Source organism: Pseudomonas sp. LLC-1, from assembly GCF_002992185.1.
In the GTDB taxonomy this organism is placed as follows: Bacteria; Pseudomonadota; Gammaproteobacteria; order Pseudomonadales; family Pseudomonadaceae; genus Aquipseudomonas; species Aquipseudomonas monteilii.
In genome coordinates this window covers 1-115,343 of the sequence record NZ_LUVY01000011.1, presented here as the reverse complement: position 1 = coordinate 115,343, position 115,343 = coordinate 1, and the positions used below count along the sequence as shown (strand labels likewise).

Here is a 115,343-nt window from a genome sequence, read left to right as displayed (position 1 = left end):
CGGTCGGCTTCGTCGAGCACCAGGATTTCCACGTGGGCCAGGTCGACCTTGCCTTGTCCGGCCAGGTCGAGCAGGCGGCCCGGGCAGGCAACCAGCACGTCAACGCCTTTGGCGATGGCCTGGATCTGCGGGTTCATGCCAACGCCGCCGAAGATGCAGGCGCTGACCAGTGGCAGGTCGCGGGCATACACCTTGAAGCTGTCGTGCACCTGGGCTGCCAGTTCGCGGGTCGGGGTCAGGACCAGCACGCGCGGCTGGCGCGGGCCATGACGTTGCGACTTGTCGGGGTGGCCGGTCGGGAACAGGCGCTCGAGAATCGGCAGGGCGAAACCGCCGGTTTTACCAGTACCTGTCTGTGCGGCAACCATCAGGTCACGGCCTTGCAACACGGCGGGAATGGCCCGCTGTTGCACGGGGGTCGGCTGGGTATAGCCCGCAGCCTCGATAGCGCGGACAAGAGCCTCGGAGAGACCGAGGGAAGCAAAGGACATGGGCGATCCTGTTCTCGTGTGGGCTGGGCCCGTTGGGATGTTCTGCCTGGCGCGACGGGCATCGGTGGGATGCGATCGCGTCCGGTCCAGCTGGGCTTTCACTGCACATCCGGGAAACGGAGGGTGGACGCGAAGGGGCGTCGGTGCCGATCGGGATGCCTGTTGCGAGGCCGAGCGTCCGGGCGTGAGCCGGGCGGGAAGGCCCGAGTATAACAGAGCTAACGCGCTGTGCTGCTTTCCTGCTGCTCAACGGCGTTGAGAATGTTTCCGATGTCGCCTGTGTAGCGCTGGCTGATGGCGGCAAAGGCCGGTTCCTGTTTGAAACGCTGCAGTTCTTCGGCAAAGGCCTGGGCCAATGCCTCACGCCCGGGTTTGCGTACCAGCCCCAGGTACTGGGCCTGGCGGTTGATCACCAACGGCAGCGCCTCGACTTGCTGTTCCAGGCCCAGTTGCCGGAGCAGGTAATGACCAACCTTGCGATCGGTGATTGCCAGGTCGATACGGCCCAGCAGCAGCTTGCCGAAGTTGGCTTCCTGGGTGGGTGCGGCTTCCCGACGGAAATGTGTGGCCTCGTTGAACGCGGCGCCGTAGGCATAGCCGGGCGAGGTGCCGATGGTGAGGCCTGCGAGGTCGTCTGGGCCGGTCACAGGGTGGCGGCGTGCGCGCGCCTGGAACAACACGAATTCGACTTGCGACAAGGGCTCGGGGGCATAGACCAGGTAGGGGCGTCGGGCTTCGGTCTGGAAGATGTCCAGAATCCCGTCGGCCAGGCCTTGCTCGATCATTGCCAGGCAGCGCTTCCATGGAAGGAACTGCCATTCCACCTGGACGCCGAGGCGTTTGAACACCTCGGTGGTGACTTCGTAGTCGATGCCGTGGGGTTGGCCATTCTGCTGGTAGATGTAGGGTGCCCAGTCATCGGACACCAGGCGCAGACGCTCGCCCAAAGCCGACGGGCTCAGGCAGGCGAGCAGCAGGGTGCAGAACAGGCGGGCGACGAGTGGCATGGCCGGAGATTACGCGCTCGGCCTGTTCTAGGCCAGAGGGGGTGGTGTTCTCCTGTGCCGGCCCACTCAAATGTGGGAGGACCTCAGCAAATGTGTCTCGATTTCCTTGCGCCGCTCACCCAGCGACAGCCGCAGCCCCGGGTGGCGCAAGCACTGGCGCAGTTGCTCGGGCTGCAGCTGGCCGCAGCGGGCGTTGAGGTTTTCCAGGGCCTTGTCCCACCAGGCCGGCGCGCAGGCGCGGTCGAACTCATTGGGGTAGGGGTAGCAGCCATAGAGCAGCTCGCGGGCGAACTGGCGCTCGTGCCTGGGCAGGGTCATGCTCAACGCCTTGTAGCCCAGGCGGTGCAGCGCGGGTGGCCGGGGTAGCTGGTCGTTGACCAGCTTGACGTCAGCCAGCGCCGCCTGGCCCAGCGGGTCGTGGCCGTGCTTGCGCAGCCAGGCCTGGATCTTGGCACGGAATTGCGCCTTGCGGCTCCAGTAGTGGTGGATGACATCGGTGCACTCGCCCACCTCCAGCCTACGGTATGCCGCCACCGCCAGGCAGAACTCTTCTAGCGTGTAGGCCTCGCGCGCCAGCGGGTAGAACTCGTCCATCATGGCGATGGAACTGTCCAGTGTGCTGGCGTCCTCGGCCGTGAGGCCGATCACGCCGGAGTTGATCAGTGGCATCTGGCAGTCGGCCAGGCCCCGGCCTTGCAAAATGGTCAGCAGGTTCTTGTACAGCAGGCACTTCTGGTTCGCGCCGTAGCGCGGGCCGATGGCATTGCACAGCAGCTTGCCCGGGGCTACGCGGGCGAACAGTTGCAGTGGCGACGTGCGGAAAAAGGTGTCGGTGTCGATCAGCACCGCCAGCGGGTGTTGCTGCAGCACCTGGCGCAACAGCACGTGCTTGCTGCGAAAGTGATAACCGTGGGGGGCGTTCCATGCCTGGCGCGTGGCTTCGTCCAGCGGGTGGATGCTGACAGGCAGTTTGGCATAGGGCTGCGGGTTGTCGGTGTACACCTGGATGTCCATGGCTTCACGTGCCGTACCCAGGTGGGCAAGGGCGCTGACGATGCTGAAGCAGGCTTCCTGGTGATAGGTTGCCGGGCCAAAAGCCAGGTAGACAAGCTGTGGACGCGGTGGCTGGGGATGCTGCATGGCAGGCAAGACCTGTGTAACCCGAAAATGAATAAGGCTTTAGTCTATGACCAAAGCCTTAATCATTTCTTAAGCAGACTTTGCCAAAAGATTTCAGCGCGGCAGCTTCAGGTTGTTCCAGATCGCCAGGCTCGGTTCGGCCTGGTTCAAGGTGTAGAAGTGCAGGCCCGGTGCTCCGCCTTGCAGCAGCTGTTCGCACATGCGGGTGATCACTTCTTCGCCGAAGGCCTGGATGCTGGCGGTGTCGTCGGCATAGGCTTCCAGCTGCTTGCGGATCCAGCGCGGGATCTCGGCGCCACAGGCGTCGGAGAAGCGGGCCAGCTTGCTGTAGTTGGTGATTGGCATGATGCCAGGCACCACCGGGATGTCCACGCCCAGCTTCTGTGCGCGCTCGACGAAGTAGAAGTAGCTGTCGGCGTTGAAGAAGTACTGGGTAATGGCGCTGTCGGCACCGGCCTTGACCTTGTGCACGAAGTTGGCCAGGTCGGCCTCGAAGTTGCGCGCCTGTGGGTGCATCTCAGGGTAGGCGGCCACTTCCAGGTGGAAGTGATCGGCGGTTTCCTGGCGGATGAACTCGACCAGGTCGCTGGCGTAGCGCAGTTCGCCACTGGCCATGCCCATGCCCGACGGCAGGTCGCCACGCAGGGCGACGATGCGCTTGATGCCGGCGGCCTTGTACTCGGCCAGCAGGGCGCGCAGGTCATCCTTGGAGTCGCCCACGCACGACAGGTGCGGCGCGGCAGGTACCTTCACTTCGTTTTCCAGCTGCAGCACGGTGTTCAGCGTGCGGTCGCGGGTGGAGCCGCCGGCGCCGTAGGTGCAGGAGAAGAAGTCCGGGTTGTAGGTGGCCAGCTGGCGGGCAACGCCCATCAGCTTTTCGTGACCGGCGTCGGTCTTGGTCGGGAAGAACTCGAAACTGTAGCGGCGTTCTTGTGACATCACTCGTTCCTCAAGCAGCCTGCTTCAAGCGGCAGGCTGCAAGTAAAAGCCAGGGCGGTGTGGGCCGGCCTGGCTTGGGCATCGTTGCGAAGCGTTGCCTACGAACGCTTAGTAGCGGTAGGCGTGCGGCTTGAACGGGCCTTCGACGGTCACACCGATGTAGTCGGCTTGTTGCTTGGTCAGCTGGGTAACCACGCCGCCGAAGCCGCGGACCATTTCCAGGGCCACTTCTTCGTCGAGTTTCTTCGGCAGCACTTCAACGGTCAGGCGCTCTGCCTTCTTCTCGGCCGACAGGTCGGCGAACTTCTGCTCGAACAGGAAGATCTGGGCCAGAACCTGGTTGGCGAACGAACCGTCCATGATGCGGCTTGGGTGGCCAGTGGCGTTACCCAGGTTGACCAGGCGGCCTTCGGCCAGCAGGATCAGGTAGTCGTCGTTCTGTGGGTCGAAGCTGCCAGCGCCGGTACGGTGGATCTTGTGCACCTGCGGCTTGACCTCTTCCCAGGCCCAGTTCTTGCGCATGAAGGCGGTGTCGATTTCGTTATCGAAGTGGCCGATGTTGCAGACCACGGCACGCTTCTTCAGGGCCTTGAGCATGTTGGCGTCGCAGACGTTGACGTTACCGGTGGTGGTCACGATCAGGTCGATCTTGCCCAGCAGGGCCTTGTCGATGCTGGCTTCGGTGCCATTGTTGATACCGTCGATGAACGGCGAGACCAGCTCGAAGCCGTCCATGCAGGCCTGCATGGCGCAGATCGGGTCAACTTCGGTGACCTTGACGATCATGCCTTCCTGACGCAGGGACTGGGCCGAGCCCTTGCCCACGTCACCGTAGCCGATCACCAGGGCTTGCTTGCCCGACAGCAGGTGGTCGGTGCCGCGCTTGATGGCGTCGTTCAGGCTGTGACGGCAGCCGTACTTGTTGTCGTTCTTGCTCTTGGTGACCGAGTCGTTGACGTTGATGGCCGGCACTTTCAGCTCGCCCTTGGCCAGCATGTCCAGCAGGCGGTGTACGCCGGTGGTGGTTTCTTCGGTCACACCGTGCACGCGGTCCAGTACCTGTGGGTACTTCTTGTGCAGCAGCTCGGTCAGGTCGCCGCCGTCGTCGAGGATCATGTTGGCGTCCCAAGGCTGGCCATCTTTCAGGATGGTCTGCTCCAGGCACCACTCGTACTCTTCTTCGGTTTCACCTTTCCAGGCGAATACCGGAATACCGGCGGCGGCGATGGATGCGGCGGCCTGGTCTTGAGTGGAGAAGATGTTGCAGGACGACCAGCGCACTTCGGCACCCAGGGCTACCAGGGTTTCGATCAGCACGGCGGTCTGGATGGTCATGTGGATGCAGCCCAGGATCTTCGCACCCTTGAGCGGCTGCTCGGCCAGGTACTTGCGACGCAGGCCCATCAGCGCAGGCATTTCCGATTCGGCAATGATGGTTTCGCGACGGCCCCAGGCGGCCAGGGAGATGTCGGCGACTTTGTAATCGGTAAAACCAGCAGGCATGTTTGCAGCGCTCATGAGAGCCTCCATTCGTAGTGTGCGAATGGGCGCCGTTGTGCGTTAAGCGCCCGCAAGAGCGAGCAACGCCCCATCCGAGCCTGACAGGCCTAGCCTGCTGCAGCGCCCCTCGGACAGGTGGCGGGCATGGCACCGCTGTGGGCAACCATGTGAAGCGGCGCAGATTATAGCCGCCCCCGCCCGCTTGCCCAAGGTTTTCTGTCGATTAATCGCGACGATAGTCGATGTTCAATGGAGCGATGGCGGCCGCTCTGCCATCATTGCTCTACGTTAGCCAAGCAGGTCAGGAGTACAGATGAACTTTCACACCCGCAAGTGGGTTAAACCCGAAGACCTCAACCCCAATGGCACCCTGTTCGGTGGCAGCCTGTTGCGCTGGATCGACGAAGAGGCGGCGATCTACGCCATCGTCCAGCTGGGCAACCAGCGCGTGGTGACCAAGTACATTTCGGAAATCAACTTCGTCAGCGCCTCGCGCCAGGGCGACATCATCGAGCTGGGCATCACCGCCACCGAGTTTGGTCGCACCTCGATCACCCTCAAGTGCGAAGTGCGCAACAAGATCAGCCGCAAGGCCATCCTCACGGTCGACAAGATGGTCTTCGTCAACCTGGGTGAAGACGGCCTGCCGGCGCCGCATGGGCGTACCGAGATCAAGTACATCCAGGACCAGTTCCCGGACAGTGCAGTAGAGTAGATCCAGGTTTTCAGTGCCGGCCTCTTCGCGGGTAAACCCGCTCCCACAGGATTTTCGCTACCTTCTAGGCAGTGAATAACCTGTGTGCGGGTTTACCCGCGAAGAGGCCGGCACATGTAATCAAGGTTGGGCGCTGACCTTGCGCACCACCCGACCGATGCTCAACCCCTGCACCAGAATCGACGACAGCACCACGATGTAGGTGATCGACAGCAGCAGGTCACGTTCCTCGCCCAGCGGCAACGACAGCGCCAGGGCCACCGACACCCCACCCCGCAAGCCACCCCAGGTCAGCACCCGCACCGTGCCTTTCGGCACCGGGCGCCAGCGCCGCAGCAGCACAATGGCCGGGGCCACGGTCAGCAACCGCGACAGCAGCACCGCCAGCGCCAGCACGCTGCCGGCCGCCAGGTGCATCCAGTTGAACGGCAGCAGCAACAACTCCAGGCCGATCAACGCGAACAACAAGGCGTTGAGCATGTCATCGATCAACTCCCAGAAACCGTCCATGTAGCGACGGGTCATGTCATTCATCGCCAGGTTGCGGCCCAGGTTACCGATGATCAGGCCGGCCACCACCATGGCGATCGGCGCCGAGACGTGAAGCTCGTAGCACATGGCCGAGCCACCGATGACCAGTGCCAGGGTCAGCATGACCTCGACCTGGTACTGCTCGACACTTTTGATCATGCGGTAGGTGGCGTAGCCGATCAGGCCGCCGAACACCACGCCACCGATGGCCTCCCGGGCGAACAGTATCGCCGTGTCGGTCATGCTCGGTGTTTCACCCAGCTGGATGATGCCCAGCAGCACGGTGAACACCACTACCGCCGTGCCATCGTTGAACAGCGACTCGCCAACGATAGTGGTTTTCAGCGGTTTGGAGGCGTTGGCGGTGCGCAGCGCGCCCAGCACGGCAATCGGGTCGGTGGGGGAAATCAGCGCACCGAACAGCAGGCAGTAAATCAACGGCACCTGCCAGCCGAACAGGGCGAATACCCAGTGCGACAAGTAGCCGATAACCACGGTGGCGATCAGCACGCCCAATGTCGCCAGCAGGCCAATGGGCCAACGGTAGCTGCGCAGGTCGCTGAGGTTGACGTGCAGTGCGCCGGCAAACAGCAGGAAGGCCAGCATCCAGTGCATCAGCAGGTCGTTGAAGTCGATCTGGTTCATCAAGCCTTCGACGCGTTCTTCCAGGCCAGGGAAGCCGATCAGGCTCAGGCCCTGCAGCATCAGGGAGAACAGCAATGCCGTGACCATCACGCCGATGGCGGGAGGCAGGCCGATGAAGCGGTAATTGACGTAGGTAAGAAGGGTGGTGAGGCAGATAAACGCGGCAACTAATTCAAGCATCCCGAATCCTGTAACAGTGGCTTCCAAGTCGTTACCCGAATGGCTCGGGCAGTTCTTTGATGACCTGGCGCGGGGTTCGGGACACAGGGTTTGACCGGATTCCCTGAAATCGTTCCCATGTCGGGGGCGCGGCGGCCCCCCGGAATGCCCTATATTCGACCCCTTACAACCCTGCAAGGATAAGAAGGCGTGTTGGCAACATCCCTGGTGCTGGTCGCCGCCCTGCTGCATGCGACCTGGAATACCCTGATCAAGTTCAGCGGCGAGCGCCTGCTGGTAATCGCCAGCATGGACACGGTTGCACTCGCTTTCGCGGTGCTGGCCGTGGCGTTCGTCGATGTGCCGCCTGCTGAAATCTGGCCTTGGTTGATCGCTTCGGCACTCGCCGAGCAGTTGTACCGCTACTTGCTGATCCAGGCCTATCGCGTGGGCGACCTAGGGCTGGTCTATCCTCTGATGCGCGGGTTGTCACCATTGGTGGTGCTGGGGCTGACCCTGGCCTTCGCCGGGGAATCGCTGAGCCAGCAGCAGATCATCGGCATCCTGTTGATCCCGTGTGGCATGGCCTGCCTGTTGTGGCAGGGCGGTGGTGGCGACCGGCTGCCTTGGTCGATGCTGCCGGTGGTTGCCCTGATTGGCCTGTGCATTGGCTGCTACACCTGGTTCGATGGCCAGGCCGTGCGCTTGTGGGGCAAGCCTTGGGACTACCTGGTGTGGTTGACCCTGCTCAGCGCCTGGCAATTTCCGCTGCTGGCCAGCGTGGCTCGGCGCGCACCGTTCATGCTGTTCTGGCGAACACAATGGCGCCTGGGGCTGGCGGTGGGCTTTTGTGTATTGTTCAGCTACGCCCTGGTGCTCTGGGCCATGCATCTGGGGTCGGTGGCCGAGGCAGCTGCGTTGCGGGAGTTGAGCGTGATCCTGGTGGTGCTGCTGGGCATGCGCTACCTGAAAGAACCTTTTGGCGGGCCAAGACTCCTAGCTTGCGGGCTGGTCCTGGCAGGCATGCTGGTGATGAAGCTCTAACCCATTTTCGAACAAGGAGTCCTGAGCATGACCGTTGCCCTGTGGTGCATTTTGATCGCGCTGCTGTTGAATCCGCTGTGTGCCTTGATCGCCAAGGTGAGCAGTGGCCGCTTTGGTCTCAAGGACAACCATGACCCGCGCGCCTTCCTCGATACCTTGTCGGGCTTGCCACGGCGTGCCCATGCTGCGCAGCAGAATGGCTACGAGGCGTTTCCGGCGTTTGCTGCAGCGGTGCTGGTGGCGGATATCGTCGGCAATGCCGAGCAGGTGACGCAGGATGTGCTGGGGGTGATGTATATCACCAGCCGGCTGCTTTACATCATCTGCTATCTGGCGGATTGGGCTGCCTTGAGGTCGCTGGTGTGGTTTGCCGGGTTGGCGCTGATTGTGGCGTTCTTTGTGGTTTCCATCTGAAACCGAGTGCGGTCCCTGTGGGAGCGGCTTTAGCCGCGAACACCGGCGAAGCCGGTGCCATGTACCGCGTTGGATTCTTCGCGGGTAAACCCGCTCCCACAGGGTTCGCGTCTCGTCAGGGAACCTTGGGCACCTCAGGCAGTGGTTGCCCCTTAGGCCACAGCATCCAGATCTGCCCTTGCTGCTTCATGTTCCCGGCCAGCTCACCGGCTTGCGGCCCGGTGCCCCAGAACAGGTCGGCACGCACTTCACCCGCAATCGCCCCGCCCGTGTCCTGTGCGCCCACCGGGCGCACCACTGGCGAGCCGTCCGGGCGCGTCGTCGACAGCCACAACAGGCTGCCCAGCGGTATCACCTTGCGGTCGATGGCCACGCTGTAGCCGGCAGTCAGTGGCACATTCAGCGACCCGCGCGGGCCTTCGTTGCTGTCCGGGCGGGTGCTGAAGAACACGTAGCTGGGGTTGCTGGCCAGCAGTTCCGGCACGCGCTGCGGGTTGGCCTGGGCCCACGCATGAATGGCGCCCATGCTCACCTCTTCTTTTTTCAGCTGGCCCTGTTCCACCAGCCAGCGCCCGATTGGCCGGTAAGGGTGGCCGTTCTGGTCGGCATAGCCCAGGCGTAGTTGCCGGCCGTCCTCCAGCTGGACGCGGCCAGAGCCCTGGATCTGCAGGAACTGCAGGTCCATCGGGTCGGTCAGCCAGGCCAGCACTGGCGCCTTGACGCCGTCACGGTTGATCACCTCGGCAGTGTCGTAAGGCTTGAGTACCCGGCCATCGAGGCGACCGCGCAGGCGTTTGCCCTTCAGCTCGGGGTACACGCTGGCCAGGTCGACCACGATCATGTCTTCAGGAATGCCATAAACCGCCACATGGTTGGTCGACGACTGCTTCAGGCTGCCGGGGTAGACCGGCTCGTAGTAGCCGGTGATCAGGCCGTTGGCGTTGTTCTCTGCAGAGCGCAGGCCGTACACCTCCAGGTTCTGCTCCAGAAAGGTGCGCACTTGCGCGGCGCTTGCCGTGGCGCTCCCGGCCGCTTCACAGGTGGCAGCCCACACGGGGTCGCGCTTGAGCTTCTCGCAGCCGCTGCGCCAGGCGTAGAAACCGGCCAACAGGTCTTCATCGCTGACCGCCGGCAGGTCTTTCCAGGTGGCCGGGGCATAGGTGGCGATGGCGTGTGGCTCGGGCTTGGCGTTCTCGCCGCCATTGCAGCCGGCCAGCAACGCCAGTACAGGGAGTGTCCAGGCCAGGTGGCGCAGGGCAGAGTTCATGAGTGCATTCCTGTCATGGGCGAACATGAATATTCGCCCCTGTATTTTATGTGGCTATTGGTCTTTGGCCTGTTGGCAGCGATACTGGCCGCCCATTTGCGTAGGCCGAAGTGACCGTGATGTTGAAGCGATTGACCGTTGTTCTGCTGGCAGCACTGGCCCTGGGGGGGTGTGACGGGGTTGACCCGAACTCGCCACTGGGCCAGCGCAAAGTGATTTTCAAGGACATGCTCAAGACCAGCGAAGACCTGGGTGGCATGCTGCGTGGCCGGTTGCCGTTCGACGGGATCAAGTTTGCCGACGGTGCGCTGAAGCTGGACAGCCTTGCACATCAGCCCTGGCAGCACTTTCCACAGGTGCGCGATGGCGGCGACAGCGCCGCCCGCGCCGAAGTATGGGAGCGCCAGGCGCGTTTTCATGACCTGGCCCGGCAGCTGGAGGGCGTTACCGGCGAACTGGTCGGCGTAACCCGCAGCCAACCGCTGGATGCCGCGCAGTTGAAGGCGCCGATGGACAAGGTCGAAGCGGCGTGCAAGGCCTGTCATACCGAATTCCGCAATCACTGAACACTGCATCGCTTTTACATACCAGCGCATAACTGTCTGATCTGGCAGGAACCCTGTGGGAGCGGGCTTGCCCGCGAACACCGGCGAAGCCGGTGCCATACACCGCGTCGCATTCTTCGCGGGCAAGCCCGCTCCCACAGGGTTAAGCGGTGCCTGATCAAGCTATGTTCGTCTTATCAGCGATCCAGGTCGTCCACGGCTTCCTGCAATTCTTTACGCGACTCGGCCAGCTTGTCTTTACGCTTGTTGATCTTCTCGGCGTCGCCTTTCTTCTCGGCCTTCTTCAAGTCTTTTTCCCGCTGCGCCACTTCATGGCGGGCGTCGAGCACCTTCTGCTCACGTTCCTTGCGCAGGCTGGCGTCGGTGCAGTTGTCCACTCCGCGCAGGGCTTCTTCCAATCCGGCAACCTGGTCGCTGTTGCCATGGTCACGGGCAATCTTCAGCTGGTTTTCGATGGCACTGCGCTTGGCGGCGCAGCCGGTCAGGCCGGCATCCGGCTGGGCAGCCTGTGCGGTGCCTGCGGCCAGGCCAAGTGTCGCAAGCAGCAAAAGGGTCGAAATACGTTTCATGAAAAGCCTCCTGGACGGGGCGGGGCAGCAAAAGTTGGTGGAAATCCTGCCTTGGTTTTGCCCATTTAGAAACCCTTGTCGGTCTTTTCTGGTGCGATCTCAGGGTTTCCCTACAAGTAAATTGGTAAAAAATCATTGCTCGATGGGTTCGCTGCCGTTCTGGAACCCGTTGATCCCTGCCAGGGCCAGCTCTGCGACAAGGGCTTTGACCTCATCGGCAGCAAAAAACGCCGCCAGTTGCTGCCCACGCTTTTCGCCAATCCCGGCCAAGGCTTGCCATTCACGGCTGCTGCGCTTTTCCAGCCCTGGCCAGTCGCCTGCCAGCTGCAGGCTCGACGGTAGGGGTGTGCCCAGCCCGCGCAGCCATTGGGCAAAAGGCCGTGAGCGGGCCGCATCGAAGCTGCTCGCCAACTGCGCAGATGTCGCATCACTGATGCCTGCCACCTGGCCCAGGCGCTCGGCATCCAGGTACAACCAGTCAGCCATCGATGTCACTAGCCCGGCGTCCACCAGCCGGCGCCAGGTGCCAGGCCCGGTGCGTGGCAAGGCCAGCCCGTGCTTGCCGCTGAGCCACGTCAGGCGGGCAATGAACTGCTCCTCGCAGCCCTCGCTGGCCTGCCAGCAACTGTGGGCGTGGTAACGGTCGGGCGCCGGCGCGCTGACCGCCTGGCGTTCGACTGCGCGATGCACCACCTGCTCCAGGCGCGGAATGGTCAACCCGGCCAGGCTGATGGCCACCTGGTCACCGGGGCGGATGTCGAGGCTGTGCCAGCGCGCCAGCGAGCCCAGGCTCACCTGGGTAATGCGTCGGTCGTCCAGGGTGACTGGCAGCAATTGCAAAACTGGCGTGACCTTGCCGGTGCGACCGACCCGGAAGCGTACGTCACGCACTTCGGCCAAGGCCTGCGCGTAGGGGTACTTCCAGGCCGCGATCCAGTAAGGCGCCTTGGCCTGCCAGCGCGCTGCGGGCGGCCGACCGCCCTGGCGCAGCACCACGCCATCGGTTGCGAAGGGCAGGGCAGAGCGGTACCAGTGGTCGCGCCAATGGGCTGCTTCGTCCGTAGTGCCGATGGCGATGCTGTAGCGCAGGCTTTCCGGAAAGCCCAGTTGCGCCAGTTGCTTGAGGCGCTCAGCCTGCTGGCTGGGGCCGTGCGGCCAGTCCCAGACGAACAGGCCGATGCCGGCGCCTTGTTCAGTTGTCAGCTGTTTGCGTGCGAGCAGCCCGGCCACGGTGCCGCGGGCGTTGGCGCTGCCTGCCCGGGCTTGCACATGCTGGTCCAGGCGCAGATACAGCTCACCCTGCAGTTGCAGGTCGATTGCCTGAGGCAACTGCCGGGTGAGGGTGCCCAGCTGGGGAATGTGCCGGCTCCAGTCGTGCCCCTGCACGCCGTCTCCGCGACTGACCAACTGCACCAGCTGGCCTTGCCGATAGGTGAGCGAGACGGCAACACCGTCGATCTTGGGCTGCACCCATACACCTGTTTTGCCGACCAGCCAACGTGCGACGGCCTGGCGGTCGGCCAGCTTGTCGATGCCGGTGTGCGGTACCGCGTGAGGGATTGGGCCTCGCGCGCTGGCCAGGGGGGATGAAGCGGTGGCCAGGCCAAAGCATTGCTGCAAATGCTCCAGGCGTTGGCGGCTCTGGTCGTAAAGCGCGTCGGCCACCAGCGCAACGCCTTGTCGGTGGTAGTGATCGTCCCAGCGGGCGAGTGTGGCCCGCAGTTGCGCTACTTCGGCGTCGACGTGTTGTGCAGACCAGTCGGGGCACTGCTCGGCCCGGGCCAGTGGGGCTTGCAGCAACAGCAGCAGGGTAAGCAACAGAGGGTAACGCATGGCCAGCATCCTTGCGTGGCGTGTAGGAGCCCCCAGCCTAGGCGGGTTCACTGGTGCTTGCCGCAGCGCGATTGTCAGCCGATATGTCACAAAAAAGCCCCTGCCGATCGCTCGGCAGGGGCTTTCGCCAGGCACTGTAGGAAACTTACAGGCCGGCAGCGTCACGCAGCGACTGGGCGCGGTCGGTGCGCTCCCAGGTGAAGGTGGTGAAGGTGTCGTCGCCGACAGTCTTCTGCTGCGGGGTGCGACCGAAGTGGCCGTAGGCAGCGGTTTCCTGGTACATCGGGTGCAGCAGGTCGAGCATGGTGGTGATGGCGTACGGACGCAGGTCGAAGCACTCGCGCACCAGCTGGATGATCTTGTCGTCGGAAACCTTGCCGGTGCCGAAGGTGTTGATCGAGATGGAGGTCGGCTGGGCCACGCCAATGGCGTACGACACCTGGATCTCGCAACGCTCGGCCAGGCCGGCGGCAACGATGTTCTTGGCAACGTAGCGGCCAGCGTAGGCAGCGGAACGGTCGACCTTGGACGGGTCCTTGCCGGAGAATGCGCCACCACCGTGGCGGGCCATGCCGCCGTAGGAGTCGACGATGATCTTGCGGCCGGTCAGGCCGCAGTCACCCACCGGGCCACCGATGATGAAGTTGCCGGTCGGGTTGATGTGGTACTGGGTGCCCTTGTGCAGCAGCTCGGCAGGCAGGGTGTGCTTGACGATCAGCTCCATCACGGCTTCTTGCAGGTCTTTCTGCGAAACCTCAGGGTTGTGCTGGGTCGACAGCACCACGGCGTCGATACCGACGACCTTGCCGTTTTCGTAGCGGCAGGTGACCTGCGACTTGGCGTCCGGGCGCAGCCATGGCAGCAGGCCGGATTTGCGTGCTTCGGCCTGGCGCTCGACCAGACGGTGCGAGAAGCAGATCGGTGCCGGCATCAGCACTTCGGTTTCATTGCTGGCGTAGCCGAACATCAGGCCTTGGTCACCGGCGCCCTGGTCTTCAGGCTTGGAGCGGTCCACGCCCTGGGCGATGTCCACCGACTGCTTGCCGATGATGTTCATCACGGCGCAGGTGGCGCCGTCGAAGCCGACGTCGGAGCTGTTGTAGCCGATGTCGATGATGACTTTACGCACCAGGTCTTCCAGGTCGACCCAGGCCGAAGTGGTGACTTCGCCGGCGATGATGGCAACACCGGTCTTGACAAGGGTTTCGCAGGCTACGCGGGCGTATTTGTCCTGGGCGATGATGGCATCGAGGACTGCGTCCGAAATCTGGTCGGCGATCTTGTCCGGATGCCCTTCGGACACGGACTCAGAGGTGAAAAGGGAGTATTCGCTCATCTCGAAGGTTCCTGAAATTTACCGATGGTGTATGTCGCCAGCCGTCCGCTGGAAATGGCGGACCTGGATCTGGAAACCGTTACGCAAGCCTACGTACAGGCTGTCCCCGTGGGCCAGCCCGGCAGCGTTGGCCCAGCGGGCCAGGTCGTCCTGTTCGAAGCCAAGCCACAGGTCGCCGCAGGCTTCGCGCGCCCACCCCTGGTCATGGCTGCACAGTTCGGTGACCAGCAGGCTGCCGCCTGCCTTTACCCGTTTGGCCAGCTGGCGCAAGGCCAGGGCCGGGTCGCTGAAATGGTGCAGCACCATGTTCAGCACAACGCAGTCGGCGGCCACATCCGTTGCACCCAGTGCATCGGCCAACTGCAGGTTGACGTTGTGAAGCCCTTCGCGCTGGCACACCTGGCGCGCCAGCTCCAGCATGGTCGGGCTGTTGTCCAGCGCGGAGACCTGGGCAAAGCGCCGGGCCAGGTCTGGCAGGAAGCCGCCGTCGCCGGGGCCAACCTCCAAGGCGCTGGCGGCCGGGTCGAAATTGAGCTTGTCGAGCAGTGTCAGCAGGCTTTCGCGGTATTGCGGCAGGCCGGCGATCAGGTCTTGCTGGGCGCGGAACTTCTCTTCCACACGCAGGAAGAAGTCCTGGCTGGTGGCCGCGCGGCGTTGTTGCACCTGGGCGATCCGCGCTTGCACGTCAGGCGGCAGGGCCATGTCATCCACTTCTTCAAGCAACGCCGCGTGCAGCCGGCCACCGAGGCGCAGGCCGTCGGGCAGGGCGCGGCGGTAGAAGATGGCGTTGCCTTCGCGACGGGTTGCCACCAGCTCGGCCTGGGCCAGCACCTTCAGGTGGTGGCTCATGCCCGACTGGCCGATGTCGAAGATCTGCGCCAGTTCCAGCACACCGAACGAGTCGTTGGCCAGGGCGCGCAATACGTTCAGGCGCAGCGCGTCGCCACTGGCCTTGCACAGGGCGGCCAATGCTTCGCGTTGCTCGGGGATCGATTGCGCACGGAGGTTCATGGGGCGGCAGTCTAGACAGGCATCAATGCCCTAGCAAGGCCAATATCAAAAAGTTTTGATATTGAGTGATGGGCGGGGCGGTTATCCCGGTTTTGCCCCGAATTGAAGGCCAATCACAGGAAAATCCCCCGACTGCGACCATACGTCATTGCCCCAAGCCCCCCCAGTGGGCGAAAATGGCCGCCTTTTTTCGTGACACCACCTATTCAAGCCCCCCAGGAGATCAGCGATGCCCAGCCGTCGTGAACGTGCCAACGCCATTCGTGCCCTCAGCATGGATGCCGTGCAAAAGGCCAACAGCGGCCACCCAGGTGCCCCTATGGGCATGGCGGATATCGCCGAAGTGCTTTGGCGCGACTATCTGAAGCACAACCCGAGCAACCCGAGCTTCGCCGACCGTGACCGCTTCGTGCTGTCCAACGGCCACGGCTCGATGCTGATCTACTCGCTGCTGCACCTGACCGGCTACGACGTCACCATCGATGACATCAAAGGCTTCCGCCAGCTGCACAGCCGCACCCCGGGCCACCCGGAATACGGCTACACCCCAGGCGTCGAGACCACCACCGGCCCACTGGGCCAGGGTATCGCCAACGCCGTGGGCTTCGCCCTGGCCGAAAAAGTACTGGCTGCCCAGTTCAACCGTGAAGGCCACACCATCGTCGACCACAACACCTACGTGTTCCTGGGCGATGGCTGCATGATGGAAGGTATTTCCCACGAAGTCGCCTCGCTGGCCGGCACCCTGGGCCTGAACAAGCTGATCGCCTTCTACGACGACAACGGCATCTCCATCGACGGTGAAGTGCACGGCTGGTTCACCGACAACACCCCGGCGCGCTTCGAAGCGTACAACTGGCAGGTGATTCGCAACGTCGACGGCCACGATGCCGAAGAAATCAAGATGGCCATCGAGACGGCGCGCAAGAGCGACCGCCCGACCCTGATCTGCTGCAAGACCATCATCGGTTTCGGTTCGCCGAACAAGCAGGGCAAGGAAGATTGCCACGGTGCTCCGCTGGGCAACGACGAAATCGCCCTGGCCCGCAAGGAACTGAACTGGAACCACGGCCCGTTCGAAATCCCGGCCGACATCTATGCCGAGTGGGATGCCAAGGCCGCCGGTGCCAAGGCCGAAGCCGACTGGAACCAGCGTTTCGACGCCTACGCCAAGGCCTTCCCGGAACTGGCTGCCGAATTCAAGCGCCGTGACAGCGGCGAGCTGCCGGCTGACTTCAGCGAGAAGGCCCAGGCCTACATCAACGAAGTGGCCGCCAAGGGCGAAACCATTGCCAGCCGCAAGGCCAGCCAGAACGCCCTGAACGCCTTTGGCCCACTGCTGCCCGAGTTCCTGGGTGGTTCGGCTGACCTGGCAGGCTCCAACCTGACCCTGTGGAAGGGCTGCAAAGGCGTCGAAGCCAATGACGCCAGCGGCAACTACGTGTTCTACGGCGTGCGCGAGTTCGGCATGACCGCCATCATGAACGGCGTTGCCCTGCACGGTGGCCTGGTGCCTTACGGCGCGACCTTCCTGATGTTCATGGAATACGCCCGCAACGCCGTGCGCATGTCGGCACTGATGAAGCAGCGTGTGATCCACGTCTACACCCACGACTCCATCGGCCTGGGTGAAGACGGCCCGACTCACCAGCCAATCGAGCAACTGACCAGCCTGCGCAGCACGCCGAACCTGGACACCTGGCGCCCGGCCGATGCGGTGGAATCCGCCGTGTCCTGGAAAAACGCCCTGGAGCGCAAGGACGGCCCTTCGGCGCTGATCTTCTCGCGCCAGAACCTGCAGCACCAGGCACGCGACGCCCAGCAGATCGCTGACATCAGCCGTGGTGGCTACGTGCTCAAGGACTGCGCTGGCGAGCCGGAGCTGATCCTGATCGCCACCGGTTCCGAAGTGGGCCTGGCCGTTCAGGCGTTCGACAAGCTGACCGAGCAAGGCCGCAAGGTGCGCGTGGTTTCCATGCCGTGCACCAGCGTGTTCGACGCCCAGGACGCTGCCTACAAGCAGTCGGTACTGCCGCTGGAAGTGGGGGCGCGTATCGCCATCGAAGCGGCCCACGCCGACTTCTGGTACAAGTACGTCGGCCTGGAAGGCCGTATCATCGGCATGACCACCTACGGTGAGTCGGCGCCGGCTTCGGCACTGTTCGAAGAATTCGGCTTCACCCTGGAAAACATCCTGGGTACTGCCGAAGAGCTGCTGGAAGACTGATACAAGGAAGGCGAGGGCCTTTGGCCCTCGTTCGCGGCACAAGGCCGCTCCCACAGGGTATTGCTCATGCAGTCCTCTGTGGGAGCGGCCTTGTGCCGCGAATGGGCCGCGTAGCGGCCCCGTTCAACTGCCGGAGTTCAAGAGCTACCTATGCCCCACCTGCGTCCCTACAAAGTTGCACTCAACGGTTATGGCCGTATCGGCCGCTGTGTCCTGCGCGCGTTGTTCGAGCGGGGGGCGAAGGCCGGTTTCGAGATCGTCGCGCTGAACGACCTGGCCGATCAGGCCAGCCTGGAATACCTGACTCGCTTCGACTCCACCCACGGGCGTTTCCCCGGTGAGGTGAAGGTCGATGGCGATTGTCTGCATATCAATGGCGACTGCGTGAAAGTCATGCGCAGTGCTACCCCTGAAGGCATCGACTGGGCAGCGCTCGGCATCGACCTGGTGCTGGAATGCTCCGGCGCCTACAACACCCGCGCCGATGGCCAGCGTTTCCTCGACGCCGGTGCGCCCCGGGTACTGTTCTCGCAGCCCATGGCCAGCGAAGCCGACGTTGACGCCACGGTGGTCTACGGCATCAACCAGGCCTGCCTGACCGGCAGCGAGCGCCTGGTGTCCAACGCCTCGTGTACCACCAACTGCGGTGTGCCGCTGTTGCGTGTGCTGGACCAGGCGTTTGGCATCGAATACGTGCAGATCACCACCATTCACTCGGCGATGAACGACCAGCCGGTGATCGACGCCTACCACCACGAAGACCTGCGCCGCACGCGTTCGGCCTTCCAGTCGGTGATCCCGGTGTCCACTGGTCTGGCGCGTGGCATCGAGCGCCTGCTGCCGGAACTTGCCGGGCGAATCCAGGCCAAAGCGGTACGCGTGCCCACCGTCAACGTCTCGTGCCTGGACATCACCCTGCAGACCGCCCGCGACACCAGCGCGGCCGAGGTCAACCGGGTATTGCGCGAGGCCGCACTGGAAGGCCCGCTCAAAGGCTTGCTGGCCTACACCGAGCTGCCGCACGCCAGCTGTGATTTCAACCATGACCCGCATTCGGCCATCGTCGATGCCAGCCAGACCCGTGTTTCCGGCCCCCGCCTGGTGAACCTGCTGGCCTGGTTCGACAACGAATGGGGTTTTGCCAACCGAATGCTCGACGTTGCCGAACACTTTCTGCACGTCGTTCACCCAACCCGCAACAAACAGCCCTGAAGGACTGCATTCATGACCGTGTTGAAGATGACCGACCTCGACCTGCAAGGTAAGCGCGTACTGATCCGCGAAGACCTCAACGTGCCTGTGAAGGACGGTGTGGTAGCCAGCGATGCGCGTATCCTGGCAGCGCTGCCGACCATCAAGCTGGCCCTGGAGAAAGGCGCAGCGGTAATGGTCTGCTCGCACCTGGGCCGCCCGACCGAAGGCGAATTCTCTGCCGAGAACAGCCTCAAGCCGGTTGCCGACTACCTGAGCAAGGCCCTGGGCCGCGACGTGCCGCTGGTTGCCGACTACCTGGACGGTGTCGAGGTCAAGGCCGGTGACCTGGTGCTGTTCGAGAACGTGCGCTTCAACAAGGGCGAGAAAAAGAACGCTGACGAACTGGCGCAGAAGTACGCTGCCCTGTGCGACGTGTTCGTTATGGACGCATTCGGCACTGCTCACCGTGCTGAAGGTTCGACCCATGGTGTTGCCAAGTTCGCCAAGGTCGCTGCTGCCGGCCCGCTGCTGGCTGCCGAGCTGGACGCTCTGGGCAAAGCCCTGAAGGCGCCTGCCAAGCCGATGGCGGCCATCGTTGCCGGTTCCAAGGTGTCCACCAAGCTGGACGTGCTGAACAGCCTGAGCGCCGTGTGCGACCAGCTGATCGTCGGCGGCGGCATCGCCAACACCTTCCTGGCCGCTGCTGGCCACCCGGTGGGCAAGTCGCTGTACGAGCCTGACCTGGTCGACACCGCCAAGGCCATCGCCGCCAAGGTCAGCGTGCCACTGCCAGTAGACGTGGTGGTTGCCAAGGAATTCGCCGAAACGGCCGAAGCTACCGTCAAGGCCATTGCCGACGTGGCAGCCGATGACATGATCCTGGACATCGGCCCGCAAACCGCGGCCAACTTCGCCGAGCTGCTGAAGTCGTCGAAGACCATCCTGTGGAACGGCCCGGTCGGCGTGTTCGAGTTCGACCAGTTCGGCAACGGCACCCAGGTACTGGCCAAGGCCATCGCCGACAGCGCTGCATTCTCCATCGCCGGTGGCGGTGACACCCTGGCAGCCATCGACAAATATGGCGTCAGCGAGCAAATCTCCTACATTTCTACCGGTGGTGGTGCCTTCCTCGAGTTCGTCGAGGGCAAGGTCCTGCCCGCCGTGGCAATCCTGGAAGAGCGGGCCAAGGCCTGATGACGTCGGCGCTTGGCAAAGGGAGTGGCCTGATGGTCAAGCAATTGCCTGTGATGATGCTGGCCGGCCTGCTGAGCGCCTGCTCTGGCAGCCCGGCTTCTGATGCCGATCCGGCGCATTCGCCCAAGGGCGGCTGCTATCAGTCCGAATGGCAGGCCGAAACCGTGCCGGTCATCAGCAAGCGCGTGGGCCCGGAAGGCCTGGAAAAGTACGACGAAGACCACCAGCGCAAGGCGCCGGGTTGCCCTTGACCCCGGCGTTTCGTCGGCTCAGGCAACCAAGCGACCGCTGTGTGGTCATCTAGAGGATATGTAATGAAAGCGCTTTTGGCCGTGACGGCCCTGGCGACACTGGCAGGATGCTCACTGCTGCAGCCGGCGCAACCCGCCCCGGCAGACAACTGGACCCGTTGGGTCTGCGACACCCAGGCCGAAGTGCTGTGGCGCTTCGCCGATGCACAACGCGACCAGGTCGACGTGCGCCTTGGTGGCGGCGACCAGGTCTACCGGCTCAAGTCCGAGCCGGGTGCCTCGGGTGCGCTGTACAGCGATGGCATGCTGGCCTTCCACACCAAGGGCGAAGAAGGCCTGGTGTACTGGGTGGCAACCAACGATCTGATTGGGCGGGGCTGCAAGGCACCGTGACTGGCCGGGCCGCGACGGTGGCCCACACTACTTGAACAGCAACCGCCCCTGCGGCAGGCTTGCACGAAACAAACGACGCTTGTCGGGAGAGAGATACACAATGGCACTCATTAGCATGCGCCAGATGCTGGACCACGCCGCCGAGTTCGGTTACGGCGTACCAGCTTTCAACGTCAACAACCTCGAGCAGATGCGCGCCATCATGGAAGCGGCCGACAAGACCGACTCCCCGGTGATCGTCCAGGCTTCGGCCGGTGCCCGCAAATACGCTGGCGCCCCGTTCCTGCGCCACCTGATTCTGGCGGCCATCGAAGAATTCCCGCACATCCCGGTGTGCATGCACCAGGACCACGGCACCAGCCCTGACGTCTGCCAGCGCTCGATCCAGCTGGGCTTCAGCTCGGTGATGATGGACGGCTCGCTGGGTGAAGACGGCAAGACCCCGACCGACTACGAGTACAACGTCCGCGTTACCCAGCAGACCGTTGCCATGGCACACGCCTGTGGCGTTTCGGTAGAAGGCGAGCTGGGCTGCCTGGGTTCCCTGGAAACCGGCATGGCCGGTGAAGAAGACGGCATCGGCGCCGAAGGCGTGCTGGACCACAGCCAGATGCTGACCGACCCGGAAGAGGCTGCCGACTTCGTCAAGAAGACCCAGGTCGACGCCCTGGCGATCGCCATCGGTACCAGCCACGGTGCCTACAAGTTCACCAAGCCACCTACCGGTGACGTGCTGGCCATCGACCGCATCAAGGAAATCCACAAGCGCATCCCCAACACCCACCTGGTGATGCACGGTTCTTCCTCGGTACCGCAAGAGTGGCTGGCGATCATCAACCAGTACGGCGGCGACATCAAGGAAACCTACGGTGTACCGGTTGAAGAGATTGTCGAAGGCATCAAGTACGGCGTACGTAAGGTCAACATCGACACCGACCTGCGTCTGGCCTCTACCGGTGCCATGCGCCGCCTGATGGCGACCAACCCGAGCGAGTTCGACCCACGCAAGTTCTTCGGTGAAACCGTCAAGGCCATGCGCGACGTGTGCATCGCCCGTTACGAAGCCTTCGGCACCGCCGGCAATGCCTCCAAGATCAAGCCGATCTCCCTGGAAGGCATGTACCAGCGCTACCTGAAAGGTGAGCTGGCCGCCAAGGTCAACTGATCGACCGGCAGCATGAAAAACCCGCAGCGATGCGGGTTTTTTTATGGGCGACAGAACCTGCACATAATCCCGGCAGACTGACCGTTAGTCGGCTACCGTACAGTTGAGCCACTGATAGCGTTCTGATTGCATTGCGCGTTACGGCCTCGGGTCTAGAGTATTAATGGATCCAACCGTATTTTGAAGTCGGTCACATAACAGAGAAGCAGCATGGATGGCGCTCAAGCTCAACCACAGCCACTGGATGGCAGCTCGGTTCTTCTGGTGGTAGACGACTACCCCGAGAACCTCATCAGCATGCGGGCCTTGCTGGCCCGGCAGGATTGGCAAGTGTTGACGGCAAGCTCAGGGATGGAAGCCTTGAGTGCGTTGCTCGAACACGATGTCGACTTGGTCCTGCTGGATGTGCAAATGCCGGAAATGGACGGTTTCGAAGTCGCCCGGCTAATGCGTGGCAGCCAACGCACCCGGCTGACCCCGATTATCTTCCTCACCGCCAACGAACAATCCGAAGCCGCCGTGCTCAAAGGCTACGCCAGCGGCGCCGTCGATTACATGTTCAAGCCGTTCGACCCGCAAATCCTCAAGCCCAAGGTTCAGGCCTTGCTCGAACAGCAGCGCAACCGGCGCATGCTGCAACGTCTGAGCCGAGAGCTGGAGGCCGCGCGGGCATTCAACGCATCGATCCTGGAGAATGCTGCCGAGGGCATCCTGGTGGTAGATGCCCAAGGTGTCATCAGTTTTGCCAACCCGGCCATTTCGCGCTTGCTGGCGGCACCGGTGCAGCAATTGCAGGGCGCTCACCTGCTTGACCTGGTGCAACTGGCCAATGCCAGCCTGTGGGGTGAGTCCGACTTCTACCAGGCCTACCTGGGGCGGCGCATTTTCCGCGTACACGATGCCCAGTTGCGCACTTTGGGGGGCGAGCTGGTGCCGGTGGCGCTGTCCTGTGCACCGCTGCCGGCCGATCAGCAGGCCATGGTGGTGACGGTGCTGGACATGTCGGTGGTGCGCAACCTGCACCAGCAGCTGGAGTACCAGGCTGTTACCGACCCGCTCACCGGGTTGCTCAACCGGCGGGGTTTCTACCAGGCCGCCGAAGGTGCGCTGCTGCGTAACGAGCGCTCGGACAAGGCGCAGGCGCTGATGTACATGGACCTGGATGGCTTCAAGCGCATCAACGACTCGCTGGGCCACGAAACCGGTGACCGCGTGCTGCGCTGGGTAGGCGAGCAACTCAAGGACTGCCTGGGTAGCGAGGCGTTGCTGGCGCGGATGGGCGGTGATGAATTTACCGCGCTGTTTGATAGCCTGCCTTACCCCGAGCAGGCAGGGCGATATGCCGAGAAATTGCTTGAGCGTATTTCGATCAGTCACCAGATCGAAGGGCTCGATGTGAGCCTTGGGGTCAGCATCGGCATCGCCACCTACCCGGACTGCGGCGCCAATGTGGAAGGCCTGTTGCGTGCAGCCGATGCGGCGATGTACGCCGCGAAGCAGGCCGGGCGCCAGCAGTACCGCTTCTATGACCAGGAACTCAACGGCCGGGCACGTTCGCGCCTGATGCTTGAAGACAGCGTGCGCACCGCCATCGAGCAGCAGGACTTCACCTTGGTCTATCAGCCGCAGGTGTCGTTCATCGATGGCCGTCTGCGTGGTTTCGAAGCATTGTTGCGCTGGCAGCACCCCAGCGTCGGCGACGTGCCGCCGGGGCTGTTCATTCCGTTGCTGGAGGAAGCGCGGCTGATCAACCGCCTGGCCAGCTGGATTTATCGGCAGGGGGCCGCTCAGCGCCAGGCCTGGTACGAACGCTTCCCCGCAGACCTGGTACTCGGCATCAGTTTGAGCCGTGCGCAGTTCGTCATGCCCGGCCTGGTTGAAGAGTTGCAGCGGGTCATCCAGCTTTACCAACTGGACCCGGCGCAGCTGGAGGTGGAAGTGGCGGAAACCTCGTTGATGTACAACATCGATGCGGCCGTGAAGCAGATACACCGCCTCCGCGAGTTGGGGGTGAGGGTGGCGCTGGATGACTTTGGTGCGGGTGACTGTTCATTGCGCATGCTGCGCGACCTGCCAATCGACACCCTCAAGCTTGACCGCCACCTGGTGGCACGCCTGCCCGACTCGGCGGTGGATGCGGCCTTGGTCCGCAGTGTGATTGGCCTGTGTGCCGACTACCGCATCACGGTGATTGCCGAAGGGGTGGAGACCCCGGCTCAGGCGGCCTGGCTCAAGGCCAATGGCTGTGAATATGTGCAGGGCTTCCTGGTGGCTTACCCAATGATCGCAGCGGACGCCAGCGGCTTTCCGGCAATTTTCTCGTGGCCAGGGCCATGATTGGCTAGAATCGGCATTCGTTACGCCGAATGCAGCGCCATGACCGTATTACGTTACTTGCAAGCCTACCCCCCGCACCTGCAAGCGCAGGTGCGGCAGATGATCGACAGCGGCCGCCTGGGCGAGTACCTGCAGCGACGCTACCCCGACCGCCATGACGTGCAAAGCGACAAGGCGCTGTACGGCTATGCCCAGGACCTGCGCCAGCAGTACCTGCGCACCGCGCCGGGCCTGGACAAGGTATTGTTCGACAACCGCCTCGACCTGACCCATCGGGCCTTGGGCCTGAATACGGCGGTGTCGCGGGTGCAGGGCGGCAAGCTCAAGGCGAAAAAGGAAATCCGCATTGCCTCGTTGTTCAAGGAGGCCGCGCCACAGTTCTTGCGCATGATCGTGGTGCACGAACTGGCGCACCTGCGCGAGCGCGATCACAACAAGGCGTTCTACCAGCTCTGCCAGCACATGGAGCCGGACTACCACCAACTGGAATTCGACCTGCGCGTCTACCTGACTTATCGGGAGCTGCCGGGCAACGTTTAAGGACCACGCAGCATGGAAGTGAGCAAGACCAAGAGCAGCTTCTACCGCCGTTTGTACGTGGCCTGGCTGATCGACAGCCAGACCGCGACCAGCGTACCCGCGTTGATGGAGGCCACCGGGATGCCACGGCGCACGGCCCAGGACACCATCGCCGCCCTGGCCGACCTGGACATCGTCTGCGAGTTCGAGCAGCAGGAAGGCGCACGCAACCATGCCGGGCATTACCGCATTCATGACTGGGGGGCGATCGACAAGCAGTGGATCATCCAGCACCTGCGGCAGATCCGCGAAGTCCTGGGCTACCCGTGAAGTTCCGGGGCCTCAGACTGGCCCCGGCAATCTCAACCTTTGCGCATCCCGATATGCGGAATATCGTCCTCAAGGTATTCCTCTCCCACCACCGCAAACCCGTGGCGGGCATAGAACCCTTGCAAATGCGCTTGCGCCGACAGGTAAACCGGTACGCCTGGCCAGCAATGCTCAGCCGCCTCCAGCCCCTTGAGCAGCAACGGATGCCCCAGCTTCAGCCCGCGCGCTGACGGCGAAGTCACCACTCGCCCGATCACCACATCCCCGCCCTGTGACTGCGGATCGAGCAGGCGCAGGTAGGCGACCAGCTTGTCATCCTGCCAGGCCATCAGGTGCAGGGTATCGCCCGTCAGGTCCTGGCCGTCCACTTCCTGGTAGGCGCAGCGCTGCTCTACCACGAATACTTCCGTGCGCAACTGCAGAATGGCGTAGAGCTGGTCCTTGCCGAGGTCGGTGTGGTGCTTGCAGAGCCAGTCGATGGACATAGGCGCGAACTCCTTGAGTGAGCCGTCGATCATCGCATGGGCTATGCCCTTCGGCCAAAATAGAGGCTAAATGACACTATTGGCCGCTGCCCTCGGCGACGGCTTTGTGTAATCTCATCGACAGTGTGTGCCCCCCATTGCGAAAGGACGTGAGCATGCGGCCACTGCTTTGTGTTCTGGGATTACTGGCAATGATGCTGGCAACACCCGTCGCGGCTCACGACAAGCTGCGCCTGGTGGCCGACAGCTGGCCGCCGTTCACTGATACCAGCATGCCGGGCGGGGGCTTGGCTACCAGCATTGTCACCACGGCGCTGGCCCGCGCGGGCTATGCCACTACGTTCGAAGAAGCGCCTTGGGCCCGGGCGTTGCTGGGGGTGAGTGAAGGGCGTTACGACGTGCTGATCAATGCCTGGCAGAACGACTCGCGTGCCCGTATCGGGCAGTTCTCCAGCGCTTACCTGACTAACCGTATTCGCCTGCTGCAACGCACGGGCGAGCCATTCCGCTATCAGCACCAGTCGGACTTGTACCCCTACAGTATTGCTGTGGTGCGTGATTACGCCTACTCACCTGAATTCGACGGCGATACCCGGTTGAACAAGGTGCCGGTGCGCAACTTTTCGTCGGCGGTGCGCATGCTGGCGGCCGGGCGGGTGAACCTGGCGGTGGAGGACGAGTATGTGGCGCGTTACAACTTGCAGCGTGAGCCGCAGGACGTGCGCGATGGGGTGATGCTGGTGGAGCCGCCGTTGGGGGAGAACACCCTGCATATTCTGGTTAGCCTGAAGCACCCGGGGCATGCGCGGATTGTCGAGGGGTTCGAGCAGGCGATTGCGGCGATGAAGGCGGATGGCAGTTACGCGCGGTTGCTGCGCCAGCATGGTTTCTGAAGGTTGCGCCTGCTCTCAGGCAGGCGCACCTTCCTTGATTAGATGCGCCGCCAAGGTCCGCAACGGCCCCAGCTGGCGGCAAATCAGCGCCAACTGCGTCTGCACCAGCCGCTGATGCTCATCCAGCTCTTCCGGCATCAGCTCCAGGGCATTGGCCAGCGCCTCTTCTTCATCACTGTGAATTGCCACCGGCAACCGCGCCGCCAGCCCATTGGCTATTTCGTCCAGGCTGCTGGCCAGGCTTTGCCCGGCGCCTTCGATCAGCTGCTCCTGGACCTCCGCCGGCAACGCCGTGTCGCGGTGTGCACCCAGCCCGGAGAGGTAGCTGAGCAGGGTGTGTGACAGTACCAGGAAACGGAAGCCCACATCCGCTTCCTTACGGAAATGCCCAGGCTCCATCAGCATGTTGGCCAAGGTGGTGGACAGCGCCGCGTCGGCGTTGTGGGCATTGCGCCGGGCCAGGCGGTAGGCCAGGTCGTCGCGCTTGCCGTGGGCATACTGCTGCATGATCTGGCGCAGGTATACGCTGGCGCACGCGAGGGTATTGGCCAGTGCCTTGTTCAGCCGCCGCCCTTGCCAGTCAGGCAGGAACAGGAACACCGCCAGGATGGCGATCAGGCTGCCCACCAGGGTATCGAACAGGCGCGGCAGGAACAGCCCATAGCCATCGCCGATCTGGTTGAAGCAGAACAGTACCATCAGGGTGATCGCCGCCGTGGCCAGGGTGTAGCGGGTGGTGCGGTTGACGAAGAACACCACCCCGGCGACCACGGCGAACAGCGACTGGATGACCGGGTTGGGGAACAGGTCGAACAACGCCCAGCCCACTGTCAGGCCGACGGCGGTGCCGAAGATGCGCTGTACCAGCTTGCGCCGGGTTGCGCCGTAGTTGGGCTGGCACACGAACAACGTGGTCAGGATGATCCAGTAGCCTTGGGTGGGGTGGATCAGGTGCACCATGCCGTAGCCGACCGACAGCGCCAGCGGCAGGCGCAGGGCATGACGGAACAACAGCGAGGTCGGCGTCAGCTGGGTGCGCAGGCGTGTCCACACGTCTTTAAGCGAGCGTGGGGAGCGGTCGAGCAGGCTGCTGTCGCTGGCGTCGGCCAGGCTGTCCGGGTTGCTGGCGGCGCTGAGCAGGCGGTCCAGTGTTGCCAGGTTGGCGGCCAGTGCCCGCAGCGAACGCAACAGGCCACGCCAGGCCGGGTTGCTCTGGATGCGCAGGTGTTCTAGCGAAGCGTTGAGGTCTTCGAGGGCTTCGGGATAACCGCTGGCCAGCACGAACGGCTGGCGCAGGCGAATCGAGCGCGCCAGTTCCTGGCAGGACGAACCCTGCTTGCGCAGCAGGCGCTGGCAGCGAAACATCACATCACTGTGGAAGAACGCGTCGGTCAGGGCGTTATAGGGGTAATGCGAGGCGCTGACCCGCTCGTGGATGTCCTGGGCCAGGAAATACAGCTTGAGATAGCGGCTGACCTTGGAGTTCGGCTGGCTGTTGCCGACCCGGTGCAGGATGATTTCCTTGGCTGCGTTGAGCGCCGCCACCACCTTGCCGTTTTGCTGCGCCAGCTCAAGGCGCCGGGCCTCGACGTCGAGGGTGCGTACCGGCTCGAACAGGCTGGCCTTGAGCTTGAGGTAGCTGCCCAGCTCGAAGAACAGCTTGGCCAGGCTTTGCTGCACCGGCTGGTTGGAGAACAGTGCCTGCCACAGCACCGACAGCAGCCCGTACCAGGCCGCCCCCGTCACCAGCAGCAAAGGCTCGTGCCAGAAGTCCGTCACCTGGCCACCGCGCTGGTCCACGCCGATCATGGTGTAAACCGCTGTGATCAAGGTCGCCGAAGCAATGGCACCGTAGCGTTCGCCCAAGGCACCGAGCATGGTCAGGCCGAATGCGGCCAAGGCCAAGGCAACAACGAAAACCCAGGGGTAGGGGAACAGTAGCTCCACCGCCAACGCGGCGATGGCAAAACACACGAGGGTAACGGCAAGGGCGCTGAGACGGCCCTGCCAGCTGTCGTCGGTTTCGGCCAGGGCACTGGCGATGATGCCGAGGAACAGGGGGATCAGCAGGGCCATCTCGTTCTGGTACCAGCACAGGGCCAGGCTGCCGGTGAGGGCGATGGTGACCCGGATGCTGTAGCTGAACTTGTCTTGGCCCCACAGGCGACGCAGTGACTGACGGAACGAGCTCGATGACATGATGGCCTGCTAGGCAGTAAGCGAAGAATGCATTGCAGCACGGGCCAGCAAGAAGCGTTCCGTGCTGCTGAATGGATTCTACTCTACACGAACTGCGCTGCGGCGTTGGCCGATGCCCAGGCCCACTGGAAGTTGAAGCCGCCCAGGTGACCCGTCACGTCGAGTACTTCGCCGATGAAGTACAGCCCCGGGCTTTTCAGCGACTCCATGGTCTTGGACGACACTTCGCGCGTATCCACGCCGCCCAGGGTGACTTCGGCGGTGCGGTAGCCTTCGGTGCCGGCCGGTACCACTTGCCAGTTCGCCAGCTTTTCGGCGATCTGTGTCAGCTCTGCCGGGGTGTACTGCTTCATCGGCCTGGACTCGAACCACTGCTCGGCCAGCAGGTTGGCCAGCTTGCGGGTGAACACCTCGCCCAGCACGGTCTTCAGTTCGGCGTTGGCGCGCTCGGTTTGCATCTGTTGCAGCCAGGTGAGCGCATCGCGGTCGGGCAGCAGGTTGATCTCCACCGTGTCACCAGCTTCCCAGAACGAAGAAATCTGCAAGATCGCCGGGCCGCTCAGGCCACGGTGGGTAAACAGCAGGTTCTCGCGGAAGCTGCTGCCATTGCAGCTGGCGGTGCAGTCCAGCGAGGTGCCGGACAACTCGGTGCACAGTGCCTTGAGTTGGGGCTCGGTGATGGTGAACGGCACCAGCCCGGCGCGGGTCGGCAACAGGGTGTGGCCAAACTGGCGCGCCACCTGGTAGCCGAAACCGGTGGCACCCAGGGTCGGGATCGACAGGCCGCCGGTGGCGATCACCAGCGACTGGCAGGCGAACTGGCCACCGCTGGTCTGCAGCAGGTAACCGGTTTCTGTCTTTTCGATCTGTTCGATGCTGGTGTGCATGCGGATTTCGGCGCCAGCCTCGTCGCACTCGGCCAGCAGCATGTCGAGGATGTCGCTGGCCTTGTTGTCGCAGAACAGCTGGCCGAGCTTCTTCTCGTGGTACGCCACGCCGTGCTTGCACACCAGTTCGATGAAGTCCCATTGGGTGTAGCGGGCCAGGGCCGATTTGCAGAAATGCGTGTTCTGCGACAGGAAGTTGGCCGGTTCGGTGTACATGTTGGTGAAGTTGCAGCGCCCGCCGCCGGACATGAGGATCTTCTTGCCGGGCTTGTTGGCGTGGTCGAGCAGCAGCACCCGGCGGCCACGACGGGCGCTGAGCTGGGCGCACATCAGGCCGGCGGCGCCGGCGCCGAGGATGATGACGTCGGTGGAATGCACGGTGTTACCTCATGGATAGCCGGGGCTGCTTTGCAGCCCTTTCGCGACACAAGGCCGCTCCCACAAGGGATTGCACAACATATGAAATTTGCGCAATACCCTGTGGGAGCGGCCTTGTGTCGCGAAAGGGCCGCCAAGCGGCCCCAAAATAGGTCAGACGATACGGACTTTCAGGGCGCGGCCCTTGATCTTGCCGCTGTTCAGCCGCTGCATGGCCTGCTTGGCCAGCGCCCGCTCCACGGCAACGAACGCCTGGAAGTCGAAGATGGCAATCTTGCCTACCTGTTTGCCCGGGATACCGGCATCACCGGTCAGCGCACCCAGAATATCGCCCGGGCGCAGCTTGTCCTTGCGCCCGGCTGCAATGCACAGGGTACTCATCACCGGCAGCAGCGGCTCGCCGCCTTTGTTCTTCAGGCTGTCCAGCTGGTCCCAGCGCAGTGGGCTCTTCTGCAGCTCCTCGATGGCCTGGGCACGATGGCCTTCGGCCGGTGCCACCAGGCTGACTGCAACACCTTTCTCACCCGCACGGCCAGTACGGCCCACACGGTGTACGTGGATTTCGGCATCACGCGCCAGCTCCACGTTGATGACCATGTCCAGGCCATCGATATCCAGGCCGCGCGCGGCCACGTCGGTAGCCACCAGCACCGAGCTGCTGCGGTTGGCGAACATGGTCAGCACCTGGTCGCGGTCGCGCTGCTCCAGGTCGCCGTGCAGCGCCTGGGCGACGATGCCCTTGGCGGTCAGGTGGGCAACCACGTCCTCGCACTGCTGCTTGGTGAAGCAGAACGCCACGCAGGACTGCGGGCGGTAGTGGCCGAGCACGCGGGTCACGGCCTCCAGGCGCTGCTGCGGGTCGATCTCGATGAAGCGCTGTTCGATCTGGTTGTCGGTGTGCAGGCTTTCGACTTTCACCTGCTGTGGGTTGCGCATGAAGTCGGCGGCCAGTTGCTTGATGCCGGCCGGGTAGGTGGCCGAGAACAGCAGGGTCTGGCGGCGCGACGGGGTCTTGCCGATGATGCTGGCGATGGCGTCGAAGAAGCCCATGTCGAGCATGCGGTCGGCTTCGTCCAGCACCAGCGTGTTCAGGCCATCGAGTACCAGGGTGCCCTTGTCCAGGTGTTGCTGGATACGCCCCGGGGTGCCGACGATGATGTGCGCACCGTGCTCCAGCGAGGCGATTTGCGGGCCCAGCGAAACGCCGCCGCACAGGGTGAGGATCTTGATGTTGTCCTCGGCGCGGGCCAGGCGGCGCAGCTCCTTGGCCACCTGGTCGGCAAGCTCGCGGGTAGGGCACAGCACCAGCGCCTGGCAGCCGAAGTAGCGCGGGTTGATCGGGTTCAGCAGGCCGATGCCGAAGGCGGCGGTCTTGCCGCTGCCGGTCTTGGCCTGGGCGATCAGGTCCTGGCCCTTGAGGATGACCGGCAGGCTCTGGGCCTGGATCGGCGTCATCGAGGCATAGCCGAGGGCGTCCAGATTCGCCAGCATGGCGGCGGACAACGGCAGAGTGGCAAAGGCGGTGGATTCGGTGGTCACGAGGCTGGCCTGCGGTGCGAAGCGAAAAATGCCGCACAGTCTACCAGCCTCATGGCCATTCGCCCTACGACTCCATGTGTTCTTCCGGACGACGGGCACGCCTTCCGTCCGTGGGCGCCAGTTGCAGGAAGATCGCTGCCGCCAGCATGGCCATCACGCCGATGGTGACAAACGTCAGCTGGAAGGCGCCCAAGGTGGACTCCACGCCTTCGGCGCTGCCCGCTGCGGTAAAGCCGCCCAGCAAGGCGCCGGCACAGGCCACGCCCAGGCTCAGGGCCAGTTGCGCGACCACCGACAGCAAGCTGTTGCCGCTGCTGGCGCTGGCGTCGTCCAGGTCGATCAGGGTCACGGTGTTCATCGCGGTGAACTGCATCGAGTTGACCGCCCCCAGCAAGCCCAACTGAATCAGCAGCACGGCGTAGGGCGTCTGCTCGTCGACCAGCCCCAGGCTGGCCAGCAGCAGGCCCAGCAGCAGGGTGTTGCCGGTGAGGATGATGCGGTAACCGAAGCGCTCGATCAGCGGGCGGGCAACGGACTTGGCCAGCATGGCCGCTGCCGCCAGCGGGATCATGCTCATGCCGGCCTGGGCCGGTGAGTAGCCCAGCGCGACCTGCAGCAGCAACGGCACCAGGAACGGCAGGGCACCGCTGCCCAGGCGTGCGAACAGGTTGCCGAGGATGCCGATGGCGAAGGTGCGCACGCGGAACAGGCTGGGCGAGAACAAAGGCTCCGGGTCGCGCCCGGCACGCAGCCAGTAGGCGGCCAGGCACGCCATGCCGGCGAACAGCAGCAACATCACCCGCAAGTGCGGCAGGTGCAGCTCGCCCAGGCCTTCCATGGCGATGGTGATCAGTACCATCGCGGCGCCAAACAGCAGGAAACCGGGGCCGTCGAACGTGGTGCGCTCGGCGCCGCGCAGGTCCGGGATGAACTTCCACACGGCAAAGCAGCCAAGCAGGCCGACGGGCAGATTGAGCAGGAAGATCCAGTGCCAGCTGAGGATTTCCACCAGCCAGCCACCCACCGTCGGGCCAAGCAACGGGCCGAGCAGGCCGGGGATGGTGATGAAACTCATGATCCGCACCAGTTCGCTGCGCGGGTAGGCGCGCAGCACCACCAGGCGCCCGACCGGCAGCATCAAGGCACCGCCCAGGCCCTGCACGACGCGGGCGAAGATCAAAAAGCCCAGGCTATTGGCTGCGGCGCACAGCAGCGAACCGAAGCTGAACAGCAGGATGGCGCTGAAGAAGATGCGCTTGGTGCCGAAACGGTCGGCGATCCAGCCCGAAGCAGGGATCAGCAGGGCCACGGTGAGCATGTAGGCGATGATCACGCCCTGCATGCGCAGCGGGTCTTCGGCCAGCGAGCGGGCCATGGCCGGCAGTGCGGTGTTGAGGATGGTGCCGTCCAGGGACTGCATGAAGAAGGCGATGGCCACCACCCAGGGGATCCAGCGGGCGGTGACGGGGTCTAGCGGTGGGCGTTCGGGCATGAGGAACCTCAATGTTCGGCATTGCCTGTACTGGCCTCATCGCCGGCAAGCCAGCTCCCACAGGATAACCACAGGCCTTGGGCTGGGTGCGGTCCCTGTGGGAGCTGGCTTGCCGGCGATGAGGCCGGAATGGCCTATCACAATGTCAGGGTCAGGCCTTTGACCAGCGCCCCCGGCAAATGACTCGACCCGGTACTGCGCTGTCCATAGGTGCTGGTCGACAGGATCATCTCGCGCTCGCAGGTCAGGTCCTCCAGCTGGCTGCCAAGCAAACTGTACAGGCTGTCATCGAAACGCATGGTGCTCACCGGCCCCTGAATCTGCCCGTTTTCCACCCAGAAGGTCGCGAACCGGGTCAGCCCCGTCATGCGCGCCGCCGGCAGATCAGAGTAGTTCAGGTACCACAGGTTACTGATGTACAGCCCGGTACCCAGCCGCTCAAGCACCTGCTCGCTGGCAAGGTTACCCGGCGCCAGGCTCAGCGCACACGGCGATTCGTAACTATCGGCACCATTGGGCAGCAACGCGAACTCGGCTGCACTGCGTGCACTGATCAACCTCTGCTGCGCCTCGCCTTGCTGAATCAACGGCACATCCAGGCGTGGAGCCCCCTCATCGGAAAACGCCGGGCTCAGCGAACCGCTGACCTGCTCGGTGAAACTCACCCGTGGGCTCAGCCGGGCATCGCCGTTGTACAAGCGCTGCAAGGCGCTGTTGCCAGTGGCCAAGGCCTGTGCGGAAAAACCGCCCCAGCACAGCATGCCGGCGATTTCGTCCATGGCTGCCGGGGCCAGGTAGGCACGGTAGCTGCCGGGTTTGAGGGTGATCGCCGGGCGACCGAGGAAGCCCAGCTGTTCCCGCGCCTGCCGCAAACGTGCCGTGAAACCGTCGATGTTCCACACTTGGCCGGCATAGTTGGCCTTTACCGCTTGGCCATTCTCGTGGAACAGGCTCCAGTCAAAGTTGAAGCTGTTGGCCTGGTGCCAGCCAAAGGCGCCGAACGAACTGGCAAAGCCCCGGCAGATCGGGCCGGCAGCGTAGATACCGACCAGGTCCAGCTCGCCTGCTTCGCGGTCGAGCAGGGCGAGCACGTCGCTCAGCTCGGGCAGGGGGTGTTCCTGCAAGCTGTGGCTCTGCCAGGCGGTCTCGTCCAGGCGCAGATAAGGGTCGACAGCCAAAAGCGGCAAGGTCTGGCGCAGTTGCGTCAGGGCATCGGCAAGGCGCTGGCGGTCCAGTTGCGCGTCGCCACTCAAGGTCACCTGCTGTTCCGCCTGGCGGCCATCACGGACCAACCGCAGTTGCGCGCTGGCCTGGCTTACAGTGCCGGCCTGGCGCACCTTGGCATGGTTGAAACGCACGAATTGCGACTGTTCGGCGCTGTAGCCGAGGGTGAACTGCTCGCCTGCTTGCAGGGCGGCGCGCACATCCCCGACCAGGGTTTCGAAAGCATGCTTCATCAGGCGTCTCCTCCGAATACGTCGATCTGGCGGAATACGCAGGCGGGCGATGCATGGCCGACCCGCACCACCTGGTTGGGCTCGCCCTTGCCGCAGTTGGGCGTGCCGAGTACTTGGAAGGTGCTGCGGTCACCAACCGCCGCCAGGTTGCGCCAGAACTGTGCGGAGATGCCGCGGTAGTTGGGGTTCTTGACGATGCCCTTGAGCTCGCCGTTTTCGATCAGCTGGCCCCATTCGCAGCCGAACTGGAACTTGTTGCGTGCATCGTCGATGGACCAGGAGCGGTTGGTGCGCATCAGGATGCCATGCTCGATGCCCTTCACCAGTTGCTCCAGGCTCTGGTCGCCCGGCTCGATGTTCAGGTTGGCCATGCGGTCGATCGGTGCGCGGTTCCAGCCACAGGCGCGGCTGTTGGCCACGCCGTCCAGGCCAGAGCGGAATTGCGACAATGCGCCGCCCAGCGGGCGCAACAGCAGGCCGTCGCGGATCAGGAACTGCTTGCTGGCCGGGGTGCCGTCGTCGTCAAAGCTGTAGCTGGCCAGCTCTTCGCCGATGGTCGGGTCGAACGTCACGTTCAGCAGGCTGGAGCCGTATTGCAGGTGGCCGAAGTCGCTGGCTTTGACGAAGCTGGTGCCAGCGTAATTACGCTCGTCACCGAGGATGCGGTCCATTTCCAGCGGGTGGCCGATGGACTCGTGGATCTGCAGCATCATCTGGTCCGGCATCAGCAGCAGGTCACGCGGGCCGCTTGGGGTGTTGGGGGCCAGCAGCAGTTGCAGCGCCTCGTCGGCGACCTGCCGGGCGGCGCCCACCAACCCGCAGCGCTCGATGATCTCGAAGCCACCCTGCTGGCCGAAGTTGTCGCGGCCCAGGCTGCGGCTCTGGCTGTCCTGCCCGTCGCTGGCGGTCACGCCCAGCCCCGGGAACAGGAAACGCTGGGCATGGCGCAGTTCGGCGCCGGCAGAGTTCAGGTAGGTTTGCTCGACCAGGGTCAGGCCCAGGCTGGCTTGCCAGTCCACCAGGCGGTCGTCCTTGGGGACGCTGGCCGACTCGGCGGCAAGCAAGCCAAGGCAGTCGGCGAGGGACGGCACGGGCTGGTCGAAGTTGGGTGAGATATGGTCGTGCCGCGCGCTGGTCACGGGTTGGTCGCGCAGGTCGAGCAAGCTGTGCCGGGCGATCTGCCGGGCCAGGGCCTCGGCCTGCTCCAACGCGTGTTGCAAGCCCGCCTGGGACAGGTCGGCGGTGGCCGCGTAAGCCTCCACGCCATTGACCCGCACGGTTAGCATGACGCCTTCGTCCTGGCTGAAGAAGGGTGGTTCGGCAACGTTGCGGCGAACCGACAGCGCCTGGTGCGACTGTTTCACATGGCGCAGGGAAAACAATTCGGCCGTGCTGCGCAGCGCGGCAAAGCGCTGGCGCAGCAGGGCGCTGGAATCAAACATGCACAAGCCTCCGTGTATACGGTGGCTCCCCCTTAGAACCACTCGTCCTGCATGGTGAGGCAAGTGTCGTCGTGCGCCTCTAGCAATGCCAGCTCATTATGGCAGCCCGGTACTTCCCAGGTCAGGAAATAACGCGCCGCTTGCAGCTTGCCGAGGTAGAAGTCGCGGTCGGCGGCGTTGCCCTTTAGTAGGCCAAGCTCGGCGTGAATGGCCTGTTCCAGCCAACGCCAGCCAATCACGCAGTGGCCGAACGCCTTGAGGTACAGGGCCGAGTTGGCCAAGGCACCAGCAACTTTGCCCTGAGCCAGGTCGCCGAGCAGGGCAAGGGTCACGCTTTGCAGCCGGTTGACCAATTGCTCCAGCGGCTGGCGCAGCGGGTCGAGGTTCGGGTGATGGCTGGCGCGTTCGCCTGTGCTGGCGATCAGGCGGATCAGTTGCTTGAGGCCGGCGCCATTGTTCTGCGCCAGCTTGCGGCCGAGCAGGTCGAGCGACTGGATGCCTTCGGTGCCTTCGTGAATCGGGTTCAGGCGGTTGTCGCGGTAGTACTGCTCCACCGGGTATTCGCGGGTGTAGCCGTGGCCGCCGAGAATCTGGATGGCCAGCTCGTTGGCCTTGAGGCAGAAGGCCGAGGGCCAGGATTTGACGATAGGGGTCAGCAGGTCGAGCAATTCCTGAGCCTGCTTGCGAGTGCTTTCTTCGCTGGCGGTCTGGGTGTCGTCGAACAGGCGAGCGGCGTACAGGCCCAGGTCGAAGGCGCCTTCGACGTAGGCCTTCTGTGCCAGCAGCATGCGCTTCACATCGCTGTGCTCGATGATCGGTACGGCCGGGCTGTGCGGGTCTTTGTTATCCGGCAGCCGGCCCTGCGGCCGCTGGCGGGCGTACTCCAGCGAGTACAGGTAACCGGCGTAACCGAGCATCACCGCGCCCATGCCGACGCCGATGCGTGCCTCGTTCATCATCTGGAACATGCAGGCCAGGCCTTGGTGCGGCTGGCCGACCAGGTAGCCGACGCACTCGCCGTTGTCACCGAAGTTCAGCGCGGTAGAGGTGGTACCGCGCCAGCCCATCTTGTGGAACAACCCGGCCAGCAGCACATCATTGCGTGGGCCACGGCTGCCGTCCTGGTTCACCAGGTATTTCGGCACGATGAACAGCGAGATGCCTTTCACCCCGGGCGGTGCGTCCGGCAGCTTGGCCAGCACCATGTGCACGATGTTGTCGGACAGTTCGTGATCGCCGCCGGAGATGAAAATCTTGTTGCCCTTGAGCCGGTAGCTGCCGTCGCCGGCAGGTTCTGCCCGGGTGCGGATGTCGGCCAGCGACGAGCCGGCGTGGGGTTCGGTCAGCGCCATGGTGCCGAAATAGCGGCCCTCGATCATCGGCTGCAGGAACAGGCGCTTTTGCTCGTCGGTGCCAAAACTCTCGATCAGGTTGGCCGCGCCCATGGTCAGGAACGGGTAGGCCGTGGTGCCGGCGTTGGCGGCCTGGAAGTGGGCGAAGCAGGCTTGTGAGACCAGGCTGGGCAGCTGCATGCCGCCGGCTTCGAAATCGCGGTTGGCGTTGAGGAAGCCGGCTTCGAGGAAGGCATCGACCGCGGGTTTCACCTCCGGGATCAGTTCGGCCCGGCCGTCCACATAGCGCGGCTCGTTTTCATCGGCCTTGCGGTTGTGCGGAGCGAAGAACTTTTCGGCGATCGTGCGGGCAGTGGTCAGCGCGGCGTCGAAGGTTTCGCGGCTGTGTTCGGCGAAACGCGGGCGCTGAGTGAGGGCTTCGGCGTCGAGGACTTCGTAGAGTTCGAAGGCGAGGTTGCGGGGGCTGAGCAGGGTCTCGGGCATGGTGGCAGTCCTGAGGCGGGATGCTGCGAGTGTAGGGGGGGTGGAGGGGCGGGGACAGGTTAATAGGTTTGGGTGATATGGGTTAAGAAAACTCAATGAGATCTAGCGGTCTGGCATCTGTTCAGATCTTATTTCCTACGCAGGCCAGAGAAATTTCCCACAATATTTTCGGACGTTGCCATGCGGCTTTCTTGAGTTAAACCATGTAAATGTCAGTCTTTGGAATTGAGGATTGGCAATGGAAAAGCTCGCTCGCTGGACAGCTGTCAAGAAAGAAGATCTGCGCAAAGTCGAAGATCCATTCTTTGCGGTCTCGATAATTAGAGATAATTTGATAAGTAGAGGCTATGTTCGAGAGATATATGGTGTAACTGAGCTCCTGAAGGAGTGTGGTCTGTATTATAGCTCGGTTAGCCTTGTGGGTGATCAAATTGATAGAGCACTCAGGCCGGTTGCGTCAGGCGAGTGGATGCTGATTAAAGATGAACCATTCAAGCCGATAAATATCGAAGAGAATTGGTATGCAAGAATTTGTAGTAGGCAAAATGACGGCGATCATTTGATTAGTACTGTCTCTGAGATGAGTGGTCCGGGAAAGTGGAAGATAACATCTATGCATGTTAATAAATTTGCTTCGAGTGCTGCCTTTGTTGCAAATTTCCTAGTGTCGAGGGGCGATGAAGGTCGAGTTTTCTTATCGTCAGGGAAAGATTTTGCCAATACGACGCGGACCGTAACACAGGAGTGGGTGCCGCTTAACGCTGAAGAACGCAACTTTGCATTGTCTTCAGTAATTCATAGATATGGTATGGAGCGGAAAATCACGCAAATTTATGTTGAGGCTGATGATGCATGGGATGTGTCGGGGTCATCATGGCATTGGCGGCCAGTAATCGCAAACGAAGAGTATGAGTTAAAACAAAAATGACCTGGAACATGGATTTGACAAAGCCAACGCGGTTGGTCGGTTTGCTTTGGGGTGGTATGGATGCTTTTTACGTTTCGTTCGTGGTATTCAGTAGCTTGAATAGAGGTGTGACACCCTTTGTGAGCGACCTCAATTCTGCCCTTGCAAACATGGAGCGTTGGGGGGGAGGGCTTGAATTTATGATTTGGATGGGGCTAGTCGTCCAGATATCCCTTATCGCCAGTAGTATATTGCTTTGCTTGGGAAGAGTCTCCGGGCTCTACTTGGCTGGTGTACAAATTCCTTTTCGCATTTTCTTTATAATTCCATCGTTTTCCTTGATTTTGCTATTGCCTGATACCAGTACGTGGATTTGGTTGACCCTTCTCGTTGCTTCTGAAGGAGCTAAAGCCTGGAGTCTTTGGTGGCTCTGGCGAAGGCGCACCTGAACATCTCAAACCATGCGCCCATAAAAAAGGAGAGCCGAAGCTCTCCTTTTTTCCAACAGCTATCAGCCAATGGTCATCAAGCTGGCATTACCGCCCGCAGCAGCAGTGTTCACACTCACCGCCCGCTCGATCACCAACCGCTCCAGCGCAATCTGGTGATCCCCGCTGGACAGCCCGTGCACACCCACGATCGCCCCGGCGCGCTTGGCCACCTGCTGGCAAACACCGCGCAGCTGGTCCGAGTCGCCATGGTGGATCACGGCGTCGAACGCCACTTCATCCTTGTTCCAGTCCGAAACCAGCTTCACCTTGGCCTGCAGCTCACGCGGCAGGCGCTGGCGCAGGGCTTTGCCAGGTTCGCCGTCAGCCCATACCGCCGAGCTGCCCACCGCCAGCACGGCAGCGAACTGGGCCTGCAGGTCGGCCTCGTTGTCGGCCAGGCACAGCACGTGCTCGCGCGGCAGAATGGTGTAGCTGTTGCGCTCGCCGGTCGGGCCTGGTAGCAGGCGGGCGATGCCGCTCTGCGACTGGCTGGCGAACTGGCTGCACAGCGCGGCCAGGTCGGCCAGCTGGTTGCTTTCTGCCCAGGCCTTCAGGCCGTGCAGCGGCTTGATCAGCTGATCGTGCAGGGTGCGGTCCGGCTTGCCTTCGCCATCCTGGTGCTGGAAGTGACGGCCAATCGCGTCGGCCGGGCGGGTCGACAGCAGGCGGTACAGGTACAGCGGGCCGCCGGCTTTCGGGCCGGTACCAGACAGGCCTTCACCACCGAACGGCTGCACACCCACCACCGCACCGACGATGTTGCGGTTGACGTACATGTTGCCGGCGTTGGCGGTTTCCACGACTTTGGCGATGGTCTCGTCGATGCGGGTGTGCACGCCGAGGGTCAGGCCGTAGCCGGAGTTGTTGATCTGCTCGATCAACTGGTCCAGGTTGCGACGGTTGTAGCGCACCACGTGCAGCACCGGGCCGAAGATTTCGCGCTTCAGCTCGTCGAAGCTTTCCAGTTCGATCAGGGTTGGCATCACGAAGGTGCCGCGCTTGATCTCGGCGGCATCGGCGATTGCCACTTGATAGACCGAGCGGCCTTTCTCGCGCATGCCCTGGATGTGCTTCTCGATGCCGGCCTTGGCTTCGGCGTCGATCACCGGGCCAATGTCCACGGCCAGGCGGTCCGGGCAGCCCAGGCGGCTTTCGGCCATGGCGCCCTTGAGCATTTCGATCACGCGGTCGGCGGAGTCTTCCTGCAGGCACAGCACGCGCAGGGCAGAGCAACGCTGGCCGGCGCTGTCGAAGGCCGAGGACACCACGTCGATCACCACCTGCTCGGTCAGTGCCGAGGAGTCGACGATCATGGCGTTCTGGCCACCGGTTTCGGCGATCAGCGGGATCGGGCGGCCCTGGTTGTCCAGACGGCCGGCGACGTTGCGCTGCAGCAGGCGGGCCACTTCGGTGGAACCGGTGAACATCACGCCCTTGACGCGCTCATCACCCACCAGGCCGGCACCGACGGTTTCACCGCGGCCTGGCAGCAGTTGCAGCACGCCTTCAGGGATGCCGGCTTCCAGCAGCAGGCGCACGGCCTGGGCGGCGATCAGCGGGGTTTGCTCGGCTGGCTTGGCCAGCACCGGGTTACCGGCGGCCAGGGCAGCGGCCACCTGGCCACTGAAGATCGCCAGCGGGAAGTTCCACGGGCTGATGCATACCACTGGGCCCAGAGGGCGGTGGGCGTCGTTGCTGAAGTCGTTGCGGGCTTGTACCGCGTAGTAACGCAGGAAGTCCACGGCTTCGCGCACTTCGGCAATGGCGTTGGCGAAGGTTTTGCCCGCTTCGCGGATGAGCAGGCCCATCAGCGGCTGGATTTCGGCTTCCATCAGGTCGGCGGTGCGCTCCAGAATGGCGGCGCGCTCGGCGGGCGGGGTGGCCTGCCAGATCGGTGCAGCATTCAGCGCGCACTGGATGGCGTTGTCGACATCGGCGACAGTAGCTTCCTGTACATGGCCCACCACGTCGCGGTGGTCTGCCGGGTTCAGTACCGGTGCGGCGGCACCTTGGCTGGCCGCGCAGGCCAGCAGCGGGGCGGCTTTCCAGTCGTTGTGAGCGGTGGCCAGCATGGCGCAGGACAGCGACGCCAGGCGGTGTTCGTTGGCCATGTCGATACCGGCCGAGTTCGCGCGCTCGCTGCCATACAGTTCACGCGGCAGCGGGATGCGCGGGTGCGGCAGGCCGATGCTGCCTTCCTGGGTGCCCATGCGCTCGATGCTGGCGACCGGGTCGGCAACCAGTTCCTGGATGGAAATCGAGTGGTCGGCGATGCGGTTGACGAACGAGGTGTTGGCGCCGTTTTCCAGCAGGCGGCGTACCAGGTAGGCCAGCAGTGTTTCGTGGGTGCCGACCGGTGCATACACGCGGCACGGGCGGTTCAGCTTGCCATCGGCAACCTTGCCGACCACTTGCTCGTACAGTGGCTCGCCCATGCCGTGCAGGCACTGGAACTCGTACTGGCCCGGGTAATAGTTCTGCCCGGCAATGTGGTAAATGGCCGACAGGGTGTGGGCGTTGTGGGTGGCAAACTGCGGGTAGATGGCTTCTGGCACGGCCAGCAGCTTGCGGGCGCAGGCCACGTAGGACACGTCGGTGTACACCTTGCGGGTGTAGACCGGGTAGCCTTCCAGGCCTTCGACCTGGGCGCGCTTGATCTCGCTGTCCCAGTAGGCGCCTTTTACCAGGCGGATCATCAGGCGGTGGCGGCTGCGCTTGGCCAGGTCGATGACGTAGTCGATCACGTACGGGCAGCGTTTCTGGTAGGCCTGGATAACAAAGCCAATACCGTTCCAGCCAGCCAGCGACGGTTCGAAGCACAGGCGCTCAAGCAGGTCGAGCGACAGCTCCAGGCGGTCGGCCTCTTCGGCGTCGATGTTCAGGCCGATGTCGTAGTGCTTGGCCAGCTGGGTCAGCGACAGCAGGCGCGGGTACAGCTCTTCCATCACGCGCTCGTACTGGGCGCGGCTGTAGCGCGGGTGCAGCGCCGACAGCTTGATGGAGATGCCTGGGCCTTCATAGATGCCGCGGCCATGGGAGGCTTTGCCGATCGAGTGGATGGCCTGCTCGTAGGACGCCAGGTACTTCTGTGCGTCGTGCTCGGTCAGTGCCGCTTCGCCGAGCATGTCGTAGGAATAGCGGAAACCTTTGGCCTCGAAGCGGCTGGCATTGGCGAGGGCTTCGGCAATGGTTTCACCCGTCACGAACTGCTCGCCCATCAGGCGCATGGCCATGTCGACACCCTTGCGGATCATCGGCTCGCCGCTCTTGCCGATGATGCGGGTGAGCGAGGAGGTAAGGCCGGATTCGTTGTGGGTGCTGACCAGCTTGCCGGTCAGCAGCAGGCCCCAGGTGGCGGCGTTGACGAACAGCGACGGGCTGTTGCCCAGGTGCGGCTGCCAGTTGCCGGTGCTGATCTTGTCGCGGATCAGCGCGTCGCGGGTGCCCTTGTCGGGGATGCGCAGCAAGGCTTCGGCCAGGCACATCAGCGCCACGCCTTCCTGGGACGACAGCGAGAATTCCTGCAGCAGGCCCTGAACGATACCGGCACGGCCGCCAGCGCTCTTCTGGTTGCGCAGCTTTTCGGCGATGCCGGCGGCCAGCTTGTTGGTGGCCTCTGCCAGCGGGGCGCTCAGGCGCGCCTGCTCCAGCAGCATTGGCACCACTTCCTGCTCGGGGCGGCGGTAGGCGGCAGTGATTGCCGAACGCAGTACCGACTGCGGCAGGATGCTTTCGGCGAATTCGAGGAAGCACTGGTGGCTGTGGTCTGCCTGGACTTCGCCGGCGTCGTCGGCCAGGTTGCTGACATGACCGTTGAGTTCGGTCAGGGTGGCACCACCCTCGAGCTTCTCCAGGTAGTTGAAGATCGCTTGCTTGATCAACCAGTGCGGCGTGCGGTCAATGGACTGCGCAGCTGCTTTGAGTCGCTCACGGGTCGGGTCGTCGAGTTTGACCCCAAGGGTGGTAGTCGCCATTTCTTATCCTCGTTATTGCCACGGTTGTGGCCTAAGCTGGCGTCAAGAGTATCTGTAGGACAATTCGGGTGCAACCAGGTGCAACCCGAATTTTTTGTGTAAAAGGTGCAACTCGTCTGACAGTCATTTCCACACGATGGAAAGGGACGTTTTCGGTGCTTTTTATTCTGAAAAAACGGCTTGATGCGCAAAAAAGGAGCAAAAAAGCAGCTTTATCGGAAAATGCACGGGCAGGTGCAACTTGCAAATGAAAAAGGGTTGCACCCGCTTTGCGTTGTTGCATAGCATTCGCCGCCTGGGTGCAACCGCCGTGGCTGCGGTTGCGCATGAGATAAAAACAAACGCCAGGGCACACGTATGGGCAACCCACTAACGATCACCTTCGTGATCTACATCGCGGCAATGGTGCTGATCGGCTTCGCCGCCTATCGCTCCACCAACAACCTTTCCGACTACATCCTCGGCGGTCGTAGCCTGGGCAGCGTGGTGACCGCGCTTTCCGCTGGCGCTTCCGACATGAGCGGCTGGCTGCTCATGGGCCTGCCGGGCGCCATCTACTTCTCTGGTCTTTCCGAAGCCTGGATCGCCATCGGCCTTACCGTCGGTGCCTACCTGAACTGGCTGTTCGTCGCCGGCCGCCTGCGCGTGCAGACCGAGCACAACGGTGATGCACTGACCCTGCCGGATTACTTCTCCAGCCGCTTCGAAGACACCAGCGGCCTGCTGCGGATCATCTCGGCCATCGTCATCCTGGTGTTCTTCACCATCTACTGCGCCTCTGGCATCGTTGCCGGTGCCCGCCTGTTCGAAAGCACCTTCGGCATGCCGTATGAAACTGCCCTGTGGGCGGGTGCTGCGGCCACGATTGCCTACACCTTCGTGGGTGGCTTCCTGGCAGTGAGCTGGACCGACACCGTGCAAGCGTCGCTGATGATCTTCGCGCTCATCCTCACCCCGGTGATCGTGCTGATCTCGACCGGTGGCTTCGACACCACCTTCGCCGCCATCGACGCGGTGAACCCGGCCAACTTCGACATGCTCAAGGGCGCGACCTTCGTCGGCATCATCTCGTTGATGGGCTGGGGCCTGGGCTACTTCGGCCAGCCGCACATCCTGGCGCGCTTCATGGCTGCCGACTCGGTGAAGTCGATTGCCAACGCTCGCCGTATCTCCATGACCTGGATGATCCTGTGCCTGGCCGGTACCTGTGCCGTGGGCTTCTTCGGTATCGCCTACTTCTCGGCGCACCCTGACCTGGCGGGTCCGGTAACTGAAAACCACGAGCGTGTGTTCATCGAGCTGGCCAAGATCCTGTTCAACCCATGGATCGCCGGTGTGCTGCTGTCGGCCATTCTGGCGGCAGTAATGAGCACCCTGAGCTGCCAGCTGCTGGTGTGCTCCAGTGCCCTGACCGAAGACTTCTACAAAGCCTTCCTGCGCAAGAACGCTTCGCAGGGTGAGCTGGTGTGGGTCGGCCGCCTGATGGTACTGGCCGTTGCGCTGATCGCCATCGCCATGGCCGCCAACCCGGAAAACCGCGTGTTGGGCCTGGTGGCTTACGCCTGGGCTGGCTTCGGTGCGGCCTTCGGCCCGGTAGTGCTGATTTCGGTGCTGTGGAAAGGCATGACCCGTAACGGCGCGCTGGCCGGTATCGTGGTGGGTGCGCTGACTGTGATCCTGTGGAAGAACTTCGACACCCTCGGGCTGTACGAAATCATCCCGGGCTTCCTGTTCGCCAGCATTGCCATTGTGCTGGTGAGCAAGCTGGGCAGCCCATCGCAGTCGATGGTCAAGCGTTTCGAAACCGCTGATGCGGCTTATCACGCTGACAAGTAATACCCGTTGAATCGGCGGCGCCTGCTTCGCGGGCGCCACCGATCAGCAGCAAGGCCTGACTCCGCCTGCAAGGCAAGGTAAACTTGCCACCCCCGCAGGAGTTGCCATGAACTATCGTCACGCCTTCCACGCCGGCAACCACGCCGACGTCCTCAAACACATCGTGCTGACCCGCCTCATTGCCCTGATGTCGCGTAAAGAGCAGCCGTTCGCCTACATCGATACCCACGCAGGGCTTGGTCTGTACGACCTGCAAGGCGACCAGGCAACCCGCACCGGCGAATACCTGGAAGGTGTCGCCCGCCTGTGGAATCGTGACGACCTGCCAGCCATGGCTGCCGATTACCTGCGTGTCATCAAGCGCCTGAACGCCGACGGCGAACTGCGCTACTACCCCGGCTCGCCCGAGCTGGCCCGCCGCCTGATGCGCCAGCAAGACCGTGCCCTGCTCAACGAGAAGCACCCCGAAGACGGGCCGCTGCTCAAAGAGAACATGAAAAAAGACCCGCGCGTGTTCGTGCACCTGGGCGAAGGCTGGCATGTGCCGCGTGCCTTGCTGCCCGTGCAGGAAAAGCGCGCGATCATGCTGATCGACCCGCCGTTCGAGCAGGCCGATGAGCTCAAGCGCTGCACCAATGCCATGAAAGAGGCGATTGGCCGCATGCGCCAGACTGTTGCGGCCATCTGGTACCCGATCAAGGACCAGCGCTCGCTGACTCGCTACTATCAGGACCTGACCAGCACCGGTGCGCCGAAACTGCTGCGGGTCGAGCTGTATGTGCATCACCAGGACAGCCCGCAGGGGCTCAATGGCTCTGGCCTCGCCATCGCCAACCCGCCGTGGGGGCTGGAAGAAGAGCTCAAGGAGCTGCTGCCGTGGCTGGCCAAGGAGTTGGCGCAGACCGACGGCAGCTACCGCATGGACTGGCTGATCGCTGAGTAACCAGGCACCACAACTCTCCTGTGGGAGCGGGCTCGCCCGCGAACACCGGCAAAGCCGGTGCCATGCACCGCGGTGCCTGCTTCGCGGGCAAGCCCGCTCTCACAGGTTAATGCAGTGCCTCTGCTGATGTTTGCGTTATAATCCCGCCCTTTAGCCGCCACCCGCCCAAGAGGCCGCTGGCGCATTTTTACCGAATGAAGAGGCTAATCCCTTGGCATTGACGATCCTTGGCCTGTCCGGCGCCCTTAGCCATGACCCTTCCGCGGCCCTGTACATTGACGGCAAGCTGATTGCCGCCGCCGAAGAAGAGCGCTTCGTGCGTGACAAGCATGCGAAGAACCGCATGCCCTACGAGTCGGCGAAGTTCTGCCTGGAACAGGCAGGCATCAAGCCGTCCGACGTCGACGTGGTAGCCATCCCGTTCGCCCCGATCAGCCTGTTCGGCAAGGCGCGCTGGCACTATGCCAAGCGCTACTGGTACGCCCCGGATCGTGCCCTCGACGCCATCCTGATGGGCAACCGTCGCTACAAGCGCTACCGCAAGAAGATCGTCTGGTGCCTGGAGCAGCTGGGCTTCGACCCGAAAAAGGTCAAGATCGAGCCGGTCGAGCACCACCTGGCCCATGCCTCCAGTGCCTACCACTGTTCCGGCTTCAAGGAAAAAACCGCAATCCTGGGCATCGACGGTAAAGGCGAATACGCCACCACCTTCTTTGGCTACGGCGAAAACGGCAAGATCCACAAGATCAAGGAGTTCTTCGACCCGGACTCCCTGGGTGGCCTGTACGGCGCGATTACCGAGTTCCTCGGTTTCGAGATGCTCGACGGCGAGTTCAAGGTCATGGGCATGGCGCCGTATGGCGACGCCAGCAAGTACGACTTCTCGCGCCTGGCCAGCTTCGAAAACGGCGAACTGGTGATCAACACCGAGTACGCCAACGTCATCGGCCTGCGCCGCTATAAAGAGAAGGGCAAGGGCTTCTACTTCTCGCCGAAGCTGATCGAATGGCTGGGCCCCAAGCGCGAAGGCGACATCGCCGACGAGCCGTACATCCATTACGCGGCCAGCATGCAGGCGCTGTTCGAGAAACTGGCGCTGCAGATGATCGACCATTACCTGGGCGACACCCTGCGTGAAACCGGCAAGCTGGCCTTCGCCGGCGGCTGTGCGCTGAACGTGAAACTGAACCAGAAGATCATCGCCCGTCCGGACGTGAAAGAGCTGTTCGTCCAGCCGGCCTCTGGCGACGCCGGTACTGCCGTTGGCGCCGCGGCCTATGTTTCCCACGCCCGTGGCGTACCGGTCGAGAAGATGGAACACGTCTACCTCGGCCCGTCGTACTCCAACGAAGACGTGATCGCGGCCTGCGCCCGTCACCCGAACCAGCCGAAGTGGCGCAAGCTGGAGAACATGCCTCAGCAGATCGCCCAGATCATGGTCGACGGCAACCCGGTGGCCTGGTTCCAGGGCCGCATGGAGTTTGGCCCGCGTGCCCTCGGTGGCCGTTCTATCATCGGCTGCCCGAGCGTTGAAGGCGTGGCTGACCGCATCAACCACCAGATCAAGTTCCGCGAACGCTGGAGACCTTTCTGCCCGTCGATGCTCGACACCGTCGCCCCGCAGATGATCAAGGTCGACCACCCGGCGCCGTTCATGACCTTCACCTTCGAAGTGGCTGAAGAATGGAAAACACGTGTGCCGGAAGTGGTCCACGAGGACGGTACCTCACGTGCCCAGGTGCTCAAGCGTGAGTACAACCCACGCTACTACGACATGATGAAGGCGCTGGAGGACCTGACCGGTAACGGCGTGTCGCTGAACACCTCGCTGAACCGCCGTGGCGAGCCGATGATCTGCTCGCCGACCGATGCCCTGAACATGTTCTTCGGCTCGGACCTGCAGTACCTGATCATGGAAGACATCCTGGTCGTGAAGGACGGCGCTGCCGCCTATGACCAGCCGCTCTGAACCGCGCATCCTGCAGTTCTGCCATGGCTATGACGGGCCTTTCCTGGATTGCGCCCGTCAGTACGCCAGCCTGTTCCAGGGGCGTGGCTACCAGGTCACCACGGTGTTCCTCACCGGCGCTGCCGACCCGCAGGTAGCAGCGGGCTGTGCGTCGGACGAGGTGCTGTTCCTAGAGTTCAGCTCCAAGGCCGTGCGTGGCCTGAAACTCGGCGCCATCCGTGCCTTGCGGCGGATCGCGGCCGAGCGCAATTTCGCGTTCTGCATTGCCCACCGCTTCAAGCCGATCTACGTGGCCCTGCTGGGCACCGGCCTGCCGGTGATTGGCGTGCACCATGCCTTTGGCGACTACGAGCGCAAAGGCCGCCGGCTGTTCGCCAACCTGTTCAGCAAGCGCCTGAGCCTGCTGGGCGTGTCGGACGCCGTGCGTGACGATATGCGCCGCTGCCTGCCGCAGTGGCCGGCCGAACGCATCCAGACCCTGTACAACCGCATCGATATCGACGCCCTGCAAGCGGCACTGGTGCCGCGCGCCGAAGCACGCCAGGCCCTGGGCCTGGATGCACAGGCATGGACCGTCGGCAATGTCGGGCGCCTGCACCCGGACAAGGACCAGGCGACCCTGTTGCGTGGTTTTGCTCAGGCGTTGCCAGGGCTGCCGGCGGGCGCCCGTCTGGCGATTCTCGGCAAGGGCCGGCTGGAGGCCAAGCTCAAGGCGCTGGCCGCCGAGCTGGGCATTGCCGGGCAGGTGGACTTCCTGGGCCAGATACCGGATGCACGGCGCTATTTCCAGGCGTTCGACGTGTTTGCCCTGAGCTCTGACCATGAGCCGTTCGGTATGGTCCTGCTCGAAGCCATGGTCGCCGGTGTGCCGGTGCTCGCCACGGCGTGCGGCGGGGCTCGCGAAGTGGTCGAGGGTGTGGGTGTGCTGTTCCCGCTGGGCGATGCTGCACAGTTGGCGCAGGGGCTGAAGCATCTGGCTGTGCTGGACGGCGAGCAGCGCCAGGCCTGTGCCGAGCACATGCTGCAGCGTCTGCGTGAACGCTTCTCTGACCACGCGGTGCGTGAGGCCTTCTGGCAACTGCCGCAAGTGCGTGCGCTGGTGGAGCAGGCCTGATGCTCAATCGAATCCAGGCCTTCCGCGAACGTGGTTGGCAAGTTATAGACGCCAAGGCCTATGCCGAGGCATGGGCGCGCTTTGGTGGCAGTGTTGCCACCCATCAGCTGGTGGTCGAACAGCTGGCAGACCTGGCACAGATCCCGGTGCGATACCTGGGCTGGCATCAGGCGGGTGAGCTGAAGGCCGCCATCCCGACCTGGGGGCGTCACCTGGCGCTGTCCAAGGATGTGCTCAAACGTGCCGGCAAGAAAGCCCTGTTCGATCTGGGCAATGCCGAAATCATCCTGCCGGCGGCAGCCGATGCCGCTGCACCGCTGCGCCATGCCGCGCGCTACCTGTCTGATCTGAACCAGGGCCGCTTCAGCGGCCTCAAGGCGCAGAAGGAACAGCTGGCCATGGCCCGCGCGCCTGAAGACCTGTCGAAAAAATTCCGCTACAACCAGCGCCGCGAACTGCGCCTGCTGGAAGAAGCAGGTGGCGTCGTGCGCCCGATCAGCGACTTCAGTGCTCAGGAAATCGCCAGCATGTACTGCGACCTGTTCCTGCGCCGCTGGGGCTTCCCGGCCACCGGTGCCGAGCACATGGCCCAGGTGCTGGAGCGCCTACAAGCGCTGCTGATCGGCTCGGTACTGCTGCTGGATGGCAAGCCGATTGCCATCCAGCTGGTTTACCGCGTCGAAGCGCCGGAATGGATCAGCGTCGAGTACATCAATGGCGGCGTAGACCCTGAAACCAAGGCTTTCAGCCCGGGCAGCGTGCTGAGCTTCCTCAATACCCAGGCCGCCTGGGAAGACGCCCGTGCGCGCAACAAGCCACTGCGGTTCTCGTTCGGCCGTGCCGACCGCGAGTACAAGGACCGCTGGTGCAACCCTGTGCCGGTGTACCAGGCGTGAGCCGCAAGCAGCAGTTGCTCAAGCGCCACCGGCGCAACAAGCGCCTGGGCTTGCTGGCGGGCCTGGTTGCGTTGGTCGCCTTGGGTGTTTTCAGCTGGTGGTGGCTGCCATTGCTGCTGTTGCCGCTGGTCTGGGCGGCTCACGAAGCCTGGTTTGCCGACCATCTGTTCTACGCCCCGGGCGAGGACTACGCCTACGACTTCGGTGAACAGGCGCGGGAAGTGCCTGCCAGCCTGCGCGATGGCCAGCTCCAGGCCGATTGCGTGCTGCAAGGTGACGAAACCCTCATGCTTGAGCTGCAGGTAAAAAGCACCTGGCTGGGGCGGTTTCTCGACCCTCGGGTAGAGCTGGGCGCTGCTGAGCAGGCTGACCGGCAAACGTTCGAGCGTGGTGTCGATGGCGTACGTTTTCTCAACCTGACCGGCCTGGCCGTGCCCTTGCAAGCGGGTACCTTGCGCCTGCGCGGTCGCCATTGCCGGCTGCAAGGCCAGCCGCGCCTGTGGATAACCCCCGCTGTCGAGTTGCAACGGCGCCGGGTGATGGTGATTGCGCCGCACGCCGATGACGCCGAGCTGGCTGCATATGGCCTCTACAGCCAGGCCGACGAAACCTGGGTGGTCACTCTGACAGCTGGCGAAATCGAAGCCGAACACTACCAGCAGATGGGCCTGGAAAAAGCCGAGGCCGCCCGCCTGAAGGGCCGCTTGCGTGCCTGGGACAGCATCGCCGTGCCGCGCTGGGCGGGTGTGCCGGAGTCACGTTGTGTGCAGCTGGGTTACTTCTGCCTGCAACTGCCTGCCATGCAGGCCGCGCCCGATCAGCCGGCTGCTTCCCGTGAAGCCGATCTGGCCGATATCCGTGTGTTCCGCCAGTTCAACCCGTTCCCGCTGCCGGCCGACCGCGATGGCGCACCAACCTGGCACAACCTGCTGGCCGACCTGCGGGCCTTGCTGGAAATGGCCAAGCCGGAAGTGTTGGTGATGCCGCACCCGCAACTCGACCCGCACCCCGACCACATCTGCGCGCAGGCGGCCGTGCTGGAGGCCCTGCAAGGCTTGGCCTGGCAGCCGCAAACCTTGTTGTGCTACGCCAATCACCTGCACGACAACGACCGTTGGCCGATGGGCGACAGTGGCGACGGCGTGGCCTTGCCGCCGCAGTTGAGCGCAGCCCAGGCTTGGGCACCCTGCAGCCTGGTGCTGGACCTGGCCACGCAGCGCGACAAGGCCATGGCCCTGGGCATGATGCACGACTTGCAGCCGCCGGCCCCCTTCAAGCGCCGCTTGCGCCGCCTGCTGCAACGCTGGCTGGCCGGGCGGCAGCCCTCGCCTTACGGGGAGAACGAGTTCTTCCGCAAGGCCGTGCGCAGGCACGAACTGTTCTGGCGGCGTGAACTGTAAGCACGCCCCATGGTTGACCGCGATGGCGCAGAGCGCCCAAGGAACGTTATGAAAGTCCTATTTCTGGTACAGAAGGAACAGCGGGCTATTCTCGACCGCCTGTACGACGGCGTCGCGGCCAACTGCGAGTGCGACCTGCGCTGGCTGACCAGCGATGACCAGCGCAACCTGCGCCGCTATTTCAAGCGTGAAGTGCAGGTCGAGCGCTATGACCGCATCGTGTTCTTCCTGCGCTTCAAGCAGGAGATTCGCCAGGTGGCCTTCATCCGCACCGTGCCGAACCTGGTCATCCTCGAGCACGACGCCTACCAGAACTACATCCCGTGCAAGTACACCGGCAAGTTCAGCGCCCATTACCGGCAGCTGCCATGGGCGCGGGTTATCAGCTCGGGTTACATGGTCAGCGAACGCCTGCGCCAGGAAGGCTTCGATGCGGTATTCGTGCCCAAGGGCTATGACGAGCAGTTGCTGGCCGATCAAGGGCGTGAGCGCGACATCGAACTGGCCTTTGTCGGCAGTGTCAACAGCGTGGCCTACAGCGGCCGCAAGGCGCTGCTGGACGAATTGGGGCAGGTCGAGAACTTGCTGGTAACCCGTACCAAATCGGGCGAAGACTACTGCAACACGCTCAACCGTATCCGTTTCTTCGTCAGTGCCGACGTCGGCATGGGCGAATACATGATCAAGAATTTCGAAGCCATGGCCTGTGGCTGTGTATTGCTGGCATACGACCAGGGCGAGGAAGAGAACCGCGCGCTGGGCCTGCAGGACATGCACAACGTGGTGTTCTATGACAACATCCCGACCCTTCAGGAAAAGCTCCGCCGTTTGCGGGCAGACCCTGAACTGGCCCGGCAGATTGCAGAAAATGGCCGCCATCTGGCGGTTTCCCGTTTCAGTTTCGCCGCAGTTGGACGTAGCATCGTCGACCACATGCGCCCGGCGCTCAGGCCCCACCCGCCATTGTCTGCATGGCAGCGGCTGCGCCTGAAGCTGGGCATCTAAATAAGAGCTTTCACGCCCAGGAGCGGGTTGTTGAAGGCCGTTTGTCGCAATGCGGAGGGAGTCCGGTGCGCTTTTCAAATGAGAGTGACGTCACGCTCGTCGTGACCAGTTGTGGGCGGTTCGATCTGCTCAAAGATACCCTTGAGAGTTTCGACCGCTACAACACCGCGCCCATTCGCGAGGTATTCATCACCGAAGATTCCGGTGACGATGCTGTGCATGCCGCTGTGCCAGAGCACTGGAAACCGCACTGCAAGGTGTTCGTCAACCGGCCCAAGCTTGGCCAGTTGCCGTCTATCGACCTGGCCTACAGCCACGTCAAGACGCCGTACATCTTCCACTGCGAGGACGACTGGCATTTCTATCGCCAAGGCTTTGTCGAAGACTCGCGGGCCATTCTGGATGTGAGCCCCAACCTGTTGCAGGTGTGGCTGCGCAGCCATGCTCACGACCTGGCCATCCACAGCCCTTACATCCACTTGGGCGATCGGCAGGTGATCGCGGGGGTGCCTTGCTACCCGCTGCTGTCCGACAAGGCTGAATGGCAGGCGTTTTCGCTCAACCCCGGTCTGCGGCGTTTGAGTGATTACCAGCGCTGTGCGCCATTTGCCGCCTATGCTGGAGAGAAGGCGCTTTCCCGGCGCTACGCTGAGTTAAATCTGACAGCGGTCACCTTGGAGGGTGATGCAGTATTGCACACTGGATTCGGTAATCACGTGACCTTGCCCATCGAAGTGGAGCGCAAGGCCAAACGCCGTCAACGTGATCGGATCAAACTGGCATTGACGCTGGTGACGGGTGCCTTGATCGGCATGGGTATCACCATTTTTGTTCAATGAAGTCGCTGTCCCACCTGACATGAGCGGGAGAGGGCCCATGAACATCGTCAATATGATGTGGGCGGGTGGAACGCCGTACATGTCCATCCACAAGGTGCATCGCCAAGTGCTGTCGCACGCAGGTACCGATGCCCGGATCAGTAACTGGTTGCTGCTGGGAAGCGGGTTGTGTTGCGGGCTTGGCTCGACCCGGGAGTGGCACATGCCACTGCGTGCGCTGAAAGGGCGGCACCTGTGGCGCCTGTTGCGGCCCTGGTTGCGCTTGCGTTTGCGCAAGGCGCTTGCCGAGGCCAAGGCCGAGGTCGTGCTGCTCGACGGTATTGGTGTCGCGCGGCTGGTGCTACCGCTGTTGCAGAACATTCCCCAGGTGCGGGCAAAGGTGCTGTTCCATGGCAAGACGCGCCTGAACAGTAGCGATGTACGCTTGTTGCACATGTTCCCTGCCGAGCGCCTGAGCATCGCAGCGGTGTCGCATACACTGGCCGAATCGCTGGAGCACGACTTGGGCAGGCCGGTGCAGACCCTGCGCATGGCGCTTGACCCGTTAGCGTTCGTCGAGCCGTTGTTGAGCCGTGACAGGGCCAGGCAGGCGCTGCAGTTGCCTGCTGCGACCGGGGTGATGCTGGGCGCGGTAGGGCGGTTGGTGGAAAGCAAAGGCTTCGAGATGCTGATCGAGGCGTTTGCCCGGGCCAGCACTCATCAGCCGGACCTGCAGCTGGCCATTATTGGCGAAGGCCCTCTGCACGCCGTGTTGCAAGAGCGTATCGATGTACTGGGCCTGGCCGCGCGCGTTCACCTGTGCGGTCACCGTGAAGACCTGCAGCAGTTGTATCGGGCGTTCGATTGGCTACTGGTGCCTTCTCGCTCAGAAGGCCTGGGGCTGGTGGTGCAGGAGGCGGTCATGGCCGACGTGCCGGTGGTGTGCAGCGACCTGCAAGTGTTTCGCGAACAATTGCAGGATACCGGCGGTTACCTGCCGGTAGCCGATGAGGGGGCATGGGCCGAGGCAATCGAACGATGCACGTCCCTCAGCGCCCGGACGGTAGCCGCCCGGCAGCGTCAGGCGCTGGCGCCGGAGCAAGCCTGGCAGGCCTTCTGCAATGGCTCGCAAAGCTTGCTGCGCAACTGACGTTCAGCGTGCCAGCAGGGCCGCCTCGAACGCAGCGAGGGGGAACCGGTCACCCAGGTTCTCCCGCTCGATATAGCGCACCATGTGCTGCACATTGCGACGAATCATGCGTGCCGACAACGGCGGGCGCAGGAAGCGCATGTCGGCCACGTCGATCAGGCCCAGGCGCTGGTCGGGGGTAACCACCACGTTGCCCAGGTGCAGCGAGCGGAAGTACACGCCGCTGTGGTGCAGCTGGCGAACCAGCTGAATCAGCTGCGGCAGGTAGGTATCCCAGCTGAAACCTTCATCGCGCGACATTTGCAGCAGGGTACGCCCGGGCAGCGGGCGATACAGCACGGCGGTACGGCCTGGCAGGTCGAGCTTGTGCTGGCTGATCACCTCAAGCGTGGGGATGCCCAGTTGTGCCAGGCGCGCAGCGTTATCGACGAAGCGCTGCGAGTAGGGGCGCAACAGTGCAGATGAAATCAGCCGCTTCCTACGAAAAACCTTGAGGAAATTTCCATCCTTGAGCAGGTAGACTTTGGCGCCATGGCTGTCTGCCTCAAGCACCTGTGCGCCTTGTGTCAGCTGATCGAAGTCGACCTGGGTGAGCCGGGAGCATTGCATGAATAGAGCCTTGTCGTCTGGCGAGCAAAATGACCGGCAATAATGCCGAAAATAATGCTGTTGCACCATGGATGGTGTCTTTGATTCATCGGGGGAAAGGATGTTGTATCAAAAAAACTGGGCACAGGCCTGGTTAGGTTTGGGTCTGGTCTGGTTCCTGGCAGCTATTGCCCTGGCACCGAGCAACAAGGTTTACCAGCAGGGGCTGGTGTTGTTTTTGTGGCTGCCAACGCTGGTACTGGCGTGGTCTGCCCGTGAAGTGCTGGTGCAAGCCTGGAGGCGCCAGCCAGCGCTGTGGGTGAGTGTGCTGCTGTTGTTGGCGTGGTGCGGGCTGAGCCTGGCCTGGTCGCCCGCAGAAGACCCTGGGCGCGAGATCAAGCGCCTTGTCTACATTCTGGTATTCCTGCTGGCATTCCCGCTGCTGGCACAGCAAGGCAGGGCCCGCATTCGTCAGCTGTTGCTGCTTGGCAGCGGCCTATTGGCACTCGCCGCGCTGGTCTCGATCATCAATTTCTACGGTTTGCAGGGCAAATCGTTGCTGGCCCGTCTGGCAGGCATTGGCGAGATCTCGCACCCGATTCTGGGGGCCTATGTCATCGGCTCGGCCGTGCTCTTCTTGCTGTACGAGCCGCCGCGCCAGCGTGGCATGCAGCTGTTATGGCTGGTGGCGCTGGTCTGTCTGGGCGCGTTTGCCATGCTCAGCCAGAGCCGCGGGGCGATTCTGGCCCTGGTGATCACCGTGGTGATCGCGCCGCTGTGGTTCCGCGATCGCCACAGCCAGGTGTTTTCCATCCTGGCGCTGGTTGCCACCGGCCTGGCGTTCTTCGTCGTATATGACCTGATCGCCAAGCGCGGCTCGTCCTATCGGCCGGAAATCTTCAATGCCGTCATCGATATGATTGCCGCACACCCCTGGACCGGCCTGGGGCTGGGGGCTGCCTACGACGTAAGTGCCGTGGGTAAACACTTTGACCACACCCACAACATGTTCACCCATGTTGCCGTGGAAATGGGGATCCCTGGCATGCTGCTCTGGGTCATCGTGTGGTTGTTCACCCTGGGCGAAATCGTCCGTGCGCGTGGCACGCTGTTTGGCAAGATCCTTCTGGGGTTCTGGGTGTACTCGACCCTGGCCATGCAGTTCGATGCCGCCAGCCTCACCGGCACGCCGCGCGCCGAGTGGTTTATCAGCTGGCTGCCTGTCGGCCTTGCCATGATGCTGCCATGGGGGCGTGCCGAAAATGGCGCCTGTGGTAAAATTTCCGGTTCAACCTGAACAGCGAGCTCGATAATGGCCGAAACACCGCGACCGGCGGAGCACACCTCCAGCCTGAAGATCTACTTCCGGCTGCTGAGCTATGTGAAACCCTATGTCGGCATTTTCCTGCTGAGCATTGTCGGTTTCGTGATCTTTGCCTCGACCCAGCCAATGCTGGCGGGCATCCTCAAATACTTCGTCGATGGGCTGAGCAACCCCGAAGCGGTGTTGTTCCCCAACGTGCCCTACCTGCGCGACCTGCAATTGCTGCAGGCGGTGCCGCTGCTGATCATCCTGATCGCCGCGTGGCAGGGCCTGGGTTCGTTCCTCGGCAACTACTTCCTGGCCAAGGTGTCCCTGTGCCTGGTGCATGACCTGCGGGTGGAGTTGTTCAACAAGCTGCTAGTGCTGCCCAACCGCTATTTCGACAACCATAACTCCGGGCACCTGATTTCGCGCATTACCTTCAACGTGACCATGGTCACCGGCGCGGCGACTGATGCCATCAAGGTGGTGATCCGCGAAGGCCTGACCGTGGTGTTCCTGTTCGCCTACCTGCTGTGGATGAACTGGCACCTGACCTTGGTGATGGTTGCCATCCTGCCGGTAATTGCGGTGATGGTCAGTGTTGCCAGCAAGAAATTCCGCAAACAGAGCAAGAAGATCCAGGTGGCCATGGGGGATGTCACCCACGTTGCCTCGGAAACCATCCAGGGCTACCGCGTGGTGCGCAGCTTCGGTGGCGAGGCCTATGAGGAACAGCGTTTCGGCAAGGCCAGCCAGAGCAACACCGACAAGCAATTGCGCATGACCAAGACCGGCTCGCTCTACACGCCGATGCTGCAGCTGGTGATCTACAGCGCCATGGCCGCGCTCATGTTCCTGGTGCTGTTCCTGCGCGGTGAGTCCACGGCGGGCGACCTGGTTGCCTATATCACCGCCGCCGGCCTGCTGCCCAAGCCGATTCGCCAGCTTTCGGAAGTCAGCTCGACCATCCAGAAGGGCCTGGCCGGTGCAGAAAGCATCTTCGAGCAACTGGACGAAGAGCCTGAGCTGGACACCGGTACTGTCGAGAAGGAGCGTGTGGAAGGGCGTCTGGAAGTGCGCAACCTGAGCTTCACCTACCCGGGTACCGAGCGCGAAGTGCTAAGCGACATCAGCTTTGTCGCCGAGCCAGGGCAAATGATCGCCCTGGTGGGCCGTTCCGGCAGCGGCAAGTCGACTCTGGCCGCGCTGATCCCGCGCTTCTACCACCATGACCAAGGGCAGATTCTGCTCGATGGCGTGGAAATCGAGAACTATCGCCTGCGCAACCTGCGCCGCCATGTTTCGCAGGTGACTCAGCACGTCACCCTGTTCAACGACACCGTGGCCAATAACATTGCTTACGGCGACCTGGCTGGCGCCCCGCGCGCAGATATCGAAGCCGCTGCAGCCGATGCCTACGCCAAGGAGTTCGTCGACCGGTTGCCGAAGGGCTTCGATACCGAGGTGGGTGAGAACGGCGTGCTGCTTTCCGGCGGCCAACGCCAGCGCCTGGCGATTGCCCGGGCGCTGCTGAAAAACGCACCGCTGCTGATCCTCGACGAAGCCACTTCGGCACTGGATACCGAGTCCGAGCGGCACATCCAGGCCGCCCTGGACCATGTGATGCAAGGCCGCACCACGCTGGTGATCGCCCACCGCCTGTCGACCATCGAGAAGGCCGATCAGATTCTGGTCATGGACCAGGGTCGCCTGGTGGAGCGTGGCACCCATGCCGAGCTGCTTGCGGCTAATGGCCATTATGCCCGCCTGCACGCCATGGGCCTGGATGAGCCGGTCAAGGCCGATATCACCTGAGTCCTCCCTGATCGGGGCCTTAACGGCCCCGATTGTCACGGGAATTTTCCGGGGACGATCTGGCCATAAAGCCGTCGTCTACCCTGTGCTAATATCCTGCCCCTGTTCATTATTTCCATATGGGTTGCCCATGAAGTTGTCCATGCCGCGTTTCGATCAAGCCCCGGTACTGGTGGTCGGCGATGTCATGCTCGACCGCTACTGGCATGGCGGTACTTCGCGTATCTCGCCTGAGGCGCCAGTCCCGGTGGTCAAGGTCGATCAGATCGAAGATCGCCCAGGCGGTGCGGCCAACGTTGCCTTGAACATCGCTGCGCTGGGCGCGCCGGCTTCGCTGATCGGCGTCACCGGCCAGGATGAAGCTGCCGACAGCCTGGCCAACAGCCTGCAGGCTGCCGGTGTGCGTTCGGTGTTCCAGCGCATTGCGCATCAGCCGACCATCGTCAAGCTGCGGGTCATGAGCCGTCACCAGCAGTTGCTGCGTATCGATTTCGAAGAGCCGTTCGCCACCGACCCGCTGTCGCTGGGCGCGGAAGTCGACAGCTTGCTCGAAGGCGTCAAGGTGCTGGTCCTTTCCGACTACGGCAAGGGCGCACTGAAAAACCACCAGAGCCTGATCCAGGCGGCGCGAGCCAAGGGTATTCCGGTGCTGGCCGACCCCAAGGGCAAGGACTTTTCCATCTACCGCGGTGCCAGCCTGATCACCCCGAACCTCAGCGAGTTCGAGACCATCGTTGGCCGTTGTGCCGATGAGGCCGAGCTGGTTGCCAAAGGCGTGCAACTGCTGCAGGACCTGGACCTGGGCGCCTTGTTGGTCACCCGCGGTGAGCACGGCATGACCCTGCTACGCATGGGGCAGCCAGCGCTGCACCTGCCGGCGCGGGCGCGCGAAGTGTTCGATGTGACCGGTGCCGGTGATACTGTCATCTCCACCCTTGCGGCGGCCATTGCGGCTGGCGAGGACCTGCCCCACGCAGTGGCGCTGGCCAACCTGGCGGCAGGCATCGTGGTTGGCAAGCTGGGTACGGCTGCGATCAGCGCCCCCGAACTGCGCCGGGCCATCCAGCGCGAAGAAGGCTCCGAGCGCGGTGTGTTGGGCCTTGAGCAGCTGCTCCTGGCCATCGATGATGCGCGGGCGCACAAAGAGAAGATCGTCTTCACCAATGGCTGCTTCGACATTCTGCATGCCGGGCATGTCACCTACCTTGAGCAGGCGCGGGCCCAGGGCGATCGCCTGATCGTCGCGGTCAACGACGATGCCTCGGTCAGCCGCCTGAAAGGGCCTGGCCGGCCGATCAACAGCGTCGATCGGCGCATGGCCGTTCTGGCCGGCCTGGGGGCGGTGGACTGGGTGATCAGTTTCCCTGAGGGCACGCCGGAAAACCTGCTGAGCCAGGTCAAGCCGGATGTGCTGGTCAAGGGTGGCGACTATGGCATCGACCAGGTGGTGGGCGCCGATATCGTCAAGGCCTATGGCGGCACTGTGAAGGTGCTGGGACTGGTCGAGAACAGCTCGACCACGGCGATTGTCGAGAAGATTCGCAAGAACTGATATCGCCGGGGCCGCTTTGCGGCCCATCGCCGGCAAGCCAGCTCCCACAGGTACAGCGCAGGTCTTGAGAACTGTGCAGGTCCTGTGGGAGCTGGCTTGCCGGCGATGGGCTGCAAAGCAGCCCCAGGTTTCACTTGTGAAGTGAGGTACGCGCCCGCTCCAGCAACGCCCGTGCCTTGTCACCAAACCGCTGCAAGTGCGACGCCCGCACCGGCTTGGCCTCCACCAACCCCTGTTGCTTCACCCAGTCCTTCCAGCGCACTCGCTCGTCCTTCACCACCCAACCTTCCTGCCGGGCAAAACTCTCTGCCAGGTACAGCCCACGCGTACTCGCCGGCACCAGTTCATCCTTTTTCAGCGTATACAGCTCCGCCAGCGGTTGGCCGTCCTTCAACGGCATCAGGTACAGGTCTGGCCGTTTGCGGTTGAGTCGCGCCACCAGCTGGCCGCTCTCCAGTCGCTCGTCGACGTGGAACAGGCTGAGCTTCTTGGCTTCACGTGGCACCTGCAGACGCATGTCGTAGATCAGTTGCAGCGAGGCGGTGGGCAAGTGCACATAGGCCCTTGGCCGCTCCAGCAGCATCAGGTTGCCGCAGTGCACGGGGCGGGCGGCGCCGGACTGCGGGGTCAGCAGGAAGTGCGGTGTTTCGCGATAGTGCAGGGCGGCGGCGTACGGCACGGGCAGCCAGGTATCATTGAAGCGCCCGCCCAGCCAGCCTTCCGGGGTTTCCAGCAGGCATTCCTCAGCCACTTCCTGCACCGCCGTGTGCAACGGCAGGTTCAGCTCCTGTGCCGGTACATAGCCGGAAATCAGTTTCAGCACCACATCGCCCCGGTCTTGCCGGCGCTGGCGCACCAGCACCCAGTAATCACGGTTTTGCCAATGCAGGGTAAGGCGCACCGACACACCCAGGTTGGCCAGTTCGGCCACGAAGTGCTGCGTGTCGGGTAGCTGGATGGCCTTGCGCCGCTGCTGGGTCTGGGCAAAGTTGAGCGGCATGCCGATACTTTGATAAATCAGCCCTTCGGGCGTGGCCTCGACATGCAGCGGCAGTGTCTTGAAGTTGCTCGGGTTCTTGCGGATCAGCGTTCGCGCCACGAGGCTCCTCCTTGCGTCGGGTCAGTCGCCAGGCCCTCGGGCCTGGGGTAACTCAATGCTGGCCCAGGATACGGGCGACGGTCGCCACATTGTGGGCCAGGTGCAGCGGGTTGATGGTGCCGACGATAGCACTGCTGACGCCCGGGTGGGCGAACAGCAGTTCGAAGCTGGCCTGCACCGGGTCAACGCCCGGGGCCAGACAGACATGTCCACTGGCCAGGGCCTTCTTTACCAGGATGGCCTTGCCGTGTTCGGCAGCGTAGTCCAGCACCGGGCGTTCTGCCTGCTCGTTGAGGTTGTAGGTGACCATGGCGCAGTCGCCCTGTTCCAGTGCTTTCAGGCCGCCGGCCACGGTCTTGCCGGACAGGCCGAAGCCGAGGATCTTGCCCTCCTGCTTCAGTTCAGCCAGGGTCTGGTAGACCTCCTGCTGTTCGAGGATCGCCAGGTCATTGCCGTCGGAATGCACCAGCACCAGTTCGATGCGGTCGGTCTCCAGGCGGCGCAGGCTGCGCTCCACCGAGCGGCGGGTGTGGGCGGCACTGAAGTCGAAGTGCGACTGGCCGTTGTCGAATTCTTCACCGACCTTGCTCACGATCACCCACTCGTCGCGCTGGCCGCGCAGCAGGGGGCCCAGGCGTTCTTCGCTGCGGCCATAGGCCGGGGCGGTGTCGATCAGGTTGATGCCCAGCTCGCGGGCCTGGGCCAGCAGCAGGCGGGCTTCGTCGTCACCGGGGATGGTGAAGCCGGTGGGGTACTTCACGCCTTGGTCGCGGCCCAGTTTGACTGTGCCCAGGCCCAGCGGTGAAACCTTGAAACCGGTGCTGCCCAGCGGGCGGTGGAAGTCGTGCAGGGTGGGCAGTGTCATGGCAGCAGTTGCTCCCAGGCAGGAACACCCAGCGGTGGGCGTGGCAGGCCGGCCAGGTCGGCTTGTGCCTGTGGGCGGATGCCGTCGCGCTCCAGGTGGCTGATGACCCGGTCGCTGAAGTCTGGCGCCAGTGCCAGCTTGGTCGGCCAGCCCACCAACAGGCGTTGCTGGTCGGCGAGGAAGGCGTTGTCCGGGCGCACCAGGCCGGACTGCGCAGGTTCAGCGCGGTCGACGCGCAAGGTGGCCCAACGGACCTGGCTTTGGTCTACCCATGGCAACAGGTTGGCTATTTCCTTCTGCGCCGCCGCAATCTGTGCTGCCGGCTCACGTGCCACGCCATCGGCTTCGGCCAGATCGCCGCCCAGGTACCAGACCCATTGGCCATCAGCAGCCGGGTGAGTCGTCACTGTTACCCGTGGCTTGGGGCCGCCGCCCAGGCAGTGTGCATACAGCGGCTTGAGGTCAGGGCCCTTGGCCATGACCATGTGCAGCGGGCGGGTTTGCATCGCCGGCTGCTTCAGGCCCAAGGCATGCAGCAGGTCCTCGGTGCCGGCACCGGCGCTGAGCACGATACGCTGGGCGCGGATGTTGCGGCCATCGACGCGCAGGCCGACCAGTTCGTCGCTTTCGCGCAGCGGCTCGATGCGTTCCCCGGCCAACAGGCTGTCGCCCGCCAGGTCGGCCAGGTTGGCCAGCAGGCTTGGTACGTCGATGACCAGTTCGGCCAGGCGATAGACCTTGCCCTTGAAGGCACGGTCTTGCAGGGCAGGCGGCAGTTGTTCGCCTTTTACCTGGTCGACCCGGCCGCGCACGGCCTTGCTCGCGAAGAAGCTGGTGAGGTTGCCAGCCAGGGTGCCTGGCGACCACAGGTAGTGGGCCTCGGACAGCAGACGGGTGTTGCTCAGGTTCAGCTCGCCGCTACCGCTCAAGGCTTCGCGCCAGCGGCGCGGCATGTCGGCAATGGCTTCCGAAGCACCGGTGAGGGCACCTTGCAGGGCGTACTTGGTACCGCCGTGAATGATGCCTTGAGACTTGATGGTCTGCTCGCCGCCAAGGCTGGCGCGTTCCACCAGCACTGTCGAATACCCCAGGCGGCGCAGGCGGGCATTGAGCCAGAGGCCTGCGACCCCGGCGCCGACGATCAGCACGTCAGTGGAAATGGCAGATGGCATGGCGGTACCTCGAAGACTGGGACAGCTGGCAAGTATACAGGCAGCCTCAGTGCCCGGCAGTCTTGGAAAACAGCTGAATCACCACCACCCCACCCACGATCATCGCCATCCCCAGCATTGCCGGCACATCCAGCTTCTGCCCGTAGATCACCAGCGCCGCCACACTGATCAGCACAATCCCCAGCCCCGACCAGATGGCATAGGCAATGCCCACCGGAATGCTGCGCACCACCAGGGTCAGCATCCAGAACGCGATGCCATAGCCAACCACCATCAGCAGCAACGGCAATGGCGTGCTCAGGCCCTTCACTGCTTTCATCGAAGCGGTGGCAATGACTTCGGCGCAGATGGCGATGGCGAGGTAGGTGTAGGCATTCATGGCAGGATCCTCCGGTAACTGGTCGGGCATTCTAGACGCTACCTGGATGGGGTAAAGTCATTACCTATCAGTAAGGGAGATAGGTTGATGGCCGAGCAATGGAACCTTGAGCAACTGCGCACCTTCCTGCGCGTCGCTGAACTGCGCTCGTTTTCTGCCGTGGCCCGGGAACAGCGCAAGGCGCAGTCGGCCATCAGCAGCGCGATTGCCCTGCTTGAAACCGACCTGGGGGTCACCCTGTTCGAGCGCAGCAGTGGCCGGCAGCCGAAGCTGACCGAAAACGGCAGTGCGTTACTGGAAGATGCCCGCGAACTGCTGCGACAGTGCGAACGCCTGGATGGCCGCGCCCTTGCGTTGATGCGCGGGCAGGAGGCTTTGCTGCGGGTGGCACAGGACGAAGCCATGCCTTATCAGCCAGTGATCGACAGCCTCGACGAACTGGCCAGCCGCTTTCCGTTTCTGGAGGTGCAACTGGCCAGTGGTGCGCAAGGTGATGTGGCGCGCAAGCTGGTGGAACGCCGCGCCGACCTGGGCCTGTTCTTTCACCACGAAAGCATGCCGGCATCACTGGAGCGGCGCGCCCTGGGCAGTGTGGAGATGGTCACCGTGTGCGCCGTCGGCCATCCGCTTGCAGGTGAGGGCCGGGTCACCCGCCAGCAACTGGCCCGCCACCGGCAACTCCTCATCACGCCACAGCAAAGCGGTTACCCCGGCGGCGAAGCGGTCAGCCCGCAGGTGTGGCGTGCCGACAGCTTCTACGCCATGGCCGAACTGCTGATGCGCGGCCTGGGCTGGGCCTGGCTGCCGCGGCATGTGGTGCAGTACCCGACTTATCAGGCGCATATGGTCGAACTGGACAGCGAGTGGCGCCCGCCGGCCCTGGTGGCAGAACTGGCCTGGCGCCGTGATGAGCCACTGGGGCCTGCTGCGCAGTGGCTGGCCGAGCGCTTTGCAGTGCACTTGCGTGCGATCGGGTAAACTCCGCCGCCATGAACAGAACACTCTATACCTTGCTGTTTCACCTGGGCCTGCCGTTGGTTGCGCTGCGCCTGTACCTGCGCGCACGCAAGGCGCCGGCCTATGGCCAGCGCATTGGCGAGCGCTTTGCCTTCAAGCTGCCGGCCATGCGCCGGGGAGGCATCTGGGTACATGCGGTGTCGGTGGGCGAAAGCATCGCAGCCGCGCCAATGGTGCGGGCCTTGCTCAAGGCCTACCCGGAACTGCCAATCACGCTTACCTGCATGACGCCGACCGGTTCCGAGCGCATTCGCGCCATGTTCGCCGACGAACCGCGCGTGCAGCATTGCTACCTGCCCTACGACCTGCCCTGGGCGGCCGGGCGTTTTCTCGACCATGTGCAGCCGAAGCTGGGCATCATCATGGAAACCGAGCTATGGCCCAATCACATTCACCAGTGCGCCAAACGCGGCATCCCGGTGGCGCTGGCCAATGCGCGGTTGTCCGAGCGCTCGGCCCGTGGCTATGGGCGCTTTGCCAAGCTGACACGGCCAATGCTGGCGGAGATGAGCCTGATTGCCGTGCAGACCGAAACCGAGGCCCAGCGCTTCCGTGATTTGGGCGCGCGCGCTGAGTGCGTGCAGGTCACCGGTTCGATCAAGTTCGACCTGAAGATTGATGAGCAACTGCTTCCGCGCGCCCAGGCGCTGCGCGCGCAATGGGGGGCTGAGCAGCGCCCGGTGTGGATTGCGGCCAGTACCCATGAAGGCGAGGATGCGCTGATTTTGCAGGCGCACCGGCAGTTGTTACAGGTGCATGGCGATGCGTTGCTGATCCTGGTGCCACGCCATCCCGAGCGATTCAATACGGTACATGTGCTGTGCAGCGAGCAATTCGCTACCGTACGGCGCTCTGCTGGCACGCCCGTCGATGCGCAAACCCAGGTATTGCTTGGCGATACGATGGGTGAGCTGTTGTTCCTGTATGCGCTGGCCGACATTGCCTTTGTCGGCGGTAGCCTGGTGGCGACCGGTGGGCACAACCCGCTGGAGCCGGCAGCGCTGGCGTTGCCGATGCTGATGGGGCCGCATGTGTTCAACTTCCTTGAAATCAGCGCGATGCTGCGTGAGGCGGGGGCGTTGCAGCAGGTGGACGATGCTGACGGGCTGGCCGGGGCAGTGCGGCGGCTGGTCGAGTTGCCGCAGGATGCACAGCGCATGGGCGAGGCGGGCAGGGCGGTGATGCGGGCCAATCAGGGGGCATTGCAGCGTTTGCTCGATGGGCTGGGTGCACTCATTCGCTAAACGTGAATTTTCGCGGTCCTTGTGGGAGCGGCCTTGTGTCGCGAAAGGGCTGCAAAGCAGCCCCAGCAATTTGTGCATTTTCGCTGAAACCGTGGGGCCGCTTTGCGGCCCTTTCGCGACACAAGGCCGCTCCCACAGAGGGCAGTGCCAGTCTCAGGGGCGGCGCTCGAAGTTCTTGGCAGCAGCCGCAGCCAGGTCTGGTGGCAGGAAGTCCTTGTCCGGGTTGTAGTCGGGCTTCAGGTAGCGCTTGAGGTCCGCCAGGTCCTGTGGGCTCAAGGTGCCGGCCGCCTGCTTCAGGCTCAGGTTGTCCAGAATGTAGTCATAGCGGCTGTTGTTGTAATCCCGCACCGAGGTGTACAGCTGGCGCTGGGCATCGAGCACGTCGACGATGTTGCGGGTACCCACCTGGTAGCCGATTTCAGTGGCTTCCAGCGCGCTCTGGTTGGAGATGATCGACTGCTTGCGCGCCTGCACCTGTTCTACGTCGGTGTTCACCGCACGGTGCAGGTTGCGGGTGTTTTCCACCACTTGGCGGCGCAGGCTCTCGCGCTGCTGCTCGCTCTGGCTCAGGCGCTGGTAGGCCTCGCGTACCTGCGAGCTGGTCAGGCCGCCGCTGTAGATCGGAATGTTCAGTTGCAGGCCCACGCTGGTCTGCTCGACGTCGCCACCATAACGCACGTTCTGCTGCGGCGCCGGGTTGGTGAAACCGAGGCTGTCGTTGTCACCCTTCTGGTACTTGGCCACTGCATCCAGGGTCGGCGCATGGCCGGCCTTGCGCTGGCGCAGGGTTTCTTCAGCGGCGGACACCGCGTAGTTGGTGGCCAGCAGGTTGAGGTTCTGGCGCCCGGCAGTTTCGACCCAGGCCTTGGCGTCGTTGGGCGTTGGCACCTGCACCGGCAGGCTATGCACCACACCCTGAATCGAGGTGTATTCACGGTTGGTCAGGGTGACCAGTGCTTCAAAGGCATCCTGCACCTGGCGCTCGGCAATGATCCGGTTGGCCCGCGCAGTGTCGTAGCTGGCCTGGGATTGCAGCACGTCGGTCTTGTCCGACAGGCCCACATCGAAACGCTCGTTGGACTGGTCGAGCTGGCGCTTGAACGCGGCTTCTTCGGCCTTGGTGGCGGCCAGGTTGTCCTGGGCACGCAGCACGGCGAAGTAGTTCTGCGCAGTTTGCAGGATCAGGTTCTGTTCAGTGGCCGACAGCTCCAGCGCCGCCTGTTCGTTGACGGCCTCGGCTGCCTGCAACTGGAACCAGCGGTCAGCGCGGAAGATGGGCTGGGCCAGCGTCGCGCTCCATGAGTTACCGCTACGGTTGGAGGTGATGGAAGGCTCGTCCAGCTTGGTGCGGGTGTTCATCATCTCGGCGCCAGCCGACAGGTTGGGCAGCAACCCGGCGCGGGCCTGTGGCACCACTTCGCGGCGGGCGCCGTAATCGGCGCGGGCGGCGGCCAGGTCGGCGTTGTTGTCCACCGCTTCCTGGTAGACGCTGACCAGGTCGGTCTTCACTGTCGGGGGCACGTCCGCTGCCCAGACCACTCCGTTGGACGCACAAGACACGGCTATCGCCAGTGAGAGTTTGCGCAGCATAGAGGCAATCCTTGTACGAAATTTAATTACTGAACTGTTGAGTATCGGATGACGGGCCAGTGTAGTGCCATGCGCCCCCGGCAACAATCGCCTGGTGTGCCTTTCATCAACCGCGCATTTACCCGCTTGGCTTTGCCGACCACTCCAGTCTAGACTGCGCATGTTCTTGTCGGGGTGCCTTGAAGCAAAGGCTGAGATCGCAGAGGTGCGGATCCCGTTGAACCTGATCAGGTTAGCGCCTGCGTAGGGAACAAGATTGCTCGCCTTCCCGGGGAGCCTCTTGTGCCAGGTCCGGGAATGTCGCAGCTGCATGCAGCTTCAGGCACCCCCATATCCGGCACTGCACCCATCATGGGTGCGTCCGCGCCATTCAGGTTCACCCCGACATTCCACTGCTAGGAAGCCGTCTGGAGAGCCTGTGATGACCAAACAAGAAAAAGCGATCAACCTCAGCGAATCGGCACAAGTCGATCAGCAGTCCGTGCAACCGTTCCCGCGTTCGCGCAAGGTGTATGTCGAAGGCTCGCGCCCGGACATCCGCGTGCCCATGCGTGAAATCAGCCTGGACGACACCCCGACCGATTTCGGTGGCGAAACCAATGCCCCGGTGCTGGTCTACGACACCTCTGGCCCGTACACCGACCCCAACGTGATCATCGACGTGCGCAAGGGCCTGGCCGACGTGCGTTCGGCGTGGATCGACGCCCGTGGTGACACCGAGCGCCTGGACGGCCTGAGCTCCGATTTCGGCCAGCAGCGCCTGAACGATGCCGAACTGGCCAAGCTGCGCTTTGCCCACGTGCGCAACCCGCGCCGCGCCAAGGCCGGCGCCAACGTCTCGCAGATGCACTATGCCCGCCAGGGCATCATCACCGCCGAGATGGAATACGTGGCCATCCGCGAAAACATGAAGCTGCAAGAGGCCCGCGCCGCCGGCCTGCTGAAAGAGCAGCACGCCGGCCACAGCTTCGGCGCCAACATCCCGAAAGAAATCACCCCCGAATTCGTCCGCCAGGAAATCGCCCGTGGCCGCGCGATCATCCCGGCCAACATCAACCACCCGGAAGTGGAGCCGATGATCATCGGCCGCAACTTCCTGGTGAAGATCAACGGCAACATCGGCAACAGCGCACTAGGGTCCTCGATCGAGGAAGAAGTGGCCAAGCTGACCTGGGGCATCCGCTGGGGTTCGGACACGGTCATGGACCTGTCCACCGGCAAGCACATCCACGAAACCCGCGAGTGGATCATCCGCAACTCGCCGGTGCCGATCGGTACCGTGCCAATCTACCAGGCGCTGGAAAAGGTCAACGGCGTGGCCGAAGACCTGACCTGGGAGCTGTTCCGCGACACCCTGATCGAGCAGGCAGAGCAGGGCGTGGACTACTTCACCATCCACGCCGGCGTGCTGCTGCGCTACGTGCCGCTGACCGCCAAACGTGTTACCGGCATCGTCAGCCGTGGTGGCTCGATCATGGCCAAGTGGTGCTTGGCGCACCACAAGGAAAACTTCCTGTACACCCACTTCGACGAAATCTGCGAAATCATGAAGGCCTACGACGTCAGCTTCTCGCTGGGCGACGGCCTGCGCCCTGGCTCGATTGCCGACGCCAACGACGCCGCGCAGTTCGGTGAGCTGGAAACCCTCGGCGAGCTGACCAAGATCGCCTGGAAGCACGACGTGCAGTGCATGATCGAAGGCCCGGGCCACGTGCCGATGCAGTTGATCAAGGAGAACATGGACAAGCAGCTGGAGTGCTGCGACGAGGCGCCGTTCTACACCCTCGGCCCGCTGACCACCGACATTGCACCGGGTTACGACCACATCACTTCGGGCATTGGTGCGGCGATGATCGGCTGGTTTGGTTGCGCCATGCTTTGCTACGTCACGCCCAAGGAGCACCTGGGCCTGCCGAACAAGGATGACGTGAAAACCGGCATCATCACCTACAAGATCGCCGCGCACGCCGCCGACCTTGCCAAGGGCCACCCGGGCGCGCAGATTCGTGACAACGCCTTGTCGAAGGCGCGTTTCGAGTTCCGTTGGGAAGACCAGTTCAACCTGGGCCTGGACCCGGACACTGCCCGTGCCTTCCACGACGAGACCCTGCCGAAGGAATCGGCCAAGGTCGCACACTTCTGCTCGATGTGCGGGCCGAAGTTCTGCTCGATGAAGATCACCCAGGAAGTGCGTGAATACGCCGCCAGGATCGAGACCGTGGACGTGTCGGTCGAAGAAGGCATGCGCGAGCAGGCCGAGCGGTTCCGCCAGGAAGGCAGCCAGCTGTACCACAAAGTCTAAGTCGCAGCGCCTTACCCTGTGGGAGCGGGCGTGCCCGCGAACAAGGGCGAAGCCCTTGCCAGGCGCCGCGGTGCTTGCTTCGCGGGCACGCCCGCTCCCACAGGGTGCTGTGTGCAACCCCTAATTCTTTTGGCGAACATAACAATGACCACCCCCAGCCAGTTTTCCCCCGACCACCCGGTCCCCACCCACCAGCGCATCTTCGGTGCCCGCGACCTGTTCTCGCTGTGGTTCTCCCTCGGCATCGGCCTGATGGTGCTGCAGGTCGGCGCCATGCTGGCCCCCGGTCTGGGCCTGGCGGGCGCAGTGCTGGCCATCGCACTGGGCACCGGTGTGGGCGTGCTGTTGCTGGGGGCTGCCGGTGTGATCGGCAGCGACACCGGCCTGTCGGCCATGGGTACCCTGAAACTCAGCCTGGGCAGCCACGGCGCGCGCCTGCCGGCGCTGCTCAACCTGCTGCAACTGGTCGGCTGGGGCGCCTTCGAGATCATTGTCATGCGCGATGCCGCCAGCCTGCTGGGCGCGCGCGCCTTCGGCGAAGACAGTGCCTGGAACAGCCCGATGCTGTGGACCCTGTGCTTCGGTGCCCTGGCCACCTTGCTGGCAGTGAGCGGGCCACTGGCCTTCGTGCGCAAGGTGCTGCGCGCCTGGGGTATCTGGTTGCTACTGGGCGCTTGCGTCTGGCTGACCTGGAACCTGTTCGCCAAAGCGGACCTGGCCGATCTGTGGAGCCGCGCCGGGGACGGCTCGATGTCGCTGGCGGTAGGCTTCGACATCGTCATTGCCATGCCGCTGTCCTGGTTGCCGCTGATCGCCGACTACTCGCGCTTCGCCCGCAACGGCAAGCATGTCTTTGGCGGCACGGTAGTGGGCTACTTCATCGGCAACACCTGGCTGATGAGCCTGGGTGTGGCCTACACCCTGGCCTTCGCTGCCAATGGCGAGGTCAATGCCCTGCTGCTGGCCCTGGCGGCCGCCGGCATGGGTATTCCGCTGTTGCTGATTTTACTGGACGAATCGGAAAAGGCCTTTGCCGACATCCATTCGGCGGCCGTGTCCACGGGTGTGCTGGTGCCTGTGAAGGTCGAACACCTGGCCTTGGCCATTGGCGTGCTGTGCACCCTGATCGCTTTGCTGGCGCCGCTGGCCCAGTATGAGAACTTCCTGCTACTGATCGGCTCGGTGTTCGCGCCGCTGTTCGGCGTGGTGCTGATGGACCACTACGTGGTGCGTCGCCGCCGCCTGCCGGCCCAGGTGGGTGGTTTGCACTGGCAGGCGCTGCTGGCCTGGGTGGTGGGTGTGGCGGCTTACCATGTCATCGCTACACAAGCGCCGGACTTCGGGGCGACCCTGCCGGCACTGGTGCTGGCAGGGCTACTGCACGGGCTGTTGAGCCTCAGCCGCGGCCGGGAAACAGTTCAGGCTTGAGCACGCCATTCAGGCGCGGGTAAGGGATCTTCAGCTCTACGTGGCCCATGGAATAGGGCGCGATGGCGTAGACCTCATACTTGACCACGACTGCGCCGTACGTCAGGGCGATGTGCGGCGATTTCTTGAACGGCCAGGTTTTGACGAACTCGGCGTCCTTGTCCATGCCCACGCTCATCAGCCAGGCCCGGTGCGACTCTTCGACAGTTTTCCAGAAGGTGTCTTCCTGGCCGGGTACCAGCATGTCCTGCAGGGTCAGCACCTTGTCCAGCTTGCGCGAATAGTTGATGAAACCGCGCCCCGGCATGCCGTGGGCACCACCGCTGTCCAGGTAGCTGGACAATTCGATGATCACCAGCCCGTCATGCTGCTCGCGTACCTTGGCTTGCAGATAGCTGCTGTTACGTTTGTCGGCACTGGCCAGGTATTGCTGCTCGTAGGCCTGCAGGGTGCTCGGCGCGGTGCCATGCTGATTGTCTTCGGTCAGTTGCAGCAGGCGTTTTTCGACGATGGCGTCCAGCTTTGGCAAGGCCGGGAAGTGGACCATGTCGATGTTCACCAGCGGGCAGTCGCTTTCGCTGCAGCCGGGCTTCACGTGCTCCCAGGCGTCGCGCTTGACCTCGAGCGGGGCCCGGTAGTTGGGCGTGAACAGGCTCTGGCAGGCGCCCAGAGCGAGTGCCAGCACGGCCACGGAAGTCAGTTTGACAAGTGTCATGATGATCCTTGCAGAACAGGGAAAAGTCGGCCTTTGACCGTCTGCGCGGCCTTCAGTTCGCCACTAAGCTAACAGAGTGAAGACCTGCTGTCCCGAGTGCGCCAGCGGTTGGCGGAAAGGGATGAAACCGGCAGGCGTGCAGAGTAGGATGGCGCGATGCAGTACCAGGCGGTTGATGTAGCAACGAGGATTTCCATGTCAGACACATTGAATTCGGTGCCCAAGGCGGTCGAGATCGTCAAGCGGGCCAACTGTTTCCAGGGCTTCTACAAGCTCGACAAGGTGCACCTGCGCCACGAGCTGTTTGCCGGAGGCATGGGCCGCGAGATCAGCCGCGAACTGTTCGTGCGCCACGATGCAGTGTGTGTACTGCCTTACGACCCGTTGCGTGATGAAGTGGTGCTGATCGAGCAGTTTCGCGTTGGCGCCATGGGCAAGATCGATAACCCCTGGCTGATCGAGATGGTCGCCGGGCTGATCGACAAGGACGAACAACCCGAGGAAGTTGCCCACCGCGAAGCCGAAGAAGAAGCAGGCCTGACGTTCACTGCACTGTGGCCGATGACCCGCTACTTTCCGTCGCCTGGTGGCAGTGACGAATACGTTCATCTGTTCCTTGGCCGGTGCAGCAGCGAGGGTGCGGGCGGCCTTCATGGCCTGGAAGAAGAGGGCGAAGACATTCGCGTGCGCGTGTGGTCGTTCGAGGACGCCTTGCAGGCCGTGCGCGACGGGCGTATCTGCAACGCGGCGACCATCATCGGCCTGCAATGGCTGGCGCTGAACCGCGACGAAGTACGAGGTATGTGGAAGTGAACCTGCTGCGCGAGCGCTATCGAGTCGATCTGGTCGGGCTGCAGGCAGCCTGCGAGGCCAACTACGCCCGGCTGATGCGCCTGTTGCCCGACATGCGCACCACCCAGAGCTCGCGCCGTATCGGCATGACCCAGGGTGACCAGATGCTCGGTGTGCTGGTGCTCGACGTGGTGCTGGCCTGCCCGTACACCACCACTCTGCATGTCCGCCAGGAACACAGCCTGCCGTGGCTGCCTGTGCCGCACCTGGAAGTGCAGGTGTACCACGATGCGCGCATGGCCGAAGTGGTCAGCGCCGAACACACGCGGCGCCTGCGCAGCATCTATCCGTACCCTAACGAGGCCATGCATCAGCCGGACGAAAAGGCCCAGCTCAACCTGTTCCTCGGTGAATGGCTGAGCCATTGCCTGGCTTGCGGTCACGAACTGGCAAGTGTTCGCTGACATGCGGGCAGACCTGACGCGCCCTGTGCATGTGGTGCAACTGACCGACGCTCACCTTTTCGCCGATCCGGCCGGCAGCATGCTGGGCCTCAAAACCCGTGACAGCTTGCGCCATGTGGTGGCCCAGGTGCGGCGAGAGCAACCGCTTGTCGACTTGCTGCTGTGCACGGGTGACCTGTCCCAGGATGCCAGTGTTGCCTCTTATGAAGCGTTTCGTGAGCTGACCGCGCCATTTGCCGTGCCCACCCGCTGGTTGCCGGGCAACCATGATGAAGCCCGGGTCATGGCCGAAGTGGCACCGGAGCTGGTGCAGGCGGTGACCGATATTGGCGCGTGGCGCGTGGTCATGCTCAACACCGCCGTGCACGGTGCAACCCACGGGTTTCTGGAAGATGGCCAGCTGGCGGTGCTGAAAGCCGCCTTGGAAGGCGCAGGTGAGCGGTATTGCCTGGTGTGCTTCCACCATCAGCCGGTGGACATCGGCTGCGCCTGGATCGCGCCGATCGGCTTGCGCAACGCCCAGGCACTGTTCGATATCGTCAAGGCTTATCCACAGGTGCGGGCGTTGCTGTGGGGGCATGTGCATCAGGAATGGGATGAAGTACGCGATGGCCGGCGCCTGCTGGCCACGCCGTCGACCTGCATTCAGTTCGCGGCGCGCAGTGAGGATTTCCAGGTGAGCGAGGAACACCCAGGTTACCGCTGGTTGCGCCTGCATGCCGATGGGCGGCTGGAGACCGGGGTAGAGCGGGCGCTGGATTTCGATGTAAAGCTCGACTTCGATAGCCCAGGGTATTGAAGAATTTGTTGCTAAAACCCCGAAGCGGCGTCAAAACCCGGCGAACGCGCTACACTGCGCGTCCCTGCGCCCGCATCATCAGGCGCAACGCCACAGTTTCCGGGGGCAGCATGTCGGGTTCCATCCTCTATATCCATGGCTTCAACAGCTCGCCGCTTTCCACCAAGGCGCGCCAGCTCGAAGCCGTGATGCAGCAACTGGGGCTGTCGGCCCAGCTACGCGTGCCTGCCTTGCACCACCACCCGCGCCAGGCCATCGCCCAGCTCGAAGCGGCTATCGCAGAACTCGGTGCGCCATTACTGGTGGGCAGCTCGCTCGGCGGCTACTATGCCACCCATCTGGCCGAGCGCTATGGCCTGAAAGCGCTGCTGGTCAACCCGGCGGTAACCCCGCACAAGCATTTCGACGGTTACCTGGGCACCCAGCGCAATCATTACAGTGGTGAAACCTGGGAGCTGACCCACGATCACGTGAAGGCCCTGGCCGAGCTGGAAGTACCGGCCCCGGTCGATGCCAGCCGCTATCAAGTGTGGCTGCAGACCGCCGATGAAACCCTGGACTATCGCCACGCCGAGCACTATTACCGTGCATGTGCCCTGCGCATCCAGGCCGGTGGCGACCACAGCTTCCAGGGCTTCGCCCAGCACCTGCCGGCACTGCTGGCCTTCGCCGGCATTGCCCGCGGGCAGTATGCGGCGCTCGACTTTTCTGTATTTTGACTTTTTTGCACTCACCAGACTGACGAAGAGACCCTATGGCCAATCCCAGCGCTAGCGCCTATAACGCAGACGCCATCGAAGTCCTCTCGGGCCTTGACCCGGTCCGCAAGCGGCCGGGCATGTACACCGATACCAGCCGCCCCAACCACCTGGCCCAGGAAGTCATCGACAACAGCGTCGACGAAGCCCTGGCTGGCCACGCCCGTTCGGTGCAGGTCATCCTGCATGCGGACCACTCGCTTGAAGTCAGCGACGATGGCCGCGGCATGCCCGTGGACATCCACCCGGAAGAGGGTGTGTCCGGGGTCGAGCTGATCCTCACCAAGCTGCACGCCGGCGGCAAGTTCTCCAACAAGAACTACCAGTTCTCCGGTGGTTTGCACGGTGTGGGTATTTCGGTGGTCAACGCCCTGTCGACCCAGGTGCGTGTGCGCGTCAAGCGCGACGGCAACGAATACCAGATGACCTTTGCCGATGGCTTCAAGGCCAGCGAGCTGGAAGTGGTTGGTTCGGTCGGCAAGCGCAACACCGGCACCAGCGTCTACTTCAGCCCTGACCCGAAGTACTTCGACTCGCCCAAATTCTCCATCAGCCGCCTCAAGCATGTGCTCAAGGCCAAGGCCGTGCTGTGCCCGGGCCTGCTGGTCAGCTTCGAGGACAAGGCCAGCGGCGAAAAGGTCGAGTGGCACTATGAGGACGGTTTGCGCTCTTACCTGGTCGATTCGGTCAACGAGTTCCAGCGCCTGCCCGACGAGCCGTTCTGCGGCAGCCTGGCCGGTAACAAGGAAGCCGTTGACTGGGCACTGCTGTGGCTGCCAGAGGGCGGCGACAGCATCCAGGAAAGCTATGTCAACCTGATTCCGACCGCCCAGGGCGGTACCCACGTCAACGGCCTGCGCCAGGGGCTGCTGGATGCCATGCGCGAGTTCTGCGAGTTCCGCAACCTGCTGCCGCGGGGGGTGAAGCTGGCACCGGAAGACGTCTGGGAACGCATCACCTTCGTGCTGTCGATGAAGATGCAGGACCCGCAGTTCTCCGGGCAGACCAAAGAGCGCCTGTCTTCGCGTGAAGCGGCAGCGTTCGTTTCCGGCGTGGTCAAGGACGCCTTCAGCCTGTGGCTCAACGCCCACCCCGAGCTGGGCATGCAGCTGGCCGAGCTGGCCATCAGCAATGCCGGACGCCGCCTCAAGGCCAGCAAGAAGGTCGAGCGCAAGCGCATCACCCAGGGCCCGGCACTGCCCGGCAAACTGGCTGATTGTGCCGGCCAGGACCCGATGCGTGCAGAGCTGTTCCTGGTCGAGGGTGACTCGGCCGGTGGCTCGGCCAAGCAGGCGCGGGACAAGGAGTTCCAGGCGATCCTGCCGCTGCGTGGCAAGATCCTCAACACCTGGGAAGTGGACGGTGGCGAAGTCCTGGCCAGCCAGGAAGTGCATAACATTGCCGTGGCCATTGGTGTTGACCCCGGTGCCACCGACCTTGCGCAACTGCGCTACGGCAAAATCTGCATCCTCGCCGACGCCGACTCTGACGGCCTGCACATTGCCACGCTGCTGTGCGCGCTGTTCGTTCAGCACTTCCGGGCGTTGGTCGAGGCCGGGCACGTGTATGTGGCCATGCCGCCGCTGTACCGCATCGACCTGGGCAAGGAAATCTACTACGCCCTCGACGAAGCCGAGCGTGACGGCATCCTCGATCGCCTGGTGGCCGAGAAGAAGCGCGGCAAGCCGCAGGTCACCCGCTTCAAGGGCCTGGGCGAGATGAACCCGCCACAGCTGCGCGAAACCACCATGGACCCGAACACCCGGCGCCTGGTGCAGTTGACCCTGGATGACGTGCAGGCCACCTGCGAGCTGATGGACAAGCTGCTGGCCAAGAAGCGCGCCGGCGACCGCAAGAGCTGGCTGGAAACCAAAGGCAATCTGGCCGAGGTCATGGTTTGATTCGGCAGTTTCTTGCCGTTTGCCTTGCGCTGGTTGCCCTGCCGAGCCTTGCGGGCAACTGGCCCGAGCTGAAGCTCAGTGCCGAACACCCGATCGACGGCATGCGCGGTGGCAACCTTTCGGGCCTGGTGGAGTGCCGGGGCGGGCTGTGGGGCGTGTCCGATCGCGACGACGACCGAATCTACCGCTTCGACCAGCAAAACCCGACCTGGCGCGCGCAACCGCTGACCTTCACCCCCCCATCGCCGCCGGAAAGCGGCCTGCCGTGGGGCCTGAAGTCGCGCAACTGGGCGGCGTCGTACATTCGCGGAGGCGAGCTGGACTTCGAGGGCATCACCTGTGATCAGGCGGGTAACCTCTACCTGGCCAGTGAAGCCCATGCCGCCGTCTTGCAGTTGCCCGTGGACGGCGAACCGGACTGGTTGAAAATCGATCCGGCCATGGTCCGCCAGGCCCGCGCCAGCGGTATGCTGCTGAACTTCAATGCACTGTTCGAAGGCCTGGCGATCAACCCGGCGGGCGACCGCCTGTGGCTGGCGGCCGAGCGCGAGCGGCGTGGCCTGGTAGCCATCGAGCGCCAGCAATCGGTGTGGACTTGCGGGCGCAGCTGTGTGCTGTTGAGCGAGGCCGGGGTCGAGATGCAGCCGGCGCAAATGCCCGATGCCCGAGCGCTTTCGCGCGATTTTTCCGATCTGGCCTGGTTCGAGGGCAAGCTGTTCACGCTCGAACGCAACGCCTACCGGGTGTGCCGGCGTGATGTCGACAGCGGCAAGGTCGAGCGTTGCTGGTCGTTTGCAGCAGATGCCCTGGTGGAGTCGCGCCGCTACGCGCAACCGTTCGGTCTGGCCGAAGCGCTGGTAATCGATGCCAAGGGCGCCTGGATCGGCCTGGACAACAACAACGGCGCCCGCGCCGATGGCGAAACCCGCCCGATCGTCTGGCGTTTCGAAGCGCCGGAAGGCGGCTGGAGCGCCAAGCCATGAGCCAGACGCCGGGCAAGCGCGCGGGCAGGGTGCTGATGGTCGTCGCCTGGGCGGCGGCACTGTTTCTTGCCACCCGCTTTTTCGGCCAGTGGGAAGACAGCCAGCGTAACCCCAACACCCAGGTGCAGTCCGAGCATGGCGAAGGCTTTATCGAGGTGCGGCTGCTGAGCAATGGCCAGGGCCATTTCGTGGTGGATGGTGCCATCAATGGCCAGGTGGTGCATTTCATGCTCGATACCGGGGCCACCGATGTGGCGATTCCCGAGGCGTTGGCCCGGGACCTGAACCTGGAGCGGGGCAGCCCGGTACTGCTCAGCACCGCCAACGGCCGCACCGAAGGTTATCGTACGCGCCTGGCCAACCTGCTGCTGGGCGATATCCGCCTGCAGGATGTGCGCGCCACCGTGGTGCCTGGGCTGGAAGGGCAAACCGTATTGCTGGGCATGAGTGCCCTGAAACAACTTGAATTTACCCAGCGCGGCGGCACCATGCTGCTGCGCCAGAACCTGAAATGACGAGGCCCGCATGAGCGACTCACTGGAACTCAGCCTGGACGGCGTAGAACGCCGCTCGCTGGCTGACTTCACCGAACAGGCCTACCTCAACTATTCCATGTACGTGATCATGGACCGCGCCTTGCCGCATATCGGCGACGGCTTGAAGCCGGTGCAGCGACGCATCGTCTACGCCATGAGCGAGTTGGGGCTCGATGCCGATGCCAAGCACAAGAAGTCGGCGCGTACCGTCGGTGACGTGCTCGGTAAGTTCCACCCCCACGGCGACTCGGCCTGCTACGAGGCCATGGTGCTGATGGCGCAGCCGTTCAGCTACCGCTACACCCTGGTCGACGGCCAGGGCAACTGGGGTGCGCCGGACGATCCGAAGTCGTTCGCCGCCATGCGTTACACCGAGGCGCGCTTGTCGCGCTACGCCGAAGTGCTGCTGAGCGAAGTCGGCCAGGGCACCGTCGACTGGGTGCCGAACTTTGACGGCACCCTGCAGGAGCCGGCCGTGCTGCCCGCGCGCCTGCCCAACATCCTGCTCAACGGCACCACCGGTATCGCCGTGGGCATGGCCACCGACGTACCGCCGCACAACCTGCGTGAAGTGGCCAGCGCCTGTGTGCGCCTGCTCGACGAGCCAAAGGCCACCATCGAGCAGCTGTGCGAGCACATCCAGGGGCCGGACTACCCGACAGAGGCCGAGATTGTCACGCCTCGGGCGGAAATCCTCAAAATGTACGAGAGCGGCCGTGGCTCGATCCGCATGCGTGCCGTGTACCGCGTCGAAGATGGCGATATCGTCGTCACTGCGCTGCCGCATCAGGTTTCCGGGGCCAAGGTGCTGGAGCAGATCGCCGCGCAGATGCAGGCCAAGAAGCTGCCGATGGTCGCCGACCTGCGTGACGAGTCGGACCACGAGAACCCGTGCCGCATCGTTATCATCCCGCGTTCCAACCGCGTGGATGCCGACGAACTGATGCAGCACCTGTTCGCCACCACCGACCTGGAAAGCAGCTACCGGGTCAACGTCAATATCATCGGCCTTGATGGCCGGCCGCAGTTGAAGAACCTGCGAGCGATATTGGTGGAGTGGCTGGAGTTCCGCACCAACACGGTTCGCCGCCGCTTGCAGCACCGCCTGGACAAGGTCGAGAAGCGTCTGCACCTGTTGGACGGTTTGCTCACCGCGTTCCTCAACCTGGATGAAGTGATCCATATCATCCGTACCGAAGAGCACCCCAAGCAGGCGCTGATCGAGCGCTTCGAGCTCACCGAGATTCAGGCTGACTACATCCTCGAGACCCGCCTGCGGCAGCTGGCACGCCTTGAAGAGATGAAGATCCGCGGCGAGCAGGACGAGCTGCTGAAGGAGCAGGCCAAGCTGCAGGCCTTGCTGGGTAGCGAGGCCAAACTGCGCAAGCTGGTGCGTAGCGAACTGATCAAGGATGCCGAAACCTACGGCGACGACCGCCGCTCGCCGATTGTCGAGCGCGCCGAAGCCAAGGCGCTGTCGGAAAACGAACTGATGCCGACCGAGCCGGTTACCGTGGTGCTGTCGGAGAAGGGCTGGGTGCGTTGTGCCAAAGGCCACGATATCGACGCTACCGGCCTTTCCTACAAGGCCGGCGACGGCTTCAAGGCCGCTGCGGCCGGGCGTTCCAACCAGTTTGCCGTGTTGATCGACTCCACTGGCCGCAGCTACTCGCTGGCCGCTCACAGCCTGCCATCGGCGCGCGGCCAGGGCGAGCCGTTGACGGGCCGCCTGACGCCGCCACCGGGGGCGACCTTCGAATGCGTGCTGCTGCCGGATGACGATGCACTTTATGTGGTGGCATCGGATGCCGGTTACGGCTTTGTGGTCAAGGGCGAAGACCTGCAGGCCAAGAACAAGGCCGGCAAGGGCCTGCTCAGCCTGCCCAACGGGGCCAAGGTCATGACCCCGCGCCCGGTGGCCGACCGCGAGCAGGACTGGCTGGCGGCAGTCACCACCGAGGGCCGCTTGTTGGTATTCAAGGTCAGCGACTTGCCACAGCTGGGTAAAGGCAAGGGCAACAAGATCATTGGCGTGCCGGGCGACCGGGTGGCCAGCCGTGAAGAATTTGTCACTGATCTGGCCGTGATTCCCGAAGGTGCAACCCTTGTATTGCAAGCCGGCAAGCGTACCCTATCTCTGAAAGCGGACGACCTGGAGCATTACAAGGGCGAGCGCGGACGGCGGGGCAGCAAGCTGCCGCGCGGCTTCCAGCGCGTCGATGGGTTGCAGGTGGAAGTACCGGCTTAACCGGTAGAAATGTCTGGAACGGCAATTTCAGCGCCGTTCCGGGCAGAAATGCTGGAGTCGGACGGTTATTTCGCGGATGATATGGCCCTTGCGGTGCCGACGTAGTCGTGTGCCCGTTTGAATCTATATGTATCACTGCGGTGTGCCTGTAGGCGACCGCCTGGATGGGATGATGAAATTTCTGCGCCTTCCATTTGCGCTGTTGATGACTGGCCTGCTGGGCCTTGGCGGGTGCACCATGCATCAGCCGGTTGCCCTGTACCAGCTCGACAGTGGTGATCCTGGCCAGCCTTCGCAAAGTGCAGGCATGGCCGTGGTACTCGGCCCGGTATCGGTGGCCGATTACCTGCAGCGCGAGACGTTCCTGCAACGTCAGGCCGATGGCAGCCTGAGCGCGGCGACCGACGGTCGCTGGGCGGGCAGCCTTTCGTCGGATATCGACCAGCTGCTGGTGCGTCAGCTTGCCTGGCGCCTGGACAGCCAGCGCGTGGTGCTGGCCCCGGCAACCGCTGGTTTCAGCCCGGATGTACAAGTGCTGTTGTCGATCACCCGCCTGGACTCGGGCAAAAACCAGCCGGCCATTCTCGACGCCCAATGGCGTCTGCTGGACCGCCGTGGCCATGTGCGTGACAACCGCATCGTTCACCTTGAACAGCCGCACGAGGGCAGCGAATCGTCGCAGGTGCAGGCCCAGGGCCAACTGCTGCAGAAGCTGGCTGAACAGCTGAGCACTGCGGTGAAGCCACTGGCCAACCAGCCGGCAATTGCCGAAGAGTCGCCTAAAAAGCCCGCAGCGCCGGTGCAAGTGAAGAAGGCGCCGGAGAAATCCAAGATCCCGATGGCGTCGCCGATTCGTACCGATATGGAAGTTTATCGGTTCTGATCAAGCCGCCAGCCACAAAAAAGCCCGCATGTTTGCGGGCTTTTTCGTATCTGTAGGGTTGACGAGGACTTTGTGGGAGCGGCCTTGTGTCGCGATAGGGCTGCGTAGCAGCCCCAGCGATCTGTGTCATATCCTAAGCCCTGGGGCCGCGCTGCGGCCCTATCGCGACGCAAGGCCGCTCCCACAGGTGTCGTGCAGGCCTCAGGCCCTGCGCTCGTGCATCCGCGCCAACTGCCGCTCCAGCATCGACGGGTAAGGCTCCATCAAGCGCTCCACGCAGCAGGCACCCTCAGGGCTGGCAATCGGGCGAATACGCGCACGCTGGCGAATCAGCGCGTCATCGCTGATCTGCCGTTCCACCAGCAACAGGTTGCGGCTGTGTTGCGACAGTGCCAGGGCATCCTGGGCCTTTTCGGCCATCAGCAGGTCCACCATCTCCAGCCCTTGCAGGTCGTTGCCCAGGGCCAGGCCCAGCTGTAGCTGCAGGGTGATGCCGCTGTCGGCCACTTCAATCTGCAGGGCGTGGCCCAGGGCGCGCAGCAGCTCGCCGCAGCAGATGGCATTGGTCAGGTAGTCTTCGCCGCAATCGCGGCTGTGGAACAGCACCAGGGTGCTGCCATCGTTCAGCGTGTGGGTTTCACCGTCGTAGAGCGAAGCCGCGTGCTCCAGGCAATCGCGGTAGCGTTCGGTCAGCTCGGTGAGGCGTGTGCGTGGCAAACGGCGCAACTGCTCCTGCGAGCCCAGTTGCACGGCAAGGACGGCGCTGTACTGCGGTTCGTCAGACTCGACCACTGCAGCGGCCTTGGGCGCACTGTCGTCGTCCAGCAGGCCGGCGAAGGCATCGTCGTCATCCTCGTCTTCCACCGCGGCAACCCTGGCGCGTGGCGCGGCCTTGGGGGCCGGTGAAGGCTCGTGCAGGTCGTCGTATTGCGCGTCGTCCTCTTCCTCCAGCTCGGGCTCTGGCGGTGGCGGCGGGGCCAGGCGCGCATGCAGCTGGCGGGCGATATCGCCGATCTCGTCCTGACGGTCGGTGGCCGGGGTGTAGGGTTGCGGGTCGCGCAGCCATACCCGCAACTGCAGCAGCGGCAGGGTAATGAAGCGGCCCTGGCGGAGGCTCAGGGTCAACGCGAGTACCAGCAGGATGGCGGCCAGGATACCCATGCTCTGCAGGCTGATCAGCATCGGTTGCTGGAACTGGCTCATGTCCAGGCTTATGCGCAGTTGCCCGGCAGTGACGTCCTGGAAGGTGATCTTGGTCTGGTACAAGCCCTCGGCCTCACCCAGCAGGCTGTTGCGCGGGCGCTGGCCGGCTTCGGCGAGGATGCGGTTGTCCACACTGTAGATTGCCGCATGGGCCACCAGCGGGTTTTTCACCAGGTTACCCAGCAGCACGTTGAGGCTGAGGATGTCGTTTGACACCAGCAGCTCGGTTGCCGACGTGGCCGTCTGGGTGGTCAGGCTCTGGCCCAGGGCATCGGCCTGCTCATGCATGGCCTGCTTGAACTGCAGGCCCATGACGCAGGCGTAGATCACCAGCGCCAGCGCCACCAGGAAGATGTTGGTGCAGGCGATGCGCAGTGCCAGCGGCACGCGACGTTGACTCAGGGCACGATAGATCATCAGGAAGAAGTTGTCTGGTTTGACGGGCGTGGGCCGGTTCACTGAGCTCGGCTCTTAATGGCATGAAAGTGGGGGGAGTATAGCGAGCCGGGTTTTGTCGGCAAAGTATCGTTGGCGCCCGATGGTCATGGAAAATCGGTAGAATGCGCATTTTTCATCGAAGTCGGAGCCAGGTTGTGCGCGAAATCGTCCTGATCAACATCACCGGTGAGGACCGTCCCGGTCTCACTGCGGCTATCACCGGCGTCCTGCTGCAGGGCGGTGTGAGCATCCTCGACATCGGCCTGGCGGTCATGCACGGCACCTTGTCGTTCGGCATTCTGGTCGATATCCCGGACAACGAAGTGGCTACCGCGCTGCTGCAAAGCGTGCAGGCCAAGGCTCACGAGCTGAACTTGCAGGCCCGCTACACGCCGATTTCCGAGGCAGACTACCAGCAATGGGCCGACGGCCAGGGTGAAGCGCGCCACATCGTGACCCTGCTCAGCCGCAAGATCACCCCCGAGCAATTGCAGCGTGTGAGTGCGGTGATCAGCCAGTACGGCCTGACCATCGAACGCATCGAACGCCTGTCGGCCCGGGTAGCGCTGGACGCCGAAACCGAAAAGGGCAAGGCGGCCATCGAAATTTCCGTGCGCGGCGTGCCGAGCGACGCCCAGGCCCTGCGGGCTGACTTCTTTGCCCTGGCTGAAGCGCTGAGCGTCGACATCGCCTTCCAGAAGGACGACCTGTTCCGTCGCAACCGCCGTCTGGCGGTGTTCGACATGGACTCCACGCTGATCGAGGCCGAAGTCATCGATGAGTTGGCCAAGGCGGCCGGCGTGGGTGAGCAGGTGGCGGCCATCACCGAGCGTGCCATGCGCGGCGAGCTGGACTTCCGCGCCAGCTTCAAGGAGCGCATGGCGCTGCTCAAGGGCCTGGATGTGGGCGTGCTGGACGAAATCGGGGCTTCGCTGCGCCTGACCGAGGGCGCCGAAAACCTGTTCGCCGAACTCAAGCGCCTGGGTTACAAGACTGCGATCCTGTCGGGTGGCTTTACCTACTTTGCCCGCCAGGTGCAGGCGCGTCTGGGTATCGACTACGTATTTGCGAACGAGCTGGAAGTGGTCGACGGCAAGGTGACCGGCGTGGCGGTCGAGCCGATCGTCGATGCCCAGCGCAAGGCCGAGCTGTTGCAGAAGCTGGCCAGTGAAGAAGGTTTGCAGCTGGAGCAGACCATTGCCGTGGGTGACGGTGCCAACGACCTGCCAATGCTTTCGTTGGCCGGGTTGGGCGTGGCGTTCCGCGCCAAGCCGCTGGTGCGCCAGTCGGCCAAACAGGCCATTTCCACCCTGGGGCTGGATGGTGTGCTGTACCTGCTGGGCCTGCGCGACCGCGACGCCCGCGGCTGATCCGAAAATCCGGGGCCGCTTTGCGGCCCTTTCGCGACACAAGGCCGCTCCCACAGGTGCCGCGCAGGCTTCAAATGCGGCGCTGTACCTGTGGGAGCGGCCTTGTGTCGCGAAAGGGCTGCAAAGCAGCCCCGGGGATCATTCAGGTAATCAAGCCTGTGCAGGCTCTGCCAACAGCTGCCCCATGCGCACTGCGGAACCAGCGCCCAGATTTTCAGCCCATTTCACCTGCTCTGGCCCGAACAGCACGATGGCGGTCGAGCCCAGCTTGAAGCGGCCCAGTTCAGCACCTTTCTCCAGGTGGATCGGCGCACGGCTGGCTTCGTCGTAACGGAAAGTCTTCAGCTCACGCTTGGGCGGCGTCACCAGCCCGGCCCACACGGTCTCGATCGAGGCCACGATCATTGCACCCACCAACACCACGGCCATCGGTCCGCGTTCGGTGTCGAACAGGCAGACCACGCGCTCGTTGCGGGCGAACAGCTCGGGAACGTTCTCTGCGGTGGTCTGGTTGACCGAGAACAGGCGGCCCGGCACGTAGACCATTTCGCGCAGGGTACCGGCCAGCGGCATGTGCACGCGGTGGTAATCCTTGGGCGACAGGTAGATGGTGGCGAACTCGCCGCCCATGAATGGTGCGGCCATGGCCGGATCGCCGCCCAGCAGCTCTTGTGCGCTGAAACCGTGGCCCTTGGCCTGGAAGATGCGACCGTGCTCGATCGGGCCGAGCTGGCTGACAGCGCCGTCGGCGGGGCACAGGATTGCGCCCGGGGTTTCGTCCAGTGGGCGGGCACCTGGCTTCAGGGCGCGGGTGAAGAATGCATTGAAGTGCTCGTAGGCGCTCAAGTCCTCGACCAGGGCTTCGGACATGTTGACCTGGTAGCGCTTGGCGAACCAGGCGGTGAAGGCGTTCTTGAACCAGCGCGCGCGGCACTCGGCAACGCAGCCGGCCAACCGCGACAGCAGGTGGTGCGGCAGCAGGTACTGGCTGATGATGAACAGACGGGATTTCATGCAGGTTCCTTAAACTTCTACAGGCGTGTCCGGGTGGTTGCCCCATTCGCTCCACGAGCCGGCATAGGCCTTGACGCGTGGGTAGCCGAGGGACTTGGCCACCAGATAAGTGAAACCGGAGCGGCGATGGGTCTGGCAGTGGGTGATCACTTCCTTGTCAGGGGTGATGCCCAGTTGCTCGAGGACTTCTTTGATGTCCTTGCGAATGCGCAGGTGGTCGTTCAGATCCATGCCTGCGGTCCACTCGAAGTTGATCGCGCCGGGGATATGGCCACCCTTGGCTGCCAGCACTTTCTCGCCATTGAATTCCTGCGGGCCGCGTGCGTCCCAGATGACCAGGTCATCGGCGCCCAGGCGGCTTTGCAGGTACTCGCGGGTGGCGGTGGGCGCGTTGTCGATACGCAGATGCACCGGATGGTTGCCGCTGGCGGGCACTTCGGTGGTCAGCTTGTCTGCTGGCCAGGCCTGGATGCCGCCATTGAGGTAGTGGTAATGCTTATGGCCGATCACGTCGAGCAGCCAGATGAAACGCCCGGCCCAGCCGCCGCCTTCATCGTCATACACCACATACACGGCGTCGTTGCGGTGGCCGAGTTCGCTGAACAGTTTTTCCAGGTCACCCAGCGCAGGCAGCAGGCCGGGCGCAGGAGGCTGGCCAAGCTGGGTACGCTTGCCTTCGACAAAGCGTGCGCCGGGGATATGCCCGCTGACATAGCGGTTGGCGCTGCTCAGATCGACCAGGATCAGCTGGGGCGAATCCAGGCGTGGCAGCAGGTCCGCGGCTTCGATCACCAGGGGCAGGCCGGAAAAGTCAGTCATCCACGGTCTCCAGTGTGGAAAGAGGGGCGATTGTAGCGCAAGGCTCAGCCCTTGCGGTTGGCAAACACCGACAGCGCCCGCTCGGTACATTGCGCAGTCTTGCCGAAGGCCTGCACGCTGATGTCGGCCAAAGGCCGGCAGCCTTGGTCGGCCACCATCAGCATCAGCACCTGGTCGTTCACCGCCAGCGAGCGTAGCAGCACATGCTCGCTGCGGAACAGTGCACGCAGGGGTGCGGGTAGCAGTGCCGAGAACTGGGTGTGGTTTTCCGGGGTGATGCGCAATTGACCTGCCTGGGCCAGCAGCTTTTGCAGCAGTTTGTTCTGCGACACTTGAAGGGCCAGGGCGCCAGCCTCCTTGGGCAGGCCGGCAAGTTGCTGCACGCGCAGGTAGTCGCTGGCTTTGTCCAGGCTCAGCAGCAGGATGCGTTGCATGCCGCAGGCCTGCAGGGCTTCGAGGGCCTGGGTGGCCAGGTGCACGGTGTTGGTGAACGGGCTAGGCTGGGCCAGCAGGTGCTGGCACAGCTTGCGCCAGCGTGCCAGGTCGTCGCTGCTGGGCGGTGGCGGGGCGAGCATGTCCGGGTGCGGGCGGCGCTGGTGCCAGGGCCAGATCAACGCCTCCGCCGGGTGGAACAACGCGTGCCGGGCGTGGCGGCGGGCACTGGCGGCGGCCTGTTGGTGCACTTGCTGCTGCACATCTTCCAGCGAGGTTTGCAGGTACAGCGCGGTCAGCAGCTGCCAGCGCAGCAGGTGCGGGTTGTCCCAGCCAACTTGCGCTGCCAGAGCCAGGTTGTTGGCCAGCAGCACGGTGTTGGCCGGTTGGTTGAACCAGCGGCGCAGGCCGGGCTCTGCGTCCAGGCGGTGTTGCTGGCTGAGCAGGTCTTCGTCGCGGGCGATACTCAGTACCTGAGCCAGTTGCTCGCGCTCTTCCAGCAGCAGGCGGTAGCCCTGAGTCACCCACTGCGGCAGGCGCCAGTACTCCGCCATGGTCTGGCACAGCGCCATGATCCGCACGCCAAACAGCTCTTCCTCCACATGGGCGGCGTCTTCGCCCTTGTGGATAACCCTTAGCTCCCAGGTGTCTAGCAGTTTGGGGTAGGCCAACGCCAGCGGCCAGAGTGGCGACAGGAACAGCAGGCTGCCCCAGTGAATCTCCTGCCACAGCCGTGCCAGGCGGCTGGCGAACAGGCCGCTGGCCTGTTGCGAGGCGTGCTGGCTGATCAGCTGGAACTGGCTGAGCACGGGCGGGATTTCTTCAACAGGCACCGAGGGCAGGCGCTTGAGCAGTTGTTCACTGCGCTCCAGGCCCAGGCGATTAAGGGCGACTTCCAGGCTTTCGGCAGGCGCTGCCTGGCTGGCATTGGTGGGGTGATTGGCTTCGCGCATCACCGACAGCACCAGTGCCGGGCTATCCTGCATCAGTTCGGCGATATCACGCAGTGAGCGGCGGCTATCGTGGATGGCAGCCATGACCCGGTCGTAGCTGTGCTTCGGCACGGGGATGCGAACACTCTCTAGCAGCTTTACCCAGGCCTCTAGCGTACGTGGGGCCTGAGCGGGCACCTTGGTTTCAATTGGCATTTTGACATCAGTCCGAACTGGCTTTTCGCATTGAGTGGCTATAGTCTGGCGCAGTTCTGCCGATAAGTAGAAGAAGAGTTTTAAAGCTCCCGTCTCTTCCCCTGACCACGACAGCAAGTGCTTTGAACCTATGGCTAAAATTATCGGCATCATCGTCGTATTCGCGAGCGTGCTCGGCGGGTACGTGCTCTCCCACGGCAAGATCGCGGCGCTGATCCAGCCGTTCGAAGTACTGATCATCGGCGGTGCGGCCTTTGGTGCATTCCTGCAGGCCAACCCTGGCCACATGACCATGCACGTCATCAAGAAGTCGATGAAGATGTTCGGCTCGCGCTTCACCCACGCCTACTACCTGGAGGTGCTGGGCCTGGTGTACGAGATCCTCAACAAGAGCCGTCGCGAAGGCATGATGGCCATCGAGGCCGACATCGAGGACGCAGCAGCCAGCCCGATCTTCGCCAAGTACCCGACGGTGCTGGCCGACGAGCGCATGACCGCGTTCGTCTGCGACTACCTGCGCATCATGTCCACCGGCAACATGGCCCCGCACGAGCTTGAAGGCCTGTTCGACATGGAACTGCTGAGCATGAAGGAAGAACTGGAGCACCCGTCCCATGCGGTGACCGGTATCGCCGACGGCATGCCAGGCTTCGGTATCGTCGCGGCAGTACTGGGTATCGTGGTGACCATGGCCTCGCTGGGCGAGGGTGACCAGGCAGCCATCGGCATGCACGTAGGTGCGGCACTGGTCGGTACCTTCTTCGGTATTCTGGCGGCGTACGGCTTCTTTGGCCCGTTGGCCAAGTGCCTGGAGCACGATGCCAAGGAAGAGCTGAACCTTTACGAGTCGATCAAGGCTTCGCTGGTTGCGTCGGCCTCGGGCATGCCACCTTCGCTGGCGGTCGAGTTCGGGCGCAAGGTGCTGTACCCCAAGCACCGCCCAAGCTTCTCCGAGCTGGAACAAGCGGTTCGCGGTCGCTGAGTCATGGAGAACAATCAGCCCATCATCGTCAAGCGCGTCAAGCGCTTTGGCGGCGGCCACCACGGTGGCGCCTGGAAAATCGCCTTTGCCGACTTTGCTACGGCAATGATGGCGTTCTTCCTTGTGCTGTGGTTGATGTCCACGGCCACGCCGGAGCAGAAGATCGCCATCGCCGGCTATTTCAAGGACCCGATCGGCTTTTCGGAAAGCGGCACGCCTTATGTCATCGACCTGGGTGGTTCGCCTGAGCTGGCACCGGAAAAAACCATCAACCCGGAAGCCAAATCCGAGCCGATGCCCGAGACCACGACCCAGCTGAACAAAGACCAGGTCGAGACCATGGCCGAGCAGGTCGAGCGTGAGCGTCTGGAGTTGCTGCTGCAAGAGCTGCAGAACAAGGTGGAAGAGAACCCGCAACTGCAGAAGTTCAAGGACCAGATCCTGTTCGAGATCACCCAGGATGGCCTGCGCATCCAGATCATGGATGCCGAGAACCGGCCGATGTTCGACATCGGCAGCGCGCGCTTGCAGCCGTACTTCGAAGATATCCTGCTGGCCATGGCCGACACCATCAAGGCGGTGCCGAACAAGATCAGCATCAGCGGCCACACCGATGCCAAGCCGTATGCCGGCACTGGCGAATTCGGCAACTGGGAGCTGTCGGCCAACCGCGCCAACGCCGCACGCCGTGCGCTGGTGGCCGGTGGTTACCCGGACGGGCAGGTGGCGCGGGTGGTGGGCTACGCTTCGTCGTCGCTGTTCGACCGCAAGGACCCGTTCAATCCGGTCAACCGCCGCATCGACATCATCGTGCTGACCAAGAAGGCACAGCGCAATATCGAGGGTGAGCAGGGTGCGCCGGAAGCGCCGGCTGCCGAGCCTGCGCCACCGGCCAGCGGTGCTGCGCCAGGGGCTGCGGCGCCGGCCGCACCGGGGGATACCGAACAAGCGCCGATGCAGCCGCGTGAGCTGCGCCAGAAGCTGAACATCTTTGAAGATGGCACGCTGAAGATGGATGACGCCAAGGAGCAGTAAGCCTGCTCGGCCCTAGTGGGCGCGGCGCAAGGCCGCGCCTGCAACTCAATAGCTGTCTTGTGACAGGCTGGCGATGATCGAGCGGTAGCTGTTCATGCGCTGCGGCTTGATGCGCCCTTCGTCCAGCGCCTTGAGCAGCGCACAGCCCGGTTCGCGGTCATGCTTGCAGTCGCGGAAGCGGCAGGTGCCGAACAGGTCGCGAAACTCGATGAAGCCATCCTCCACATCGTCGCGGCTGACATGGCCAAGGCCGAATTCGCGGATGCCCGGCGAGTCGATCAGGTCGCCGCCGTTAGGGAAGTGGTACAGCCGCGCCGTGGTAGTGGTGTGGGTGCCCTGGCCAGACCATTCCGACAGGTCGCCGACACGGGTGCCGGCGTCTGGGAGCAGGCTGTTGACCAGCGACGACTTGCCCACGCCCGACTGGCCGACGAATACGCTGATGTGGCCGTCGAGCTGCTGTTGCAGGCGCTGCATGCCATCACCGTGGTGTGCCGATACCTCCAGCAGCGGGTAGCCCAGTTCGCGGTAAACCTCCAGCAACGCATGCAGGCCAGGGCCGTTCTCGTCGTTGATCAGGTCGGCCTTGTTCAGCAGCAGCAGCGGGCGCAGCCCCGCGTGCTCGGCAGCGACCAGGTAGCGGTCGATCAGGTTCGGGTGGGGCTCCGGGGCCGGGGCGAACACGATCACGATCAGGTCGACGTTGGCTGCCACAGGCTTCAGCTGCCCGTGATTGTTCGGCCGGCACAGCTCGGTGCTGCGCGGCATCTGCGCCACGATCACGCCAATGCCCTGGTTGCCCGCACGCCATACCACGCGGTCGCCGGTGACCAGTGCTGGCAGGTTGGCGCGCAGGTGGCAGCGGAACACCTGGCCTGCGGTTTCGCCGTCCTGGGCTTCCACCTCTACCTGCACACCGAAGTGCGCGATCACCAGGCCCAGTTGCTCAGGCCCCAAATCGCCGCCTTCCAGTTCTTGCAGCACGTGCTGCTCGCGTTTGGCGGCGCGAGCGGCGCGCTCGCCCTGGATTTTTTCGATCCGCCAGTTTTGGCGGCGATTGAGCTGGCGTTTGGCCATGAAGGTACCGTGAGAGAGGCCCGGCGAGGGGCATTGAAAACGGCAGGCAGTTTAGCACGCCAGGCGTTGGACTTTTCCGCTTACCTTTGTGCAGTGAATGGGCGTGCCCTGGCCACTAGGCTACTATGACGGCCTATACGAGGAGCCCCTGCATGCAAAACCCACAGAACCTGATCTGGATCGACCTGGAAATGACCGGCCTGGATCCGGACAGCGACGTCATCATCGAGATGGCCACCATCGTCACCGACAGTGAGCTGAACACCCTGGCCGAAGGGCCGGTGATCGCTATCCATCACAGTGACGAAGTGCTGGCGCGCATGGACGAATGGAACACCCGCACCCACGGTGCTTCGGGCCTGACCCAGCGCGTGCGCGAGAGCAAGGTCAGCATGGCTGAAGCCGAGACGCAGACCATCGCCTTCCTCGAACAGTGGGTGCCAAAGGGCAAGTCGCCCATCTGCGGCAATAGCATCTGCCAGGACCGCCGCTTCCTCTATCGCCACATGCGCAACCTGGAAAACTACTTCCACTACCGCAACCTGGATGTCTCTACCCTGAAGGAGCTAGCCGCGCGCTGGGCGCCGAATGTGCGTGACAGCTTCAAGAAGGGCAATACCCACCTGGCGCTCGACGACATTCGCGAATCGATCGCCGAGCTGCGCCACTACCGCGAGCACTTCATCAAGGTGTGAGCTGAAACGGCGCAGATATTGTATCTGCGCCCCCTTTTGGTGCTTCGAGCAACTGGTTAGACTGCGCGCCTTTCTCGCACGGACCCGCACCATGTTGTTGATGCTCTACCTCATCGCCATCACTGCCGAAGCCATGACTGGCGCGCTGTCTGCCGGGCGCCGCGGCATGGACTGGTTCGGCGTGGTGCTGATCGCCTGCGTCACCGCCCTGGGTGGCGGCTCGGTGCGCGACGTGCTGCTCGGGCATTACCCGCTGACCTGGGTGAAACACCCGGAATACCTGGTGCTGACCAGCTTCGCGGCGCTGCTGACCATCTTCATTGCGCCGATGATGCGCCGCCTGCGCTCGCTGTTTCTGGTGCTCGATGCGCTGGGGCTGGTGGCTTTTACCCTGATTGGCTGCATGACCGCGCTGGAGATGGGGCAGGGCATGCTGGTGGCGTCGATCAGCGGGGTGATCACCGGGGTATTTGGCGGGATCTTGCGGGATATCTTCTGTAACGACATTCCGCTGGTGTTCCGGCGCGAACTCTATGCCAGCGTGTCGTTCGCGGCTGCGTGGTTCTACCTGGGGTGTGTGTATTTCAAGGTGCCGGCAGAGCAAGCGATGCTGCTGACCTTGTTTGGCGGGTTCCTGCTGCGGTTGCTGGCAATCCGTTTTCACTGGGAAATGCCCAAGTTCCACTACAACGACCAGCAGTGAATTCTGGGGCCGCGTAGCGGCCCCCGGCTATTGAATGTCGTGTCGGGCCAGCGCCCACTCCACATGCTCGCGCACCAGCTCCGATTCATCCTCTCGCCGGGCCTTCAGCGCCTCGATCACCGGAATTGTGGACGGCGCATTGCCCAGCCCCACCGCCAGGTTGCGCAAGAATCGCTCATACCCCGCCCGCCGCAACGGCCCACCCTCGGTCTTGCGCAGGAAGGTGCGCTCATCCCACAGGAACATTTCCGCCAGCTCGGCATTTTCCAGCCCATGCCGTGGTTGGAAGTCCTGCTCCTGGCTGTGTTTGGCAAAGCGGTTCCATGGGCAGACGATCTGGCAGTCGTCGCAACCGAACACCCGGTTGCCCATCTTCGCGCGCAGTTCGACAGGGATCGCGCCCCTCAGCTCGATGGTCAGGTATGAAATGCAGCGCCGCGCATCCAGCACATAGGGCCCGACGAAGGCCTGGGTCGGGCAGATGTCCAGGCAGGCCTGGCAGCGGCCGCAGTGTTCGCTGGTGGTGGCTTCGTCCACCGGTATTGGCAGGTCGACAAACAGCTCGGCGAGGAAGAAGTAGCTGCCCGCCTTGCGGTTGAGCAGCAGGGTATTCTTGCCGATCCAGCCCAGGCCGGCCTGTTCGGCCAGGGCCTTTTCCAGCACCGGGGCGCTGTCGACGAAGGCGCGGTAACCGAACGGGCCGATGGCCTCCTGGATGCGGTCGGCCAGGAACTGCACGCGCTTGCGCACCAGTTTGTGATAGTCCCGGCCCAGCGCGTAGCGCGAGATGTAGGCTTTTTCAGGCTGTGCCAGGCGCTGTGCCATCTGCGTGTCGCCGGACAGGTAGTCCATGCGCAGCGACACCACGCGCACGGTACCGGGGATCAGCTGATCGGGGTGCGAGCGCTTGCTGCCATGCGCGCCCAGGTACTCCATCTCACCCTGGTAGCCGGCATCCAGCCAGCGTTGCAGGTGATGTTCGTGTTCGCCAAGGTCGACCCCGGCGATGCCAACGTGGGCAAAACCGAGTTCTTGGCCCCAAATCTTGATCGATTGGGCCAGTTGGGCGAGGTCAGGCGTACAGACGGACATGGATGGGCAAGGCAATACGGGTTCAGGTGCGTATAATTCTGCCAGACATTGGAGCCTTTGACCCCATGCCGCAGACCAAACACCCCAGCCATGCCCCTCAACTGCTCAGCAGCGTGACCGTCGCGCACCTGCCGGCACGGCATGCGCATGCCCATAAAGGCGACTTTGGCCATGTGCTGGTGGTCGGCGGTGACCTTGGCACCGGCGGCGCCGTGCTGCTTAGCGCCGAAGCCGCGCTGCGGTGCGGTGCCGGGCTGGTCAGCGTGGCAACCCGGCCCGAACATGTCCCGGCCAGCCTGGCGCGCTTGCCCGAGGTAATGTGCCTGGGCGTCAGTTCGGCCAATCAGTTGATGGGTGTGCTGGAGCGAGCCTCGGTGCTGGTGGTCGGCCCGGGGCTGGGGCAGGCGGCGTGGGGCCGCAGCCTGTTGTCGGCAGTAGCCAATGCCGAGCGGCCGCAGGTGTGGGACGCCGATGCCCTGAATTTGCTGGCACGTACCCCGCTGGCCCTGCCCAGTGGCAGCATCCTCACCCCGCACCCGGGCGAGGCAGCGCGGTTGCTGGGCATTTCCACCGAGGCGGTGCAGGCCGACCGCCCGGGTGCTGCGCGCAAGCTGGCGCGCCGGTATAACAGCGTCTGCGTGCTTAAAGGGGCCGGTACCCTGGTGGCCGACCCTGCCGGGCAGCTGATGCTGTGCGAGCGTGGCCATCCGGCCATGGCCGGTGCCGGCTTTGGCGATGTGCTGACCGGTGTGCTGGCGGCGTTGCTGGCCCAGGGGCTGGAGGCCTGGCAGGCCGCCGGGCTGGGGGTGTGGCTGCACGCCTGTGCGGGCGAGCGGCTGGGTGTAAAAGGTAGAGGCCTGGCGGCCAGTGATCTGGCGCCGGCCATTCGAGCGTTGTTGGAGGAGCATTCTGCGTGTCTGGCATAACCCTGTTTCTGGCCGATGAAGCGGCTACGGTCGACTTCGGTGAAAAAATGGCCGAGGTGACCGGTGGTCGCGGCGTGATCTTTCTTGAAGGCGACCTGGGCGCTGGCAAGACTACGCTTTCCCGAGGGCTGATCCGTGGCCTGGGCCATACGGGTGCAGTGAAAAGCCCGACCTTCACCGTGGTCGAACCCTACGAGATCGGTGAGGTCCGAGCATTCCACTTCGACCTGTATCGCCTGGTCGATCCGGAGGAGCTGGAGTTCATGGGCATTCGTGACTATTTCGAGGGCGACCCGCTGTGCCTGTTCGAGTGGCCACAAAAGGGTGCGGGCGTTTTGCCAAAGCCTGACCTGACCATTACCATAAGCCCCCAAGCGGGCGGACGCTCGCTGATCCTTTCGCCGCAGGGGGCTCGCGGCGAGGCCTGGTGCGTGGCACTGGCCAAACACTATAAACAGTAAGTGGGGTAGGTATGCGCATACGCGCACTGGTCGCCATCGTTGGTCTGCTGCTGACAACGGTGACCGTTGACGCTCTGGCCGTCACTCAAGTCAAGAGCGTGCGCCTGTGGCGCGCGCCAGACAACACGCGGCTGGTCTTCGACCTGTCTGGCCCCGTGCAGCACAGCGTCTTCACCCTGAGCGCGCCGGACCGCCTGGTTATCGATATCAATGGTGCGACCCTGGCCGCGCCGTTGAACGTGGCCACCTCCAACACGCCGATCAGCAGCGTGCGTTCGGCCCAGCGTACCCCGACCGACCTGCGCGTGGTGGTCGACCTGAAAAAGTCGGTCACCCCGAAAAGCTTCACCCTGGCGCCGAATGCCCAGTACGGCAACCGCCTGGTGGTCGACCTGTACGACCAGGAAGCCGACGCCATTGCGGCCAGCGCGCCGCCTCCGGCCCCAGCGCCGGTGCAGACGCCTGCAACCACGCCTGCCGTGCCGGTAAGCCCGGCCCAGCCCGCCATCAAGCTGCCACCGGTACCGAGCGGCAAGCGTGACATCGTGGTGGCCATCGACGCCGGCCACGGCGGCGAAGACCCGGGGGCCTCCGGCTCGCGCGGCCAGCACGAAAAAGACATCGTGCTGCAGATCGCCAAAGAGCTGCAGCGCCAGATCAACAGCGAAAAAGGCTTCCGTGCCGAGCTGACCCGTACTGGCGACTACTTCATTCCGCTGCGCAAGCGCACGGAAATCGCCCGCAAGAAGGGCGCCGACCTGTTCATCTCGATCCATGCCGACGCCGCGCCGTCGCGTGCCGCCTTTGGTGCCTCGGTGTTCGCCCTGTCTGACCGTGGTGCTACCTCCGAGACCGCGCGCTGGCTGGCCGACACGGAAAACCGTTCCGACCTGATCGGTGGTGCCGGCAACGTCAGCCTGGATGACAAGGACCGCATGCTCGCGGGCGTGCTGCTGGACCTGTCGATGACCGCCACCCTCAGTTCCAGCCTCAATGTGGGGCAGAAGGTGCTGGGTAACATGGGCCGCGTCACCTCGCTGCACAAACAGCGCGTGGAACAGGCCGGCTTCATGGTGCTGAAATCGCCGGACATTCCATCGATTCTCGTTGAAACCGGGTTTATCTCGAACAACAACGAAGCCGCCAAGCTGGCCACCGCCAGCCACCAGCAGGCGTTGGCCCGTTCGATCCACACCGGTGTGCGCCAGTACTTCCAGCAAAACCCGCCGCCTGGCACTTATATCGCCTGGCTGCGTGACACCGGCAAGATTGCCGCCGGCCCGCGTGAGCACACGGTACGCCCTGGCGAAACCCTGGCGATGCTCGCCGTGCGCTACCAGGTCAGCGTGGCCAGCCTGCGCAGCACCAACAGCCTCAAGACTGATGAGCTGAAGGTTGGCCAGCGCCTTGACATCCCCGCCACCACATTGGCCTCGCAATGAGTGGCGGTTCGCGCATCCAGCTGCTCAGCCCGCGGCTGGCCAACCAGATTGCCGCTGGCGAGGTTGTCGAGCGGCCGGCCTCGGTCGCCAAGGAACTGCTGGAAAACAGCCTGGACTCCGGTGCCCGACGCATTGACGTGGAAGTGGAGCAGGGCGGCGTCAAGCTGCTGAAGGTGCGCGACGATGGCAGCGGTATTTCTGCCGACGACCTGCCGTTGGCCCTGGCCCGTCATGCCACCAGCAAGATTCGCGAGCTGGAAGACCTGGAAGGGGTGTTGAGCCTGGGCTTCCGTGGCGAGGCGCTGGCTTCGATCAGCTCCGTGGCGCGGCTGACCCTGACATCGCGTACCGCCAGCGCTACCGAGGCCTGGCAGGTGGAAACCGAAGGCCGCGACATGCTCCCGCGGGTGCAGCCAGCGGCGCACCCGGTAGGTACTTCGGTGGAAGTGCGCGACCTGTTCTTCAATACCCCGGCACGGCGCAAGTTCCTCAAGGCCGAGAAAACCGAATTCGATCACTTGCAGGAAGTGATCCGCCGGTTGGCGCTGGCACGTTTCGATGTCGGCTTCCACCTGCGGCATAACGGCAAGAGCATCCTCAGCCTGCACGAGGCTCACGACGAAACAGCGCGTGCCCGGCGGGTAGGTGCCATCTGCGGCCCGGGCTTCATGGAGCAGGCGCTGCCGATCGACGTCGAGCGCAACGGCCTGCGCCTGTGGGGCTGGGTCGGCCTGCCGACCTTCTCGCGCAGCCAGGCAGACTTGCAGTACTTCTTCGTCAATGGCCGCGCAGTGCGCGACAAGCTGGTCGCCCACGCCGTGCGCCAGGCCTACCGCGACGTGCTGTTCAATGGCCGGCACCCGACCTTCGTGCTGTTCCTGGAGCTGGAGCCCAACGGCGTCGACGTCAACGTGCACCCGACCAAGCACGAAGTGCGCTTCCGCGAAGGGCGTTCGGTGCACGATTTCCTGTATGGCACCCTGCACCGTGCGCTGGCCGATGTGCGCCCGGAAGACCAACTGGCCGCGCCTGCCGCCGTGCCTGAGGTGATCCGCCCGACTGGCCAGCAGGCCGGTGAGTTCGGCCCGCAGGGCGAAATGCGCCTGGCTTCGCCGGTGCTTGAGCAGCCTCGTGCCCCGCAGCAGTCGTTCTCCAATGGCGGCAGTGGCGCGGGCTACCAGTATCAGTACACCCCACGCCCGTCACAGCCGGTGCCGGCTGCCGAAGCGCAGGCGGTGTATCGCGAGTTTTACAAGCCGTTGGAAAACGGTGCGGCGCCGGCAGCGGCCCTTCCCGAAAGCCAGGGTGACATTCCCCCGCTGGGCTATGCGCTGGCGCAGCTCAAGGGCATCTACATCCTCGCTGAGAACGCCGTTGGCCTGGTGCTGGTGGACATGCACGCCGCCCACGAGCGCATCATGTACGAGCGCCTGAAGGTGGCCATGGCCAGCGAAGGCCTTAGCGGCCAGCCGCTGCTGGTGCCTGAAACCCTGGCCCTGAGCCAGCGCGAAGCGGACTGCGCCGAAGAACACGCGCAGTGGTTCCAGCGCCTGGGCTTCGAGCTTCAGCGCCTGGGCCCGGAGACCCTGGCGATTCGCCAGATCCCGGCCTTGCTCAAGCAGGCGGAGGCCAACCGGCTGGTGCAGGATGTGCTCGCCGACTTGATGGAATACGGCACCAGCGACCGTATCCAGGCGCACCTCAACGAGCTGCTCGGCACCATGGCCTGCCACGGCGCCGTGCGCGCCAACCGGCGCTTGGCCATTCCCGAGATGAACGCCCTGCTGCGCGACATGGAAAACACCGAGCGCAGCGGCCAGTGCAACCATGGCCGTCCCACATGGACCCAGATGGGCCTGGACGACCTGGACAAACTCTTCCTGCGCGGTCGATGAAATGAGCGGCAAGCCCCCTGCAATATTCCTGATGGGCCCGACGGCGGCCGGCAAGACCGACCTGGCTATCGAGTTGACCAAAGTGCTGCCTTGCGAGCTGATCAGCGTCGATTCGGCGCTGGTCTATCGTGGCATGGACATCGGCTCGGCCAAGCCGTCGAAAGAAATCCTCGCTGCCCACCCGCACCGGCTGATCGACATTCGCGACCCGGCCGAGAGCTATTCGGCCGCGCAGTTCCGTGCTGACGCCCTGGAGGCCATGGCCGAGATCACTGCACGCGGCAAGATACCGCTGCTGGTGGGCGGCACCATGCTCTACTACAAGGCGTTGATCGATGGCCTGGCAGACATGCCGGCGGCAGACGCTGCCGTGCGCGCCGAGCTGGAGGCTCAGGCCGAAGCATTGGGCCTGGCCGAGCTGCACCGCCAGCTGGCCGAGGTTGACCCGGTGTCAGCGGCGCGCATCCACCCCAACGATCCGCAGCGGCTGATCCGGGCGCTGGAAGTGTACCGGGTGAGCGGCGAGAGCATGACGGCTCATCGCCAACGTCAATTCGCGGAAAGTCGCGGCGCAGACGCAGGCGCTGACGGACATTTGCCCTATACTGTCGCCAGTTTGGCGATTGCTCCTACAGATCGTCACATTTTGCATCAGCGAATTGCGTTACGATTTTCGCAGATGCTGGAACAGGGCTTCGTTGACGAGGTCCGATCGCTGCGAGCCAGAAGTGACTTGCACGCCGGGCTACCGTCTATACGGGCAGTGGGGTATCGGCAGGTCTGGGATTACCTGGATGGCAAGCTGACTGAGAATGAGATGCGTGAACGCGGTATCATTGCAACCAGGCAGCTGGCCAAGCGGCAGTTCACCTGGTTGCGTGGCTGGCCTGACGTACACTGGCTTGACAGCCTGGCCTGCGACAATCTGTCCCGCACCTTGAAATACCTTGGGGCCATCTCCATATTGAGCTGAGTCCCTGCTGATTGCCGTCTATTCTTGCGAAGGGGCGGCCTAATTTATCGATTTTATTGATTTTCTATTATTTATCCTTACAGGAGTGCGGCATATGTCAAAAGGGCATTCGCTACAAGACCCTTACTTGAACACCTTGAGAAAAGAAAAGGTCCCGGTATCCATCTACCTGGTCAACGGTATCAAGCTGCAGGGCTCGATCGAATCCTTCGACCAGTTCGTGGTACTGCTGAAGAACACCGTCAGCCAGATGGTCTACAAGCACGCCATTTCGACTGTCGTGCCTGCCCGTCCGGTTCGTCTGCCAAGCCCGTCCGATTCCGAACACGGCGACAGCGAGCCAGGCAACGCCTGATAGGAGCCTGCATTGTTCTTTGAGCGCCACGGTGGTGGTGAGCGGGCGTTGCTCGTTCACTTGGAAGGTCAGAACCCTGAGGCGCGCGAAGACCCGCAGGAGTTTCAGGAGCTGGCATTGTCGGCCGGTGCCGACATCGTCTCGTTGGTCACGGTGTCAAGGCATCAGCCTTCCGCCAAATACCTGATTGGCAGTGGCAAGGTCGAGGAATTGCACGACCTGGTCCATGCCGAGCAGGTAGACCTGGTGATTTTCAATCACACCCTCACGCCCAGTCAGGAGCGCAACCTCGAACGTGTGTTCGAGTGTCGTGTGCTCGACCGTACCGGGCTGATCCTCGATATCTTCGCCCAACGGGCGCGTACCCATGAAGGCAAGCTGCAGGTCGAACTGGCCCAGCTGGAGCACATGAGCACGCGGCTGGTGCGCGGCTGGACCCACCTTGAGCGACAAAAGGGTGGTATCGGCCTGCGCGGCCCGGGTGAAACCCAGCTGGAAACCGACCGCCGCCTGTTGCGGGTGCGCATACGCCAGATCAAGTCACGCCTGGAAAAGGTACGCAGCCAGCGCGAGCAGGCGCGTCGTGGGCGCAAGCGCGCAGACATCCCGTCGGTGTCGTTGGTGGGTTACACCAACGCCGGCAAGTCCACGCTGTTCAACGCCCTGACCGAATCCGAGGTGTACGCCGCAGACCAGTTGTTCGCCACGCTCGACCCGACCTTGCGCCGGCTTGAGCTGAACGACCTGGGGCCGATCGTGCTGGCCGACACCGTGGGCTTCATTCGCCACCTGCCGCACAAGCTGGTCGAGGCATTTCGGGCTACGCTCGAAGAGTCGAGCAACTCCGACCTGTTGCTGCATGTGATCGACGCCCATGAGCCAGAGCGCATGGAGCAGATTGAGCAGGTGCTCGCGGTTTTGGGCGAGATTGGCGCTGAAGGGTTGCCGATCCTCGAGGTGTATAACAAACTCGACTTGCTCGAAGATGTCGAGCCGCAGATCCAGCGCAATGCCGATGGCAAGCCGGAACGGGTCTGGGTATCGGCACGCGATGGGCGTGGCCTGGAGCTGGTCGGCCAGGCAATTGCCGAGTTGCTGGGGGATGATCTGTTTGTCGGTACCCTGTGTCTGGAGCAGCGTTTTGCCCGTTTGCGCGCGCAATTCTTTGCCTTGGGTGCCGTGCAGAGTGAAGAGCATGATGAAGAAGGGCGCAGCCTGCTGAGCGTGCGACTGCCCATGGTCGAACTGAATCGCCTGGTCAGCCGCGAAGGCATGGAGCCGCAAGTGTTTGTCGAGCAACACACTTTGCAATAAATGCTCGTCGAGGTCGCCGGGCAGCAGTGACAGGCATTCTGTAGCATTGGACGGCGCGCCGTGGGCGCGTCTTTGCTTTATCAGATGGAGAGCGCTATGGCTTGGAACGAGCCGGGTGGCAACTCGAACAATCAGGATCCCTGGGGCGGCCGCCGTGGTGGCGGTGGCGGTGGTGGTGACAAGAAAGGTCCGCCGGATCTGGACGAGGCCTTCCGCAAATTGCAGGACAGCCTGAATGGCATGTTCGGCAGTGGCAAGAAACGTGGCGGCGGTGACCGCAATGTCGGCAAGGGCGGTGGCCTTGGCCTGCTGGGCATTGGCCTGGCGGTGCTGGCTGCCATCTGGCTGTACAGCGCCGTGTACGTGGTCGACGAGCAGGAGCAGGCCGTTGTGCTGCGCTTCGGCAAGTACTATGAGACGGTCGGTCCCGGCCTGAACATCTACTTCCCGCCGATCGATCGCAAGTACATGGAAAACGTCACGCGTGAGCGTGCCTACACCAAGCAGGGCCAGATGCTGACCGAAGACGAGAACATCGTCGAGGTGCCGCTGACCGTCCAGTACAAGATCAGCAACCTGCAGGACTTCGTGCTCAACGTCGACCAGCCTGAGGTAAGCCTGCAGCACGCGACCGACAGTGCCCTGCGCCACGTGGTGGGTTCCACCTCGATGGACCAGGTGCTCACCGAAGGCCGTGAGCAGATGGCCGTGGATATCCGCGAACGCCTGCAGCGCTTCCTCGACAACTACCGTACCGGTATCACCGTCACCCAGGTCAACGTACAGAGCGCGGCAGCCCCGCGTGAAGTGCAGGAAGCCTTCGACGACGTGATCCGTGCCCGCGAAGACGAGCAGCGTGCCCGCAACCAGGCCGAGTCCTACGCCAATGGCGTGGTGCCGGAAGCCCGTGGTCAGGCCCAGCGCATCATCGAGGACGCCAACGGTTACCGCGACGAAGTCATCGCCCGGGCCAAGGGTGAGGCCGATCGCTTCACCAAGCTGGTCGCCGAGTACCGCAAGGCACCTGACGTGACCCGTCAGCGTCTGTACCTGGAGACCATGCAAGAGGTCTACAGCAACACCAGCAAGGTCATGGTGGCCACCAAGGACGGGCAGAACAACCTGCTCTACCTGCCACTGGACAAGATGGTCGAAGGCAGCCGCAACCCGTCCGCGCCAACCAGCAGTGTGTCGCCATCGGTCAACGATGCGGCCGCACGTGCGGCGCAGGACCTGCAACAGCAACAGCAGCCGCTGCGCACTAGGGAGAGCCGCTGATGAGCAACAGATCGCTGATCGCCCTGATCGCCGCCGTGGTGCTGGCCATCGTGGCCTGGAACAGCTTCTACATCGTGTCCCAGACCGAGCGTGCGGTACTGCTGCGCTTCGGTAAGGTAGTCCAGGCGGATGTTCAGCCAGGCCTGCACGTGAAGATTCCGTACGTGAACCAGGTACGCAAGTTCGACGCCCGCCTGATGACCCTCGACGCCCCGACCCAGCGGTTCCTGACCCTGGAGAAGAAGGCGGTGATGGTCGACGCCTACGCCAAGTGGCGCGTCAAGGATGCCGAGCGCTTCTACACCGCCACCTCCGGCATGAAGCAGATCGCCGACGAGCGTCTGTCACGTCGTCTGGAAAGCGGCCTGCGTGACCAGTTCGGTAAACGTACCCTGCACGAGGTGGTTTCCGGTGAACGTGACGCGCTGATGGCTGACATCACCGCATCGCTGAACCGCATGGCCAACAAGGAGCTGGGTATCGAGGTGGTTGACGTGCGCGTCAAGGCCATCGACCTGCCGAAGGAAGTCAACCGCAGCGTGTTCGACCGCATGAGCACCGAGCGTGAGCGTGAGGCGCGTGAGCACCGCGCCAAAGGTAACGAGCTGGCTGAAGGTATCCGTGCCGATGCCGACCGTCAGCGCCGTGTACTGCTGGCCGAGGCTTATCGCGAAGCGGAAGAAACACGCGGTGACGGCGACGCTCAGTCGGCCGCCATCTATGCCAAGGCCTACACCCAGGACGCCGATTTCTACGCGTTCTACCGTAGCCTGCAGGCATACCGCGAGAGCTTCTCGAGCAAGAGCGACGTGCTGGTCCTGGACCCGAAGAACGAGTTCTTCCGCTTCCTGGACAAGAGCAAGCCGTAATGCTCAGGCCCTGATCTTCATGCAGCGGCGCCCCGCCTGGCAGCTAAAACACCAGGCGGGGTGCATCCTGAATGAAAAGGGGTGTATGATGAGGCAGCCGGGAAATTTCCCGGCTTTTTTGCGTCTGCAAGGTTGATTGGCAACACGCCAGTTGACGGTTTGGTCAGGTCGCAAGGCAATTTGAGGGTATCGGGTACGGTGGCTGCGCTGGGATTAGTGCTGCCCGCTGCTGTGCGCGATACCGGCTTTACTGACGGCTCGCCTGCTGGCAAGCCGCCCGGACCAGAGGGGAAATGGCGTAATGGCAACGGTAGACCGCTGGCTGCTGCCAGATGGCATCGAGGAAGTACTGCCACCTGAAGCTGCGCGCATCGAGATCGCGCGCCGCCAGGTGTTGGACCTGTTCCAGAGTTGGGGCTACGAGCTGGTCGTCACCCCGCATATCGAGTACCTGGAGTCGCTGCTCACCGGCGCCGGCCAGGACCTGGATCAGCGCACCTTCAAGGTGGTGGACCCGCAGTCCGGCCGCCTGATGGGCTTCCGCGCCGACTTCACGCCGCAGGTGGCGCGCATCGACGCCCACACCCTGCGCCGTGAAGGCCCGAGCCGCCTGTGCTATGCCGGTAGCGTGCTGCACGCCCAGCCGCGTGCACTGTCGACCTCGCGCAGCCCGATCCAGCTGGGTGCCGAGCTGTATGGCGATGCCAGCCCTACCAGCGATGTCGAAGTCATCAGCCTGATGCTCGCCACGCTGCAGCTGGCCGATGTGCCGGATGTGCACATGGACCTGGGCCACGTTGGTATCTACCGTGGCCTGGCCCGTGCCGCCGGCCTGTCCGGTGCGGTGGAGCAGCAGTTGTTCGACGCCATGCAACGCAAGGCTGTCGATGAAGTGCAGGCGCTGACCGCCGACCTGCCGAAAGACCTGGGCAACATGCTGCGTGCCCTGGTCGAGCTGTGCGGTGGCCGTGAAGTGCTGGCCGAAGCCCGCGTGCGCCTGGGCCGTGCCCCAGCCAGCGTGCTGGCAGCGCTGGACGACCTGCTGGCGATCGCTGATCGCCTGGCGTCGCGCTACCCGGACCTGCCGCTGTACTTCGACCTCGGCGAATTGCGCGGTTACCACTATCACACGGGCGTGGTGTTCGCTGTGTTCGTACCGGGCGAAGGTCAGTCGATCGCCCAGGGCGGGCGTTACGACGACATCGGCGCCGACTTTGGCCGGGCGCGCCCGGCCACCGGTTTCTCCACGGATTTGAAGACCCTGGTCACACTGGGGCGAGCGGAGGTCGTATTGCCAACGGGCGGCATCTGGATGCCGGACAGTGGTGATGCGGCCCTCTGGCAGCAAGTCTGCCAGTTGCGCAACGAGGGCCAGCGTGTGGTCCAGGCCCTGCCTGGCCAGCCGTTGAGTGCTGCTCTCGAGGCGGATTGTGATCGGCAATTGATTCAGCAAGACGGGCGCTGGCAGGTTCTGCCGCTGGCCCAGTGAGTTTCTGCGTCGGCAGTAGGCCGGCAACCAAGTTTGCGTGAATGAGGACCAATGTAATGGGTAAGAATGTCGTCGTCCTGGGCACCCAGTGGGGTGATGAGGGCAAAGGCAAGATCGTCGATCTGCTGACCGAACATGCTGCCGCCGTAGTGCGCTACCAGGGTGGCCACAACGCGGGTCACACCCTGGTGATCAACGGTGAAAAGACCGTTCTGCACCTGATTCCGTCCGGCATCCTGCGTGAAGGCGTACAGTGCCTGATCGGCAACGGCGTGGTCGTTGCCCCGGATGCGCTGATGCGTGAAATCACCAAGCTGGAAGAGAAGGGCGTACCGGTGCGCGAGCGCCTGCGCATCTCCCCGGCTGCGCCGCTGATCCTGTCGTACCACGTGGCCCTGGACCAGGCCCGCGAAAAAGCCCGTGGCGAAGCCAAGATCGGCACCACCGGCCGTGGTATCGGCCCAGCCTACGAAGACAAGGTTGCGCGCCGCGGCCTGCGCGTAGGCGACCTGTTCCACCGCGAGCGTTTCGCGGCCAAGCTGGGTGAGCTGCTGGACTATCACAACTTCCAGCTGGTGAACTACTACAAAGAGCCGGCCATCGACTTCCAGCAAACCCTGGACGAGTGCATGGCCTACGCTGAACAGCTCAAGCCGATGATGCTGGACGTCACCGCCGAGCTGCACAACCTGCGCCGCGCTGGCAAGGACATCATGTTCGAAGGTGCCCAGGGCTCGCTGCTGGACATCGACCACGGTACCTACCCGTACGTCACCAGCTCCAACACCACTGCTGGCGGTATCTCCACCGGCTCCGGCGTTGGCCCGATGTACCTGGACTACATCCTGGGTATCACCAAGGCCTACACCACTCGCGTAGGTTCCGGTCCGTTCCCGACTGAACTGTTCGACGAAACCGGCGCTACCCTGGCCAAGCGTGGCCACGAGTTCGGTTCCACCACTGGCCGTGCCCGTCGTTGCGGCTGGTTCGACGCCGTGATCCTGCGTCGCGCCATCGACGTCAACAGCATCTCGGGTATCTGCCTGACCAAGCTGGATGTACTGGACGGCCTGGAAACCATCAACATCTGCGTTGGCTACAAGAACGAGAACGGTGCTGTCATCGACGCGCCTTCCGATGCCGACAGCTACATCGGCCTGGAGCCGGTGTACGAAGAGATGCCAGGCTGGAGCGAGTCGACCGTGGGCGTTAAAACCCTGGAAGAGCTGCCGGCCAACGCTCGCGCCTACATCAAGCGCATCGAAGACCTGATCGGCGCGCCGATCGACATCATTTCGACCGGCCCGGACCGCAACGAGACCATCGTACTGCGTCATCCGTTCGCCTGATCTGCCCTCCAGGCTGATCTGACGCCGTGGCCCTGAAAGGGGCTGCGGCGTTTTCATTTCTGCGTCGAGCGAGAGCAGCCAACCACCTGGCTGAACCTTGGCGTTTATGCCTGCTGTCTCCGGCACAACCCTTGCTGTAAGAAGTTTCTGTAGATGCCATCAAAATAGTGGCGCCAGAAAACACGAGGGTTACACCGTGTCTGCCATCCTCTCACTGTTACGAAGCCGCCTTTTGCGGCCTGTGTTTGTTGCCCTTGGTATCGCTCTTTTGGTGCAGGTGCTGGTTGCCGTTGCGCTTACCCGAAGCACGGTCACTGCCCTGGAGGCCGACCTTGGCGAGCGCCTGGGCAATGACAGCCGTCAGTTGGCCGGCGAACTGGAGCAAGCCGGGCAGGATGTGCGCTCGGGCCTGGACGGTCTGTCCAGCAGCACCCGTCAGCGCCTGAGCGCAGGGTTGTCGGCACGCCTGCAAAGCGAACAGCAGCAACTGCGCAGCACCCTGGAAAAGAACCTGAAGGACTCCGCCAACGATATGGCAGAGCTGTTGGCCTCGGTTGCCCCGCGTGCCATCTGGGACAACGATGTGCCGGTGCTCTCAGACTTTGCGCGGCGTGCCCAGCGCAATCCCAACGTGCTGTTCGTGGTGTACGACGACGCCCAGGGCCAGCACCTGACCCGCTATCTGAACCGGCAAAACCCGATCAACCAGGCATTGATGGAAAAAGGCCAGGGCGAGCGAGCGCTGGACAAAGTGATCGATGCAGCCCGGCGCGATCCTGCCGTTTACTTCGTCGAGGCTTCGATCAGCCCCAATGGCGCAGAAATCGGCAAGGTAGTGATGGGGGTTTCCACAGCGGGTATCGAGCAGGAACTGAAGGCCCTCGATCAGCGTTTCGCGGCCCTGATCGCCAGTGGCGAGCAACTGGTAGGCGACAGCCTGGTTGGTGCTGCGGCTGACAGCGGCAAAACCCTGCGTGAGCGGCTGGAAAAAGCACAGGGCAGTGCTGCTGCCATGCAGGCCAACACCGCGCAAACCGTTCGCGATGCTGCCGGCGAGCTGCGCTGGCGCATTGGTCTGGGCCTGGTGCTGGTTGGCCTGGGTGTGTTGCTGGTGGTGGCCGTGGTGCTTGGTCGTCGTGTGCTGAGCAAGCTGCGCCTGCTGATTGCTGCCCTTGACGACCTGGCGGCAGGCGAGGGTGACCTGACCAAGCGTGTGCCACTCGACAGCCGAGACGAGATCGGTGACATGGCTTCGGCCGTGAACCGCTTTGTCGACAAGTTGCAACCGATTGTGCGCGAGGCGGGCGAGGTGGCCCAGCGTACCGGTGTGGAAATTGGCGCGATGACGCAGCGCAATGCCGGTGCCGATGCTGCTGCTGCGCTGCAGCGCGATGAAGTGGCGGCCAGCCTGCGCGACCTTTCGAGCATGGCCGATGAAGCCCAGGCCGAAAGCCATGCGATGCAGGCGGCATTGAAACAGGTAGTGGATATACGCCAGGCCACCGACGAAAACAGCCGCACCTCGACCCAGCTCGCAGGGCTGATCGAAAACCTGGCTGGCCAGGTAGAGACGGGCTCGCAGGTGATCGAGCGCCTGGCCAAGCAGAGTGAGCAGATCGAAGTGGTGCTGACGGTGATCCATGGCATCGCCGAGCAGACCAACCTGCTGGCGTTGAATGCGGCCATCGAAGCGGCCCGGGCCGGTGAGACCGGGCGCGGCTTTGCCGTGGTGGCTGATGAGGTGCGGGCGTTGGCGAGCAAGACGCAAAGCTCCACGGGGGATATCCAGGCGCATATCGCTGCGCTGCAGAAGGGCGCCAAGGAGGCTGTGGCGACGATCAGCCAGGCCGGGCTGAAGGCCAGCGAAGGGCTGCTGGTGCTGCGTGACAACGAGCGCCGTCAGCAGTCTGTGCAGGCGGCGGTGGAGCAAGTTCACGCAGCTATCGGCCTGGCTACCCGCGCGGCCGAGCAGCAGGCGAGCGGGGCGCAGGCGGTGCGTGGGCGGGTGGAGACCATTCATGCGCAGGCCGAGCGCTCGGCCGAGGTGGTGATGCAGACCACGGCCAGTAGCAAGGTGCTGGACGATCTGGCTGCACAGCTACGGGCGAGCCTGGGGCAGTTCAGGGCCTGACGCGAATCGTTGTGGGGGCGGTGCTATGATGGCGGAGAAACATGACAAAGGGAGTTGTTCATGTCCGCCCGACTGGTCGCCGCTCCGGCTGAACTGGACTTTCTTCATCGCGATGGCATTTCCGTCACTGCGCCCATGACCGCCCTCCAGGCCTATTGCGCCATGACTTCGGACGTTCCGGGCTGGCTGGCCATGGCCTTTCGCCTACGCGACTTCATCTCTCGCTGGTTCAACGTTGCCACTATTCACGGTTTCTCATCGCGTAACCCTGAGCGGGTTCCGGCAGTGGGTGAGCGTCTGGATTTCTTTACTGTCGAGGCTATCAGCGACCAGCAACTGGTCCTGACTTCGCGTGACACGCACCTTGCGGTCATGGTGAGCATGGATCTGGATGAAGAGGGGCAGGGCCGGCAGCACTTGAGCGTCACCACGTCGGTGCAGTGTTTCAACCGTTTTGGCTGGCTCTACATGCTGCCAGTTGGTAAGGCACATGGGCCAATCGTGCGGCGTATGCTGCGCAACATCGCGTGATGTCTGTGATGGCCTCATCGCCGGCAAGCCAGCTCCCACAGGTACTGCGCAGGCCTTGAAGGCGACGCGGTACCTGTGGGAGCTGGCTTGCCGGCGATGAGGGCTACGCGGTTTATGCCTTGTTCAGGTACATCCGCGTAGTCAGCAGATAAACCGGCAGCCCCGACACCACGATCAGCAATGCCGCGTAAGGCGCCGCTGCGGCGAACTCGACGTTGGCCGTATGCGCCCACACCTCGGTAGCCAGGGTGGTCATCCCGGTCGGGCTGAGCAGCAGGGTAGCTGTCAGCTCTTTCATGGCATCCAGGAACACCAGCGCAAACGCTGCCGCCATGGCCGGGAAGATGATCGGCAGGGTCACCCGGCAGAATGCCGTGAAGCTGCTGGCACCCAAGGTTCGCGCAGCCTCTTCCAGCGTTGGCGAGGCCTTGTTCAGCGCGGTGCGCACCGGTGACTGCGCCAATGGCAGGAACAGCAGCGCATACGCCAACAGCAGCAACGCCGTGGTCTGGTACAGCGCCGGTACGTAGTGCAGGGCGAAGAACACCAAGGTCAGTGCAATCACCAGACCGGGCAGGGCGTGCAGCAGGTACGGCAAGCGCTCGGCCCAGATCGCCAGGCGGCCTTTGTAGCGCACCACCAGGAAGCTGATCGGTAGCGCCAGCAGCACACAGAAACCGGCACCGCCAAGCGACACCGACAGCGAAGTGAACAGCGCCTTGGAGATAGCCCCCACCGGGAATGCTGCCGACGAACCCACGCTCAGCCAGTAGCCGAGCATGGCCAGCGGGATACCGCTGCCCAGCACTGCCAGGGCCACGCAGAGTAGCTGCGCCGGTACGGCCCAGCCACGCAGCCGCACGGGTTGCGCGCGGCGTGCCACGCCTTGGCCGATGCGCACATGGCGGGCTTTGCCGCGTACACGCAATTCCAGCCACAGCATCACCAGGCACATCGCCAACAGCACGGCAGACAGCATGGCCGCGTTGGCATTGCTGAATTCCAGTTCGAACTGCTGGTAGATCGCCGTGGTGAAGGTCTGCAGGCCGAGGATCGACAGCGCACCGAACTCCACCAGCATGTGCAGGGCGATCAGCAGCGCTCCGCCGAGCATCGAGGGCCACAGCAACGGCAAGGTGACCTTGATGAACACACCCCAGCGGCTGCAACCCAGGGTGCGCGCCGACTCCTCCAGCGAGGTGTCGAGGTTGCGCAGGGTGGCGGCCACCGGCAGGAATACCAATGGGTACTTGGACAGGGCCATGACCAGGATGGCCCCGCCCAGTCCTTCGAAGTCCGAGCTCAGCGACACCCAGGTGAAACTGCTGACGAACGACGGCACGGCGAAGGGCAGGCAAAGCACCACGCCCCACAGCCGTCGGCCAGCCAGGTTGCTGCGCTCCAGCAGCCAGGCCAGGGCCAGGCCGACCACCATGCAGGCCAGTGTCACCCCGACCATCAGCATCAGGGTATTGCGCATCAGCCCCCAGACAAAGGGGCGCCACAGCAGGTGCAAGGCTTCACGCCAGCCGGCTTCCCAGGCTTTGATGGCGACATACAGCAGCGGCAGCAAGCTCATCGCCACCAGGAACAGCACAGGCAGCACCACCCAGATGGAGGGGCGCTTGCGGCGCGGTACGAAGCGTACCGGCGCCGGCTCGGACAGGGCGGCGGTCATCAGAGCAGGCCGACCTCGCGTTCAAGCTCGATGGCTTCCTCGGCATTGCCCAGGTCGGCCGGCGAGATTTTCGGCGGGCGCAGGTCTTCGAACGGCTTCAGGCCCCGGTCGGAAACCATGCCCTTGTGCAGCGGGTACTCGGCGGTGGTCTGGGTGATCACGCGCTGGCCTTCTTCGCTGGCCATCCAGTTGAGCAGGGCCTGGGCTTCTTTCGGGTGCTTGCTGGCCTTGACCACAGCAGCGCCAGAGATGGTCACCAGGTTGCCGGCATCGCCATCGGCCAGGTAGTAGAGCTTGGTGTCCAGCTTGCCGCGTTCGCGCTCAAGTGCGTACCAGTAGTAGTTGTTCACCAGTACCGCAGCCACTTCACCTTTTTCCACGGCTTTGAGGGCGACCATGTTGTTGGTGTAGGTTTTGCCGAAGGCTTTCAGGCCGGTCAGCCATTCTTCGGTGGCTTCACGACCATGCATCTTCAGGATGGCCACGGCCTGCTCCTGGAATGCACCGCTGGTGGGTACGTAGCCGACGCGGCCTTCCCACTCAGGGTTGGCGAAGTCCATCACCGTGGTCGGCAGGTCTTTTTCATCGACCTTCTTCGGGTTGTACACCACGATGCGCGTGCGCGCGGTGATACCCATCCAGGTACCGTTGGCGCCTACGTACTCCTTGGGCATCATGTTTGCGGTGGCGTCATCGATCTTCGCCAGCAGGCCCAGTTCGCCCAGGTTGTTCAGGGGCGGGGACTCTTCGGTGTAGATGATGTCGGCCGGCGAACGGTCGCCTTCCTCGATGATCTGGCTGGCCAGCTGGTTGCTGCTGCCCTTGCGGATATCGATGTGGATGCCGGTCTTGGCCTCGTAGGCCTTGGCGATGGCTTCGCCGATTTCCTTGTGCTGGCCGTTGTACATGGTCAGGGTGACCGGTGCGTCTGCCATGGCGGCCGGAGCGCCGATGACCAGGCTCAGCACGGCGGCGGCCAAGGTACGCATCAGCGGTTGCGGGCGGATCGTCATGCGGGTACTTCCTCGCTTACGGCTACATATTTGGAAACAATGGTAAACGAAATCGTTTCTCAAGTGGCCGGGTGACGAGAAATTCATGGGGCAGACCATGGTTTAACCTTCGAGGGCTGTACTGGATTCTTCGCGGGCATGCCCGCTCCCACAGGAGGTGCGCAGTCTCCAAGACGGTGGTGTACCTGTGGGAGCGGGCGAGCCCGCGAAGAGGCCGGTACAGGGTTACACCTTACTGGCAATCACCGCAGTGATCGGAGCAACCGGGTATCTCAGGCCATCTTGTTGCTGTACTTCGACAAACCCGATGCCGCGCAACCGCTCAGCTAGCTCCCCGGCCGGCAACACATGCCGCCCCTGCATGCGCATATGCAGATAATAAGGCAGCACCCGCGCGGCACTCTGCTGGTCATCCGGCACCTCGGCATGGCAGCACACCAGTACGCCACCTGGGTTCAGCGCGGCATGCAGTCGCCGCAGCAACCCATCAAGGTCATGGGCGAAGTGGAATACCGATGAGCACCAGATCAGGTCATAGCCACTGCCAACATCATCCCGGTCCAGATCACCGCCGATAATGCCGAGGCGCTTCTCCAGCCCGGCCCGGGCAATGTTCTCCTGTGCCACCGCTGCTGTTTCGGCGAAATCGAACACTGTCCCGTGTAAATCGGGTAGCTGCCTGGCCAGGGCAATGGCGACCAGGCCAGGCCCGCCGCCCAAGTCGAGCATGCGTTGCAATCGCGGTGCCTGCGGTAGGTGTTCGATCAAAGCGCACGCCACGTCCACAGTAACCGCCAATTGCTCCTGGGCAATCTGCACCCGTGCCGCCTCGGCCCAGCGTTGGGCCATTTCCGGGCCGGGGGCTGCTGCGGGTGGTAGGCCATTGCGCAGTGCCTGTTCCAATGGTTGGCCAGCCAGGCGCAGGACTTGATGACGAAAGAGCAGGGCATCGCCGCAATAGTCGTCGGCGCTCCGGCGCAAATAGCGTTTGGCTGTTTCGCCATTGCGGTAACGGCTGCCCTGCTCGTCGCGCTCCAGCAGGCCCTGGGCCCAGAGCATTTCCAGCAGGTAGCCAGTATTGAAAGGTTCAAGGTCCAGCACATTCGCCAGCTGAGCGGGTGCGGTGAATTGCTCCAGGTGCTCGAACAGGTCGATTGTCAGTGCCACGCGCAAGGCATCGGCAGCGAGGCCTGCCAGTTGCAGGTCCCAGCACGCCTGTAGCGGGTGAGGGGTGGTCAGGTCCGTGCTCATCGTTCGCTCGCTCCTTGAGAGAAAGCTCAATCCTAGATAGGAATCATTCTGGATTGCAACGAAAGAGAGGGTGGGGAGAGAGGGAATGCAAAAAACGCAGGCAAGAAAAAACCCACTAGCAAGCTAGTGGGTTTTTGTATGGTGCCCAGGAGAAGACTCGAACTTCCACGACCGTTAAGTCACTGATACCTGAAACCAGCGCGTCTACCAATTCCGCCACCTGGGCAAAGCTTTACATCATCTGCAGAAGGCGACTATTGTCAGCTTCACACAGTAGTAACAGATCCTTGGTCATCTATTACTTGAAAATATTTGGTGCCCAGGAGAAGACTCGAACTTCCACGGCCGTTAAGCCACTGATACCTGAAACCAGCGCGTCTACCAATTCCGCCACCTGGGCACACATTCGAGGTTACTTGATGCTTTACAGCGTCGTTCATCTCTACTACAACTTCGGGGTTGTCCGTCGTTGTGGTGCGCACTATACGGACGGTCCGGGGGGCTGTAAACCCCCCAAGCGAAAAAAATTTCAAAAAATTCAACTTGTTGATTCCGCAGGCCTATTCCTGCTCGCCGGAAGCGCCGGTGGGGCTGTCCAAGGCTGACATTTCCGGTTTCAATACGCCTATGCCAGAATTCCTATCTATATACCCCAAGGTGAACCCCTTCTGATGGCCGATTGGCAATCCCTCGATCCCGAGGCCGCTCGCGAAGCGGAAAAATACGACAACCCTATCCCCAGCCGTGAGCTGATCCTGCAGCGCCTTGCTGACCGTGGCGAGCCCGCTGCACGCGAGGAGCTGGCGAAAGAGTTTGGTCTGTATGAAGAAGACCAGATCGAAGCCCTGCGCCGCCGTCTGCGTGCCATGGAACGTGACGGCCAGCTTATCTATACCCGGCGCGGCACTTATGCCCCGGTAGACAAGCTGGACCTGATCTGTGGTCGCGTTTCCGGCCACCGCGATGGCTTTGGCTTCCTTATTCCCGATGACGGCAGCGAAGACCTGTTCCTCAGCCCGTCGCAGATGCGCCTGGTGTTCGACGGTGACCGCGGCCTGGCCCGTGTCTCTGGCGTCGACCGCCGTGGCCGCCGCGAAGGTGTGCTGGTCGAGGTCATCTCCCGTGCACACGAAAGCGTGGTCGGCCGTTACTTCGAAGAAGGTGGCATTGGCTACGTAACCCCGGACAACCCGAAGATCCAGCAGGAAGTGCTGGTGACCGCCGGGCGTAACGGCGGCGCGAAGATCGGCCAGTTCGTCGAGATCAAGATCACCCACTGGCCAACCCCGCGCTTCCAGCCGCAAGGCGACGTGGTCGAGGTCATCGGCAACTACATGGCACCGGGCATGGAGATCGACGTTGCCTTGCGCAGCTACGATATCCCGCACGTCTGGCCCAAGGACGTGATCAAGGAAGCGCGCAAGTTCCGCTCCGAAGTTGAAGAGAAGGACAAAGAGAAGCGCGTCGACCTGCGCCATCTGCCGTTCGTCACCATCGACGGCGAAGATGCGCGCGACTTCGACGATGCTGTCTATTGCGAACCGCTGGGCAAGCTGCGCCTGTTCTCCGGTGGCTGGCGCCTGTACGTGGCCATTGCCGATGTGTCCAGCTACGTACGCCTGGGCTCGGCCCTGGACGTCGAAGCCCAGCAGCGCGGCAACTCGGTGTACTTCCCCGAGCGTGTAGTGCCGATGCTGCCTGAAGAGCTGTCCAACGGCCTGTGCTCGCTGAACCCGCACGTCGACCGCCTGGCCATGGTCTGCGAAATGACCATGAACAAAGCCGGCCAGATGGTCGACTACCAGTTCTACGAAGGCGTTATCCACTCCCACGCCCGCCTGACCTACAACAAGGTCAGCAGCATGCTCGAGCACTCCCGCACCCGCGAAGGCAAGGCGCTGCGCGAGGAATACAAGGAAGTCGTGCCAGACCTGAAGAACCTGTACAACCTGTACAAGGTGCTGGTGGATGCCCGTCACACCCGGGGCGCCATCGACTTCGAGACCCAGGAAACCCGCATCATCTTCGGCGACCAGCGCAAGATCGCGGAAATCCGCCCGACCGTGCGCAACGATGCCCACAAGCTGATCGAGGAATGCATGCTGGCGGCCAACGTGGCCACCGCCGAGTTCCTGCAAAAGCACGGCGTGCCAGCCCTGTACCGCGTGCACGACGGCCCGCCGCCGGAGCGCCTGGAAAAGCTGCGCGCCTTCCTCGGTGAACTGGGCCTGAGCCTGCACAAAGGCAAGGACCCTTCACCGAAGGATTACCAGGCCCTGCTGGCGAGCATCGCCGGGCGCCCGGACTTCCACCTGATCCAGACCGTGATGCTGCGTTCGCTGAGCCAGGCCGTGTACAGCACCGAGAACAATGGCCACTTCGGGCTGAACTACGAGGCGTACACCCACTTCACCTCGCCGATCCGCCGCTACCCGGACCTGCTGGTGCACCGCGCCATCCGCAGCATCATCCGTTCCAAGGTCGATACCCCGCACGTCAAGCGTGCTGGCGCCATGAGCATTCCCAAGGCGCGTATCTACCCGTACGACGAGAACACCCTGGAGCAACTCGGCGAGCAGTGCTCGATGACCGAGCGCCGGGCCGACGAAGCCACCCGTGACGTGGTGAACTGGCTCAAGTGCGAGTTCATGAAGGATCGCGTGGGCGAGACCTTCCCGGGTGTGATTACCGCCGTGACCGGTTTCGGCCTGTTCGTCGAACTGACCGACATTTACGTAGAGGGCCTGGTGCACGTCAGTGCGCTGCCGGGCGATTACTACCACTTCGACCCTGTGCACCACCGTCTGTCGGGCGAGCGCACCGGGCGCAGCTTCCGCTTGGGCGACACCATCGAAGTCAAGGTCATGCGTGTTGACCTGGACGAGCGCAAGATCGACTTCGAAGTGTCGGAAAAGACCCTCGCCGCACCGATCGGCCGCAAGCAGCGCGGCGCCGCGCCAGCAGCCGACAAGGTTGAGCAGCAGCCGGTGACCGAAGCGAAAGCCACGCCTAAACCGCGTAGCCGCAAAAGCGAAACCGCCGAGGCGTACTTCCCGAAAGACGCCGTGCAGCGTAACGCCGAAGTGCGCAAGAGCCGCGAAATGAAAAAGGCGCTGATGAGCGAGGCACGCAGTGGCGGCCATGCCAGCAGCAAGTCGGACAAAGGTGGCAAGCCCTCCGGTTCCGGCAAGCCAACCAAGCACCGTAAAGGCCCGCCGAAGTCCGGTGCGCCACGCAAGAGCAAGAGCAAGTCATGAGTCAGCTGGAAAAGATCTACGGCGTGCACGCCGTGCAGGCATTGCTGAAGCACCATCCGAAGCGGGTCAAGCAGATCTGGCTGTCGGAAGGGCGCAGCGAGCCACGCCTGGAAACCTTGCTGGCGCTGGCGGCGGAAAACCGCGTGCCGGTCGGCCAGGCCGAGCGCCGTGAGCTGGATGCCTGGGTAGAGGGCGTGCACCAGGGGGTTGTCGCCGAGGTCAGCCCAAGCCAGGTGTGGGGCGAGTTGATGCTCGAAGAGTTGCTTGAGCGCACCGAAACCCCTCCACTGATCCTGGTGCTGGACGGTGTGACCGACCCGCACAACCTGGGCGCCTGCCTGCGTACGGCCGATGCGGCCGGTGCCACGGCCGTGATCGTGCCCAAGGATAAATCGGCCACGCTGACGCCGGTTGTGCGCAAGGTGGCCTGCGGTGCGGCAGAGGTGATCCCGCTGGTGGCCGTGACCAACCTGGCGCGTACGCTGGAGAAGCTGCAGCAGCGTGGCCTGTGGGTGGTGGGCACTGCCGGCGAGGCCGAGCAGGAGATCTACCAGCAGGACCTGACCGGGCCACTGGTGATGATCATGGGCGCGGAGGGCAAGGGCATGCGTCGGCTGACCCGCGAACATTGCGACTTCCTGGTGAAGTTGCCGATGGGCGGCAGCGTCAGCAGCCTGAACGTTTCGGTGGCGACCGGCGTTTGCCTGTTCGAGGCCGTGCGCCAGCGTCAGGCCAAGCGCTGACTTATAGCCTGCCCCGGCCCTATCGCCGGCAAGCCAGCTCCCACAGGTACCGTACAA

At 63.3% G+C, this 115,343-nt stretch carries 96 protein-coding genes, 2 tRNA genes, 1 pseudogene and 2 riboswitches (1 of these 101 running past the window's edge); of the genes and pseudogenes, 61 read left to right on the top strand and 38 right to left on the bottom strand.

What is annotated here, in order from left to right; all coding sequences use genetic code 11:
• The 5 genes from A0O30_RS10025 to ahcY form a co-directional block, all read right to left on the bottom strand.
• Positions 1-491, bottom strand: partial view of a DEAD/DEAH box helicase gene (locus A0O30_RS10025; protein WP_105946370.1) — the 5' portion only. Its footprint begins 1,414 nt before the window's first position; the window shows 491 of its 1,905 coding nt (coding positions 1-491); it begins with the start codon at positions 489-491; its stop codon lies beyond the left edge, outside the window.
• Between the two features lie 218 nt (positions 492-709).
• Positions 710-1,498: an ABC transporter substrate-binding protein gene (locus A0O30_RS10020; RefSeq protein ID WP_105946369.1), complete on the bottom strand. Its 789-nt coding sequence runs from the start codon at positions 1,496-1,498 to the stop codon at positions 710-712.
• 66 nt (positions 1,499-1,564) lie between these two features.
• The gene (locus tag A0O30_RS10015; protein ID WP_105946368.1) at positions 1,565-2,638 is read right to left on the bottom strand and encodes a hypothetical protein; all 1,074 of its coding nucleotides are present in this window, start codon (positions 2,636-2,638) and stop codon (positions 1,565-1,567) included.
• A gap of 93 nt (positions 2,639-2,731) precedes the next feature.
• Positions 2,732-3,577 (bottom strand): methylenetetrahydrofolate reductase [NAD(P)H], encoded by an 846-nt coding sequence (gene metF, locus A0O30_RS10010; RefSeq protein ID WP_105946367.1) that lies wholly within the window; start codon positions 3,575-3,577, stop codon positions 2,732-2,734.
• 108 nt (positions 3,578-3,685) lie between these two features.
• Entirely contained in the window at positions 3,686-5,095 is a 1,410-nt protein-coding gene (gene ahcY / locus A0O30_RS10005; protein WP_105946366.1) for an adenosylhomocysteinase, read from the bottom strand.
• Between the two features lie 20 nt (positions 5,096-5,115).
• A riboswitch (S-adenosyl-L-homocysteine riboswitch) is annotated at positions 5,116-5,212 on the bottom strand.
• Between the two features lie 178 nt (positions 5,213-5,390).
• Between ahcY and A0O30_RS10000 the strand changes: the two genes are divergently transcribed.
• The gene (locus A0O30_RS10000) at positions 5,391-5,792 is read left to right on the top strand and encodes an acyl-CoA thioesterase (RefSeq protein WP_016712397.1); all 402 of its coding nucleotides are present in this window, start codon (positions 5,391-5,393) and stop codon (positions 5,790-5,792) included.
• 120 nt (positions 5,793-5,912) lie between these two features.
• Here A0O30_RS10000 and A0O30_RS09995 read toward each other — a convergent pair whose 3' ends face one another.
• Positions 5,913-7,148 (bottom strand): sodium:proton antiporter, encoded by a 1,236-nt coding sequence (locus A0O30_RS09995; RefSeq protein ID WP_105946365.1) that lies wholly within the window; start codon positions 7,146-7,148, stop codon positions 5,913-5,915.
• 189 nt (positions 7,149-7,337) lie between these two features.
• Between A0O30_RS09995 and A0O30_RS09990 the strand changes: the two genes are divergently transcribed.
• Positions 7,338-8,171: an EamA family transporter gene (locus tag A0O30_RS09990; RefSeq protein WP_016712395.1), complete on the top strand. Its 834-nt coding sequence runs from the start codon at positions 7,338-7,340 to the stop codon at positions 8,169-8,171.
• Positions 8,172-8,198: 27 nt separating this feature from the next.
• Entirely contained in the window at positions 8,199-8,585 is a 387-nt protein-coding gene (locus A0O30_RS09985; RefSeq protein WP_060501016.1) for an MAPEG family protein, read from the top strand.
• Positions 8,586-8,700: 115 nt separating this feature from the next.
• Here the strand turns inward: A0O30_RS09985 and A0O30_RS09975 are convergent, their stop codons facing one another.
• Positions 8,701-9,852, bottom strand: a complete 1,152-nt coding sequence (locus A0O30_RS09975; RefSeq protein ID WP_105946364.1) for a murein transglycosylase A — start codon at positions 9,850-9,852, stop codon at positions 8,701-8,703.
• A 119-nt stretch (positions 9,853-9,971) separates the two neighbouring features.
• Between A0O30_RS09975 and A0O30_RS09970 the strand changes: the two genes are divergently transcribed.
• Positions 9,972-10,418 carry a cytochrome c gene (locus tag A0O30_RS09970; RefSeq protein WP_105946363.1) on the top strand — a complete coding sequence of 149 codons (447 nt, stop codon included), beginning with the start codon at positions 9,972-9,974 and terminating at the stop codon, positions 10,416-10,418.
• A 176-nt stretch (positions 10,419-10,594) separates the two neighbouring features.
• On the opposite strand, the gene A0O30_RS09960 is transcribed toward A0O30_RS09970, so the two are convergent.
• The 4 genes from A0O30_RS09960 to A0O30_RS09945 all read right to left on the bottom strand — a co-directional run bounded on the left by A0O30_RS09960 (position 10,595) and on the right by A0O30_RS09945 (position 15,167).
• Positions 10,595-10,987, bottom strand: a complete 393-nt coding sequence (locus A0O30_RS09960; protein WP_016712391.1) for a DUF1090 domain-containing protein — start codon at positions 10,985-10,987, stop codon at positions 10,595-10,597.
• 132 nt (positions 10,988-11,119) lie between these two features.
• Positions 11,120-12,820: an NAD-dependent DNA ligase LigB gene (gene ligB / locus A0O30_RS09955; protein ID WP_105946361.1), complete on the bottom strand. Its 1,701-nt coding sequence runs from the start codon at positions 12,818-12,820 to the stop codon at positions 11,120-11,122.
• Between the two features lie 145 nt (positions 12,821-12,965).
• Positions 12,966-14,156 carry a methionine adenosyltransferase gene (gene metK / locus A0O30_RS09950; RefSeq protein WP_003249375.1) on the bottom strand — a complete coding sequence of 397 codons (1,191 nt, stop codon included), beginning with the start codon at positions 14,154-14,156 and terminating at the stop codon, positions 12,966-12,968.
• 18 nt (positions 14,157-14,174) lie between these two features.
• Complete coding sequence (locus tag A0O30_RS09945; RefSeq protein ID WP_105946360.1) at positions 14,175-15,167, bottom strand: metalloregulator ArsR/SmtB family transcription factor; 993 nt, start codon at positions 15,165-15,167, stop codon at positions 14,175-14,177.
• A gap of 229 nt (positions 15,168-15,396) precedes the next feature.
• On the opposite strand from A0O30_RS09945, the gene tkt reads away from it, so the two are divergent.
• The 9 genes from tkt (at position 15,397) to A0O30_RS09900 (ending at position 24,777) form a co-directional block, all read left to right on the top strand.
• Positions 15,397-17,394, top strand: a complete 1,998-nt coding sequence (tkt, locus tag A0O30_RS09940; protein WP_105946359.1) for a transketolase — start codon at positions 15,397-15,399, stop codon at positions 17,392-17,394.
• A gap of 150 nt (positions 17,395-17,544) precedes the next feature.
• On the top strand, positions 17,545-18,606 hold the full coding sequence (epd, locus tag A0O30_RS09935) for an erythrose-4-phosphate dehydrogenase (RefSeq protein WP_012274524.1): 1,062 nt from the start codon (positions 17,545-17,547) through the stop codon (positions 18,604-18,606).
• A gap of 12 nt (positions 18,607-18,618) precedes the next feature.
• Positions 18,619-19,782, top strand: coding sequence for a phosphoglycerate kinase (locus tag A0O30_RS09930; RefSeq protein WP_105946358.1), 1,164 nt, complete (start codon positions 18,619-18,621; stop codon positions 19,780-19,782).
• Complete coding sequence (locus A0O30_RS09925; RefSeq protein ID WP_019097664.1) at positions 19,782-20,033, top strand: hypothetical protein; 252 nt, start codon at positions 19,782-19,784, stop codon at positions 20,031-20,033. The genes A0O30_RS09930 and A0O30_RS09925 overlap by 1 nt, the downstream gene beginning before the upstream one ends.
• 63 nt (positions 20,034-20,096) lie before the next feature.
• Entirely contained in the window at positions 20,097-20,426 is a 330-nt protein-coding gene (locus A0O30_RS09920) for an MliC family protein (protein ID WP_012274521.1), read from the top strand.
• Between the two features lie 100 nt (positions 20,427-20,526).
• Entirely contained in the window at positions 20,527-21,591 is a 1,065-nt protein-coding gene (fba, locus tag A0O30_RS09915; RefSeq protein WP_012274520.1) for a class II fructose-bisphosphate aldolase, read from the top strand.
• 210 nt (positions 21,592-21,801) lie between these two features.
• Positions 21,802-23,928 (top strand): bifunctional diguanylate cyclase/phosphodiesterase, encoded by a 2,127-nt coding sequence (locus tag A0O30_RS09910; protein WP_105946357.1) that lies wholly within the window; start codon positions 21,802-21,804, stop codon positions 23,926-23,928.
• Between the two features lie 39 nt (positions 23,929-23,967).
• Positions 23,968-24,468 (top strand): M48 family metallopeptidase, encoded by a 501-nt coding sequence (locus A0O30_RS09905; RefSeq protein WP_060500996.1) that lies wholly within the window; start codon positions 23,968-23,970, stop codon positions 24,466-24,468.
• A gap of 12 nt (positions 24,469-24,480) precedes the next feature.
• Positions 24,481-24,777: a helix-turn-helix domain-containing protein gene (locus A0O30_RS09900; protein WP_016395304.1), complete on the top strand. Its 297-nt coding sequence runs from the start codon at positions 24,481-24,483 to the stop codon at positions 24,775-24,777.
• 32 nt (positions 24,778-24,809) lie between these two features.
• On the opposite strand, the gene A0O30_RS09895 is transcribed toward A0O30_RS09900, so the two are convergent.
• Entirely contained in the window at positions 24,810-25,262 is a 453-nt protein-coding gene (locus A0O30_RS09895) for a GNAT family N-acetyltransferase (RefSeq protein WP_105946356.1), read from the bottom strand.
• Positions 25,263-25,417: 155 nt separating this feature from the next.
• Between A0O30_RS09895 and A0O30_RS09890 the strand changes: the two genes are divergently transcribed.
• On the top strand, positions 25,418-26,155 hold the full coding sequence (locus tag A0O30_RS09890) for an ABC transporter substrate-binding protein (RefSeq protein ID WP_105946355.1): 738 nt from the start codon (positions 25,418-25,420) through the stop codon (positions 26,153-26,155).
• Between the two features lie 15 nt (positions 26,156-26,170).
• On the opposite strand, the gene yccS is transcribed toward A0O30_RS09890, so the two are convergent.
• The 7 genes from yccS to A0O30_RS09855 form a co-directional block, all read right to left on the bottom strand.
• Complete coding sequence (gene yccS, locus A0O30_RS09885) at positions 26,171-28,354, bottom strand: YccS family putative transporter (RefSeq protein ID WP_105946354.1); 2,184 nt, start codon at positions 28,352-28,354, stop codon at positions 26,171-26,173.
• Positions 28,355-28,437: 83 nt separating this feature from the next.
• Complete coding sequence (locus A0O30_RS09880; RefSeq protein ID WP_105946353.1) at positions 28,438-29,619, bottom strand: NAD(P)/FAD-dependent oxidoreductase; 1,182 nt, start codon at positions 29,617-29,619, stop codon at positions 28,438-28,440.
• 153 nt (positions 29,620-29,772) lie between these two features.
• The gene (gene dbpA, locus A0O30_RS09875) at positions 29,773-31,110 is read right to left on the bottom strand and encodes an ATP-dependent RNA helicase DbpA (RefSeq protein WP_232888511.1); all 1,338 of its coding nucleotides are present in this window, start codon (positions 31,108-31,110) and stop codon (positions 29,773-29,775) included.
• Positions 31,111-31,222: 112 nt separating this feature from the next.
• Complete coding sequence (gene mdtD, locus A0O30_RS09870; protein ID WP_105946351.1) at positions 31,223-32,650, bottom strand: multidrug transporter subunit MdtD; 1,428 nt, start codon at positions 32,648-32,650, stop codon at positions 31,223-31,225.
• Between the two features lie 137 nt (positions 32,651-32,787).
• Entirely contained in the window at positions 32,788-34,107 is a 1,320-nt protein-coding gene (locus A0O30_RS09865; RefSeq protein WP_105946350.1) for a TldD/PmbA family protein, read from the bottom strand.
• Complete coding sequence (locus A0O30_RS09860) at positions 34,107-35,549, bottom strand: TldD/PmbA family protein (protein ID WP_105946349.1); 1,443 nt, start codon at positions 35,547-35,549, stop codon at positions 34,107-34,109. The genes A0O30_RS09865 and A0O30_RS09860 overlap by 1 nt, the downstream gene beginning before the upstream one ends.
• Before the next feature lie 32 nt (positions 35,550-35,581).
• The gene (locus A0O30_RS09855) at positions 35,582-37,384 is read right to left on the bottom strand and encodes an acyl-CoA dehydrogenase (protein ID WP_105946348.1); all 1,803 of its coding nucleotides are present in this window, start codon (positions 37,382-37,384) and stop codon (positions 35,582-35,584) included.
• A gap of 238 nt (positions 37,385-37,622) precedes the next feature.
• On the opposite strand from A0O30_RS09855, the gene A0O30_RS27690 reads away from it, so the two are divergent.
• Entirely contained in the window at positions 37,623-38,312 is a 690-nt protein-coding gene (locus A0O30_RS27690; protein ID WP_146256310.1) for a hypothetical protein, read from the top strand.
• A gap of 490 nt (positions 38,313-38,802) precedes the next feature.
• Here the strand turns inward: A0O30_RS27690 and putA are convergent, their stop codons facing one another.
• Positions 38,803-42,756, bottom strand: a complete 3,954-nt coding sequence (gene putA, locus A0O30_RS09845) for a trifunctional transcriptional regulator/proline dehydrogenase/L-glutamate gamma-semialdehyde dehydrogenase (protein WP_105946346.1) — start codon at positions 42,754-42,756, stop codon at positions 38,803-38,805.
• Between the two features lie 357 nt (positions 42,757-43,113).
• Here putA and putP point away from each other — a divergent pair, with 357 nt between their 5' ends.
• The 9 genes from putP (at position 43,114) to A0O30_RS09800 (ending at position 53,887) form a co-directional block, all read left to right on the top strand.
• Entirely contained in the window at positions 43,114-44,592 is a 1,479-nt protein-coding gene (gene putP, locus A0O30_RS09840; RefSeq protein ID WP_105946345.1) for a sodium/proline symporter PutP, read from the top strand.
• A gap of 106 nt (positions 44,593-44,698) precedes the next feature.
• Positions 44,699-45,535, top strand: coding sequence for a 23S rRNA (adenine(2030)-N(6))-methyltransferase RlmJ (locus tag A0O30_RS09835; RefSeq protein WP_105946344.1), 837 nt, complete (start codon positions 44,699-44,701; stop codon positions 45,533-45,535).
• Between the two features lie 211 nt (positions 45,536-45,746).
• A complete protein-coding gene (locus A0O30_RS09830) occupies positions 45,747-47,504 on the top strand; it encodes a carbamoyltransferase (RefSeq protein WP_016712363.1) in 1,758 nt (585 codons plus the stop codon).
• Positions 47,488-48,618, top strand: coding sequence for a glycosyltransferase (locus A0O30_RS09825; RefSeq protein ID WP_105946343.1), 1,131 nt, complete (start codon positions 47,488-47,490; stop codon positions 48,616-48,618). Before A0O30_RS09830 ends, A0O30_RS09825 begins: the two co-directional genes overlap by 17 nt.
• Complete coding sequence (locus tag A0O30_RS09820) at positions 48,618-49,514, top strand: antimicrobial resistance protein Mig-14 (protein WP_105946342.1); 897 nt, start codon at positions 48,618-48,620, stop codon at positions 49,512-49,514. The genes A0O30_RS09825 and A0O30_RS09820 overlap by 1 nt, the downstream gene beginning before the upstream one ends.
• Positions 49,511-50,914 (top strand): PIG-L deacetylase family protein, encoded by a 1,404-nt coding sequence (locus tag A0O30_RS09815; RefSeq protein WP_105946341.1) that lies wholly within the window; start codon positions 49,511-49,513, stop codon positions 50,912-50,914. The genes A0O30_RS09820 and A0O30_RS09815 overlap by 4 nt, the downstream gene beginning before the upstream one ends.
• A gap of 48 nt (positions 50,915-50,962) precedes the next feature.
• Complete coding sequence (locus A0O30_RS09810; protein ID WP_016712359.1) at positions 50,963-51,919, top strand: glycosyltransferase; 957 nt, start codon at positions 50,963-50,965, stop codon at positions 51,917-51,919.
• Positions 51,920-51,984: 65 nt separating this feature from the next.
• Positions 51,985-52,758 carry a glycosyltransferase family 2 protein gene (locus A0O30_RS09805; RefSeq protein ID WP_019097681.1) on the top strand — a complete coding sequence of 258 codons (774 nt, stop codon included), beginning with the start codon at positions 51,985-51,987 and terminating at the stop codon, positions 52,756-52,758.
• Between the two features lie 37 nt (positions 52,759-52,795).
• On the top strand, positions 52,796-53,887 hold the full coding sequence (locus A0O30_RS09800; RefSeq protein ID WP_105946340.1) for a glycosyltransferase: 1,092 nt from the start codon (positions 52,796-52,798) through the stop codon (positions 53,885-53,887).
• A 3-nt stretch (positions 53,888-53,890) separates the two neighbouring features.
• On the opposite strand, the gene A0O30_RS09795 is transcribed toward A0O30_RS09800, so the two are convergent.
• Positions 53,891-54,496, bottom strand: coding sequence for a hypothetical protein (locus A0O30_RS09795; RefSeq protein ID WP_016712356.1), 606 nt, complete (start codon positions 54,494-54,496; stop codon positions 53,891-53,893).
• Between the two features lie 100 nt (positions 54,497-54,596).
• On the opposite strand from A0O30_RS09795, the gene A0O30_RS09790 reads away from it, so the two are divergent.
• From A0O30_RS09790 to hldE, 3 genes are all read left to right on the top strand, one after another.
• On the top strand, positions 54,597-55,772 hold the full coding sequence (locus tag A0O30_RS09790; RefSeq protein ID WP_105946339.1) for an O-antigen ligase: 1,176 nt from the start codon (positions 54,597-54,599) through the stop codon (positions 55,770-55,772).
• Between the two features lie 15 nt (positions 55,773-55,787).
• Entirely contained in the window at positions 55,788-57,596 is a 1,809-nt protein-coding gene (gene msbA / locus A0O30_RS09785; RefSeq protein WP_105946338.1) for a lipid A export permease/ATP-binding protein MsbA, read from the top strand.
• Between the two features lie 130 nt (positions 57,597-57,726).
• The gene (gene hldE, locus A0O30_RS09780; RefSeq protein ID WP_105946337.1) at positions 57,727-59,148 is read left to right on the top strand and encodes a bifunctional D-glycero-beta-D-manno-heptose-7-phosphate kinase/D-glycero-beta-D-manno-heptose 1-phosphate adenylyltransferase HldE; all 1,422 of its coding nucleotides are present in this window, start codon (positions 57,727-57,729) and stop codon (positions 59,146-59,148) included.
• Between the two features lie 130 nt (positions 59,149-59,278).
• On the opposite strand, the gene A0O30_RS09775 is transcribed toward hldE, so the two are convergent.
• The 4 genes from A0O30_RS09775 to A0O30_RS09760 are packed head-to-tail and all read right to left on the bottom strand — an operon-like array spanning position 59,279 to position 62,663.
• Complete coding sequence (locus A0O30_RS09775; protein WP_105946336.1) at positions 59,279-60,247, bottom strand: metal ABC transporter ATPase; 969 nt, start codon at positions 60,245-60,247, stop codon at positions 59,279-59,281.
• Positions 60,248-60,299: 52 nt separating this feature from the next.
• Positions 60,300-61,112 carry an aldo/keto reductase gene (locus tag A0O30_RS09770; protein ID WP_105946335.1) on the bottom strand — a complete coding sequence of 271 codons (813 nt, stop codon included), beginning with the start codon at positions 61,110-61,112 and terminating at the stop codon, positions 60,300-60,302.
• Positions 61,109-62,284 (bottom strand): FAD-binding oxidoreductase, encoded by a 1,176-nt coding sequence (locus A0O30_RS09765; protein ID WP_105946334.1) that lies wholly within the window; start codon positions 62,282-62,284, stop codon positions 61,109-61,111. Before A0O30_RS09765 ends, A0O30_RS09770 begins: the two co-directional genes overlap by 4 nt.
• A 46-nt stretch (positions 62,285-62,330) precedes the next feature.
• The gene (locus tag A0O30_RS09760) at positions 62,331-62,663 is read right to left on the bottom strand and encodes a multidrug efflux SMR transporter (RefSeq protein WP_008095055.1); all 333 of its coding nucleotides are present in this window, start codon (positions 62,661-62,663) and stop codon (positions 62,331-62,333) included.
• Between the two features lie 87 nt (positions 62,664-62,750).
• Between A0O30_RS09760 and A0O30_RS09755 the strand changes: the two genes are divergently transcribed.
• Together A0O30_RS09755 and waaA are read left to right on the top strand one after the other, a co-directional pair.
• Positions 62,751-63,641, top strand: a complete 891-nt coding sequence (locus A0O30_RS09755) for a LysR family transcriptional regulator (protein WP_105946333.1) — start codon at positions 62,751-62,753, stop codon at positions 63,639-63,641.
• An 11-nt stretch (positions 63,642-63,652) separates the two neighbouring features.
• Positions 63,653-64,924, top strand: a complete 1,272-nt coding sequence (gene waaA, locus A0O30_RS09750) for a lipid IV(A) 3-deoxy-D-manno-octulosonic acid transferase (RefSeq protein ID WP_105946332.1) — start codon at positions 63,653-63,655, stop codon at positions 64,922-64,924.
• Between the two features lie 153 nt (positions 64,925-65,077).
• Here the strand turns inward: waaA and A0O30_RS09740 are convergent, their stop codons facing one another.
• A complete protein-coding gene (locus tag A0O30_RS09740; RefSeq protein WP_105946330.1) occupies positions 65,078-66,514 on the bottom strand; it encodes a TolC family outer membrane protein in 1,437 nt (478 codons plus the stop codon).
• A 160-nt stretch (positions 66,515-66,674) separates the two neighbouring features.
• Positions 66,675-66,781, top strand: a riboswitch (TPP riboswitch).
• Positions 66,782-66,935: 154 nt separating this feature from the next.
• Here A0O30_RS09740 and thiC point away from each other — a divergent pair.
• Both thiC and cytX read left to right on the top strand, forming a co-directional pair.
• Positions 66,936-68,816, top strand: a complete 1,881-nt coding sequence (gene thiC, locus A0O30_RS09735) for a phosphomethylpyrimidine synthase ThiC (RefSeq protein WP_016712346.1) — start codon at positions 66,936-66,938, stop codon at positions 68,814-68,816.
• 144 nt (positions 68,817-68,960) lie between these two features.
• The gene (gene cytX, locus A0O30_RS09730) at positions 68,961-70,244 is read left to right on the top strand and encodes a putative hydroxymethylpyrimidine transporter CytX (protein WP_105946329.1); all 1,284 of its coding nucleotides are present in this window, start codon (positions 68,961-68,963) and stop codon (positions 70,242-70,244) included.
• Here the strand turns inward: cytX and A0O30_RS09725 are convergent.
• Positions 70,213-70,959 carry an RsiV family protein gene (locus A0O30_RS09725; protein ID WP_016712344.1) on the bottom strand — a complete coding sequence of 249 codons (747 nt, stop codon included), beginning with the start codon at positions 70,957-70,959 and terminating at the stop codon, positions 70,213-70,215. The genes cytX and A0O30_RS09725 overlap by 32 nt on opposite strands.
• Before the next feature lie 195 nt (positions 70,960-71,154).
• On the opposite strand from A0O30_RS09725, the gene A0O30_RS09720 reads away from it, so the two are divergent.
• The 9 genes from A0O30_RS09720 (at position 71,155) to A0O30_RS09680 (ending at position 80,323) form a co-directional block, all read left to right on the top strand.
• On the top strand, positions 71,155-71,772 hold the full coding sequence (locus tag A0O30_RS09720) for an NUDIX domain-containing protein (protein ID WP_016712343.1): 618 nt from the start codon (positions 71,155-71,157) through the stop codon (positions 71,770-71,772).
• A complete protein-coding gene (locus tag A0O30_RS09715; RefSeq protein WP_016501905.1) occupies positions 71,763-72,215 on the top strand; it encodes a DUF1249 domain-containing protein in 453 nt (150 codons plus the stop codon). The genes A0O30_RS09720 and A0O30_RS09715 overlap by 10 nt, the downstream gene beginning before the upstream one ends.
• Before the next feature lies 1 nt (position 72,216).
• Positions 72,217-73,014, top strand: a complete 798-nt coding sequence (gene cpdA, locus A0O30_RS09710; RefSeq protein ID WP_105946328.1) for a 3',5'-cyclic-AMP phosphodiesterase — start codon at positions 72,217-72,219, stop codon at positions 73,012-73,014.
• A 110-nt stretch (positions 73,015-73,124) separates the two neighbouring features.
• A complete protein-coding gene (locus A0O30_RS09705; protein ID WP_016712341.1) occupies positions 73,125-73,733 on the top strand; it encodes a YqiA/YcfP family alpha/beta fold hydrolase in 609 nt (202 codons plus the stop codon).
• 35 nt (positions 73,734-73,768) lie between these two features.
• The gene (gene parE / locus A0O30_RS09700; RefSeq protein WP_016712340.1) at positions 73,769-75,673 is read left to right on the top strand and encodes a DNA topoisomerase IV subunit B; all 1,905 of its coding nucleotides are present in this window, start codon (positions 73,769-73,771) and stop codon (positions 75,671-75,673) included.
• The gene (locus A0O30_RS09695; RefSeq protein WP_105946327.1) at positions 75,670-76,656 is read left to right on the top strand and encodes an esterase-like activity of phytase family protein; all 987 of its coding nucleotides are present in this window, start codon (positions 75,670-75,672) and stop codon (positions 76,654-76,656) included. The genes parE and A0O30_RS09695 overlap by 4 nt, the downstream gene beginning before the upstream one ends.
• Positions 76,653-77,171, top strand: a complete 519-nt coding sequence (locus A0O30_RS09690) for a TIGR02281 family clan AA aspartic protease (RefSeq protein WP_105946326.1) — start codon at positions 76,653-76,655, stop codon at positions 77,169-77,171. Before A0O30_RS09695 ends, A0O30_RS09690 begins: the two co-directional genes overlap by 4 nt.
• A 10-nt stretch (positions 77,172-77,181) precedes the next feature.
• Positions 77,182-79,440 (top strand): DNA topoisomerase IV subunit A, encoded by a 2,259-nt coding sequence (gene parC / locus A0O30_RS09685; protein WP_016712337.1) that lies wholly within the window; start codon positions 77,182-77,184, stop codon positions 79,438-79,440.
• A 172-nt stretch (positions 79,441-79,612) separates the two neighbouring features.
• Positions 79,613-80,323, top strand: coding sequence for a membrane integrity-associated transporter subunit PqiC (locus A0O30_RS09680; protein WP_060500352.1), 711 nt, complete (start codon positions 79,613-79,615; stop codon positions 80,321-80,323).
• A 201-nt stretch (positions 80,324-80,524) separates the two neighbouring features.
• On the opposite strand, the gene A0O30_RS09675 is transcribed toward A0O30_RS09680, so the two are convergent.
• Positions 80,525-81,985: an AhpA/YtjB family protein gene (locus A0O30_RS09675; protein WP_105946325.1), complete on the bottom strand. Its 1,461-nt coding sequence runs from the start codon at positions 81,983-81,985 to the stop codon at positions 80,525-80,527.
• A gap of 134 nt (positions 81,986-82,119) precedes the next feature.
• Here A0O30_RS09675 and serB point away from each other — a divergent pair, with 134 nt between their 5' ends.
• On the top strand, positions 82,120-83,334 hold the full coding sequence (gene serB / locus A0O30_RS09670; RefSeq protein ID WP_105946324.1) for a phosphoserine phosphatase SerB: 1,215 nt from the start codon (positions 82,120-82,122) through the stop codon (positions 83,332-83,334).
• 150 nt (positions 83,335-83,484) lie between these two features.
• On the opposite strand, the gene asd is transcribed toward serB, so the two are convergent.
• Genes asd through A0O30_RS09655 form a run of 3 tightly spaced genes read right to left on the bottom strand, consistent with a single transcriptional unit; the run spans position 83,485 to position 86,747 of the window.
• Positions 83,485-84,348: an archaetidylserine decarboxylase gene (gene asd / locus A0O30_RS09665; protein WP_016712332.1), complete on the bottom strand. Its 864-nt coding sequence runs from the start codon at positions 84,346-84,348 to the stop codon at positions 83,485-83,487.
• Positions 84,349-84,357: 9 nt separating this feature from the next.
• A complete protein-coding gene (locus A0O30_RS09660; protein WP_105946323.1) occupies positions 84,358-85,167 on the bottom strand; it encodes a rhodanese-like domain-containing protein in 810 nt (269 codons plus the stop codon).
• Positions 85,168-85,211: 44 nt separating this feature from the next.
• On the bottom strand, positions 85,212-86,747 hold the full coding sequence (locus A0O30_RS09655) for an HDOD domain-containing protein (protein ID WP_105946322.1): 1,536 nt from the start codon (positions 86,745-86,747) through the stop codon (positions 85,212-85,214).
• Positions 86,748-86,877: 130 nt separating this feature from the next.
• On the opposite strand from A0O30_RS09655, the gene motA reads away from it, so the two are divergent.
• Both motA and motB read left to right on the top strand, forming a co-directional pair.
• Positions 86,878-87,729, top strand: coding sequence for a flagellar motor stator protein MotA (gene motA / locus A0O30_RS09650; protein ID WP_016712329.1), 852 nt, complete (start codon positions 86,878-86,880; stop codon positions 87,727-87,729).
• A 3-nt stretch (positions 87,730-87,732) separates the two neighbouring features.
• Positions 87,733-88,764, top strand: a complete 1,032-nt coding sequence (gene motB, locus A0O30_RS09645) for a flagellar motor protein MotB (RefSeq protein ID WP_105946321.1) — start codon at positions 87,733-87,735, stop codon at positions 88,762-88,764.
• 45 nt (positions 88,765-88,809) lie between these two features.
• On the opposite strand, the gene rsgA is transcribed toward motB, so the two are convergent.
• Positions 88,810-89,841 carry a small ribosomal subunit biogenesis GTPase RsgA gene (rsgA, locus tag A0O30_RS09640; protein WP_105946320.1) on the bottom strand — a complete coding sequence of 344 codons (1,032 nt, stop codon included), beginning with the start codon at positions 89,839-89,841 and terminating at the stop codon, positions 88,810-88,812.
• A 152-nt stretch (positions 89,842-89,993) separates the two neighbouring features.
• Here rsgA and orn point away from each other — a divergent pair, with 152 nt between their 5' ends.
• Both orn and A0O30_RS09630 read left to right on the top strand, forming a co-directional pair.
• Complete coding sequence (gene orn / locus A0O30_RS09635; protein ID WP_105946319.1) at positions 89,994-90,536, top strand: oligoribonuclease; 543 nt, start codon at positions 89,994-89,996, stop codon at positions 90,534-90,536.
• Positions 90,537-90,627: 91 nt separating this feature from the next.
• Positions 90,628-91,239, top strand: coding sequence for a trimeric intracellular cation channel family protein (locus tag A0O30_RS09630; RefSeq protein ID WP_020193322.1), 612 nt, complete (start codon positions 90,628-90,630; stop codon positions 91,237-91,239).
• 27 nt (positions 91,240-91,266) lie between these two features.
• Here the strand turns inward: A0O30_RS09630 and queG are convergent, their stop codons facing one another.
• Positions 91,267-92,331 carry a tRNA epoxyqueuosine(34) reductase QueG gene (queG, locus tag A0O30_RS09625; protein ID WP_105946318.1) on the bottom strand — a complete coding sequence of 355 codons (1,065 nt, stop codon included), beginning with the start codon at positions 92,329-92,331 and terminating at the stop codon, positions 91,267-91,269.
• 65 nt (positions 92,332-92,396) lie between these two features.
• On the opposite strand from queG, the gene A0O30_RS09620 reads away from it, so the two are divergent.
• From A0O30_RS09620 to A0O30_RS09560, 14 genes and pseudogenes are all read left to right on the top strand, one after another.
• Positions 92,397-93,257, top strand: coding sequence for an NAD(P)H-hydrate dehydratase (locus tag A0O30_RS09620; protein ID WP_105946317.1), 861 nt, complete (start codon positions 92,397-92,399; stop codon positions 93,255-93,257).
• Positions 93,254-93,718, top strand: coding sequence for a tRNA (adenosine(37)-N6)-threonylcarbamoyltransferase complex ATPase subunit type 1 TsaE (tsaE, locus tag A0O30_RS09615; protein WP_371920898.1), 465 nt, complete (start codon positions 93,254-93,256; stop codon positions 93,716-93,718). The genes A0O30_RS09620 and tsaE overlap by 4 nt, the downstream gene beginning before the upstream one ends.
• A gap of 11 nt (positions 93,719-93,729) precedes the next feature.
• The gene (locus tag A0O30_RS09610; protein WP_016712322.1) at positions 93,730-95,160 is read left to right on the top strand and encodes an N-acetylmuramoyl-L-alanine amidase; all 1,431 of its coding nucleotides are present in this window, start codon (positions 93,730-93,732) and stop codon (positions 95,158-95,160) included.
• The gene (gene mutL / locus A0O30_RS09605) at positions 95,157-97,055 is read left to right on the top strand and encodes a DNA mismatch repair endonuclease MutL (RefSeq protein WP_105946315.1); all 1,899 of its coding nucleotides are present in this window, start codon (positions 95,157-95,159) and stop codon (positions 97,053-97,055) included. The genes A0O30_RS09610 and mutL overlap by 4 nt, the downstream gene beginning before the upstream one ends.
• Before the next feature lies 1 nt (position 97,056).
• Positions 97,057-98,028: a tRNA (adenosine(37)-N6)-dimethylallyltransferase MiaA gene (miaA, locus tag A0O30_RS09600; RefSeq protein WP_105946314.1), complete on the top strand. Its 972-nt coding sequence runs from the start codon at positions 97,057-97,059 to the stop codon at positions 98,026-98,028.
• Positions 98,029-98,122: 94 nt separating this feature from the next.
• Entirely contained in the window at positions 98,123-98,383 is a 261-nt protein-coding gene (hfq, locus tag A0O30_RS09595; protein ID WP_003258160.1) for an RNA chaperone Hfq, read from the top strand.
• A gap of 12 nt (positions 98,384-98,395) precedes the next feature.
• A complete protein-coding gene (gene hflX, locus A0O30_RS09590; protein ID WP_016712319.1) occupies positions 98,396-99,697 on the top strand; it encodes a ribosome rescue GTPase HflX in 1,302 nt (433 codons plus the stop codon).
• Between the two features lie 96 nt (positions 99,698-99,793).
• Positions 99,794-100,975: an FtsH protease activity modulator HflK gene (gene hflK / locus A0O30_RS09585; protein WP_105946313.1), complete on the top strand. Its 1,182-nt coding sequence runs from the start codon at positions 99,794-99,796 to the stop codon at positions 100,973-100,975.
• Positions 100,975-101,844 carry a protease modulator HflC gene (hflC, locus tag A0O30_RS09580; RefSeq protein ID WP_105946312.1) on the top strand — a complete coding sequence of 290 codons (870 nt, stop codon included), beginning with the start codon at positions 100,975-100,977 and terminating at the stop codon, positions 101,842-101,844. The genes hflK and hflC overlap by 1 nt, the downstream gene beginning before the upstream one ends.
• A gap of 301 nt (positions 101,845-102,145) precedes the next feature.
• The gene (locus A0O30_RS09575) at positions 102,146-103,333 is read left to right on the top strand and encodes an ATP phosphoribosyltransferase regulatory subunit (RefSeq protein WP_003249540.1); all 1,188 of its coding nucleotides are present in this window, start codon (positions 102,146-102,148) and stop codon (positions 103,331-103,333) included.
• A 56-nt stretch (positions 103,334-103,389) separates the two neighbouring features.
• Positions 103,390-104,682: an adenylosuccinate synthase gene (locus A0O30_RS09570; RefSeq protein WP_016712316.1), complete on the top strand. Its 1,293-nt coding sequence runs from the start codon at positions 103,390-103,392 to the stop codon at positions 104,680-104,682.
• Between the two features lie 106 nt (positions 104,683-104,788).
• Positions 104,789-105,907 (top strand): annotated as a pseudogene (locus tag A0O30_RS28190) (methyl-accepting chemotaxis protein); the annotation flags it as partial.
• A gap of 21 nt (positions 105,908-105,928) precedes the next feature.
• Positions 105,929-106,813, top strand: a complete 885-nt coding sequence (locus tag A0O30_RS28185; RefSeq protein ID WP_371920897.1) for a methyl-accepting chemotaxis protein — start codon at positions 105,929-105,931, stop codon at positions 106,811-106,813.
• A gap of 60 nt (positions 106,814-106,873) precedes the next feature.
• Positions 106,874-107,344 (top strand): DUF2867 domain-containing protein, encoded by a 471-nt coding sequence (locus A0O30_RS09560; protein WP_105946310.1) that lies wholly within the window; start codon positions 106,874-106,876, stop codon positions 107,342-107,344.
• Positions 107,345-107,456: 112 nt separating this feature from the next.
• On the opposite strand, the gene A0O30_RS09555 is transcribed toward A0O30_RS09560, so the two are convergent.
• The 5 genes from A0O30_RS09555 to A0O30_RS09535 form a co-directional block, all read right to left on the bottom strand.
• Positions 107,457-109,022: an iron ABC transporter permease gene (locus tag A0O30_RS09555; protein ID WP_016712314.1), complete on the bottom strand. Its 1,566-nt coding sequence runs from the start codon at positions 109,020-109,022 to the stop codon at positions 107,457-107,459.
• Complete coding sequence (locus A0O30_RS09550) at positions 109,022-110,035, bottom strand: extracellular solute-binding protein (protein WP_105946309.1); 1,014 nt, start codon at positions 110,033-110,035, stop codon at positions 109,022-109,024. The genes A0O30_RS09555 and A0O30_RS09550 overlap by 1 nt, the downstream gene beginning before the upstream one ends.
• A 225-nt stretch (positions 110,036-110,260) precedes the next feature.
• The gene (locus A0O30_RS09545) at positions 110,261-111,286 is read right to left on the bottom strand and encodes a class I SAM-dependent methyltransferase (protein WP_105946308.1); all 1,026 of its coding nucleotides are present in this window, start codon (positions 111,284-111,286) and stop codon (positions 110,261-110,263) included.
• Positions 111,287-111,425: 139 nt separating this feature from the next.
• Positions 111,426-111,512 (bottom strand) — tRNA-Leu (locus A0O30_RS09540).
• A gap of 87 nt (positions 111,513-111,599) precedes the next feature.
• Positions 111,600-111,686 (bottom strand) — tRNA-Leu (locus A0O30_RS09535).
• A 271-nt stretch (positions 111,687-111,957) separates the two neighbouring features.
• Here A0O30_RS09535 and rnr point away from each other — a divergent pair.
• Together rnr and rlmB are read left to right on the top strand one after the other, a co-directional pair.
• Positions 111,958-114,543 (top strand): ribonuclease R, encoded by a 2,586-nt coding sequence (rnr, locus tag A0O30_RS09530; RefSeq protein ID WP_105946307.1) that lies wholly within the window; start codon positions 111,958-111,960, stop codon positions 114,541-114,543.
• Complete coding sequence (gene rlmB, locus A0O30_RS09525; protein ID WP_016712311.1) at positions 114,540-115,286, top strand: 23S rRNA (guanosine(2251)-2'-O)-methyltransferase RlmB; 747 nt, start codon at positions 114,540-114,542, stop codon at positions 115,284-115,286. The genes rnr and rlmB overlap by 4 nt, the downstream gene beginning before the upstream one ends.
• The last annotated feature ends 57 nt before the right edge of the window (positions 115,287-115,343 follow it).

Coding starts and splice junctions, on each gene's coding strand:
- orn (WP_105946319.1), top strand. CDS start 89,994: ATGCAAAACCCACAGAACCTGATCTGGATCGACCTGGAAATGACCGGC.
- A0O30_RS09865 (WP_105946350.1), bottom strand. CDS start 34,107: ATGAAGCATGCTTTCGAAACCCTGGTCGGGGATGTGCGCGCCGCCCTG.
- A0O30_RS09930 (WP_105946358.1), top strand. CDS start 18,619: ATGACCGTGTTGAAGATGACCGACCTCGACCTGCAAGGTAAGCGCGTA.
- A0O30_RS09985 (WP_060501016.1), top strand. CDS start 8,199: ATGACCGTTGCCCTGTGGTGCATTTTGATCGCGCTGCTGTTGAATCCG.
- A0O30_RS09810 (WP_016712359.1), top strand. CDS start 50,963: ATGAAAGTCCTATTTCTGGTACAGAAGGAACAGCGGGCTATTCTCGAC.
- A0O30_RS09860 (WP_105946349.1), bottom strand. CDS start 35,549: ATGTTTGATTCCAGCGCCCTGCTGCGCCAGCGCTTTGCCGCGCTGCGC.
- cytX (WP_105946329.1), top strand. CDS start 68,961: ATGACCACCCCCAGCCAGTTTTCCCCCGACCACCCGGTCCCCACCCAC.
- A0O30_RS09610 (WP_016712322.1), top strand. CDS start 93,730: ATGCGCATACGCGCACTGGTCGCCATCGTTGGTCTGCTGCTGACAACG.
- thiC (WP_016712346.1), top strand. CDS start 66,936: ATGACCAAACAAGAAAAAGCGATCAACCTCAGCGAATCGGCACAAGTC.
- A0O30_RS09765 (WP_105946334.1), bottom strand. CDS start 62,284: ATGCCATCTGCCATTTCCACTGACGTGCTGATCGTCGGCGCCGGGGTC.
- A0O30_RS09620 (WP_105946317.1), top strand. CDS start 92,397: ATGCCGCAGACCAAACACCCCAGCCATGCCCCTCAACTGCTCAGCAGC.
- putA (WP_105946346.1), bottom strand. CDS start 42,756: ATGGCGACTACCACCCTTGGGGTCAAACTCGACGACCCGACCCGTGAG.
- hflK (WP_105946313.1), top strand. CDS start 99,794: ATGGCTTGGAACGAGCCGGGTGGCAACTCGAACAATCAGGATCCCTGG.
- queG (WP_105946318.1), bottom strand. CDS start 92,331: ATGTCCGTCTGTACGCCTGACCTCGCCCAACTGGCCCAATCGATCAAG.
- waaA (WP_105946332.1), top strand. CDS start 63,653: ATGAACAGAACACTCTATACCTTGCTGTTTCACCTGGGCCTGCCGTTG.
- parC (WP_016712337.1), top strand. CDS start 77,182: ATGAGCGACTCACTGGAACTCAGCCTGGACGGCGTAGAACGCCGCTCG.
- A0O30_RS09835 (WP_105946344.1), top strand. CDS start 44,699: ATGAACTATCGTCACGCCTTCCACGCCGGCAACCACGCCGACGTCCTC.
- A0O30_RS09970 (WP_105946363.1), top strand. CDS start 9,972: ATGTTGAAGCGATTGACCGTTGTTCTGCTGGCAGCACTGGCCCTGGGG.
- A0O30_RS09900 (WP_016395304.1), top strand. CDS start 24,481: ATGGAAGTGAGCAAGACCAAGAGCAGCTTCTACCGCCGTTTGTACGTG.
- A0O30_RS09890 (WP_105946355.1), top strand. CDS start 25,418: ATGCGGCCACTGCTTTGTGTTCTGGGATTACTGGCAATGATGCTGGCA.
- A0O30_RS09760 (WP_008095055.1), bottom strand. CDS start 62,663: ATGAATGCCTACACCTACCTCGCCATCGCCATCTGCGCCGAAGTCATT.
- A0O30_RS09720 (WP_016712343.1), top strand. CDS start 71,155: ATGTCAGACACATTGAATTCGGTGCCCAAGGCGGTCGAGATCGTCAAG.
- A0O30_RS09770 (WP_105946335.1), bottom strand. CDS start 61,112: ATGACACTGCCCACCCTGCACGACTTCCACCGCCCGCTGGGCAGCACC.
- msbA (WP_105946338.1), top strand. CDS start 55,788: ATGGCCGAAACACCGCGACCGGCGGAGCACACCTCCAGCCTGAAGATC.
- A0O30_RS09820 (WP_105946342.1), top strand. CDS start 48,618: ATGCTCAATCGAATCCAGGCCTTCCGCGAACGTGGTTGGCAAGTTATA.
- tkt (WP_105946359.1), top strand. CDS start 15,397: ATGCCCAGCCGTCGTGAACGTGCCAACGCCATTCGTGCCCTCAGCATG.
- dbpA (WP_232888511.1), bottom strand. CDS start 31,110: ATGCTGGCGAATCTGGACGCCCTCGGCTATGCCTCGATGACGCCGATC.
- A0O30_RS09740 (WP_105946330.1), bottom strand. CDS start 66,514: ATGCTGCGCAAACTCTCACTGGCGATAGCCGTGTCTTGTGCGTCCAAC.
- mdtD (WP_105946351.1), bottom strand. CDS start 32,650: ATGCCCGAACGCCCACCGCTAGACCCCGTCACCGCCCGCTGGATCCCC.
- A0O30_RS09575 (WP_003249540.1), top strand. CDS start 102,146: ATGGCAACGGTAGACCGCTGGCTGCTGCCAGATGGCATCGAGGAAGTA.
- metK (WP_003249375.1), bottom strand. CDS start 14,156: ATGAGCGAATACTCCCTTTTCACCTCTGAGTCCGTGTCCGAAGGGCAT.
- A0O30_RS09910 (WP_105946357.1), top strand. CDS start 21,802: ATGGATGGCGCTCAAGCTCAACCACAGCCACTGGATGGCAGCTCGGTT.
- A0O30_RS09655 (WP_105946322.1), bottom strand. CDS start 86,747: ATGCCAATTGAAACCAAGGTGCCCGCTCAGGCCCCACGTACGCTAGAG.
- A0O30_RS09690 (WP_105946326.1), top strand. CDS start 76,653: ATGAGCCAGACGCCGGGCAAGCGCGCGGGCAGGGTGCTGATGGTCGTC.
- ligB (WP_105946361.1), bottom strand. CDS start 12,820: ATGCGTTACCCTCTGTTGCTTACCCTGCTGCTGTTGCTGCAAGCCCCA.
- A0O30_RS10015 (WP_105946368.1), bottom strand. CDS start 2,638: ATGCAGCATCCCCAGCCACCGCGTCCACAGCTTGTCTACCTGGCTTTT.
- A0O30_RS09630 (WP_020193322.1), top strand. CDS start 90,628: ATGTTGTTGATGCTCTACCTCATCGCCATCACTGCCGAAGCCATGACT.
- A0O30_RS09925 (WP_019097664.1), top strand. CDS start 19,782: ATGACGTCGGCGCTTGGCAAAGGGAGTGGCCTGATGGTCAAGCAATTG.
- rsgA (WP_105946320.1), bottom strand. CDS start 89,841: ATGGCCAAACGCCAGCTCAATCGCCGCCAAAACTGGCGGATCGAAAAA.
- asd (WP_016712332.1), bottom strand. CDS start 84,348: ATGAAATCCCGTCTGTTCATCATCAGCCAGTACCTGCTGCCGCACCAC.
- metF (WP_105946367.1), bottom strand. CDS start 3,577: ATGTCACAAGAACGCCGCTACAGTTTCGAGTTCTTCCCGACCAAGACC.
- A0O30_RS27690 (WP_146256310.1), top strand. CDS start 37,623: ATGGAAAAGCTCGCTCGCTGGACAGCTGTCAAGAAAGAAGATCTGCGC.
- A0O30_RS09555 (WP_016712314.1), bottom strand. CDS start 109,022: ATGACCGCCGCCCTGTCCGAGCCGGCGCCGGTACGCTTCGTACCGCGC.
- motB (WP_105946321.1), top strand. CDS start 87,733: ATGGAGAACAATCAGCCCATCATCGTCAAGCGCGTCAAGCGCTTTGGC.
- A0O30_RS09660 (WP_105946323.1), bottom strand. CDS start 85,167: ATGACTGACTTTTCCGGCCTGCCCCTGGTGATCGAAGCCGCGGACCTG.
- hflC (WP_105946312.1), top strand. CDS start 100,975: ATGAGCAACAGATCGCTGATCGCCCTGATCGCCGCCGTGGTGCTGGCC.
- hldE (WP_105946337.1), top strand. CDS start 57,727: ATGAAGTTGTCCATGCCGCGTTTCGATCAAGCCCCGGTACTGGTGGTC.
- hfq (WP_003258160.1), top strand. CDS start 98,123: ATGTCAAAAGGGCATTCGCTACAAGACCCTTACTTGAACACCTTGAGA.
- A0O30_RS09680 (WP_060500352.1), top strand. CDS start 79,613: ATGAAATTTCTGCGCCTTCCATTTGCGCTGTTGATGACTGGCCTGCTG.
- A0O30_RS09790 (WP_105946339.1), top strand. CDS start 54,597: ATGTTGTATCAAAAAAACTGGGCACAGGCCTGGTTAGGTTTGGGTCTG.
- A0O30_RS10020 (WP_105946369.1), bottom strand. CDS start 1,498: ATGCCACTCGTCGCCCGCCTGTTCTGCACCCTGCTGCTCGCCTGCCTG.
- A0O30_RS09995 (WP_105946365.1), bottom strand. CDS start 7,148: ATGCTTGAATTAGTTGCCGCGTTTATCTGCCTCACCACCCTTCTTACC.
- yccS (WP_105946354.1), bottom strand. CDS start 28,354: ATGTCATCGAGCTCGTTCCGTCAGTCACTGCGTCGCCTGTGGGGCCAA.
- A0O30_RS09800 (WP_105946340.1), top strand. CDS start 52,796: ATGAACATCGTCAATATGATGTGGGCGGGTGGAACGCCGTACATGTCC.
- A0O30_RS10000 (WP_016712397.1), top strand. CDS start 5,391: ATGAACTTTCACACCCGCAAGTGGGTTAAACCCGAAGACCTCAACCCC.
- epd (WP_012274524.1), top strand. CDS start 17,545: ATGCCCCACCTGCGTCCCTACAAAGTTGCACTCAACGGTTATGGCCGT.
- A0O30_RS09560 (WP_105946310.1), top strand. CDS start 106,874: ATGTCCGCCCGACTGGTCGCCGCTCCGGCTGAACTGGACTTTCTTCAT.
- A0O30_RS09705 (WP_016712341.1), top strand. CDS start 73,125: ATGTCGGGTTCCATCCTCTATATCCATGGCTTCAACAGCTCGCCGCTT.
- miaA (WP_105946314.1), top strand. CDS start 97,057: ATGAGCGGCAAGCCCCCTGCAATATTCCTGATGGGCCCGACGGCGGCC.
- A0O30_RS09920 (WP_012274521.1), top strand. CDS start 20,097: ATGAAAGCGCTTTTGGCCGTGACGGCCCTGGCGACACTGGCAGGATGC.
- A0O30_RS09825 (WP_105946343.1), top strand. CDS start 47,488: ATGACCAGCCGCTCTGAACCGCGCATCCTGCAGTTCTGCCATGGCTAT.
- A0O30_RS09975 (WP_105946364.1), bottom strand. CDS start 9,852: ATGAACTCTGCCCTGCGCCACCTGGCCTGGACACTCCCTGTACTGGCG.
- fba (WP_012274520.1), top strand. CDS start 20,527: ATGGCACTCATTAGCATGCGCCAGATGCTGGACCACGCCGCCGAGTTC.
- A0O30_RS09960 (WP_016712391.1), bottom strand. CDS start 10,987: ATGAAACGTATTTCGACCCTTTTGCTGCTTGCGACACTTGGCCTGGCC.
- A0O30_RS09755 (WP_105946333.1), top strand. CDS start 62,751: ATGGCCGAGCAATGGAACCTTGAGCAACTGCGCACCTTCCTGCGCGTC.
- rnr (WP_105946307.1), top strand. CDS start 111,958: ATGGCCGATTGGCAATCCCTCGATCCCGAGGCCGCTCGCGAAGCGGAA.
- motA (WP_016712329.1), top strand. CDS start 86,878: ATGGCTAAAATTATCGGCATCATCGTCGTATTCGCGAGCGTGCTCGGC.
- A0O30_RS09895 (WP_105946356.1), bottom strand. CDS start 25,262: ATGTCCATCGACTGGCTCTGCAAGCACCACACCGACCTCGGCAAGGAC.
- A0O30_RS09795 (WP_016712356.1), bottom strand. CDS start 54,496: ATGCAATGCTCCCGGCTCACCCAGGTCGACTTCGATCAGCTGACACAA.
- A0O30_RS09570 (WP_016712316.1), top strand. CDS start 103,390: ATGGGTAAGAATGTCGTCGTCCTGGGCACCCAGTGGGGTGATGAGGGC.
- A0O30_RS09945 (WP_105946360.1), bottom strand. CDS start 15,167: ATGAACCTCCGTGCGCAATCGATCCCCGAGCAACGCGAAGCATTGGCC.
- A0O30_RS09545 (WP_105946308.1), bottom strand. CDS start 111,286: ATGAGCACGGACCTGACCACCCCTCACCCGCTACAGGCGTGCTGGGAC.
- A0O30_RS09905 (WP_060500996.1), top strand. CDS start 23,968: ATGACCGTATTACGTTACTTGCAAGCCTACCCCCCGCACCTGCAAGCG.
- mutL (WP_105946315.1), top strand. CDS start 95,157: ATGAGTGGCGGTTCGCGCATCCAGCTGCTCAGCCCGCGGCTGGCCAAC.
- parE (WP_016712340.1), top strand. CDS start 73,769: ATGGCCAATCCCAGCGCTAGCGCCTATAACGCAGACGCCATCGAAGTC.
- putP (WP_105946345.1), top strand. CDS start 43,114: ATGGGCAACCCACTAACGATCACCTTCGTGATCTACATCGCGGCAATG.
- ahcY (WP_105946366.1), bottom strand. CDS start 5,095: ATGAGCGCTGCAAACATGCCTGCTGGTTTTACCGATTACAAAGTCGCC.
- A0O30_RS09550 (WP_105946309.1), bottom strand. CDS start 110,035: ATGACGATCCGCCCGCAACCGCTGATGCGTACCTTGGCCGCCGCCGTG.
- cpdA (WP_105946328.1), top strand. CDS start 72,217: ATGCGGGCAGACCTGACGCGCCCTGTGCATGTGGTGCAACTGACCGAC.
- rlmB (WP_016712311.1), top strand. CDS start 114,540: ATGAGTCAGCTGGAAAAGATCTACGGCGTGCACGCCGTGCAGGCATTG.
- A0O30_RS09855 (WP_105946348.1), bottom strand. CDS start 37,384: ATGCCCGAGACCCTGCTCAGCCCCCGCAACCTCGCCTTCGAACTCTAC.
- A0O30_RS28185 (WP_371920897.1), top strand. CDS start 105,929: ATGGCTTCGGCCGTGAACCGCTTTGTCGACAAGTTGCAACCGATTGTG.
- A0O30_RS09725 (WP_016712344.1), bottom strand. CDS start 70,959: ATGACACTTGTCAAACTGACTTCCGTGGCCGTGCTGGCACTCGCTCTG.